The 112794-nt window shown below is 72.0% G+C and carries 99 protein-coding genes, 1 pseudogene and 2 riboswitches (2 of these 102 running past the window's edge); of the genes and pseudogenes, 57 read left to right on the plus strand and 43 right to left on the minus strand.

The features are described from left to right. The 12 genes from ACGFIE_RS24270 to pdxY all read left to right on the plus strand — a co-directional run. Window positions 1–112, plus strand: the 3' portion of a protein-coding gene (locus ACGFIE_RS24270; RefSeq protein ID WP_393298261.1) for a DUF397 domain-containing protein. Its footprint begins 83 nt before the window's first position; 112 of the gene's 195 nt are visible here — the last part of the coding sequence; its start codon lies off the left edge, out of view; it ends in the stop codon at window positions 110–112. Between the two features lie 459 nt (window positions 113–571). Next, window positions 572–2215 carry an ABC transporter substrate-binding protein gene (locus ACGFIE_RS24275; RefSeq protein ID WP_393298264.1) on the plus strand — a complete coding sequence of 548 codons (1644 nt, stop codon included), beginning with the start codon at window positions 572–574 and terminating at the stop codon, window positions 2213–2215. A gap of 1 nt (window position 2216) precedes the next feature. Then, a complete protein-coding gene (locus ACGFIE_RS24280) occupies window positions 2217–3152 on the plus strand; it encodes an ABC transporter permease (protein WP_393298267.1) in 936 nt (311 codons plus the stop codon). Window positions 3153–3156: 4 nt separating this feature from the next. After that, the gene (locus ACGFIE_RS24285) at window positions 3157–4041 is read left to right on the plus strand and encodes an ABC transporter permease (RefSeq protein ID WP_393298269.1); all 885 of its coding nucleotides are present in this window, start codon (window positions 3157–3159) and stop codon (window positions 4039–4041) included. Beyond that, window positions 4041–5696 carry a dipeptide ABC transporter ATP-binding protein gene (locus tag ACGFIE_RS24290; protein WP_393298272.1) on the plus strand — a complete coding sequence of 552 codons (1656 nt, stop codon included), beginning with the start codon at window positions 4041–4043 and terminating at the stop codon, window positions 5694–5696. The genes ACGFIE_RS24285 and ACGFIE_RS24290 overlap by 1 nt, the downstream gene beginning before the upstream one ends. Beyond that, window positions 5693–6901, plus strand: coding sequence for an LLM class flavin-dependent oxidoreductase (locus ACGFIE_RS24295; RefSeq protein WP_393298275.1), 1209 nt, complete (start codon window positions 5693–5695; stop codon window positions 6899–6901). The genes ACGFIE_RS24290 and ACGFIE_RS24295 overlap by 4 nt, the downstream gene beginning before the upstream one ends. A 14-nt stretch (window positions 6902–6915) precedes the next feature. Next, complete coding sequence (locus tag ACGFIE_RS24300; protein WP_393298277.1) at window positions 6916–8250, plus strand: NtaA/DmoA family FMN-dependent monooxygenase; 1335 nt, start codon at window positions 6916–6918, stop codon at window positions 8248–8250. Window positions 8251–8279: 29 nt separating this feature from the next. Further along, on the plus strand, window positions 8280–9347 hold the full coding sequence (locus ACGFIE_RS24305) for an LLM class flavin-dependent oxidoreductase (RefSeq protein WP_393298280.1): 1068 nt from the start codon (window positions 8280–8282) through the stop codon (window positions 9345–9347). An 18-nt stretch (window positions 9348–9365) separates the two neighbouring features. Beyond that, window positions 9366–10493 carry an LLM class flavin-dependent oxidoreductase gene (locus ACGFIE_RS24310; RefSeq protein WP_393298283.1) on the plus strand — a complete coding sequence of 376 codons (1128 nt, stop codon included), beginning with the start codon at window positions 9366–9368 and terminating at the stop codon, window positions 10491–10493. A gap of 143 nt (window positions 10494–10636) precedes the next feature. Next, window positions 10637–10801 carry a hypothetical protein gene (locus tag ACGFIE_RS24315; protein ID WP_393298286.1) on the plus strand — a complete coding sequence of 55 codons (165 nt, stop codon included), beginning with the start codon at window positions 10637–10639 and terminating at the stop codon, window positions 10799–10801. A gap of 114 nt (window positions 10802–10915) precedes the next feature. Further along, on the plus strand, window positions 10916–11701 hold the full coding sequence (locus tag ACGFIE_RS24320; protein ID WP_393298289.1) for a S1 family peptidase: 786 nt from the start codon (window positions 10916–10918) through the stop codon (window positions 11699–11701). Between the two features lie 217 nt (window positions 11702–11918). Next, on the plus strand, window positions 11919–12770 hold the full coding sequence (pdxY, locus tag ACGFIE_RS24325; protein WP_393298292.1) for a pyridoxal kinase PdxY: 852 nt from the start codon (window positions 11919–11921) through the stop codon (window positions 12768–12770). Between the two features lie 7 nt (window positions 12771–12777). Here the strand turns inward: pdxY and ACGFIE_RS24330 are convergent, their stop codons facing one another. Next, entirely contained in the window at window positions 12778–13704 is a 927-nt protein-coding gene (locus ACGFIE_RS24330) for an acetamidase/formamidase family protein (protein WP_393298295.1), read from the minus strand. Window positions 13705–13822: 118 nt separating this feature from the next. Continuing rightward, entirely contained in the window at window positions 13823–14896 is a 1074-nt protein-coding gene (locus tag ACGFIE_RS24335; RefSeq protein WP_393298298.1) for a hypothetical protein, read from the minus strand. 384 nt (window positions 14897–15280) lie between these two features. On the opposite strand from ACGFIE_RS24335, the gene ACGFIE_RS24340 reads away from it, so the two are divergent. Further along, on the plus strand, window positions 15281–16027 hold the full coding sequence (locus ACGFIE_RS24340; protein WP_393298301.1) for a cellulose binding domain-containing protein: 747 nt from the start codon (window positions 15281–15283) through the stop codon (window positions 16025–16027). A 28-nt stretch (window positions 16028–16055) separates the two neighbouring features. On the opposite strand, the gene ACGFIE_RS24345 is transcribed toward ACGFIE_RS24340, so the two are convergent. From ACGFIE_RS24345 to ACGFIE_RS24380, 8 genes are all read right to left on the minus strand, one after another. Continuing rightward, a complete protein-coding gene (locus ACGFIE_RS24345; protein WP_393298304.1) occupies window positions 16056–16853 on the minus strand; it encodes an SAM-dependent methyltransferase in 798 nt (265 codons plus the stop codon). Window positions 16854–16967: 114 nt separating this feature from the next. After that, window positions 16968–17348 (minus strand): YccF domain-containing protein, encoded by a 381-nt coding sequence (locus ACGFIE_RS24350; protein WP_393298307.1) that lies wholly within the window; start codon window positions 17346–17348, stop codon window positions 16968–16970. Window positions 17349–17392: 44 nt separating this feature from the next. After that, window positions 17393–18094: a cellulose binding domain-containing protein gene (locus ACGFIE_RS24355; RefSeq protein WP_393298310.1), complete on the minus strand. Its 702-nt coding sequence runs from the start codon at window positions 18092–18094 to the stop codon at window positions 17393–17395. A 102-nt stretch (window positions 18095–18196) separates the two neighbouring features. Beyond that, on the minus strand, window positions 18197–18577 hold the full coding sequence (locus ACGFIE_RS24360) for a DUF742 domain-containing protein (protein WP_393298313.1): 381 nt from the start codon (window positions 18575–18577) through the stop codon (window positions 18197–18199). Further along, window positions 18555–19004: a roadblock/LC7 domain-containing protein gene (locus tag ACGFIE_RS24365; RefSeq protein WP_393298316.1), complete on the minus strand. Its 450-nt coding sequence runs from the start codon at window positions 19002–19004 to the stop codon at window positions 18555–18557. Before ACGFIE_RS24365 ends, ACGFIE_RS24360 begins: the two co-directional genes overlap by 23 nt. After that, entirely contained in the window at window positions 19001–21028 is a 2028-nt protein-coding gene (locus ACGFIE_RS24370; RefSeq protein ID WP_393298319.1) for a nitrate- and nitrite sensing domain-containing protein, read from the minus strand. Before ACGFIE_RS24370 ends, ACGFIE_RS24365 begins: the two co-directional genes overlap by 4 nt. 34 nt (window positions 21029–21062) lie before the next feature. Then, a complete protein-coding gene (locus ACGFIE_RS24375) occupies window positions 21063–23636 on the minus strand; it encodes a LuxR C-terminal-related transcriptional regulator (RefSeq protein WP_393298322.1) in 2574 nt (857 codons plus the stop codon). 5 nt (window positions 23637–23641) lie between these two features. Further along, the gene (locus ACGFIE_RS24380) at window positions 23642–24907 is read right to left on the minus strand and encodes an Hsp70 family protein (protein ID WP_393298325.1); all 1266 of its coding nucleotides are present in this window, start codon (window positions 24905–24907) and stop codon (window positions 23642–23644) included. 297 nt (window positions 24908–25204) lie between these two features. Here ACGFIE_RS24380 and ACGFIE_RS24385 point away from each other — a divergent pair, with 297 nt between their 5' ends. The 3 genes from ACGFIE_RS24385 (at window position 25205) to ACGFIE_RS24395 (ending at window position 29515) form a co-directional block, all read left to right on the plus strand. Continuing rightward, window positions 25205–26089 (plus strand): IniB N-terminal domain-containing protein, encoded by an 885-nt coding sequence (locus ACGFIE_RS24385; RefSeq protein ID WP_393298328.1) that lies wholly within the window; start codon window positions 25205–25207, stop codon window positions 26087–26089. A 115-nt stretch (window positions 26090–26204) separates the two neighbouring features. Next, window positions 26205–28058 carry a dynamin family protein gene (locus tag ACGFIE_RS24390; protein ID WP_393298683.1) on the plus strand — a complete coding sequence of 618 codons (1854 nt, stop codon included), beginning with the start codon at window positions 26205–26207 and terminating at the stop codon, window positions 28056–28058. Then, window positions 28055–29515 carry a GTP-binding protein gene (locus ACGFIE_RS24395; protein WP_393298331.1) on the plus strand — a complete coding sequence of 487 codons (1461 nt, stop codon included), beginning with the start codon at window positions 28055–28057 and terminating at the stop codon, window positions 29513–29515. Before ACGFIE_RS24390 ends, ACGFIE_RS24395 begins: the two co-directional genes overlap by 4 nt. A gap of 163 nt (window positions 29516–29678) precedes the next feature. Here the strand turns inward: ACGFIE_RS24395 and ACGFIE_RS24400 are convergent, their stop codons facing one another. From ACGFIE_RS24400 to ACGFIE_RS24410, 3 genes are read right to left on the minus strand one after another with little or no spacing between them, the layout of a single operon-like run. Continuing rightward, entirely contained in the window at window positions 29679–30290 is a 612-nt protein-coding gene (locus ACGFIE_RS24400) for a histidine phosphatase family protein (protein WP_393298334.1), read from the minus strand. After that, on the minus strand, window positions 30287–31051 hold the full coding sequence (locus ACGFIE_RS24405; protein WP_393298337.1) for a CbtA family protein: 765 nt from the start codon (window positions 31049–31051) through the stop codon (window positions 30287–30289). The genes ACGFIE_RS24400 and ACGFIE_RS24405 overlap by 4 nt, the downstream gene beginning before the upstream one ends. Next, entirely contained in the window at window positions 31042–31245 is a 204-nt protein-coding gene (locus ACGFIE_RS24410) for a CbtB domain-containing protein (protein WP_393298340.1), read from the minus strand. The genes ACGFIE_RS24405 and ACGFIE_RS24410 overlap by 10 nt, the downstream gene beginning before the upstream one ends. Before the next feature lie 58 nt (window positions 31246–31303). Beyond that, a riboswitch (cobalamin riboswitch) is annotated at window positions 31304–31378 on the minus strand. Between the two features lie 197 nt (window positions 31379–31575). Then, a riboswitch (cobalamin riboswitch) is annotated at window positions 31576–31795 on the plus strand. 190 nt (window positions 31796–31985) lie between these two features. On the opposite strand from ACGFIE_RS24410, the gene ACGFIE_RS24415 reads away from it, so the two are divergent. Both ACGFIE_RS24415 and ACGFIE_RS24420 read left to right on the plus strand, forming a co-directional pair. Continuing rightward, on the plus strand, window positions 31986–34310 hold the full coding sequence (locus ACGFIE_RS24415) for a ribonucleoside-diphosphate reductase subunit alpha (protein WP_393298686.1): 2325 nt from the start codon (window positions 31986–31988) through the stop codon (window positions 34308–34310). A gap of 38 nt (window positions 34311–34348) precedes the next feature. After that, on the plus strand, window positions 34349–35344 hold the full coding sequence (locus tag ACGFIE_RS24420) for a ribonucleotide-diphosphate reductase subunit beta (RefSeq protein WP_393298689.1): 996 nt from the start codon (window positions 34349–34351) through the stop codon (window positions 35342–35344). A gap of 144 nt (window positions 35345–35488) precedes the next feature. On the opposite strand, the gene ACGFIE_RS24425 is transcribed toward ACGFIE_RS24420, so the two are convergent. Together ACGFIE_RS24425 and ACGFIE_RS24430 are read right to left on the minus strand one after the other, a co-directional pair. Continuing rightward, entirely contained in the window at window positions 35489–37306 is a 1818-nt protein-coding gene (locus ACGFIE_RS24425) for a family 43 glycosylhydrolase (protein ID WP_393298343.1), read from the minus strand. Between the two features lie 420 nt (window positions 37307–37726). Continuing rightward, the gene (locus ACGFIE_RS24430) at window positions 37727–38497 is read right to left on the minus strand and encodes a FadR/GntR family transcriptional regulator (RefSeq protein ID WP_363687192.1); all 771 of its coding nucleotides are present in this window, start codon (window positions 38495–38497) and stop codon (window positions 37727–37729) included. A gap of 150 nt (window positions 38498–38647) precedes the next feature. Here ACGFIE_RS24430 and ACGFIE_RS24435 point away from each other — a divergent pair, with 150 nt between their 5' ends. From ACGFIE_RS24435 to ACGFIE_RS24470, 8 genes are all read left to right on the plus strand, one after another. Beyond that, window positions 38648–39916, plus strand: coding sequence for an ABC transporter substrate-binding protein (locus tag ACGFIE_RS24435; RefSeq protein ID WP_393298346.1), 1269 nt, complete (start codon window positions 38648–38650; stop codon window positions 39914–39916). Between the two features lie 2 nt (window positions 39917–39918). Then, window positions 39919–40899: a carbohydrate ABC transporter permease gene (locus ACGFIE_RS24440; RefSeq protein ID WP_393298349.1), complete on the plus strand. Its 981-nt coding sequence runs from the start codon at window positions 39919–39921 to the stop codon at window positions 40897–40899. Beyond that, the gene (locus ACGFIE_RS24445) at window positions 40899–41726 is read left to right on the plus strand and encodes a carbohydrate ABC transporter permease (protein ID WP_363687186.1); all 828 of its coding nucleotides are present in this window, start codon (window positions 40899–40901) and stop codon (window positions 41724–41726) included. Before ACGFIE_RS24440 ends, ACGFIE_RS24445 begins: the two co-directional genes overlap by 1 nt. Before the next feature lies 1 nt (window position 41727). Further along, window positions 41728–42963, plus strand: a complete 1236-nt coding sequence (locus tag ACGFIE_RS24450) for a mandelate racemase/muconate lactonizing enzyme family protein (protein WP_393298352.1) — start codon at window positions 41728–41730, stop codon at window positions 42961–42963. A gap of 263 nt (window positions 42964–43226) precedes the next feature. Continuing rightward, a complete protein-coding gene (locus ACGFIE_RS24455; RefSeq protein ID WP_393298355.1) occupies window positions 43227–44255 on the plus strand; it encodes a zinc-binding dehydrogenase in 1029 nt (342 codons plus the stop codon). Beyond that, window positions 44252–45013 (plus strand): SDR family oxidoreductase, encoded by a 762-nt coding sequence (locus ACGFIE_RS24460; protein WP_393298358.1) that lies wholly within the window; start codon window positions 44252–44254, stop codon window positions 45011–45013. Before ACGFIE_RS24455 ends, ACGFIE_RS24460 begins: the two co-directional genes overlap by 4 nt. Then, window positions 45010–45888, plus strand: a complete 879-nt coding sequence (locus ACGFIE_RS24465; protein ID WP_393298361.1) for an amidohydrolase family protein — start codon at window positions 45010–45012, stop codon at window positions 45886–45888. Before ACGFIE_RS24460 ends, ACGFIE_RS24465 begins: the two co-directional genes overlap by 4 nt. Continuing rightward, the gene (locus ACGFIE_RS24470; protein ID WP_393298364.1) at window positions 45885–46859 is read left to right on the plus strand and encodes an aldo/keto reductase; all 975 of its coding nucleotides are present in this window, start codon (window positions 45885–45887) and stop codon (window positions 46857–46859) included. The genes ACGFIE_RS24465 and ACGFIE_RS24470 overlap by 4 nt, the downstream gene beginning before the upstream one ends. A gap of 86 nt (window positions 46860–46945) precedes the next feature. Here the strand turns inward: ACGFIE_RS24470 and ACGFIE_RS24475 are convergent, their stop codons facing one another. Next, window positions 46946–50497 (minus strand): ThuA domain-containing protein, encoded by a 3552-nt coding sequence (locus ACGFIE_RS24475; RefSeq protein WP_393298367.1) that lies wholly within the window; start codon window positions 50495–50497, stop codon window positions 46946–46948. Window positions 50498–51020: 523 nt separating this feature from the next. Here ACGFIE_RS24475 and ACGFIE_RS24480 point away from each other — a divergent pair. The 10 genes and pseudogenes from ACGFIE_RS24480 to ACGFIE_RS24525 all read left to right on the plus strand — a co-directional run bounded on the left by ACGFIE_RS24480 (window position 51021) and on the right by ACGFIE_RS24525 (window position 63422). Beyond that, window positions 51021–52532: a sugar ABC transporter ATP-binding protein gene (locus tag ACGFIE_RS24480; protein ID WP_393298370.1), complete on the plus strand. Its 1512-nt coding sequence runs from the start codon at window positions 51021–51023 to the stop codon at window positions 52530–52532. Window positions 52533–52710: 178 nt separating this feature from the next. After that, complete coding sequence (locus ACGFIE_RS24485) at window positions 52711–53685, plus strand: ABC transporter permease (protein ID WP_393298373.1); 975 nt, start codon at window positions 52711–52713, stop codon at window positions 53683–53685. Window position 53686: 1 nt separating this feature from the next. Beyond that, a complete protein-coding gene (locus ACGFIE_RS24490; protein ID WP_393298376.1) occupies window positions 53687–54664 on the plus strand; it encodes an ABC transporter permease in 978 nt (325 codons plus the stop codon). Window positions 54665–54674: 10 nt separating this feature from the next. Beyond that, a complete protein-coding gene (locus ACGFIE_RS24495; RefSeq protein ID WP_393298379.1) occupies window positions 54675–55859 on the plus strand; it encodes a substrate-binding domain-containing protein in 1185 nt (394 codons plus the stop codon). A 7-nt stretch (window positions 55860–55866) separates the two neighbouring features. After that, the gene (locus ACGFIE_RS24500) at window positions 55867–56718 is read left to right on the plus strand and encodes a sugar phosphate isomerase/epimerase family protein (RefSeq protein ID WP_393298382.1); all 852 of its coding nucleotides are present in this window, start codon (window positions 55867–55869) and stop codon (window positions 56716–56718) included. Between the two features lie 96 nt (window positions 56719–56814). Beyond that, window positions 56815–59211, plus strand: a complete 2397-nt coding sequence (locus tag ACGFIE_RS24505; RefSeq protein WP_393298385.1) for an RICIN domain-containing protein — start codon at window positions 56815–56817, stop codon at window positions 59209–59211. Between the two features lie 152 nt (window positions 59212–59363). Beyond that, window positions 59364–59692: pseudogene (locus ACGFIE_RS24510) on the plus strand (glycosyl hydrolase); the annotation flags it as partial. Window positions 59693–59985: 293 nt separating this feature from the next. Next, window positions 59986–61650 (plus strand): glycoside hydrolase family 27 protein, encoded by a 1665-nt coding sequence (locus ACGFIE_RS24515; protein ID WP_393298388.1) that lies wholly within the window; start codon window positions 59986–59988, stop codon window positions 61648–61650. 321 nt (window positions 61651–61971) lie between these two features. Further along, on the plus strand, window positions 61972–62685 hold the full coding sequence (locus tag ACGFIE_RS24520; RefSeq protein ID WP_393298391.1) for a GAF and ANTAR domain-containing protein: 714 nt from the start codon (window positions 61972–61974) through the stop codon (window positions 62683–62685). A 2-nt stretch (window positions 62686–62687) separates the two neighbouring features. Continuing rightward, on the plus strand, window positions 62688–63422 hold the full coding sequence (locus tag ACGFIE_RS24525; protein WP_393298394.1) for a hypothetical protein: 735 nt from the start codon (window positions 62688–62690) through the stop codon (window positions 63420–63422). Between the two features lie 167 nt (window positions 63423–63589). On the opposite strand, the gene ACGFIE_RS24530 is transcribed toward ACGFIE_RS24525, so the two are convergent. Further along, window positions 63590–65017 (minus strand): endo-1,4-beta-xylanase, encoded by a 1428-nt coding sequence (locus ACGFIE_RS24530; RefSeq protein ID WP_393298397.1) that lies wholly within the window; start codon window positions 65015–65017, stop codon window positions 63590–63592. Between the two features lie 727 nt (window positions 65018–65744). Here ACGFIE_RS24530 and ACGFIE_RS24535 point away from each other — a divergent pair. The 3 genes from ACGFIE_RS24535 to ACGFIE_RS24545 are packed head-to-tail and all read left to right on the plus strand — an operon-like array spanning window position 65745 to window position 68660. After that, a complete protein-coding gene (locus tag ACGFIE_RS24535; protein WP_363687153.1) occupies window positions 65745–66752 on the plus strand; it encodes an ABC transporter permease in 1008 nt (335 codons plus the stop codon). A gap of 40 nt (window positions 66753–66792) precedes the next feature. Further along, complete coding sequence (locus ACGFIE_RS24540) at window positions 66793–67845, plus strand: ABC transporter substrate-binding protein (RefSeq protein WP_393298400.1); 1053 nt, start codon at window positions 66793–66795, stop codon at window positions 67843–67845. Then, a complete protein-coding gene (locus tag ACGFIE_RS24545; protein WP_393298403.1) occupies window positions 67845–68660 on the plus strand; it encodes an ATP-binding cassette domain-containing protein in 816 nt (271 codons plus the stop codon). The genes ACGFIE_RS24540 and ACGFIE_RS24545 overlap by 1 nt, the downstream gene beginning before the upstream one ends. A 73-nt stretch (window positions 68661–68733) precedes the next feature. On the opposite strand, the gene ACGFIE_RS24550 is transcribed toward ACGFIE_RS24545, so the two are convergent. From ACGFIE_RS24550 to ACGFIE_RS24570, 5 genes are all read right to left on the minus strand, one after another. After that, complete coding sequence (locus tag ACGFIE_RS24550; RefSeq protein WP_363687139.1) at window positions 68734–69456, minus strand: FadR/GntR family transcriptional regulator; 723 nt, start codon at window positions 69454–69456, stop codon at window positions 68734–68736. A gap of 8 nt (window positions 69457–69464) precedes the next feature. Continuing rightward, the gene (locus tag ACGFIE_RS24555; protein WP_393298406.1) at window positions 69465–70859 is read right to left on the minus strand and encodes an L-fuconate dehydratase; all 1395 of its coding nucleotides are present in this window, start codon (window positions 70857–70859) and stop codon (window positions 69465–69467) included. 490 nt (window positions 70860–71349) lie between these two features. Further along, window positions 71350–71757, minus strand: coding sequence for an arsenate reductase ArsC (locus ACGFIE_RS24560; protein ID WP_393298409.1), 408 nt, complete (start codon window positions 71755–71757; stop codon window positions 71350–71352). Then, window positions 71754–72854 carry an ACR3 family arsenite efflux transporter gene (gene arsB / locus ACGFIE_RS24565; RefSeq protein ID WP_393298411.1) on the minus strand — a complete coding sequence of 367 codons (1101 nt, stop codon included), beginning with the start codon at window positions 72852–72854 and terminating at the stop codon, window positions 71754–71756. Before arsB ends, ACGFIE_RS24560 begins: the two co-directional genes overlap by 4 nt. Then, window positions 72851–73234, minus strand: coding sequence for an ArsR/SmtB family transcription factor (locus ACGFIE_RS24570; RefSeq protein ID WP_393298414.1), 384 nt, complete (start codon window positions 73232–73234; stop codon window positions 72851–72853). The genes arsB and ACGFIE_RS24570 overlap by 4 nt, the downstream gene beginning before the upstream one ends. 98 nt (window positions 73235–73332) lie before the next feature. Here ACGFIE_RS24570 and ACGFIE_RS24575 point away from each other — a divergent pair, with 98 nt between their 5' ends. After that, window positions 73333–73830 carry a GNAT family N-acetyltransferase gene (locus tag ACGFIE_RS24575; protein WP_393298416.1) on the plus strand — a complete coding sequence of 166 codons (498 nt, stop codon included), beginning with the start codon at window positions 73333–73335 and terminating at the stop codon, window positions 73828–73830. Window positions 73831–73844: 14 nt separating this feature from the next. Further along, window positions 73845–75239 carry an FAD-dependent oxidoreductase gene (locus ACGFIE_RS24580; protein ID WP_393298418.1) on the plus strand — a complete coding sequence of 465 codons (1395 nt, stop codon included), beginning with the start codon at window positions 73845–73847 and terminating at the stop codon, window positions 75237–75239. 45 nt (window positions 75240–75284) lie between these two features. Here ACGFIE_RS24580 and ACGFIE_RS24585 read toward each other — a convergent pair whose 3' ends face one another. From ACGFIE_RS24585 to ACGFIE_RS24610, 6 genes are all read right to left on the minus strand, one after another. After that, window positions 75285–75638 (minus strand): TraR/DksA family transcriptional regulator, encoded by a 354-nt coding sequence (locus ACGFIE_RS24585; RefSeq protein ID WP_393298421.1) that lies wholly within the window; start codon window positions 75636–75638, stop codon window positions 75285–75287. Window positions 75639–75677: 39 nt separating this feature from the next. Continuing rightward, window positions 75678–76883 carry a ferritin-like domain-containing protein gene (locus ACGFIE_RS24590; protein ID WP_393298424.1) on the minus strand — a complete coding sequence of 402 codons (1206 nt, stop codon included), beginning with the start codon at window positions 76881–76883 and terminating at the stop codon, window positions 75678–75680. Next, window positions 76880–77725 (minus strand): phosphate/phosphite/phosphonate ABC transporter substrate-binding protein, encoded by an 846-nt coding sequence (locus ACGFIE_RS24595; protein ID WP_393298427.1) that lies wholly within the window; start codon window positions 77723–77725, stop codon window positions 76880–76882. Before ACGFIE_RS24595 ends, ACGFIE_RS24590 begins: the two co-directional genes overlap by 4 nt. Then, window positions 77725–78834, minus strand: coding sequence for an acyl-CoA dehydrogenase family protein (locus ACGFIE_RS24600; RefSeq protein WP_393298429.1), 1110 nt, complete (start codon window positions 78832–78834; stop codon window positions 77725–77727). The genes ACGFIE_RS24595 and ACGFIE_RS24600 overlap by 1 nt, the downstream gene beginning before the upstream one ends. 137 nt (window positions 78835–78971) lie before the next feature. Beyond that, window positions 78972–79913 (minus strand): ion transporter, encoded by a 942-nt coding sequence (locus ACGFIE_RS24605; RefSeq protein ID WP_393298432.1) that lies wholly within the window; start codon window positions 79911–79913, stop codon window positions 78972–78974. A gap of 325 nt (window positions 79914–80238) precedes the next feature. Further along, window positions 80239–81096, minus strand: coding sequence for an SDR family oxidoreductase (locus ACGFIE_RS24610; RefSeq protein WP_393298435.1), 858 nt, complete (start codon window positions 81094–81096; stop codon window positions 80239–80241). 96 nt (window positions 81097–81192) lie between these two features. On the opposite strand from ACGFIE_RS24610, the gene ACGFIE_RS24615 reads away from it, so the two are divergent. Beyond that, the gene (locus tag ACGFIE_RS24615; protein WP_393298692.1) at window positions 81193–81579 is read left to right on the plus strand and encodes a winged helix-turn-helix transcriptional regulator; all 387 of its coding nucleotides are present in this window, start codon (window positions 81193–81195) and stop codon (window positions 81577–81579) included. Here ACGFIE_RS24615 and ACGFIE_RS24620 read toward each other — a convergent pair. Continuing rightward, window positions 81576–82472, minus strand: coding sequence for a DMT family transporter (locus ACGFIE_RS24620; protein ID WP_393298438.1), 897 nt, complete (start codon window positions 82470–82472; stop codon window positions 81576–81578). The genes ACGFIE_RS24615 and ACGFIE_RS24620 overlap by 4 nt on opposite strands. A gap of 49 nt (window positions 82473–82521) precedes the next feature. On the opposite strand from ACGFIE_RS24620, the gene ACGFIE_RS24625 reads away from it, so the two are divergent. After that, window positions 82522–83910 carry a PLP-dependent aminotransferase family protein gene (locus ACGFIE_RS24625; protein WP_393298441.1) on the plus strand — a complete coding sequence of 463 codons (1389 nt, stop codon included), beginning with the start codon at window positions 82522–82524 and terminating at the stop codon, window positions 83908–83910. A gap of 34 nt (window positions 83911–83944) precedes the next feature. Here ACGFIE_RS24625 and ACGFIE_RS24630 read toward each other — a convergent pair whose 3' ends face one another. Continuing rightward, a complete protein-coding gene (locus ACGFIE_RS24630) occupies window positions 83945–84907 on the minus strand; it encodes an AraC family transcriptional regulator (RefSeq protein WP_393298444.1) in 963 nt (320 codons plus the stop codon). A 485-nt stretch (window positions 84908–85392) separates the two neighbouring features. Between ACGFIE_RS24630 and ACGFIE_RS24635 the strand changes: the two genes are divergently transcribed. From ACGFIE_RS24635 to ACGFIE_RS24645, 3 genes are all read left to right on the plus strand, one after another. Then, window positions 85393–86055: a hypothetical protein gene (locus ACGFIE_RS24635; RefSeq protein WP_393298447.1), complete on the plus strand. Its 663-nt coding sequence runs from the start codon at window positions 85393–85395 to the stop codon at window positions 86053–86055. An 84-nt stretch (window positions 86056–86139) separates the two neighbouring features. Next, window positions 86140–88098 (plus strand): Xaa-Pro dipeptidyl-peptidase, encoded by a 1959-nt coding sequence (locus ACGFIE_RS24640; protein WP_393298450.1) that lies wholly within the window; start codon window positions 86140–86142, stop codon window positions 88096–88098. 188 nt (window positions 88099–88286) lie between these two features. Then, on the plus strand, window positions 88287–89795 hold the full coding sequence (locus ACGFIE_RS24645) for a phosphoesterase (RefSeq protein ID WP_393298453.1): 1509 nt from the start codon (window positions 88287–88289) through the stop codon (window positions 89793–89795). 114 nt (window positions 89796–89909) lie between these two features. Here ACGFIE_RS24645 and ACGFIE_RS24650 read toward each other — a convergent pair whose 3' ends face one another. Further along, window positions 89910–90503, minus strand: coding sequence for a MarR family winged helix-turn-helix transcriptional regulator (locus ACGFIE_RS24650; RefSeq protein WP_393298456.1), 594 nt, complete (start codon window positions 90501–90503; stop codon window positions 89910–89912). A gap of 109 nt (window positions 90504–90612) precedes the next feature. Here ACGFIE_RS24650 and ACGFIE_RS24655 point away from each other — a divergent pair, with 109 nt between their 5' ends. From ACGFIE_RS24655 to ACGFIE_RS24665, 3 genes are read left to right on the plus strand one after another with little or no spacing between them, the layout of a single operon-like run. After that, window positions 90613–92205: an LLM class flavin-dependent oxidoreductase gene (locus ACGFIE_RS24655; RefSeq protein WP_393298459.1), complete on the plus strand. Its 1593-nt coding sequence runs from the start codon at window positions 90613–90615 to the stop codon at window positions 92203–92205. 42 nt (window positions 92206–92247) lie between these two features. Beyond that, window positions 92248–92844, plus strand: a complete 597-nt coding sequence (locus ACGFIE_RS24660) for an ArsR/SmtB family transcription factor (RefSeq protein WP_393298461.1) — start codon at window positions 92248–92250, stop codon at window positions 92842–92844. Further along, the gene (locus tag ACGFIE_RS24665) at window positions 92841–94097 is read left to right on the plus strand and encodes an MFS transporter (protein WP_393298464.1); all 1257 of its coding nucleotides are present in this window, start codon (window positions 92841–92843) and stop codon (window positions 94095–94097) included. The genes ACGFIE_RS24660 and ACGFIE_RS24665 overlap by 4 nt, the downstream gene beginning before the upstream one ends. A 14-nt stretch (window positions 94098–94111) precedes the next feature. Here ACGFIE_RS24665 and ACGFIE_RS24670 read toward each other — a convergent pair whose 3' ends face one another. The 3 genes from ACGFIE_RS24670 to ACGFIE_RS24680 form a co-directional block, all read right to left on the minus strand. Further along, entirely contained in the window at window positions 94112–94807 is a 696-nt protein-coding gene (locus tag ACGFIE_RS24670; protein WP_393298467.1) for an alpha/beta fold hydrolase, read from the minus strand. A gap of 39 nt (window positions 94808–94846) precedes the next feature. Next, complete coding sequence (locus ACGFIE_RS24675; RefSeq protein ID WP_393298470.1) at window positions 94847–95227, minus strand: VOC family protein; 381 nt, start codon at window positions 95225–95227, stop codon at window positions 94847–94849. A 116-nt stretch (window positions 95228–95343) separates the two neighbouring features. Continuing rightward, on the minus strand, window positions 95344–95754 hold the full coding sequence (locus tag ACGFIE_RS24680; RefSeq protein ID WP_393298473.1) for an MmcQ/YjbR family DNA-binding protein: 411 nt from the start codon (window positions 95752–95754) through the stop codon (window positions 95344–95346). A 143-nt stretch (window positions 95755–95897) separates the two neighbouring features. Here ACGFIE_RS24680 and ACGFIE_RS24685 point away from each other — a divergent pair, with 143 nt between their 5' ends. Continuing rightward, window positions 95898–97700 carry an acyl-CoA dehydrogenase gene (locus ACGFIE_RS24685; RefSeq protein WP_393298476.1) on the plus strand — a complete coding sequence of 601 codons (1803 nt, stop codon included), beginning with the start codon at window positions 95898–95900 and terminating at the stop codon, window positions 97698–97700. A gap of 13 nt (window positions 97701–97713) precedes the next feature. On the opposite strand, the gene ACGFIE_RS24690 is transcribed toward ACGFIE_RS24685, so the two are convergent. Together ACGFIE_RS24690 and ACGFIE_RS24695 are read right to left on the minus strand one after the other, a co-directional pair. Next, window positions 97714–97890, minus strand: coding sequence for a hypothetical protein (locus ACGFIE_RS24690; RefSeq protein WP_007459256.1), 177 nt, complete (start codon window positions 97888–97890; stop codon window positions 97714–97716). A gap of 162 nt (window positions 97891–98052) precedes the next feature. Next, window positions 98053–98766 (minus strand): spermidine synthase, encoded by a 714-nt coding sequence (locus tag ACGFIE_RS24695; protein ID WP_393298479.1) that lies wholly within the window; start codon window positions 98764–98766, stop codon window positions 98053–98055. A 128-nt stretch (window positions 98767–98894) separates the two neighbouring features. On the opposite strand from ACGFIE_RS24695, the gene eccB reads away from it, so the two are divergent. Further along, window positions 98895–100268 carry a type VII secretion protein EccB gene (gene eccB / locus ACGFIE_RS24700; RefSeq protein ID WP_393298482.1) on the plus strand — a complete coding sequence of 458 codons (1374 nt, stop codon included), beginning with the start codon at window positions 98895–98897 and terminating at the stop codon, window positions 100266–100268. Between the two features lie 45 nt (window positions 100269–100313). On the opposite strand, the gene ACGFIE_RS24705 is transcribed toward eccB, so the two are convergent. The 4 genes from ACGFIE_RS24705 to ACGFIE_RS24720 form a co-directional block, all read right to left on the minus strand. Then, window positions 100314–100919, minus strand: a complete 606-nt coding sequence (locus tag ACGFIE_RS24705; protein ID WP_393298485.1) for a class I SAM-dependent methyltransferase — start codon at window positions 100917–100919, stop codon at window positions 100314–100316. Between the two features lie 176 nt (window positions 100920–101095). Beyond that, complete coding sequence (locus ACGFIE_RS24710) at window positions 101096–101962, minus strand: carbohydrate ABC transporter permease (protein ID WP_234588159.1); 867 nt, start codon at window positions 101960–101962, stop codon at window positions 101096–101098. Beyond that, window positions 101962–102918 carry a carbohydrate ABC transporter permease gene (locus ACGFIE_RS24715; protein WP_393298488.1) on the minus strand — a complete coding sequence of 319 codons (957 nt, stop codon included), beginning with the start codon at window positions 102916–102918 and terminating at the stop codon, window positions 101962–101964. The genes ACGFIE_RS24710 and ACGFIE_RS24715 overlap by 1 nt, the downstream gene beginning before the upstream one ends. Further along, window positions 102915–104309 carry an ABC transporter substrate-binding protein gene (locus ACGFIE_RS24720; protein WP_393298491.1) on the minus strand — a complete coding sequence of 465 codons (1395 nt, stop codon included), beginning with the start codon at window positions 104307–104309 and terminating at the stop codon, window positions 102915–102917. Before ACGFIE_RS24720 ends, ACGFIE_RS24715 begins: the two co-directional genes overlap by 4 nt. A 116-nt stretch (window positions 104310–104425) precedes the next feature. Here ACGFIE_RS24720 and ACGFIE_RS24725 point away from each other — a divergent pair, with 116 nt between their 5' ends. From ACGFIE_RS24725 to ACGFIE_RS24740, 4 genes are all read left to right on the plus strand, one after another. After that, on the plus strand, window positions 104426–105463 hold the full coding sequence (locus ACGFIE_RS24725) for a zinc-binding alcohol dehydrogenase (RefSeq protein WP_393298494.1): 1038 nt from the start codon (window positions 104426–104428) through the stop codon (window positions 105461–105463). Then, window positions 105464–106285 (plus strand): sugar phosphate isomerase/epimerase family protein, encoded by an 822-nt coding sequence (locus ACGFIE_RS24730; RefSeq protein WP_393298496.1) that lies wholly within the window; start codon window positions 105464–105466, stop codon window positions 106283–106285. Then, a complete protein-coding gene (locus ACGFIE_RS24735) occupies window positions 106282–107634 on the plus strand; it encodes a hypothetical protein (protein WP_393298499.1) in 1353 nt (450 codons plus the stop codon). Before ACGFIE_RS24730 ends, ACGFIE_RS24735 begins: the two co-directional genes overlap by 4 nt. A gap of 260 nt (window positions 107635–107894) precedes the next feature. Next, the gene (locus ACGFIE_RS24740; protein WP_393298502.1) at window positions 107895–108500 is read left to right on the plus strand and encodes a DUF2267 domain-containing protein; all 606 of its coding nucleotides are present in this window, start codon (window positions 107895–107897) and stop codon (window positions 108498–108500) included. Between the two features lie 129 nt (window positions 108501–108629). Here the strand turns inward: ACGFIE_RS24740 and ACGFIE_RS24745 are convergent, their stop codons facing one another. Both ACGFIE_RS24745 and ACGFIE_RS24750 read right to left on the minus strand, forming a co-directional pair. After that, window positions 108630–109931: a hypothetical protein gene (locus ACGFIE_RS24745; RefSeq protein WP_393298505.1), complete on the minus strand. Its 1302-nt coding sequence runs from the start codon at window positions 109929–109931 to the stop codon at window positions 108630–108632. Between the two features lie 50 nt (window positions 109932–109981). Continuing rightward, window positions 109982–110497, minus strand: a complete 516-nt coding sequence (locus ACGFIE_RS24750) for an NUDIX hydrolase (RefSeq protein ID WP_393298508.1) — start codon at window positions 110495–110497, stop codon at window positions 109982–109984. A gap of 64 nt (window positions 110498–110561) precedes the next feature. Here ACGFIE_RS24750 and ACGFIE_RS24755 point away from each other — a divergent pair, with 64 nt between their 5' ends. Further along, a complete protein-coding gene (locus ACGFIE_RS24755; RefSeq protein ID WP_393298511.1) occupies window positions 110562–111053 on the plus strand; it encodes a type II toxin-antitoxin system PemK/MazF family toxin in 492 nt (163 codons plus the stop codon). 416 nt (window positions 111054–111469) lie between these two features. On the opposite strand, the gene ACGFIE_RS24760 is transcribed toward ACGFIE_RS24755, so the two are convergent. Continuing rightward, a complete protein-coding gene (locus tag ACGFIE_RS24760) occupies window positions 111470–112120 on the minus strand; it encodes a flavodoxin family protein (protein ID WP_393298514.1) in 651 nt (216 codons plus the stop codon). Window positions 112121–112251: 131 nt separating this feature from the next. Between ACGFIE_RS24760 and ACGFIE_RS24765 the strand changes: the two genes are divergently transcribed. After that, a protein-coding gene (locus tag ACGFIE_RS24765) for a phosphotransferase enzyme family protein (protein WP_393298518.1) crosses the window boundary here: on the plus strand, window positions 112252–112794 show its 5' portion. It continues 468 nt past the right edge of the window; only the first 543 of its 1011 coding nucleotides appear in the window; it begins with the start codon at window positions 112252–112254; its stop codon lies beyond the right edge, outside the window.

A 112794-nucleotide genomic window follows, 5' to 3' on the forward strand; every position in this document is an offset into this window, starting at 1 on the left:
CCTTCCGGACGTCGTCGCGGTGCGCGACTCGAAGGACCCATCGGGTCCGGCGCTGGCCTTCTCTCCGGCCGCGTGGGTGGCGTTCGTCGGCCAGGTCGCCGAGCGGCCGTAACCGACCGCGTCACATCGAAGCGCCCGCCCCAGGATTGGGGCGGGCGCTTCGCGCTGCGCAGACCAGCGGCCCGTCCCACCGGACGCAATCCCCGCAAATCCTATAGCTTTAGTAGGCATTGCGTCAACGAATCAAACCCGCCACGTGCGATAGCCGACATCCGTCGATCGATTCGTTGACACCACCCCGGCGGTGACGGTGGACTCGGCTCATGTCCAGCGAGCTGCGGCTGACGATCCGCGGCCACATCGACTTCGGTCGGGTGTGGTCGAGTTCCTGTCTGGCCTGACCCGGCACCCTCGCCCGTACCCGGCCCGCCACACCGGCCGCCGAGGTGGGGCTCACCGCCGAGCCGACCGCCGCGCCATCCGCACCGACACCCCCTGACCGGCCCGCCATGCGTACGAGGGCCGGGTGTCGGCGTACCCGAATCCGCCTGCCTGGACAGGAGACCCCGCCATGCCCGCGCGCCGTCTGCGAACCCTCGCCGCCGCCACCCTCGCCCCGCTGCTCGCCGTCCTCGCCGGCTGCTCCACCGGCACCGCCCCCGCCGCCGAGGCGGCCGGCGAGCCCCGTTCCGGGGGCACCCTCACCTGGGCCGTGGAGACCGAGCCGATCACCCTCAACCCCCACCAGTACGCCCAGGCCAAGGCCCGCCTCCTGGTCTGGAACACCTTCGAGTCCCTGCTCACGTACGACAAGCAGGGGAAGCTGGTGCCCTGGTTGGCCACCGGCTGGCAGGCCGCCCCGGACGGTTTGTCGTACACCCTGACGCTGCGCGACGGGGTGACCTTCACCGACGGGACGCCGCTGGACGCGGCGGCCGTCAAGGCCAACATCGACAAACTCCGCGAGCCCGGGTACGCGCCTGGTGTCGCCGCCGTGCAACTGCGCAACCTCACGGCCGTCGAGGTGGTCGACCCGCGCACCGTACGGCTCACCCTCACCACCCCCGACGTGCTCATCCTTGACTTCCTCGCCTCCCCGCAGGGCGCCCAGGTCTCGCCGAAGTCGCTGCGCGAGGCGAAGAACCTCAAGGCCGGCGGCGTCGACGTCGTCGGCACCGGGCCGTTCGTGCTGGACCGCTACGTCCCCGGCCAGGAGTTGCACTACCGGCGCAACCCCCGCTACGACTGGGCGCCGCCGACCGCGACCCACACCGGCCCCGCCTACCTCGACGAGATCACCTACCGGTTCCTCAAGGAGTCGGCGGTCCGCGTCGGCGCCCTCACCTCCCGCCAGGTGCAGCTCGTCGAGGGCGTGCCCGCCACCGACCAGCCCCTGGTCACCGCCAACCGGACGCTGCGCCTCACCCGGGAGCTGAATTCCGGCTCCGCCTACTCGTACTACTTCAACACCTCGCACGCGCCCTTCGACGACCTGCGGGTCCGGCAGGCGTTCCGGGAGGCCGTCGACGTCGACACCGTGCTGAGGTCGGTCTACCGCGACACCGCCACCCGCGCCTGGAGCGTGGTCAGCCCGTCCAGCCCGCTCTACGACAAGAGCCTCGACGGCGGGTACGGCGGCGACGTCGCCAAGGCGAACGCCCTGCTCGACGAGGCCGGCTGGGCGACCCGTGACGCGGACGGCTTCCGGGTGCGCGACGGCCGGCGGCTGACCGTACGGCTGGTGCAGGCCGCCCCGTACGTCCGCGACCGGCGCGATGTCCTCGCCCAGGCCGTGCAGGCCGCCGTGAAGCAGAGCGCCGGCATCGACCTGAAGATCGCACTTGTCGACCAGGGCACCGCCACCCAGGCGTTCGAGCGCAACGCGTACGAGGTCTTCGACAACTCGCGGGCGGACACCGATGCCGGAGCCGCGCTGAACCTGCTGCTGCACTCGAAGGGCGGCATCAACCGCACCCGGGCCAACGATCCCCGCATCGACCGGCTCCTGGAATCCGGTCAGGCAACCGGCGACGCGACGAAGCGGGCCGGCATCTACGCGCAGCTCCAACAGCGGGTCGTCGCCGAGCAGGCCCTGGTGCTACCGCTCTACGCGCCGGCCGACCAGATCGCGGCCAGCACCAGCGTCGGCGGGGTCCGCTTCGAGCCCACCGCCGGGGTTCCCGCCAGCGCGTACGACCTGTGGATCGGCAGGTGACATGACCAGCTCACCCCTGCGCGCGGCGGCTCGCCGGCTCGCCGCCGGACTGGTGGTCCTCTGGGCCGCCGCCACCGCCGCGTACCTGGCCCTGCTTGTCGCGCCCGGAGACACAGTGGACACGATCGTCGGCGACGGGGCGGACACCCCGCAGATCCGCGCCCAGATCATCGCCGAGTGGAGCCTGGACCGACCCGCAGTCGTCCAGTACCTCGACTACCTGCGGCGGCTCGCCGCCGGCGACCTGGGCCGCTCCTACCTGCTGCAACGGCCCGTCGTCGAGGTGATCGGCGAACAGCTCGCACCCACCCTCACCCTCGCCCTCGCCGCCGCGGGCCTCGGGGTGCTGCTCGCCGTCGTCCTCGCCGTCGCCACCGCCGGGGACCGCCGTCCCTGGCTGCGGCGGGCCAGCTCCGGCGTCGAACTGCTGCTGGTCTCCACCCCGCCCTTCCTGATCGGCATCGTGCTGCTCAGCGTGCTGTCGTTCCGGTTCGGACTCTTTCCGGTCTCCGGCGACCGGGGCGTCGGCGCGCTGGTGCTGCCCGCCGTCACCCTGGCGCTGCCCATCGCCGGACTGCTCGCCCAGGTGCTCCGCGACGGGCTCGACCGGGCACTCGACGAGCCGTTCGTGCTGACCGCCCGCTCCCGGGGCGTACGGGAACGAACGGTGCTCCTGCGCCACGCGCTGCGCCACGCGCTGCTGCCCGCCGTCACCCTGGCCGGCTGGCTGTTCGGCATCCTGCTCGGCGGCGCCGTCATCGTCGAGCAGGTCTTCGGCCGACCCGGCCTCGGCCAGGTCACCCTCACGGCGGTGACCAGCAAGGACATGCCGGTGGTGCTGGCGGTGGTCACCCTGTCCGCCGCCGTCTACGTCGCGGTCAACACCATCGCGGACCTGACGTACCTGCTGGTCGACCCGCGCCTGAGAAGGAGCTGACCCGATGACAGTCACCCTGGCCCCGGCAACCACCGACGCGCACACAGCCCATCCGTCCACCCCGCCCGCCCCGACCGTCCGCCGCCGGTGGCGCCCCGGGCTGCTCGCCGCTGGGGCGTACCTGATCCTGCTGGTGGTCGCCGGGGTCTGGCCGGCGGTCCTGGCGCCCGGTGACCCGCTGGCGGCGGACCCGCTGGGGGTGCTCGAAGCGCCGAGCGCGGCGCACTGGCTCGGCACCGACCACCTCGGCCGTGACGTGTGGACCCGCGTCGTGCACGGCGCCGGGCACTCGCTCACCATCGGATTGGCGGCCACGGCCATCGCGGTCACCGGCGGTGTGCTGCTCGGTCTGCTCGCCGGCCTCACCCACCGGCTCGCCGACGAGACCCTCAGCCGCGCCTTCGACGCCATCTCGGCCTTTCCGATCCTGCTCCTGGCGCTGCTGTTCATCGCCGTCGCCGGGCCGGGCACCGTCAGCCTGATCATCGCCATCGGCGTCGCCACCCTGCCGCACCACGCCCGGGTGGTACGTGGCCAGACACTGCTCGTCCGCCGCGCCGCGTACGTCGAAGAGGCCGTCACCTTCGGTCTGTCCCGACCCCGGCTGGTGGCACGGCACGTCCTACCCAACGTGATCGGCCCGGTGCCGGTTCTCGCGGTGATCGGGCTCGGCGAAGCGATCATGATCGCCGCGGGGCTCAGCTTCCTCGGCATGGGTCCACAGCCACCGTCGCCCGAGTGGGGCGCGATGCTCTCCGAGGGACGCAACTACCTCCAGGTGGCCTGGTGGATCACCGTCCTGCCCGGCGTCGCGGTCACCGCGACAGTGGTGGCGTTGACTGTCGTCGGCCGACACTGGCAGACCCGCTTCGACGGGCGGCAGCGCTGATGGCCCCCCTGCTCGCGGTCGAGGACCTGCACGTCGACTTCGACACCCCCACCGGCCGGGTCGCGGCGGTCCGGGGGATCAGCCTCACCATCGAGCGCGGTGAGTGCGTGGCCATCGTCGGCGAGTCCGGGTCCGGCAAGAGCGTCACCGCCCGTACCCTCGTCGGCCTCGCCGGCCCCGGCGCGACAGTCCGCGCCGCCCGGCTCGACCTCGTCGGCCAAGATGTCCGTGGCCACGGCCCACGGGACTGGCGGCGGGTACGCGGACGGCTCGCCGGGCTCGTCCTGCAGGACGCGTTGGTCTCCCTCGACCCGCTGCGCACCGTGGGCGCCGAGATCGGCGAGGTGCTCACCACCCACGGCATCGTCGGCCGCCGCGAACGGGCCGGCCGGGTCACCCACCTGCTCGACGAGGTCCACCTCCCGGAGCCGGAGCGCCGCGCCCGGCAGTATCCGCACCAACTCTCCGGCGGGCTGCGACAGCGGGCGCTGATCGCCTCGGCGATCGCCGGGGAACCGGCCCTGCTCATCGCCGACGAGCCGACCACCGCGCTGGACGTCACCGTGCAGGCGCAGATCCTGCGGCTGCTCGCCGAGCGACGGGCCGCCGGGGTCAGCCTGCTGCTGATCAGCCACGACCTGGCGGTGGTCGCCCAGGTCGCCGACCGGGTGCTCGTGATGCGGGACGGTCGGATCGTCGAGCACGGCCCCACCGCACGGCTGCTGCGGTCGCCGGCACATCCGTACACCAGGCAGTTGCTGGCGGCGGTGCCCTCGGCGTCGTCGCGCGGGCACCGGCTCGCCGCCACCGCGGTCGGGCGCGACGGCGGCGTCGCGCGCCGGGAGGCGCTGCCCGCCCGCCCCGACGTCCGCCCGGACGACACGCTGCTCGACGCGGTCGGGCTGACCAGGAGGTACGGCGACCACACGGTCGTGCGTGACGTCTCCTTCTCCATCGCGCGGGGCGAGACGTTGGGGCTGGTGGGGGAGTCCGGGTCGGGTAAGAGCACCCTGGCCCGGATCGTCGCCGGTCTCCTGGCCGCCGACTCCGGTGCCGTCACCTTCGAGAAGGCGCCGTGGTCGCAGGTGCCCGAGCGGGTCCGCCGCCCGTTGCGCCGCCGGCTGCAACTGATCTCCCAGGACCCCCTGAGCTCCTTCGACCCGCGTTACCGCGTCGCCCAGGTCGTCGGGGAGAACCTCGACCCCGACGTCGGTCGCGGCGATCGCCGCGACCGGGTCGTCGACCTGCTGCGTCGCGTCGGCCTCGGACCGGACCTGCTCGACCGGCACCCCCGGCAGCTCTCCGGCGGGCAGCGGCAGCGGGTCGCCATCGCCCGCGCGATCGCCCCACGACCCACCCTGATCGTCTGCGACGAACCGGTCTCCGCGCTCGACGTCTCGGTCCAGGCCCAGGTCCTCGACCTGCTGGCCGATCTGCGGGCCACCGACGGCACGGCTCTGCTCTTCATCTCCCACGACCTGGGCGTGGTGCACCACCTCAGCGACCGCGTGCTGGTCATGCACGACGGCGCGGTGGTCGAGCAGGGACCGGTCGGCGACGTCTTCACCTACCCCCGACACGACTACACCCGGTCCCTGCTCGACGCGTTGCCCACGCTCGTCACGGCCGGCCGACCGCAGGAGGTACGCCCATGACCGAGAAGACCCTGCATCTGGCCGTGGCACTGGACGGCCTGGGCTGGCACCCGGCCGCCTGGAGGCTCTCGCGCGCCGGAGCGTCCGCGCCGCTGACCGCCCGCTACTGGGCGGCGCTCGCCGGCGAGGCCGAGAAGGCCGCCCTGGACCTGCTGACCATCGAGGACAGTCTCGACCTCCAGTCGTCGCGGCCCGATGGCCCGGACGGCCGCGCCGATCAGCTCCGGGGGCGTCTCGACGCGGTGCAGATCGCGGCGCGGGTCGCCCCGTTGACGCGGCACATCGGGCTGGTCCCGACCACCAGCACCACCCACACCGAACCGTTCCACCTGTCGACGGCCGTGGCCACGCTTGACCACATCAGCGGTGGGCGGGCCGGTTGGCGGCCCCGGGTCTCGGCCCGGCGAGCCGAAGCCGGGCACTTCGGCCGCCGCGAGATCCCCGTGCTGGACCCGTCCCGGCTCGCCGAACCGGAGACGCTACGGCTCGTCCGCGACCTCATCGCCGAGGCCGGCGACGCGGTGGAGGTGGTCCGCCGACTCTGGGACAGCTGGCAGGACGACGCCGAGATCCGGGACGTGGCGACCGGCCGCTTCGTGGACCGGGACCGGCTGCACTACGTCGACTTCACCGGGCGGTGGTTCTCGGTCAAGGGGCCCTCCATCGTGCCCCGATCACCACAGGGACAGCCGGTGGTCGCCGCGCTGGCCCACTCGTCGGTGACGTACGCCTTCGCCGCCCGGCACGCCGACGTCGTCTTCGTCACCCCTACCGACCCCGGGCACGCCGCCGCCATCGTCGGGGAGGTCCGGGCGGTCGAGGAGACCGTTGGTCGCAGCGAGCCACCGCTGCGCGTCCTCGCCGACCTGGTCGTGCTGCTCGACGAGACGCCGGCGCTGGCCCGCCAGCGCAGGACCCGCCTCGACGACCTGCTCGGCGCCCAGTTCACGTCGGACGCGGCCTTCTTCTCCGGTACCCCGGGGCAGTTGGTCGACCTGCTGGTCGAGTGGCACCGGGTCGGAGTGGACGGTTTCCGGCTGCGTCCGGCAGTCCTCCCCGACGATCTGACCGCGATCACCCGGGCACTGGTGCCGGCGCTGCGCGAACGGGGTCTGTTCCGCGCCGGCTATCCGGGCGGGACGCTGCGTGGCCTGCTCGGCCTGACCCGACCGGCCAGCCGCTACGCCGCCACCGCGACCGCCTGAGTCTGGAGACCGCCATGCCCAAGCAGATCATCCTGGCCGCGCACTTCCCCGGCGTGAACAACACCACTGTCTGGAGCGATCCGGACTCCGGCAGCCACATCGACTTCTCCTCCTTCGTCCACCTGGCCCGCACGGCCGAGCGCGGCAGGTTCGACTTCTTCTTCCTCGCCGAGGGGCTGCGGCTGCGCGAACAGCGGGGGCGCATCCACGACCTGGACGTGGTCGGCCGCCCGGACACGTTGACCCTGCTCGCCGCCCTCGCCGCGGTCACCACCCACCTGGGCCTGGCCGGCACGCTCAACACCACCTTCCGGGAGCCGTACGAGCTGGCCCGCCAGTTGGCCAGCCTCGACCACCTCTCCGGCGGGCGGGCCGCCTGGAACGTCGTCACCACCTCCGACGCGTTCACCGGGGAGAACTTCCGCCGGGGCGGCTACCTCGACCGGTCGCTGCGCTACGAGCGGGCCGCCGAGTTCGTGCGTACCGCCCGGACGCTGTGGGAGTCATGGCCGGCGGAGGCGATCGTGGGGGACCGCGACGGCGGCCGGTACGTCGCCGACGCCGACCCGGGCGCCTTCGCCCACCACGGCGACCAGTTCGACATCGCCGGGCACTTCACCGTTCCCCGCAGCCCGCAGGTGCACCCGGTGATCCTGCAGGCCGGCGACTCTCCCGACGGGCGCGAGTTCGCCGCGTCCAGCGCCGACGCGATCTTCTCCCGACACGGCACCCTGGAGGCCGGCCAGGAGTTCTACCGGGACGTGAAGTCCCGGCTGGCCCGGTACGGCCGCCACCCCGACGAGTTGAAGATCATTCCAGGGGTCACCTTCGTCCTCGGCGACACCGACGCCGAGGCGCAGGAACGCGCCCACCACATCCGCCGCCAGCAGGTCAGCCCGCAGACCGCGATCCTGCTGCTGGAGCAGCTGTGGAACCGGGACCTGTCCGGGTACGACCCCGACGGCCCGCTGCCCGCCGAGGACCCGGACGTCACCGCCGACACCATCAGCAGGGGCCGGGCCGGCATGTACCCCGACCCGGTCGCCACCGCCCGGCAGTGGCGGGCCCTGGCCGAGGAGAAGGGGCTCGGCATCCGCGACCTGATCATCGAGGTCACCGGCCGGCAGTCGTTCGTCGGCACCGCGAGGCAGGTCGCCGAACGGATGAACCACTTCGTGCAGTCCGACGCCGCCGACGGTTTCATCCTGGTGCCGCACCTGACCCCGGCCGGTCTCGACGAGTTCGTCGACCAGGTCGTCCCGCTGTTGCAGGAGCGCGGCGTGTTCCGCGCCGAGTACGCCGGCACCACCCTGCGTGACCACCTCGGCCTCGGCCCCGCCCGCCCCTGACCCCTACCGCCGAGAGTGACGGTCCCCGCATGAAGTTCCTGCTGATAACCCTGATCACCCATTTGCCCGACCCGGTCACCGGCCAGCGCAGGAGCACCACCGAACGGTTCCGGGAGGTGGTAGACACCGCCGTTCTCGCCGAGGAACTCGGCTTCGACGGGTACGGAGTCGGCGAGCGGCACGAACGCCCCTTCATCTCCTCGTCGCCGCCGGTGGTGCTGAGCCACATCGCGGCCCGCACCTCCACCATCCGGCTGTTCACCGCGGTCACCACGCTCAGCCTGCTCGACCCGGTACGCGCCTACGAGGACTACGCCACCCTCGACCACCTCTCCGACGGGCGGCTCGAACTGATCATCGGCAAGGGCAACGGCGCCGCGCAGGCCCAGCTCTTCCACGTCACCGCCGACGACCAGTGGGACCGCAACCGGGAGGGGTACGAGCTGTTCCGTCGGCTCTGGCGGGAGGAGAAGGTGACCTGGTCCGGGGCGTACCGCCCGTCGCTGACCGAGGCCGAGACCTGGCCCCGCCCGCTGCAACAGCCCATTCGGGTCTGGCACGGCAGTGCCACCAGCAGGGAATCGGTCGACCTCGCGGCACGCTACGGAGACCCGATCTTCTCCGCCAACGTCACCAACCCCATCGAGCCCTACGCCGAGCTGATCCGCCACTACCGGGAGCGGTGGGTCCACTACGGCCACGACCCGGCCGACGCCCTCGTCGGCGCCGGCACCGCGGGTTTCCACGTGGCGCGCACGTCGCAGGAGGCGGTCGAGAGGTACGGGCCGATCTTCGACGCCCGGCTCGCCGCGTTCCGCCGGCTCGGCGTCCCGCCGGTCTTCCACACCCTGTCCGACGCCATCGAGCGCAGCTCGATGCTCGTGGGGAGCCCGCAGCAGATCATCGACAAGGTGCTGCGCTACCACGAGCAGTTCGGCCACGAGGTCATCCACCTCCAGGCCGACCACGACGGGCTGACCGACAAGCAGCACCGGGAGAGCCTGGAGCTCTTCCAGGCCGAGGTGGCACCGGTGCTGCGCCGGGAGATCCCCAGCCGCCCCTTCCGCGCGCCGGTGACCGCCGGCGCGACGGCCTGACCAGAAACGGGGACCACCATGTCAGCGACCCCTCTGTCCGTTCTCGATCTCTCCCCGGTTCCCTCCGGCGGCACCGTCACCGACGCCTTGCGCAACACAGTCGACCTGGCCGGTCGGACCGAGCAGTCCGGCTACCACCGCTACTGGCTGGCCGAGCACCATCTCGCCGCAGGCGTGGCCAGTTCCGCGCCGGCCGTGCTCATCGGACAGGTGGCCGCGGCCACCAGCGTGCTCCGCGTCGGCTCTGGCGCGGTGCAGGTCGGCCACCGCACCGCGCTGTCGGTGGTCGAGGAGTTCGGCACCCTTGCCGCCCTCTATCCGGGAAGGATCGACCTCGGCCTGGGCCGGTCCGGCCAGCGGCGGGTGGAGGCCGCCCGAGAACTCGCCGCCGCCGCCCCGCCGCCGCAGGCCGAGGCCCGGATGGTCGACGGACTGCTGATTCCGCAGCCGTTCTCCTACGCCAGCGTGCTCGCGTCCCCACGCTTCGCCCTGAGCAGCGCGCTGCTGCACCAGCCGGGCGCCCAACCGCCGGCCTTCGCCGACCAGGTGGCCGACCTCCTGGCTCTGCTGCGCGGCGACTACACCGACGCCGACGGCCTGGACGCGCACGCCGTTCCGGGGGAGGGCGCCGACCTGCGGGTGTGGCTGTTGGGCAGCAGCGGCGGGGAGAGCGCACAACTCGCCGGCGCGCTGGGCCTGCCCTTCGCCGCCAACTACCACGTCAGCCCCTCCTCGGTGCTCGACGCGGTCGCCGGCTACCGGGCCGCGTTCCGCCCCTCGGCGGTGTTGGCGCAGCCGTACGTGATGGTCTCCGCCGACGTGGTGGTCGCCGAGACCGACGAGGCCGCGCACCGTCTCGCCGCGCCGTACGGGCCGTGGGTACGCAGCATCCGCAGTGGCGAGGGCGCCATCCCGTTCCCCAGCCCGGAACAGGCCGCCGCGCTGCCCTGGACGGACGACGACCGCGCACTCGTCGCCGATCGGGTCGACACGCAGTTCGTCGGATCGCCGGGCACTGTCACCGAGCGGCTGCGAACCCTGCGGGACGTCACGGCCGCCGACGAGCTGCTGATCACCACGATCACGCACGCGCACGCCGACCGGGTCAGCTCCTACGAGCTGCTCGCCAAGGAGTGGCGGGACTGACCGCGCTCATCGCCGGGGGACGGCTACCTGTTTCCCCGGTCGTCGGGTGCTGCCATAATGGCTGTGGCGCCCGTCGATACGGCTGGGCCCGGGGGAAGCCCTCCGCAGAGTGCGGACGGTGGGGTCGGAACCCGGAGGCCGCGATGGACCTTGTCCCAGACGCTACCGCCATCTCCAGCCTGGTCGATCTGCTCGGCGCAGTGCTGCAACTGACTGCCGCGGTGGTCAGTCTCCTGGCCGTCGTCGTTGCCCGTGGGCGCCGCGCGGATCGGCGTGGCCGGCGCGACGACGACGCCTCGGCCCCATAACGCGGGGATACGACCCAGAGGGGATGACCCGCAACATCCATGCATCTCAATATGATGACGCTATCTCGATCGAGGTGCGCTCACGAGGCGTGCCGTCTGGATGCGGAGGAATGCATGGTTCGCTGGCGTACCCTCACCGGCCTGGTGGCCGCCGCGCTGGCTGCGGCCAGCCTCACCCTCGCGGCGCCCGCCGCCGCGGCCGACAGCCCCGTCACTCCGAACGTCGTCGGCGGCACCCGCGCCGCGCAGGGTGAGTTCCCGTTCATGGTGCGGCTCTCGATGGGGTGCGGCGGGGCCCTCTACAGCTCCCGGCTGGTGCTCACCGCGGCGCACTGCGTGGGCTCGACCGGCACCAACACCAGCATCACCGCCACGCTCGGGACGGTCGACCTCCAGTCGTCCAGCCGGATCACCGTCCGGTCCAACTACGTCTACCGCGCTCCCGGCTACAACGGCGCCGGAAAGGACTGGGCACTGATCCGCCTGGCCACGCCCGTGACCGGGTTGAGCACGTTGAAGATCGCCACCACCACCGCGTACGACAGCGGCACCTTCACCATCGCCGGCTGGGGCGCGGCGCGCGAGGGCGGCGGCCAGCAGCGGTACCTGCTCAAGGCCACCGTGCCGTTCGTCAGCGACTCCACCTGCAACTCCAACTACGGCGGCGACCTCATCCCCGCCGAGGAGATCTGCGCCGGCTACTCCAGCGGCGGTACGGACACCTGCCAGGGCGACTCGGGCGGCCCGATGTTCCGCCGCGACGCCACCAACGCGTGGATCCAGGTCGGCATCGTCAGCTGGGGCAACGGCTGCGCCCGACCCAACTACCCGGGCGTCTACACCCAGGTGAGCTACTTCGCCTCGTCGATCGCCTCGGCCGCGGCGAGCCTCGGTGGCTGACGACCGCTGACCGTACGACTTCTCGGGCGGCCCGGACCACCACGGTCCGGGTCGCCCACGCGTGCACCGGACTCCGGCCCGACGGGGCGCGGCGCACTGCGGCCGGGCCGGCGATCCCGCCGTGCAGGAGCGTCGCCGCTGCGGGGCCGGAGTGGGCCAGCCGACAGATTCGGCGGGCCGCGCGTTCGGCCTCGGCGGTGGCGGCGATGATGGGTCGGTGCAGATCCTGTCCATCCAGTCGTCGGTCGCCTACGGCCACGTCGGCAACTCGGCAGCCGTCTTTCCCCTCCAGCGGCTCGGGCACGAGGTCTGGCCCGTCCTGACGGTTCACTTCTCCAACCACACCGGGTACGGCGCGTGGCGTGGGCCGTTGCTGCCGGCCGCCGACGTGGCGGAGGTGATCGCGGGGATCGCCGACCGGGGGGTCCTCGGTGACGCCGACGCGGTGCTGTCGGGCTACCAGGGTGATCCGGCGATGGGCGCCGTGATCCTGGATGCCGTGGCCCAGGTCAAGGCCGCCAACCCGGCCGCGGTGTACTGCTGCGACCCGGTGATGGGCGACCTCGGTCGCGGCATGTTCGTCCGGCCGGGCATCCCGGAGTACCTGCGCGACACAGTCGTGCCGCGCGCCGACATCATCACGCCGAACCATTTCGAGCTGGACTTCCTCGCCGGCCGCACGACGTCCTCGCTGGCGGAGGTGCTGGACGCCGTCGACGTCGTACGCGCCACCGGGCCGCGGCACGTCCTGGTCACCAGCGTGCTGCACGGCGACGTTCCGGCGGGCTCGCTGGAGGTGGTGGCGGTCTCCGACGAGGGCGCCTGGGCGGTGACCACCCCGCTGCTGCCGATCAACCCGAACGGCGGGGGCGACATCACCGCGGCGCTGTACCTGGCGCACCTGTGGACCTCCGGGTCACCCGCGACCGCGTTGGAGCGCACCATCTCCTCCGTCTTCGCCGTCCTCGAGGCGACCCTCGCGGCGGGCACCCGGGAGATCCAGCTGATCGCGGCACAGGACGCGATCGCCGAGCCGCCCGCGAGGTTCACCGCCCGCAAGCTGCGCTGAGCGCGGCTCAGCGCAGCGCGTCGTCGCGCAGCACCGCGTGCGCGCCGACGGTCTGGTTGACGATCTGCGTGACCCGCACGTCGACGACGACGCTTGCCAGCGCCACCGCGTCCGGCCGGCTGAGGCCGTGCAGCCGCTGCATGAGGGTCAGCATCTCCTCAAGAGCCAGGAACGTCGCCTCGTCGAGGGACGCGCCCACGCCCAGCGTCAGCCAGGCGTCGGCGGTACGGGCCACCGGGCTGGTGACCGGGAAGTCGTCGCGGACGTCGAAGGTCAGCGTCACCTCGTCCATCGGGCACTCGATCGCCGTACCGCCGACCTCGCCGTCGCCCTGCGCGGCGTGCCCGTCGCCCACCGAGAACAGCGCCCCGTCGACAGGGATCGGCAGCAGCAGGGTGCTGCCGGCGGTGAGCTCCTTGCAGTCCAGGTTGCCGCCGCAGGGCCGAGGCGGGATCGTCGAGTGGCGTCCCGGCTCGGCGGGCGGCATGCCGAGCACCCCCATGAACGGGCGCAGCGCCACCGTGTGGCCGTGCTGGTTGCGGCCTGTCAGCGCCACCGGGTCCAGCTCCCAGGAGTGCACCACGCCGTCGGTCTCGACGCCGTAGCGCTTGTTGAACCCGCTCGGCCACCCGCCTGCCACAGTCGTACCCCAGGTGCCGGGGACGATCGCGTCGACGCGTACCGCGAGGGTCTGACCGGCGCGCGCACCGCGGACCGCGACCGGCCCGATCAGCGCGTGCCCGTGGTCGGGCCGGTACTGCGGGGCCCGGGGCCGGTCCCGGTTCGGCCCGCCGGGGTACGGGCCGGCCGACCACCAGCAGTCCAGCGTGCGGTAGGTGACGGTGTCGCCGGAGTCGATGGTGAGCGCCGGCGCGAGGTCGGGGGAGAAGTGACCGTGCAGGGTCTCGTCGCCCGGTGCGAGGGTGTGTCGCATCTGCGCAGGCTACGTGTCGGCGTGGCGCGGCGCGACCCGCGCGCCCGCGCCCGACGACAACTCGCGAACCGGTGCGCGGCCGGCCCGACCCGGCCCGGCCGCGCACCTCGACCCTTGGTCAGTCGACTGTCGGCGCTGCAGTCCTGGCCGCCTCGGCCAGCGCGGCGGCGGCCCCGGCGTACGGGTTGTAGCTGTAGCTGCGCGCCAGCCCGGCCGGGACCGTGAAGTACTCGGCGGACAGCTTCGCCGGATCGCTGGCCAGCTCGCCGCGGGCGGGTACGTCGTTGCCGTCGTCCCAGCCCCACGGGGCGTTCGCGGAGTTCGCCGAGCAGCTCCACGTGCCTGCGCCGCAGTCGCCGGTGGTGTCACCGGCGAACGTGCCCAGGCCGGCGAACAGGTTCGCGTTGGACCGCTGCGCCCACAGGCCCCCGGCGGCGAAGATGTCGACGAGTTGGTACCGCACGTCGCGGTCGTCGCCGCTGCTCGGCGTCTCGGCGACTGTGGACGGGTAGTAGACCAGGCCGTCGCCGTTGATGGCGTACTGCGGGTATGCCTTCAGGCCGTGCCCCTGCGCCTCCTGCGCGGTCACCGGATGGGAGAACGAGTCGTGCGGCGACGTCTGGAACTGCAGGGTGCCGTCGATGCTCTCCCGGCCGCTGGTCCAGGTGCTGCCGGCCGGCGCGTACGAGTAGAAGTCGCTGTGCGCGACGGTGACCGCGCCGCGCAGGACGCCGTACGGGGAGCCGTCGCGCTCGATCGCGAAGAGGACGCCCTCGCCGTCGTTCTCGTGCTCGGTCTCGAAGAACGGGTGGTCGGTCCAGTCGCGCGGGTGGAAGAACAGGTACGTGAGGTACCAGTGCGTGCTCGTCTCCACGACGGAGTAGTACACGTGCGCGGCGAGCGAGGTGCCGGACGCGCCAGCGCGGTCCCAGTTGTCGCGCCCGTTCAGGTTGCCGTCGAAGTCCACGGCGGTGAGATAGTCGGACTGACCGCCCAGGGCGTGCGCGCCGGTGGCGTCGACGTCCTGGTAGTGGACGGGCGCCCAGCGCAGGGCCAGCTCGGCCCGGCTGACGGCGGCGGTGGCGGGTGCCGGCGCCGCGAGTGGGGCGACCGCCAGCGCTGACACGGCGGCCGCCGCGGTCAGTGCCCTCGCCACCCGGGTTCGCCGGTTCGTGGTGAATCTGTCGCGCATCGTGTGCTCTCCCGTGTCGAATTGACAGGCCACGATGGATGATCGTCGGTTCAGGGGCCCGGTACGTGTCCCTGCGGCGACGAGCGGGCAGCCGCTTTTCGACGGGTTCGCGTCCGACGAGCCGGTGCCGCCGTCCCCCGCCGACGGAGGAGCTTGTATTGATGCTTGTCGAATGCGATGCTGTGGTCGGTCGCGCTCGGGAGCCAGCGCGCCCAATCCTCTCCGGATGCGGGGACGCGCGAGGTGGCCACGCCACCCGCGCCGGGCAGTCCCCGTCAGCGGCCGCATGCCGATCGCCGTCGGGCGGCCGCCGCGCACGTCCGGCCCCGTACGGTCGGTCGCCCATCCTCGGCCGCGACGGCGACGGTTCCCCCGGAGGTACCGATGCTCCGCATCTTCCTGGCAGTCACGACCATGGCGCTGGCCGGTTGGGCCGGCACGACCGGCTCCGCGGAGGCCGCGCCGGCACCTGCGCCGGCCGTCACGCCCACGCCCACCCTGTCGCCGTCACCGACCCCGACCTGCCCGCCGGCCCTACCGATCGCCGCCTCGGTGACCGCGGTGACCACCACGAGCGTGACGTTGACGTACTCGATCTTCTTCCGCCCGCCCTGCGGCTACGACCCGCCGATGACCGTCAGCCTCTTCGCCAGCCGCGCGGACGCCCAACAGTGGCAGGCGCCGGTGGCCCAGGTCGTCACCGGCCCCGAGCGCAGCGGGGTCGTCACCATCGACCAGCTGACGCCGGACACCGAGTACTGGTACCGGTTCAGCGACGCCGAGGGCCGGCGGGACCCGTATTGGATCGCGGCGGCCCGGACCGCCGCGTTGGAGGCATGCTCGGCGACGGCCACCATCGACTCCCAGTGGGGGACGGGCTTCGTCGCCACGGTGACGGTGCGCAGCACTGGGACGCAGACGCTGGACCGGTGGAGTGTCTCCTGGCGATGGGCCGGCGACGAGCGCATCCAGACGGTCTGGCGCGGCGTCGCCGAGACGGCCGGCGCCGACGTCACGATCCGCAACGCCTCCTACAACGGCACGCTCGCGCCGGGTGGCGTGACGACGTTCGGTCTGCTCGTGACCACCAGCGCGGTGCCCGACGGGCTGACGTTGGCCTGCAACCGCTGACCGGTCACCCGGCCGTGGCCCGCGCCCGTCAGGGTTTGCGGGCCACGGCGCCGTAGGCGTCGATTCCGACGGCGTCGGCGTCGTCCGGGCGCCACAGCGGGATCGGCACGAGGCCCGGCTCCACCATCGTCAGCCCGGAGAAGCAACTGGCCAGATCCTCCGGGCTGCGCAGGATGTACGGCACACCACCGTTGTCGGCCAACCGCTGCGCACCGGAGACCACCGCCGGGCTGGTGTTGGTGCCGTCCCAGAGCACCAGGTGGCTGCCGGACGCGGTCGCGTCCATCGTGCGCCCGACGATCGAGCGCACCACCTCCAGGTCCGGCTCGTACCCCAGCACGCCCATGAACATCACCGCGATCGGCTTGTCGAAGTCCAGCGTTCGCGCCGCCTCGGCGAGGATCCTCTCCGGGTCGTGGTAGTCGGCCGGGACGTACGTGGTGACGCCCTGCGTGGTCGTGCTGGCCAGCAACGCGCGGGCGTGCACGAGGACCATCGGGTCGTTGTCGACGTAGACGATCCGCGCGTCGGGCGTGATGCCCTGGGCGACCGCGTGGGTGTTCTGCATGGTGGGCAGGCCCGTGCCGATGTCCAGGAACTGCCGGATGCCCGCCTCGGCGGCCAGGTGCCGCACGGCCCGCACCAGGAAACCGCGGGACTGCTGCGCCATCACGACGATCTCCGGGTAGACCTCGGCCACCGCGTCACCGGCCGCCCGATCGGACTGGAAGTTGTCCTTGCCGCCCATCCAGTAGTTCCAGATCCGCGCCGCGTGCGGCACCTCGGGCTGCAGGGTCGCGGTGAGTTCGGCGTCCGGGCCGGCCATGGCAGGCTCCTGTCGAGGGGGTCGTCGGTGTGGGTGACACCCGGGATTGTCCACTATCGACGGCGGTGGCCCGGACCGGGTCGCCCGTGACGGTGTGGGCGACCCGGTGACACCTCACGGCGCGTCCACGACCTCCCTGCCCAGCGGCCAGAACGCGGCCGGGACGAGCTTGAAGTTGGCGATGCCGAAGGGGATCCCGATGAGCGTGACGCAGAGCGCGACGCCCGCGAGGATGTGCGACAGCGCGAGCCACCAGCCCGCCAGCACCACCCACAACACGTTCGCCAGCCCGGAGCCGACGCCCGCGCCCGACTTGGGCACCAGGGTGCGGCCGAAGGGCCACAGCGAGTAGACGGCGAGGCGCAGCGAGGCGACGCCGAACGGGATGGTGACGACCAGGACGAAGCAGACGAGCGCGGCGAAGCCGTAGCCGATCGCCAGCACGAGGCCACCACCGAAGACGAGCCACAGGACGTTCAGGACGAAGCGAATCACCCCTTCAGCATGCGCGACGCGCGCCACCGGGGGTCGGGCCGCGATCAGTCCGGCAGCCCGCCGCAGGCGACACCGTCGATCGTGCACGCCGTGGGCGTCGCGCCGACCGCCGCGCCGTTGACCCGGAACGTCACCCGGACCGAGCCGCTGCCCGGCACCTGACCGGAGCCTGCGTCCGGCACGAACGTCCACACCACGCCGGCCTGCGTGACCCGCGCCCCCTGCACCGCGCTGACCCGCAACGACTCCCGGGGCAGCGTGACGGCCAGCGTCCACCGCGCCACCGGCGACGGCCCCGGATTGGTGACGGTCACGGCGGCGCCGTAGCTGAACAGGGCCTTCTCCTCGATGGCGAAGTCGGCGCCCAGCGCGGCCGGGGTCGGCGACGCCGACGAGAGGGTCGCGGCCGGCGTGCTGGTCGGCGGCGGGGCGGGCGGCGGGGCCGCGCTTACCGACGGCGGCGCGGACGTGGGCGGGCTGCTGGCCGCCGGCCTCGCCTGCCCCCGGGGCGTACCGGCCTCCGGAGTGCCCAACTGGTCCACCGACGGGGGAGGGTCGAGGGTCACCGGTGCCAGACGCTCCGGCGTACGCACCACACCGATGACGGAGACCACAGTCGCCACCACCACCCCGAGCGCCGCGAGCACGGCGATCCAGGTGGCCCGCGACACATCGCCCCGGCCGGTGACCACCCGCCGTACGGCTGCGGCGGCGGCCACGATCCGGTCCAGCAGAATGATCGCCACAGTACGTCGTGGCTGCGGCGGTGTTGCCGGCACTGCCTCTCCCCTTCACTTCATCCCCGGGCGTCCACACGCGACCGCCGGGTCGCGGCGGCACCCGACCCGTCACAGGGCGCGTAGCCCGACAAGTATCGACTCGAGCAGCTCCTGCGACGGCAGCTCCGACAGCGTCGGCGGCTCGTGCGTCTCGACCAGACCCGCCCCGAGCAGGTCACCGAGGAGGACCCGGACGGTGCCCAGGGGCAGATCCAGCTCGGCACTGACCTCGGCCACCGACACTGGATGGTGACACAGCTCGACGATCCGCGCCTGTTCGGGGAAGAGCGCCGTCGGCGGTGTGGCCGCCCGCCGCGCGACGACAAGCGAGATGAGATCGAACCGGCCTCGCTCCGATACGGTGCGCCCGCCGGTCATCGTGTACGGACGGGCCACCGGACCGGCGTCGTCGTCGTACCACGCCTCGTCAGCGGAGCCGGCGCTGTGCACCAGAGTCCCCGCTTCTCGCCGCGGAGGCGGGGGTCAGGGCGATTGGCAGATGCCGTTCGGCCTGCCCCACGAAGAGCGCGACCTCGTACGCCATGTCGCCCACCTCGATCTCGTCCCCGGCGATCCGGACGGTGAGAATGGTCCCGTTTGCGATGGTGGCGACGAACAGGAACGCCCGCGACATCTGCACCACGATCTGCCGGAGCCCGCCCGCGTCGCAGGTCCGGGTGGCGGCGAGCCCCAACGCCAACAGCCCGGCGACCATGCCGGAGACCTGGTCGGCCAGCTTCGCCTCGACCTGCCGGGAATTGCCGAGTGGGAGCCCGTCCGGGGAGAGCACCACGGCGAACTCCGCCCCGCGTACCCGGTCGACCAGGCGGTCCAGCGCGCCGGTCAGGGTGTCCGCGGTGACCACTGCATGCGTCATCGATGTCTCCTCGTTGCTCTCGTGACCGGCAGTTCCGTGGTGTCGGGGCCGGTGCTGCCGGGTTCTGGGCCGGTCGGCCCGGACTCGGGCCCGGCGGACCGGTACTGGCGGACCCGAGTCGGCAGCTCGCCAGCACCGCCCACCCCGCCCATCGCGGCCGCGCCGGGCCCGGCGGGGCGGTTGCGGGCCTGGGAGTACGCGGGCCGGGGGACCGCCCCGGCCGGACCGCCGGTCACCGTGACCAGCTCCGCCGGCAGGTCCACGATCGCGGCCGTCCCGCCGCGCCGACTGGGCCGCATCGTGACCCGGGCGCCGCAGCGGGCGGCCAGCAGGGCGACGATGTGCAGCCCCGTGGCGTCGGCGGGTGGGTGGGTCGGCGGGCTGGTGAGCAGGTCGTTGACCGCGCTCAGCGTGGTCGCGTCGAAACCGGGCCCGTCGTCGACCACCACGACCGCGCAGCCGTGCGGCCGGTGCTCACCGGCGACCCGGACGGTGGTGTCCGTGGCCGAGAAGGTCAGGGCGTTCTCGATCAGCTCGGCCAGCAGGTGCACGACGTCCGTGACGGCGGGCCCGGCGAGCGACCACGGCCAGTGCGGCGCGACCAGGACGCGGTGGTATTCCGGCACCTCGGCGACCGCGCCGCGCGTGACGTCGAGCAGGGGGACCGGGCGTCGCCAGCGGCGGGCCGGGGTCGCGCCGGCGAGGGTGACCACCTTCTCCACGTTGCGGCGGATGCGGGTGGTGAGGTGGTCGAGCTGGAACAGCTCGTCGGCCTCCTCGGCGCTGCGCTCCCGCCGCTGCATCGCGTCCAGCAGGTCGAGCTGGTCGCGGAGCAGGACCTGGTTGCGCCGGGTGACCCGCAGGAACAGCTCCCCCAGGCGACGGTCCTCTACCGGCCCGCCGTCCGTGTGGCTGCCGCCGGCCTGGTCGCCGGGAGGGTGCTCGTCGGCGGATGGGGCCGGCAGGGCCGCCGCGACTGGTTCGGGCCGGCTCGGACGGGACTCCGAGCGGGTCCGCCGGTCGGTCAGGCGGCGCACGGTGGCGGCCCCGCCGAGCAGCACCGCCAGCACGGCGATCAGCCCGAGCCCCACCACCGCGCCGGTCCGCCCGACGATCACCGCGGCGCGCGGCGTTGCCCGTTCGACGCTGCCGCGGGCCGTGGTCGTCACCAGCTCGTGCAGCGCGCCGAGCGCGGCGTCCGCCGCCTCCCGCCAGGCCGCCGCGCTGACCCCGCGCAGAGCGTCGGCCCGCTCCGACCGCAGCAGCATGTCCTCCACGGCGCGCAGACCCGCGAACTCCGGGCCCGCCGCGAGCCGCTGGTGCGCGTCCCGGCCGCCGGCCGGCAGGCCGGCTGCCGCCTCGGCGCGGGCGTACCGCTGGGTGGTCACCAGCTCGACCAGCCGCCGCCGCTCCCCGTCGCTGAGCCGACCGCTCACGACGGCGGCGGTGACCAGGGTGTCCTCCCGGGCGAGCAGCTCGCGGGCGCGGACCAGCGCGATCACCGCGCGGGTCTCGACCGCCAACCTGCTCTCGTACGCGCCCCACTCCGGCCCGTACACGTCGAAGGCGGCGTCGACGAGCTGGTCGTACCCGTCGATCGCCCTGGCACGGTCGAGGTACCCGGAGTCCACCTGGGACCTGACGGCGCCCAGCCCGTTCAACCGCCGGACGAGCGCCTCGGCCCGGTCGCGCACCGCCCCCGCGCTGAGCAGGCGCGGATCGCGGCCGGCCGGGAACGCCCGCACCTCCGCCGCGGCCCGGTCGGTCACCTCCCGCACCCCGGCCAGCGCGAGCCGCGCCCGCGCCGATCCGGCCAGCGACTCGACGGTCACCCGGCGCTCGGTCTGCAGGCTGAGGATCAGCCGGTCGATGGGCTGGCCCAGGGTGTCGGCCAGGGTCCGCACCCGCAGCAGGTCGACCGCTTCCTGACCGGTCAGGTAGGCCGCGTACGACCAGAGCGAGAGCAGCACCGCCGCCGCCGCGACGAGCCGGACCCGCAGCCGTCGTTCGTCGGTGCGCGTCACGGCGCGCTCCGCCGCGGCCCGTGGTTCGGCCGGCTCATCGCGCCGACCGCTGCGGCCACGGCTGCCCGGCGGTGTCGCTGGCCCGGTCGGCGACGACGGTCCGCAGCAGCGCCAGCAGCTCCGCGCGGTTGGCGCAGTTCAACCGGTTGCGCATGCGGGCCACGTGGTGCTCCACGGTCTTCGCCGAGATGAAGAGCCGGTCGCCGATCTCCCGGTAGGTCAGCCCCGCCAGCACCAGCTCGGCGACCTCGTACTCCCGGTCGCTGAGCCCCTGCTGGGTGGGGGCGGCGATGGCGTCGGTCGCCTGCGGGGTGTTCTCGCCGGCGGTCGGTCGCGGCCCGCCGGTGGCGGCGGCCGGCCGGCCCTGGAGCACCCGGGCGCACTCCAGCAGGGTGGTCATCGCCCGCCGGTCCGAGGTGCGGATCGCGGCCTGTCCGGCGAGGCGCGCGCCGTCCCAGCACAGGCCGGTGTCGTGCAGCCCACGGGCGGCGGCCTCCACCCGCACCGGATCGACCGCGCCGCGCAGCACCTCGACCCAGCTCTCGGCGGCGGCGGCGACCACGGCGGCGTAGCGGCTGTGGTCCGCGGCGGCCAGCAGCGCGGCGACGTGGCCGTCGGCGGCCGTCGGCTCACCGCTCAGGATGGCCGCGTGCAGCCCGCTCCAGTGCAGCGGGACACTCCACAGTGTCGGTGCGTCCAGTCGGTCGAGCAGCTCCCGGCCCTCCCGCAGGTACGGGGCCAGTCGGGGCGCCTCGCCCAGTCGGGCGCCCGCGATGGCGAGTTCGCCGAGCGGCAGCAGCGTGAACAGGTCGACGGGATGGCGGACCACCGCCTCCAGGGCCTGGCCCCAGCCCCGCTTGAGGGCGGCCAGGTCGCTGGTGCGCCGGCCGATGCCCATCCGCAGTGCGGCGGCGAAGAGCAGGTCACGTGATTCCAACGGCCGCTCGTCGGCGGTCACCGTGGCGAGGCGTTCGGCCGCCGCGGCTGTCTGGCCCCGGACCATCAGGATCCAGGCCTGCAACAGCCGGTGGCGGCGGGCCATCAGGGGACCGCCGACGCCTGCCGCCTCTGCCCGGTGCAGGACCCGCTCGGCGATGTCCAGCTCGCCGGAGTGCACGGCGGTCAGGGCGGCGAGCGCGGCCGGGCTGTCCGGCAGGAGCGCCGCCCGACCGTCCGGCTCCAGCAGGGCGGCGGCCTGTACGAGCGCGGAGAGCGCCGCGCTCGGCGTGCCGGTGACGCTCTCGCGTACCCCCTCGGCCATCAGCCGGGCGGCGCTGGCGTGCAGGGTGGGCGGCTCGCCTGCGGGCTCGTCCACCTCCGGCCCGGCTGTGGTCAGGTCGCCGGTGGCGAGCCCGCCGACGGTGGCGAACGCCACCGATGAGGCGGTGCCGGACCACCGGTACAACTCGACGCTGCGGCCGGTGTGGCCGCGGTGCGCCAGAGCGGTCGCGGCCACCACGGCGGCCTCCGCGCGGTCCGTCGGGTCGGTCGCGGTCAGCAGCCGGTCCGCGAGGCGCAGGGCGTCGTCGAGGTTGCCGGCGAGCGCGGCGGCGCGGGCCTGCCGGGCGCTCGTCGGGTGTCCGGCCGCGGTGGCGGCGGCGAACAGGTCGGCGGCGAAGGCCGGCTCGTCGGCGAGCGCCTCCTGCGCCGCCGCGGCGAGCGTCGAGGCCGGGCAGTCGGCGAGTACGCCCACCGCGAGCAGCGAGCGCACCAGCGGCAGCACCGGGCCGCCCCGGGCGAGCTGCAACTCGGTGAGGCGACGCCAGACCGCGCTGCGCTCGGTGGCCGGGCCGAGCGTGGTGACGGCCCGCCGGACGATGGGCGTGAGTCGGCCGTCGGCGCCGATCAGCCCGGCTGCCCGGGTCGCGGCGATCAGCTCGTCGACCGCCTCCGGTTCCTGGTCGAGCAGCGGACCGAGCATGGCCACCGGCAGCGGTACGCCGGCCGCGACCGCGAGCAGCAGCCGTCGTACGGCGGTGGGCTGGATCTCCAGCTCCGGCGCGAATTCTCCGATGACGGACCGGGGTGGTTCGGCCGGGACGCCGATCAGGCTCGGGGCCGCGCGCAGACCACGGGTCAACCGCTCGACGTCGCGGGGGACGCCACCTGTCTGCGTGTGTACGAAATCGACCAGGTCGCCACGGTGGGCCAGCTCGGGCGCGGCGGCAAGGTGAGCCGCGGTCTGCTCGCGACCGAACGGGCCGAGCAGCACGGTCTGCCCGTCGCGGCGCAGCGCGTCGGTCAGCTCGGTGAGCGCCGCCGACCGGGGCCAGGGCCGGTGGGCGACGACCAGTCGGTGCCGGCGGGTGGCGACCAGGCCCAGCAGGACACCGATCCGCTCGTCGTCGAGCAGGTGCGCGTCGTCGACCAGCAGCAACTCGGCCTCGTCGACGGGATCGCCCGGCGCCGGCACGCCCGTACGCACGGTGCCTCCGGCCCGTTGCTGGACGCGTGTCAACTCGGCGAGCAGCGCGGTCTTGCCGTGGCCCGCGGGACCGGCCAGACCGACGACGAGCGGGCCGGCCGGTTCGTCGGCGACCCGGTCCAGCAGGGCCTGGGGCGCTCGGCCGAGCACCAGCCGGGACTCGACGACGTGCTTCATGGTCATTGTGGTCATCCTTCGCGTCCCCGGCTGAGCGTCAGTGCCAGGCGGGACGCCTTCGGCAGGTCGAGGGGCAGGATCCGGACCGGAGGGCGCGGTGGCGGATCGCCCGGATCGGTGGTGCGGTCCCCGGGCCGGCGCGACGCCGGGATGGTGGCCCGGCCGACGCCGCTGACCGGCGCCGGATCGCGCACCGGCGCCGGGGGCCGGGGGCGGGGCGACACCACCTGGCAGGCCGCGCTCGCCGCCCCGGTGGCGGCGGTCAGCTGCGCGTCCGGCTCCACCTCGACCGGGATCGGAAGCGCCGCGGTGATCAGCTCGGTGACCAGCGGGATGCGGGCCGAACCGCCGGCAAGCAGGACGCCGTCGAGCTGCGTCGGTGTCAGGCCGGCACCGTGCACGGTGCGCAACAGGAGGTCGACTGTGGCCTGCACGGTCGGGCGGATCATGGCCTCGAACTGGGCGCGGGTCACCGGTATCCGCGCCGGGCCGGTCGGCAGGCTCAACACCACGTCGGCGGCCAGCTCGACGGTAAGCGCACGCTTGACCCGGTCGCACTCGGCCGGCAGCCCGCGCAGGGCGGCGTGGTATTCCCGACGACCGGTGGCGGTCAGTTCCCGGGACAGCACGGTGCGTACGTGGCCGGCCAGCAGCTCGTCGAAGTCGGCGCCGCCGATCGGGTCGAGGCCCTGCGGGGTGCCGAAGCTCTCGTAGGTGCCGCGCGGGGTGCGTCGCACCAGGGCCGCCTCGAAACTGGCGCCGCCCAGCGCGTAGACGGCGGCCGTGGTACCCGCGAATCCACGGGTCGCGTGGCTCTCGGCGACCGTGACCGTACGGGGCAGCAGCGTGACGCCGTGCAGCCCGAGGTCGACGAGCGCCCGGCGCAGCAGCTCCCGCCGGTACGGCTGCCAGCCCGCCGGGTGGCTGAGCACGACCACCTCGGCCGGGCCGCCCTCCGCGGCGTGCACCTGCTCCACGACCCACGCGGCCAGCTCGGCCGTGAGCGTCTGCGGCGCGCACGGCTCGCCGCCGAGCAGCAGGGGCACGTCGTCGCCGATGCGGCGGACGAAGTCCCTGGTGGTGCGGCTGCCGTCGTCGGTGGCGGGCCCGCCGATGTGCAGCGCGCCGTCCTCGGCCAGGTGCAGCACCGACGGTACGAGAGGCGAGCCGGCGTTCAGCGGGACGGTCTCCGGGCGCGTCCAGGTGCGACCGTCGCGCCGTGCGACGGCGGCGGCGGTGTTGGTGCTTCCGATGTCGATCCCCAGGACGTACGGCATCCGTCTCTTCTCTTTCCGCGAGTTGGCCCTCTGGTGGCGATGGCGTCGGCGCTGCCCGGCGACCCGCCCCCGGCGAAACCCGCGGGCTCCTACGTTCGTACCAGAGATCGCTCCCTGGTCGGGACCCTAATCTGGCCGGGACGGTTTCCCCCAGTCCCCCTAACGGTGGAGCCGATCAAGGCCCTAACGCGGCGGGATCGGATGCGGGTCGAGCCCCGATGTCCGGCATCGGCCCCCGCAATAGCGTGACTGTCGACGAACGACGGTCGCCGACGCCAATCCGAGGAGAACCGGCACATGGACTCGCAACAGACCCTGCACGACTTCGTGCTCGACCTGCTGACCAACCCGGACGCGCGGTCGGCCTTCGACCTCGACCCGGAGGGCGCGCTGCACGCCGCGGGGCTCAGCGACATCACCGCCGCCGACGTGCAGGACGTCGTGCCGCTGGTGGTCGACTACGCGCCGGGGCAGGGCCTCGCGCCGCTGGTCCCGGCCGTCGGTCAGCTCGGATTCGACCCGCTGGTGACCGACACGACCGACGTGGTCGGCCAGTTGCAGAGCGTGGCGCAGCAGATCAGCGTCACCAGTTCTCCCGCGGGGGTGGACGTCAAGGCCGGCGTGCTCGGCGCCATCGCCGTCGACCCGACGACCGTCGCCGCCGGGGTGACAGTGCTTCCCGGCGTCGGCCTGGGCATCGGCCCGAGCGGCCTGGACACCGACCTGACCGGTGTGGCCGACGTGGCGCACACCCTCGACGCGGATGTGGTGCAGCCGGTCGACGGCATCGCCGACCCGGTGCTCGGTGACGTGACCGGCACGGTCGGCGACCCGACCGGCCTGCTCGGCGGCACCGACCCGAATCTCCTCGGCGGCGACCTGACCGGCGGTGTCCTCTCCGACGCGCACGGTCAGGTGGGCGGCCTCGTCGGTTCCCTCGGCGTCCACGACACCCTGGGTGGCCTCGGCGACGGCGCCGTCGGCGGTGTGGTGCCGCCTGTCGACGTCCCGTCCGTGGTGGGCGGTGTCACGCACCACGTGGACAGTCTCCTCCCCGGTGTCACCGGCACGGTCGGTGACGTGACCGGAGGGGTCACCGACGGTGTGACCGGCGACGTGCACGACGGGGGGCCCGCCTCGTCGGACCACGGGCTGCTGGGCCTCACCGGCGGTCTGCTCTGACGGGGGTTCTCGTCGGAAGCGGGGGGCCGGGTCGCCTCGGGCGGCCCGGCTCTTCCCGGGTTCCCTTCCGGTCCCTCTTGATAATTGAGCCGAAATCCGCACACTTGGTGCGGTGATGGCGGGGATCTGGTTGGACGTACTGGACGAGATCGCCCGGACGTGCAACACACACGGTCGCGGTGACCTGCTCCAGACGGTCCGACAGAAGCGTGCTCAACTGCTGGACCCGAAGCTGCGCGTCCTGGTCGTCGGCGAGCCGAACCAGGGCAAGAGCCAGCTCATCAACGCGATCATCAACGCGCCGGCCTGCCCGGTCGGCGACGGTCGTACCACGGTCCTGCCGACAGTGGTGCAGCACGCCGAGGCCACCTCCGCAGCCGTGATCCAGGCACCGCCGGCGCCGGGACGACCCGCGGGTACCCCGGCCGCGACGCTTGTCGAGCGGACCCCCCTGGCGCTCGACCAGGTCGCGGCCGGGGTGGCCGGCACGGTTGGGCGGCGGCCGGGCGGCGGTCCGGCGTACGTCGAGGTTGGCCTGCCCCGCGCGTTGCTCGCCGCCGGACTGGTGCTGGTGGACACTCCCGGCACCGACCAGGTCGCGGCGCTCGGCGGAGCCGCGGAGGTGGCTGCCTGCACCCGCGCGGACGCCGTGCTGCTGGTCACCGACTCGACAAGGGAACTCTCCGTCGCCGAACTGGACATGCTGCTGCACGTCACCCGCTCGCAGCCGAACGTGGTGGTGGTGCAGAGCAAGACCGACCTCGTGGCGGACTGGCGTGTGGTGGCCGAGCGCAACCGGCAGCACCTCGCGGACGCCGGCGTCGCGGCGCAGCTGATCCCGGTGTCGGCGACCCTGCGGTTGCGCGCGGCGGCGACCGACGATCGCGGCCTCAACGCCGAGTCCGGGTTCCCGGCGCTGATCGCCCGCCTGCAGCGGGACCTGACCGGCAAGGCCGACCACCTGGCGCGGACGTCGGTGCAGGCGGTGGCCCGTACGGTGGTGGAGCAACTGGCCGCGCCGCTGCGTGCCGAGCTGGCGACGCAGGAGGCCGAGGAGCAGTCCGGGCCGATCTCCCGGCTGCACGCGGCGCAGCGGGAGGTCGACGAGCTGCGCCGCTGCTCCACCCGTTGGCAGAACACGCTCGCCGACGAGATGGCCGACCTGCTCTCCGACATCGAGTACGACCTGCGCGACAGGACTCGTCAGATCCTGCGTGCCGTCGACGAGGCGTTCGACACGGCCGATCCCCTCACCGCCTGGGACACCTTCGCCGACTGGCTGGAGCGCAGCCTCGTCGAGGCCGCGGAGGCCAACCACGAGTGGCTGGTCCAGCGCTGCGACTGGATCGCGCGCCGGGTGGCCGCCACCTTCGACAGGTACGGCCACGACGTGCTGCCGCCCTGGTCGATGACGATGCCTGAGGATCTCGGCGACCGGCTGCCGGACCTGGAACGGCCGCGGATCGACAGGTTCACCACGGGTCAGAAGCTGTTCACCGGCATGAAGGGCTCGTACGGCGGCATGCTGATGTTCGGCCTCGCGACGACCCTGGCCGGAATGCCGATGATCAACCCGGTCTCGGTCGGCATCGGCGCGCTCTTCGGCGGCAAGAGCATCCGCGACGAGGGCAAGCAGTTGCTGCGCCGCCGGCAGGCGACAGTCAAGACGGCCATCCAGCGGCATGTGGACGAGTTCTTCGTCCGGATGGTCCGGGACTGCCGCGACGCCGCCCGCCAGGTGCAGCGGATGCTGCGCGACCACTTCACGGCGCTGACCGAGGAGTTGCAGGAGGCCATCGTGCAGTCGTTTCGCAGCGCGAAGCAGGAGGCGGACACCGATGTCGCCCTGCGCGAGCAGCGGCAGCGGGAGATCCGGCTGAAGATGACCCGCCTGGCCGCGCTCTACGAGCAGTCCCAGCAGTTGACCGCCACCCGCGCCACCCCGGTACTGCTGGAGCCGGGGGCATGACGGTCGGGGTGCGACTGGACGAGGCGGCGTGGGGGCTGCTGCACCGGGCCATGGACCTCTACCAGCACGACGCGCGGGCGGTTGGGCGGTTGCGGCACCAGGTGGCGCGGCTGGAGCAGCCGCTGCGGATCGCGGTTGCCGGCCCGTGGCGTGCCGGCAAGTCGACGGTGCTGAACGCGTTGATGGGGGAGGAGGTCGCGCCGGTCGAGGGCGCGGACGGCGTCTTCACCTGGTACGAGGACGGCCCTTCGCCGCACGCCACCGCCTACCCGGTCGGCCAGCCGCCGCAGGAGCTGACGGTGGTCAAGTCGGCGACCGGGATGCGGGTGGATCTGGGCTGGCGGATCGGGGAGGTGCGCGACATCGTGGTGCGGTGGCCGACGCGGGCGCTGCGGCAGGTGACGCTCATCGACACCCCGGCGCTCGCCGCGGTCGACGAGCAGGGCCACGCGCCGGTGCTGGATCGCGTCCTGCGGGACTCCGACGCGGTGCTGTTCCTGACCCGCGACGGCCGCGACAGTGACCTGCGGGTGTTGGAGTCCGCTCGGGACAGTGTCGTCGGGCAGGCCGCCCCGGTGAACGTGATCATGGTGTTGTCCCGGGCGGACGAGGTGGGCGGCGGCCGGATCGACGGGCTGCTCACCGCGCGCCAGCTGGCCCGCCGGCACCACCGTGATCCCCGGGTGGGCGCGCTGGCCGTGAACGTGGTGGCGTGCAGCGGGGCGATCGGTCTCGCGGGCCGGATGCTGAGCGAATCCGACTTCGCCGCGCTCGCGACGCTGGCCGGGGCGTCCCGCGTCGAGTTGGAGGCCCACCTGCTCTCCGCCGACCGCTTCGTCCGTGGCGAGCTTCCGGTGCACCTGGATTCGGAGGTGCGCGCCGCTCTGCTGGACCGGTTCGGACTCTTCGGGATCCGGCTCGCGACGACCCTGGTCCGCAGCGGGTTCGACACCCGGGTGACCCTGTCGGCCGAGCTGATCCGACGCAGTGGGCTCACCGAGCTGCGGGAGTCGATGACCCGATGTTTCGTCGATCGTCGCGACACACTCAAGGCACGCTCGGCGCTGGCGGCCGTGGAGGCCCTGGTGCGGGCCGAGCCGGTACGCGGCGCCGACGAGTTGGTCGGTGCGATCGAGCAGATCCTGGCGGGCGCACACGAGTTCCGGGAGCTGCGCCTGCTGGTGGCGCTGCGCAACGCCCGCCTCGGTTTCGACGCCGAGTTGGCCGCCGAGGCGCAGCGCCTGGTCGGTGGTGACGGGGTGGGTCTGGCCGCGCGGCTCGGCGTCGAGCACGAGGCGACCGTGCAGCGGCTCTGGGAGGTCGCCGCCGACGCGCAGTGGCGGTGGCGGGACCGGGCCGAGGATCCGCTGCTCCCGCTGGCTCAGCGCCGGGGCGCGGAGGTGGTCGTCCGCAGTTGCGAGGGGATGCTGGCCGAGTTGGCCGCGGGCGGTCGCTGAGCGTCGTACGCCCGGGGCGTCCACATATCGCTCGCGGGCTCATCCGCTCGTCGGCCCGTCCGGCCAGGTCCGTCGGGCAGGTCTGTCCGCCAGGTTCTTCCGTGCGGGCGCCGGTGCCCCACGTCTGGGGCAGCTCTACAGGGGCCACTTCCGGCCCCCCTCGTCACCGGTTCGGCGGTGTCGCCGTCGCAGGTTGCGGTGGCGCGCTCAGCCGGAGCTGCCACCGTCGGCCGTGGTCGGTGAGCCGGACGATCGCCAACGGCTCCACGTCCAGCTGCCGGTACGTCGCCAACGGCAGGCCCAGGGCGTGCACGACCGCCACCCGGATCACGAGCGGGTGGGTGACGGCCGTGACCCGTCGGCCGACGCCGCGCTGTTCGTCGAGCCACCGGCCGACGCGCTCGCGCAGGTCGGCCACGGATTCGCCCCCGTGCGGCGCGGCGTCCGGGGTGGACATCCACTCGTGCAGGGCGTCGGGTTGCGCGGCGGCGATTTCTTCCAGTGACCGGCCGGTCCAGTCGCCGTAGTCGCAGTCGACAAGCGCCGTCTCGACGGCGGGCGCGAGGCCGAGGGCGTACGCGGTCTGGACGGCCGCCGCCGCGGGGCTGGACAGGCAGGCGTCGGTGTCGCTCGACGACGCCCGCCGGACCAGCCCGGACAGGGCGAGGGCTGCGCGCCGGCCACCCTCGTCCAGTCCGTCGTCCCCGCCGAAGCGGGCTCGCCGCAGGGCGGCGGTGTGACCGTGGGCGACCAGCCGCAGGCTGGTGGCGCTCACCCGGCCGGTTGTGCGTCGGCGACCGCGCGCTGCCGGTGCATCAGGGCTGCGAAGAGCAGGCCGATCCCGGTCCACAGCACCACCTGGGTGCCGAGGGAGGCGAGCCGGAAGCTCCACAGCAGCGTGGCGGGGAAGTCACCCGGGACCTCCTGGAACGACGGCAGCACCACGTAGGCAACGCCGGTGACCAGCAGGAAACCGCCGACCGCCGCGCTGGCGCGCAGCCACACGGGCGCCTGTGCGCCGACCGACCGGTAGCCCAGCGAACCGGACCAGACCGCCACCAGCCCGAGGACCACCAGCAGCAGGTAGGTGACCGTGCGCTGGTTGATGGTGGCCGGGTCGCCGACGGCCGGGGGATTCGGCGGGTACTTGAGGAACGGCACGATCACCGCGCCGAGCAGCGCGCCGCCGGCCAGGAGCAGCCCGGACCGTCCGTCGTCAGGGGTCCGTCGCCGCCGGGTCAGCAGGACGTACGCCGTGGCCAGCAGGCCACCCATCGCGGCGCCGAACAGTGCGGTGGCCAGGAACAGCCCGCCGCGCTGGCCGTTCCTGCTGACCAGGGCGTCCTCGTCGTGCTGGTGCCCACCGGTGGCGGGTTCGGCGTGTGTCGCCGCCTCCTCGATGGCGATGGCCGCCTCGACGTGGGGTTCGCCGACGACGTAGGCGAACGTTCCGGCGAGCAGACCGGCCACCAGGCCGGCGAGCAGCCCGCGCAGGAGAACCGTGACGAACGTGGGTGCGGTGCCGGTCAGTGGCACGGGACACCGAGCAGGTGCCGGCCGTCGTGCATCAGCTCGTGCAGGTACATCCCGCTGCGCGAGACCGCGCCCTGGTCGAAGGCGACGAGATAGGCCAGCAGGGTGAGCACGGCGACGGTGGCCAGGACCGTCCACAGGAGACGGGTCGGGACAGCGGGGTGCACCAGCGGCTGGCTGGACGTGGAACTGGACATGTGTGCACGAACCTCCTCGGGGATGACGCGTCCCCATCGCAAGGCTGCGGACGACCGAGCGTCCTGGCTCGCGGCTCCCCAGGCCGGGGACCGCTCACAGTGGCGCGACCGCGCCGGATTCTCACCGGCTTCCCTCGCGTCGCCGCAGATGTGGGTCGACCGTATCGGTGCCGGTTCTCCTCGGTCAAGCCGGCGACGAAGTCCGATCACGACGCTGCCCCACGGCCGCCCACCCGAGGGCGTCGACCGGATCGACGACGGCCGTCGCGGGCGGCCGCGACACGCCCGGCCCCGACATGTGGGGTGTGACAAACCCTGTCGCCCCTATATATGGTGTCGACCGCAGCTGGTTCGGCCACTCACCCCAGGGTGGCCGAGGCAAGAGGGAACCCGGTGAAATTCCGGGACTGCCCCGCAGCGGTGAGTGGGAACGACAGCCGTCATCAGCACTGGGCCGCCATCTGGCCTGGGAAGCGACGGCCAGTAGGAGACCGGGTGACCCCGGTCGTGCCCGCGAGTCCGAAGACCTGCCAGCGCGCCGCGTACCCGCATCCGGGTGGGCGGTGGTCCGAGGCCGCGTGGGACGGCCGACGCCTTTCGGATCCACGCCGCCGTCGGCGTGGCGTCCGTCGGTGTCGGTCGCCTCGCGCCGAGGGCCATCAGGTCCTCAAACTCGCGAGGAGTGAGTGGTGACAGTTACCGAGGTGACCCCGGCCGACGGCGACACGGCCCTGGGGCGTATGCCGACGCAGGTCCGCAAACGCGACGGCGGCAGCGAGCCGGTGGACGTGCGCAAGCTCGTCGCCACGGTCGAGCGTTGGGCCGACGACCTGCCCGACGTCGACCCGCTGCGGGTGGCGACCCGCACGATCAGCGGCCTGTACGACGGCGCGACGACGGCCGAGCTGGACCGGCTGACCATCCAGACCGCTGCCGAGATGATCGGTACGGAGCCGCAGTACTCGCGCCTCGCCGCCCGGCTGCTGGCCAGCCACGTCGAGCGGGAGGTACGCCGGCAGGGCGTCACCTCGTTCAGCGCGGCGATCCGGGCCGGCCACGCCGAGGGCCTGATCGGAGACGAGACCGCCGCGTTCGTCGCCGCGCACGCCGGCACGTTCGACGACGCCGTCGACGCCGACGGCGACCGTCGCTTCGAGTACTTCGGCCTGCGCACGGTCTACGACCGGTACCTGCTGCGTCACCCCACCAGCCGGCTGGTGCTGGAGACCCCGCAGTACTGGCTGCTGCGGGTGGCCTGCGGCCTGTCCCGTACGCCGGACGAGGCGGTGGACTTCTACCGGCTCATGTCCAGCCTGGCCTACCTGCCCAGCTCACCGACGCTGTTCAACTCCGGTACCCGGCACACCCAGATGTCCTCGTGCTACCTCGTCGACTCGCCGCGCGACGAGCTGGACTCGATCTACGCGCGCTACGCCCAGGTCGCCAACCTGTCCAAGTTCGCCGGTGGCATCGGCATCGCGTACTCCCGGGTCCGGTCCCGGGGTGCGCTGATCCGCGGCACCAACGGCCAGTCCAACGGGATCGTGCCGTGGCTGCGCACCCTTGACGCGAGCGTCGCGGCGGTCAACCAGGGCGGTCGACGCAAGGGCGCGGCCTGCGTCTACCTGGAGCCGTGGCATCCGGACATCGAGGAGTTCCTCCAGCTGCGGGACAACACCGGCGAGGACGCGAGGCGTACCCACAACCTGAACCTGGCCAACTGGATCCCGGACGAGTTCATGCGCCGGGTCGAGGCCGACGAGGTGTGGTCGCTGTTCGACCCGGACGAGGTGCCCGAGCTGCCCGACCTGTGGGGGGAACGGTTCGACGCCGCGTACCGGGCGGCCGAGGCGCAGGGCCGCTTCGTGCGGCAGGTGCCGGCGCGCGAGCTGTACGGGAAGATGATGCGGACCCTGGCCCAGACCGGCAACGGTTGGATGACCTTCAAGGACGCGGCCAACCGGCTGTGCAACCAGACGGCCGAGCCCGGCAACGTGGTGCACCTGTCCAACCTGTGCACCGAGATCGTCGAGGTGTCCAGCGACGCCGAGACCGCGGTGTGCAACCTCGGCTCGGTGAACGTGGCCGCCCACCTGACCGAGAGCGGCATCGACTGGGAACGGCTGCGTGCCACGGTCCGGACGGCTGTGACGTTCCTCGACCGGGTCATCGACATCAACTACTACCCGACCCCGCAGGCCGCGGCGAGCAACCCCCGCTGGCGGCCGGTCGGGCTCGGGCTGATGGGCCTGCAGGACGTGTTCTTCGCGCTGCGGCTGCCGTTCGACTCGCCGGCCGCGCGGGAGCTGTCCACGCGGATCAGCGAGGAGCTGTACCTGACCGCGCTGGAGACCTCCGCCGACCTGGCGCGCGAATTCGGGGCGCATCCCGCGTTCGCGCAGACCCGGGCCGCGCGGGGCCAGCTCCAGCCCGACCTGTGGGGCGTCGAGGGTACGCAGACCGCGCGCTGGGCCGCGCTGCGCCAGCGGGTCGGGGCGTACGGGCTGCGCAACTCGCTGCTGGTGGCGGTCGCGCCGACCGCGACCATCGCCTCGATCGCCGGCTGTTACGAGTGCGTCGAGCCGCAGGTGTCCAACCTGTTCAAGCGCGAGACCCTGTCCGGGGAGTTCCTCCAGGTCAACACGGCCCTGGTCGGCGAGCTGAAGGCGCGTGGCCTGTGGACCGAGCGGATCCGTTCGGCGATCCGGCGCGCGGAGGGGTCGGTGCAGGCCGTGACGGAGCTGCCGGCCGACGTGCGGGAGCTGTTCCGCACCGCGTGGGAGCTGCCGCAGCGGTCGCTCATCGACCTGGCGGCCGCCCGCGCGCCGTTCATCGACCAGTCCCAGTCGCTGAACCTGTTCCTGGCCTCGCCCACCATCGGCAAGCTCTCCTCGATGTACCTGTACGCCTGGAAGACCGGGCTGAAGACCACCTACTACCTGCGCTCACGCCCCGCCACGCGGATCCAGCAGGCAACCGTCAGCGCGGTCGCACCCGTCACCGTCGACGCCGAGGCGCTGGCCTGCTCGCTGGAGAACCCCGAGTCGTGCGAGGCGTGCCAGTGACCGTTCCCGACACCACCACCGACACGAGGACCACGCACATGCTGCTCGACCCCGGGATGGATCTCACTCTCCGCCCGATGCGCTACCCGCACTTCTTCGACCGGTTCCGCGCCGCGATCCGCAACACCTGGACGGTCGAGGAGGTCGATCTGCACGCCGACCTCGCCGACCTGGACCGGCTGTCGCCGGCCGAGCGGCACCTGGTCAGCCGCCTCGTGGCGTTCTTCGCCACCGGCGACACGATCGTCGCCAACAACCTGGTGCTCAACCTCTACCAGCACGTCAACAGCCCGGAGGGTCGCCTCTACCTGTCCCGGCAGCTGTTCGAGGAGGCCGTGCACGTCCAGTTCTACCTCAACCTGCTCGACACGTACGTGCCCGACGAGACCGAGCGGTTCGCCGCCTTCGCCGCGATCGAGAACATCCCCTCGATCCGCCGCAAGGCCGAGTTCTGCTTCCGCTGGATCGACTCGCTCGGGGAGTTGCGGGAGCTGCGGTCCCGCGAGGACCGGCGCGCGTTCCTGCTCAACCTCATCTGCTTCGCCGCCTGCATCGAGGGATTGTTCTTCTACGGCGCGTTCGCGTACGTGTACTTCCTGCGCTCCCGTGGCCTGCTGCACGGCCTGGCCTCCGGCACCAACTGGGTCTTCCGCGACGAGTCGATGCACATGGCGTTCGCGTTCGACGTGGTGGACACGGTGCGCGCCGAGGAGCCCGACCTGTTCGATGACGATCTCGCCGACCAGGTCCGCCAGATGCTCATCGAAGCGGTCGAGTGTGAGGTCCAGTTCGCCGAGGACCTGGTGGGTCAGGGCGTGCCCGGTCTCACTCTCGCGGACATGCGGGAGTACCTCCAGCACGTCGCCGACCGCCGTCTCGCCCAGCTCGGCATCGCCGGGCACTACGGGTCGGCCAACCCGTTCGCCTTCATGGAGTTGCAGGACGTGCAGGAGCTGTCCAACTTCTTCGAGCGGCGGGTGTCGGCGTACCAGGTGGGTGTGACCGGTTCGGTGGCCTTCGACGACGACTTCTAGGACCCCCACCCCACCCCCTCCCCACCCCGTCGACCAGGAAGTTGTTGCTCCCTATCGGCGTGTCAGGGGCACCAACTGCATGATCAACGTCGGCGGCGGGCGAGGTGGGGGTGGGGCGGGGGTGTTCTTGGGGGTGGGTGACTGTCAGGCGGGGGAGCAGGTCGGGGTGATGGTCGGAGGCGTGCTGGTGGCGCTCGTGCTCAGGTAGCCCGCGGTGGTCGACGTGCCCGGCGCGAGCTGCCCGTTGTAGGCGGCGTTCGCGACTGTCACCTGGCTGCCCGTCTGGGTGAGGGCGCCGTTCCAGACCTGCGACACCGTCTGGCCGCTGGGGAGGGTGAAGGTGACCCGCCATCCGCTCAGCGAGGAGGCCCCGGAGTTGGTGACCGTCAGCCGCCCCTCGAATCCGCCCTGCCAGGTGTTGACCACGGTGTTGGTCACCGCGCAGGACTGCCCGGCCGGGACCGTCGGCGTCGGGGTGGGAGTGGACGTCGGGGTCGTCGTCGGAGTGGGCGTCGGGGTCGGGGTGGGCGACGACGTCGCGGTGGGGGTCGGGGTGGGCGTCGTGGTGCCGCCGGCCTGGAACTGCCACCAGTTGAGGTTGAACAGGTTGCCGCTGCCGCCGGTGAAGCGCAGGTAGAGATCCTGGGTACCGGTCGCGCCGCTGACCGGGCAGGAGACGGTCTGCCAGGTCTGCCACCCGCCGGTGCCCGGCACCGCGCAGCTGCCCACCCGGGTGCCGGTGGGGCTACCGAGGCGCAGTTCGATCGTGCCACCGGACGTGGCCGAGGCGACCCGGGCCGAGAAGGACGTCGCGCCCGTACCGAATCCCACGCCCTTGACCTTGATGTAGTCCCCGTTCTCGATCCACCCGACGTTCATCCCGCCCTCGCTGGCCGGCTCGGTCTCGATGCCGGAGCCCCAGGCGATGGTCTCGGCCTCCTGCCGCCCGTACGGGTTCAGGGTGCCGATCTGGGGCGCGCCCGTCGTGGTCATGGTGATCGTCGGGATGGTGCCGTTGGTGTTGTAGGTGAACTTCTCCACTGCCACCGAGCGGGTGTACCCGCTGCCGCCGGGCAACGCTCCGTTGTGGTAGAAGAAGTACGAGCCGCCGTTGAAGTCGATGACCCCGGGGTGGTTGGTGAAGCTGGCCCCCTGGCGGGGCATGATCGTCCCTCGGTAGGTCCAGGGTCCGGTCGGGCCGGTCGCCGTCGAGTAACCGATGAACTCGGAGCAGCACTCCGCCGCGAACACGTTGTAGTAGATGCCGTTGCGCTTGTAGACCCACGGACCTTCCTCGTAGAGGGTCGGCCGGCTCGCGTTCCCCGTCCGGGTGCCGAACCCGGCGGTGGTGAGTGGGATCTTTGTGGCGCTGCCGCTGTAGGAGATCATGTCCGCGTTCAGCCGGACGTACCACAGGTTCGGGTTGCCCCAGTACAGGTATGCCTGGCCGTCGTCGTCGATGAAGACGGTGGGGTCGATCTCGCCGTTGCCCACCAGCGGACGGCCGATGGCGTCCCGGAACGGCCCGGTGGGGCTGTCGGCGACCGCGACGCCGATGGCCATCGAGTTGGTCGCCCGGGCGGTCACCGGCACGTACCAGTAGAACTTGCCGTTGCGGGCGATGACCTGGCCGGCCCACGCGTTGGCGCTCGCCCAGCTGAAGGTGTTGAGGCTCAGGGGTGAGCCGTGGTCGGTCCAGTTGACCATGTCGGCCGACGACCACACCCGCCAGTCCTTCATGGTGAAGTACGTGGAGCCGTCCTCGTCGTGGCCTGTGTAGAGGTAGACCCGCCCGTCGTGCACCAGGGGAGCCGGGTCGGCGGTGTAGATGTGCTGGACGATGGGGTTGTCCGCGTGGGCGGCCGTGGCCGGAGTGAGCGTCGCGATGAGCAGCAGGCTCACGAGCCACGCGGCGCCGCGTCGGAGCCGGTTCCTCGTGAGCGGTGGCGGTGCGGGGTGCATCGGTACCTCCAGGGTGGGTCACGACGGGAGGGCACGGTCCGTCGGTCTCGCCGGCGGGGCGCCGCGTGTCGCTTCGGGGCCTCGATGGTGGCCGTGCGGCGAGAACGGCAGGCGGGACCGGTCGTCCACCGTGGCTCCCACGCGCGGCGGCCCGCCGTCGTCAGCGGCGGTGATCAACGTCCCTGAGGGAGGCCCGGACACCCACCAGCGGGCGTTGGTCATGCGCGACTCCATCGACCTCTACGGATCGAGTGGAGCGGTGAAGCGTGCCCTTCGCCTCTGCGGCCTGAGGGTAGTCTGTTATCGCTAACATTCTCAAGCGATGGACGGATCTGGATTTCCACGTCGTCGTGGCGGGCCGGTCGGCTCCGGGTCGCACGCGGCACGTGGCCAGGTCATGAACGCCTCGGTGCCGGGTCGTCAGCGCTGCAGTCGGGTCGGGCTGCCCGGCCCGCTGCGCCGGACGAGCCACGCCTCGGTGATGTGCGTGAACATCGCCTGTGCCGCGCCGTCGGGGTCGTGGGCGGCGATGCGCTCGAAGATGCGCCGGTGCCCCTGGTTCGATGCCACGCACAGGGCCCGCTCGGTCTTGCCCATGTACCGCGCCGTGTTGACGACCTGGCTCTCCAGGGACCGGACGACGCCCCGGGCGATGCGGTTCCCGGACGCCTGCATCACCGTGTCGTGGAAGGCGCGATCGTGCTCGTGGTAGGTGACGTGGTCGTCCACCAGCTCGTCCATCCGGTTCACCAGAGCACGCAGCCGGTCGATGGTCTCCTGGTCGGCGAGTCGGGCGGCCACGTTCGCCATGTCGGACTCCAGCACCCGCCGGGTGACCACCAGATCGTCGAGGATCGCGAGGGTGTCGTCCACGGCGATGGTTGCCGCGAGGACGAGCTCGTCGAGCATGTCCCACGCCGAGGGCGAGGTGACCATCGTGCCGCTGCCCTGGCGGACCTGGACGAGCCCCTTCTCCTGCAGGATCTTCACCGCCTCGCGGATGACCGTCCGGCTCACCGAGAAGGTTTCGCAGAGCACCGGCTCGGGGGGTAGCGGTGTGCCCGAGGGGTGCACTCCCTGCACGATCCGGGTCACCAGCTCGGCCGTGATCGCCTGAGCCAGGTTGGTCGGGCGACGGGCCCAGGCCGGTGCCGTCGTGCCGTTGACGGTCGACTGGTTCGATGTCGTCACGTTCACCTCCGCGTAGCCGCGGGAGCGGGCCCACGAGTCCGCCCCAGTGTAAGGGCAACCGTTGACGTCAGACGTCATACGAGTTACGTTCTCGTCAATCTTGCATCGACGGCCGGTTCTCGGCCACTCCCCATATGAAGGTGAGCAACGATGAAGCAACGAGCAGTGTGGGCCGCGGTCCTCGTTGCAGGGCTGGCCCTGGCTGGCTGTGGAAGCGCGACAGGTTCGGGTTCGTCGTCCGGAGGCTCGGCCAAGAAGCTGGTCGTGTGGGACTGGAAGTCCGGCGAGGCCAGCTCCGCGCAGTACGTGGAGAAGGCCAAGGCGGACTTCGCCAAGAAGCATAAGGACGTCGAGGTCGAATTTGTGGCCCAGCCGTTCGATCAGTACTACACGTTGCTGGGTGCGGCCATCCAGTCGGGCAAGGGTCCCGACGTCATCCTGTTCAACGGTGGCGGCCAGATCCGCGACCGGGTGGACTCGCTCCAGCCGCTCGACGAGTACGTGGGCGAGGACCGGCAGCGGCTGGCCGGCTGGGAGGCGTTCGCCAAGGGTGGCAAGACCTACGCCGCTCCGGTGACCCTGCAGGGCCACCCGATCTACTACAACAAGGCGCTCTACGAGCGGGCCGGCCTCGACCCGGCGAAGCCGGCCACGACGTGGCAGGAGTTCGTCGCCAACTGCGCCACCATCACCCAGAAGACAGGCGCCAAGTGCTTCGCCCAGGGCAACAAGGAGGGCATCGGCATCCAGTTCTTCCTGTCGGCCATGGCGTCGGGCGTCCTCACCCCGCAGGAGTACGACAACTGGATCGCCGGCAAGCGCGACTGGAAGTCGCCGAACGTGAAGAAGATCTTCGAGCTGTGGAAGGAGACCGGCACCGCCAAGCTGAACAACGACGGGGCCAACTCCACCGCGATGTTCAACGATGCCTTCGCCGTCTTCCAGTCCGGTAAGGCCGCCCACATCATCGGTCTGATGTCCGACATCGGGCACTGGAAGGACTTCAACGAGTTCATCACGCCCGAGAAGCTCGGCGTCATGATGGCCCCGGCGGTGACCAGTGGCGCCACCCCGAGCCTGCCGTACGACGGTGGTATCGGCTACGCGGTCGCCAAGTGGACCAAGGACCCGAAGGTGGCCGCCGACCTGGTGCGCTCGCTGACCTCCACCGACGCCCTGAAGGCGTTCTACGCCAACGCCGGCGCGATCACCGCCGACACGACCATCGACGTGTCGCAGTCCGGGCCGGCCGTCACCACGATCGTCGGCGCGCTCAAGGCCGGCAAGCCGGCGCCGCACGTGGCGCTCTCCTCGAAGGCGCTCGACCTGATGGGCAGGCTCTCCCAGCAGCTGCTCAGCGGTTCGATAAGCGTCGACGAGGTCGTGAAGCAGATGGCCGCCGCGGACACGGCGGGCTGATCGTGTCGATCGGTAACTCGCTCCCGTCGGTCCGCTCGGCTTCGGCCGGGCGGGCCGGCGGGGTCCCGCCCGTACCCGAGCCGTCGGGCCGCCGTGCCGTTCCCCGGCGCCTCGCCGGCGGCCGTCGCGCCGAGATGCTCGCGCCCTTCGTGCTGGTCGCCCCGGCCGTCCTGATCCTCGTGCTGCTGCGGTTGTACCCGCTGCTGCTCGGCGTCAACTTCTCCTTCACCGGTGACGGCGACCGCGACGGGGCAGTGGTCGGCTTCGACAACTACGTCGACCTGTTGCAGGACCCGCTGTTCCAGGGCGCCCTGCGCAACGTGGGGCTGCTGGTGCTGCTCCTGCCGGTGGCGGTGGCCATCCCGGGTCTGCTCGCCACCTTCATCTACCTGCGCGTCCCCGGCCACCGGTTCTACCGCAGCGTCTACTTCTTCCCGGCCGTGCTGTCCCCGGTCATCGTCGGCGCGATCTTCAACCTGCTGCTCTCGTTCGACGGCCCGGTCAACAGCATTCTGGGCGCGGTCGGCATCGGCCCCGTGGACTGGCTCGGTGACCCGGACGTCGCCATGTTCGCTGTCGTCGGCGTGCACGTGTGGGCGACCTTCGGCATGGCCCTGGTCGTGTTCCTCGCGGGCTTCGCGACCCTGGACTCCGCGCTGCTGGACGCCGCCCGGGTGGATGGCGCGTCCCTGTCCCAGGTCATCTGGCACGTGATCATCCCCAGCCTCACCCGCACCATCCAGTTCGTCTTCGTGACCACGATGATCGGGATGCTGACGTCCATGTTCGGCCTGCTCTACGTCATGACCAGTGGCGGCCCGGAGGGCTCGACGTACCTGCCGGAGTACTACATCTGGATCCAGCAGGGGCAGATGAACCGGCCTGCGCTCGCGTCGGCCGCGTCCACCGTCCTCTTCGTCATCATGCTCGTCGTCGGGCTGTTGCAACTCAAGCTGCTCCGCCGAGCGGGGAGGGAAGACTGATGTCCCGCGTCCGACTGGGCAGATGGCTGCTCGTGATCCCGATGGGGCTCCTCGCGCTCGCGACGATCTACCCGCTGCTGTTCACCGCGAACGTCGCCATGAAGACCCGCCGCGAGTACATTCTCGACCGGTTCTCACTGGCGGACTCGCTGCGCTTCGAGAACATCACCACCGCGTGGACAAGCGTCGGCATGGGCCGCTACGCGACCAACTCGATCGTCGTGGTGGCGTGCTCGGTGTTCCTGCTGCTGCTGTTCGGGTCGATGGCCGGCTTCGCGCTGAGCCAACTGCGCTTCCGGGGCTCGAACGCGCTGTTCATAGGCTGCCTCGCGGCGCTCTTCATCCCCTTCCAGGTCATCATGGTGCCGCTGGCCCGGGTCATGGCGGACAGCGGCCTCGTCGACACGTACCCGGGTCTGATCCTCGCGTACGTCGCGCAGTTCCTGCCCTTCACGGTCTTTTTGATGACCAGCTACTACAAGACCATCCCGGCCGAGATCGTCGACGCGGCCCGGATCGACGGCAACACCGTGTACGGCGTCTACCGGCGGATCATGCTGCCGCTGGGTGCTCCGGCGCTGCTCTCGGTCGGCATCCTCAACACGCTGTTCTGCTGGAACGACGTGCTGATCTCGCTGCTGCTGATGCCGTCGGCCGACCACCGCACCCTGATGGTCGGGGTGACCTCGCTACGGGGGCAGTACTCCGAGGACATTCCCACGTTCGCCTCCGGGGTGCTCATCGCCGCGATCCCCGTCCTGGCGGTCTACCTGTTCCTTCAGCGCCAGATCGCCGACGGCGTCGCCGCTGGTTCCACGAAAGGCTGACATGCGTATCACCGGGTATCGAACCCTCACCACGGTCCAGGAGTGGGGCCGGCCCGTCGGCGACGCCAACGGCGTGTTCCCCGACGGCGTCACGACGGTGCCGATCACCATCGTCGAGACCGATGGCGGGATCAGCGGCGTCGGCCTGGGCCCGCACGTGGAGATCGAGAAGATCTTCCCGGCCATCGAGGGAGAAGATCCCCGCGCGGTGACCACCCTGTACGACCGGATGCTCCGGCACACCTTCAAGGCCGGTCACGGCGGTCCGGTGTTCGGGACGATCGGCGCACTGGACACGGCCCTGTGGGACATCAAGGCGCAGCTGGCCGGCGAGCCGCTCTGGCGGCTGCTCGGCGGGCGGGACCGGCGTGTCCCCGCCTACGCGTCCGGCCTCGACATCGGTCTGACCGACGACGAGCTCGTCGCGGAGTACGAGATCTACGCCGGGTACGGCCTGCGTGCCGCGAAGCTCAAGGGCGGCCTCGACATCGAGCGGGACCGGCACCGGCTCGGTCTGGTGCGGGAGGTGCTCACCGAGGCGGGTCACGGCCGGCGTCCCGGTCTGATGCTCGACGTCAACGAGGCGTGGTCACGCAAGCAGGCCGTCCGGCACGTGGCCGAGCTGGAACGTACCCTCGATCTGATCTGGATCGAGGAGCCGGTCCGCCGCTGGGACGCCGAGGGTCTGGCCGCCGTCGGCCGGGGCGTTCGAGCGTCGGTCGCCACCGGCGAGAACCTCACCGGTCTGGAGCAGTACCGCCCGCTGATCGGGGCGGGCGCCGTCGACATCGTCCAGATGGCAGCCGTCTGGGGCGTCACCCACTTCCTGCGGGTGGCGGCCCTGGCACATGCCCACGACCTGCCGGTCAGCCCCATCGGAAACATCCCGGTCGGGCTGCTGCACGCCGCCACCTCGGTGCCGAACCACCTGGTCAGCGAGCTACAGGATCTGCGTCCGCCGGCCGGCATCGGCCTCGACCTGCACATCGAGGACGGCGCGTTCATCCTCGGCGACACACCCGGTCTGGGCATCCGGATCGACGAGGTGGCGATCGCGGCCGCCGGACACCGAGCTGGCAGCCCGGCCGCCCAGAGCCCGAACGTCCGACCGGAGCGGGCGGGCAAACGCCTGCTGGCGGTGGCCGACCAGACGCCCACCGTCGCACCGGTACGGGTCGAGGCCCTGCTCGCCGATGCCGTCGGCGCGCAGAACGACGTGGCGCCCCTGCGGCACTGAACCTCGCACCACCGCACCTCTTCCGAAAGGAAACCGAGTGTCATTCTCGCTCGAACCCTCCAGACGGACTCTCCCGGTGGCGGTCGCGGCCGTGCTCGTGGCCGGCGCCCCCGCCGGTCCGCTCGCCACACCGGCCGGGTGGCGGCACCACTTCAGCGACATTCAGATGAGCTAGCGATCTTCGGTGGTGGGTGCGTCGTCACGGCGGCGTACCCACCGCCGCGTTCCTGCACAGGTATCCAACGACGTTGAGCGGAGCAGCAGTGAAGGCAGTTGTCTACCGGGGTGCGCGTGATCTCGGGATCGAGGACCGTACCCCAGAACCGCCGGGCCCCGGCCAGGTGCGGATCGCGGTGGCCTACACCGGGATCTGCGGTACGGACCTGCACATCTTCCACGGCGACATGGACGCCCGGGTGGGCGCGTCGGCGGTGATCGGGCACGAGATGTCCGGCCGGGTCGCCGCGCTGGGCGACGGCGTCAGCGGCCTGACCGTCGGGCAGCCCGTCACCGTGATGCCGACCCGCGCCTGCGGGCGGTGCGCGGCGTGCCGCCGTGGGAACTCGCACATCTGCCACGCCATGAACTTCCTCGGCATCGACTCGCCCGGCGCGATGCAGTCGTCGTGGACCGTGCCGGCCGAGCTGGTGCTACCGCTCCCCGACGACCTGCCGTTGGACCACGCGGCGCTGGTCGAGCCGGTAGCGGTCGCGGTGCACGACGTCGGCCGAGCGAAGGTGGCCTCCGGAGAGCACGTGGTCGTCGTCGGCGGCGGCCCGGTGGGCGTCCTCATCGCCGCCGTGGCCCGAGCACGGGGGGCGGAGGTCCTGCTCGTCGAACCGGACGGTTTCCGACGCGGAGTCGCGTCGGGGATCGGGATCGAGGCCGTGGACCCGGGGCCCACCGACGTGGTGGCGCTCGTCAATGAGCGGACCGGGGGCGCGGGCGCGGACGTCGCGTTCGAGGTGTCCGGTTCCGCCGCCGGAGTCGGCACGGCCGTGGACGTGCTGACCACCCGGGGCCGGCTGGTCATGGTGGCGATCCACCCGCAGCCGCGTCCGGTGAACCTGCACCGGTTCTTCTGGCGGGAGTTGGAGTTGCTGGGCGCGCGGCTGTACCAGCGCGAGGACGTGGCGGAGGCGATCCGGCTGGTCGCGGCGGGCGTCATTCCGACCCAGGAGCTGATCTCCCGAGTGCTTCCCGTGGAGGGCGTCACCGACGCGTTCACGGCTCTGGAAGGTGGCGGCGGCGTCATGAAGGTGCTGCTCGACTGGCGGGAGGAGGGCCGATGAGCGCCCTGTTCGACCTGACGGGACGTACCGCGCTGGTGACCGGCGCCCGGCGGGGGATCGGCCTGGGGATGGCCGAGGCCCTGGCGCTGGCCGGCGCGGACATCATCGGGGTGTCGGCGCAGTTGGAGGCCGAGGGCAGTGAGGTGCAGCGGCGAGTCGAGGCGGCCGGTCGCCGGTTCACCGGTTTCCGGACGGACCTGGGCGACCGGGCCGCGGTGTATCGGCTGGCCGAGGAGGCCGAGGCGGTGGCGCCGGTGGACATCCTCGTGAACAACGGTGGCACGATCGCCCGGGCGCCGGCCGTCGAGCACCCGGACGAGATGTGGGACCGGGTGTTGCAGGTGAACCTGTCCAGCCAGTTCGTGTTGAGCCGGGAGATCGGCCGGAAGATGGTCGACCGCGGTCGCGGCAAGATCATTTTCACCGCCTCGCTGCTGAGCTTCCAGGGCGGCATCAACGTCGCGAGCTACACCGCGGCGAAGTCCGGCCTCGCCGGGCTGACCAAGGCCCTCTCCAACGAGTGGGCGGGCGCAGGGGTGAACGTCAACGCGATCGCGCCCGGCTACATCGCCACCGACAACACGCAGGCGCTGCGTGACGACCCGACGCGCAACGACGCGATCCTGGGCCGGATCCCGGCCGGTCGATGGGGACGCGCCGACGACCTGGCCGGCGCCACCGTGTTCCTGGCCGCCGCGGCCTCGGACTACGTGCACGGCACCGTCCTACCCGTCGACGGCGGCTGGTTGGGCCGATGACGCAGACCTCGCCGGCCGGACGCCCCGGCATCGTCGACGCGCACCACCACCTCTGGGTCCGTGCGCGGCACCCGCAACCCTGGATCGACCCGGACACGATGGCGGCGATCGACAACGACTTCACCCCGGCGGATCTCGCCCCGGCGGCACGTGCCGCCGGCGTCACCGAGACCGTCGTCGTGCAGTCCATCGCCTCCGTGGCGGAGACGGAGCACCTGCTGGGCATCGCGGCCGACGATCCGCTCATCAGCGGGGTCGTCGGCTGGGTGAACCTCACCGCCGACGACATCGACGAGCGCATCGACCGGCTCCGCGCGGCACGTGGCGGGGAGCGGTTGGTCAGCATCCGGCACCTCGTCCAGTCCGAACCCGACCCGGCGTACCTCGACCGTCGCGACGTCCGGCGGGGCATCGCGGCGGTCGGCGCGGCCGGCCTCGCCTACGACCTGCTGGTCCGCGACCACCAACTGCCGGCGGCCACCCGGCTCGTCCGCGACCTGCCCGAGGTGTCGTTCGTCCTGGACCACCTCGGCAAACCGGCGCTCGGCACGGGTGGCCTCGGCGACTGGCCGGCCCACCTGCGGGCGCTCGCCGCCGAGCCGAACGTCACCGCGAAGCTCTCCGGTCTGGTGACCGAGGTGGACGGGTCGTCCTGGACGGCCGACGACCTGCGGCCCGCCGTCGACCACGCGCTCGCCGTGTTCGGCCCGGACCGGCTCATGTTCGGCTCGGACTGGCCGGTGTGCCTGCTCGCCAGCTCCTACACCCGGTGGGTCAGGGTGCTCGCCGACCTGGTGGAGTCACTCGGCGACGCGGAGCAGGCGGCGATCTGGCGGAAAACCGCCCACCGGGCGTACCGGCTGGAGGCGTCATGATGGGCTGGGCGCTGCCCCGCCGGCCGGAGGTCCGCCTCACCGCGCTGGGCTTCGGCGCCGCGCAGGGCGGCAGCCTGTACCGGGCGACGTCGGGTGAGGAGTTCGCCGGCGCCGTCGACACCGCCTGGGACGCCGGCATCCGGTACTTCGACACCGCGCCGCACTACGGCCTCGGCCTGTCCGAACGGCGGTTGGGCGCCGCGCTGCGGTCCCGGCCCCGCGAGGAGTACGTGGTGTCGACGAAGGTCGGGCGGCTGCTCGTACCCTCGCCGGAGACCGCGGGGGAGCGTGACTCGGAGGGCTTCGACGTGCCGGCCGACCACCGGCGGGTCTGGGACTTCAGCCGCGACGGTGTACGCCGGTCGTTGGACGCCAGCCTGGAACGTACCGGCCTGGACCGGGTGGACGTGGTGTACCTGCACGACCCGGACGAGCACTGGGAGCAGGCGGCGACCGAGGCGGTACCCGCGCTGGTGGAGCTCCGCGACCAGGGCGTCATCGGCGCGATCGGGGCCGGCATGAACCAGTCGGCGATGCTGGCTCGGTTCGTCGAGGAGACCGACGTCGACGTGGTCATGTGCGCCGGCCGGTACACCCTTCTCGAACAGGGCGCGCTCGATGACCTGTTGCCCGCCGCGCAGGCCCGTGGGGTCGGCGTGGTGATCGCCGGGGTCTACAACTCGGGCCTGCTGGCGCGTGACCAGCCGCCGGCCGACGCGGTCTACAACTATGAGCAGGCGCCACCGGAGCTGATCGAGCGGGCCCGGCGGATCGCGGCGATCTGTGCGGCGTACGGCGTCACGCTGCCGCAGGCGGCGCTGGCGTTCGTCCGTCGGCATCCGACAGTGGTCTCGACGGTGGTCGGCCTGCGCGACGCCGCCCAGGTGACCGAGACCCTGCGCCGGTCGGACGTGGAGGTGCCGGACCAGCTCTGGGCGGCGCTGCGCGACGCCGGGCTGCTCGGCGGATGACGACACACAGCTGAACGCGGTGCGCCGGCCACCCCATCGTCTTCGATCGGGTGGCCGGCGCCCTTTTCGGAGCTACGGCCTCATCGCTAGACCGCGGTGAACCGCCACTGCTGGTTGGTGGCGCTGTGGCAGCCCCACTGCAACAGTCGGGCCCCGTCGGCAGTCGAGGCGCCGTTGACATCCACGCAGAGCCCGCTGAGCGCGCTCTTGACCGTGTAGACCCCGGTGGTGCCGGTCGCCGTCACGGTGAACTTCTGCTGGTTGGAGTTGGTGCAGGTGCTGTGTTGCAGGAAGGCGCCCTGTGCGGTGGATCCGCCGACGACGTCGAGGCACTTGCCGCTGTGCACCGCCTTGAGGTAGACGGCGCCGTTGCCAGCGTCCACCGCCTGCCACTTCTGGTTGTTGCCGCCGGTGGCCGCCCACTGCACGACCTGGGCGCCGTCGGCGGTGGAGTTGCCGCTGACGTCCATCAGCTTGCCGCTGTGCTGCGCCGCGACGGTCCAGGTCCGGCCGGCGATCCCGCCACCGCCGGTGCTGGGGACCCCCACGCCGTTGCCGCCGAAGGTGAACGCGTCGAGGTCGAACCAGTTGGTCGTGGAGCCCTTGAACACCATGTAGAGCGTGTGCGTCCCGGACAGGGCCGCCACGGACACCGGGGACGTGGACTGGTAGTTGTCCCAGCCACCGGTGCTGGGCACCGTCGTGGTGGCCAGCAGGGTGCCGGTCGGCGAGTCGGCCCGCAGCTCGATGGAACCTCCACCGCTCGGCGACGACAGCCGGTAGCTGACGTTGCTGATGCCCGACAGGCTCATCGGGTTGAACGCCACCCAGTCGTTGTTGGAGATGTCACCGACGCGCTTGCCGCTCTCCGCGGCGGCCTGGTCGACGACACGGACGCCGGACTGGCTGCTGAAGTACTCGGCCTGCTTGTGCTTGGGCTGCAGGATCGCCGTCGCGTAGCCGGTCAGCGGCGCCGCCCCACCCGAGCCACCGTCGTCGGTGTAGCGGGCGTTGAGCACGTAGTACAGGTTCGCGCCTTCGGGGTGTCCGCCGAGCAGGTCGGTGGAGATGGTGCCCGAGCAGCCCGGGTACTCAGTGGTCTCGTGCGCGTGGTCGTCGTGGCCGAGAGCCGGGTTGACGAGCACCTTCGAGCAGTCGATGGCCGCGCCGCCGGGGTCGGAGACACTTACCGTGTACGAGACCTTGTCGCCGAAGTTCAGCATGCCGCCGTTGGGCGGCACGTTGATGGTGACGACCGGGGCGGTGTTGCCGACGGTGATCTGCACGTTGGCGAAGCCGGTCCTGCCGGTGTTGTCGGTGACCTTCAGCTGCGCCGTGTAGTTGCCGTTGGTGGTGTAGGTGTGCGCCGGGTTGGCTGCCGTGGACGTACCGCCGTCACCGAAGGTCCACTGGTAGCTGAGTGTGTTGCCGGCGTCCGGGTCCGCCGTGCCGGCGCTGCTGAACTGGACGGTCAGCGGGGAGCTGCCGCTGGTGGGCGTGCCGACGGCCTTCGCGATCGGTGAGCGTCCACCCTGGATGTAGTCGATGCGGTAGAGCCCGGAGTCGTTGTTGCCGCCGCCGAAGTTGGAGCCCCACTCCAGCAGGTAGAGCGAGCCGTCCGGGCCGAACTCCATGTCCATCGGCTTGTTGAAGTTGCCGCCGGGCAGGAACGAGTTGGTCCGGGTGACCGCCGTCGACGAGTCGAAGTGCGTCTCCTTGATGTAGTTGCGCGACCACTCGTAGAAGAAGTGCACGCCGTCGTAGTAGGCCGGGAACTTCGTCGCCGACGGGTTCGCCGCGTTGTAGCGGTAGACCGGCCCACCCATCGGCGCCGACCCGCCGGAGCCCAGCTCCGGGAAGGTCGTCGACGCGGGGTAGCCGTACCAGATGTTGGGCGAGACGATCGGCTTGAGGTTGACCAGACCGGTGTTGTTGGGCGAGTTGTTGACGGGGGCGTTGCAGTTGAACTTCGCCCCGACGACGCCGGTGTCCGGGTTGAACGGCGCGTACGGCTGGTTGTTGCCGTGGCAGAACGGCCAGCCGTAGTTGCCGGCCGCCTTGATCACGTTGAGCTCGACGAGCCCCTCGGGACCCCGGTTGGTGGTCGGCGGGTTGCGGTCGGGACCGTAGTCGGCCAGGTAGACCCAGCCGGTGGCCGCGTCGATCGAGAAGCGGAACGGGTTGCGGAAGCCCATGGCGTAGACCTCGGGTCGGGTCTGCGCGGTCCCCTGGGGGTAGAGGTTGCCCGTCGGGATGGTGTAACCACCGGTGGCCGACGGCTTGATACGCAGCAGCTTGCCGCGCAGGTCGTTGGTGTTACCGGCGGATCGGGCGGCGTCCAGGTTGGCCTTGCCCGACCGCCAGTCCAGCGGGGCGTAGCCCTGCCAGTTGGGGTCGAGGTTGGGCGGGGTGTCGTCGCCGGTGCCGATGTAGAGGTTGCCGTCCGGGCCGAACTCGATGTAGCCGCCGGTGTGGCCGGGCTCGGCGAAGGTCCGGTCACGGTACGCCGGGATGTCGATGATCCGGGCCTCGGTGGACAGGTTCAGGGTGTCCCCGGTGAGCGTGTAGCGGGAGACCCGGTTGACGTCGGTAGTGCTGCTCGCCGGCGAGTGGTAGACGTACACGTATCCGTTGCTGGCGAACGCCGGGTCTATCGCGACGCCGGTGAGGCCGTCCTCGCCGCCGGTGTAGACGCTCAGCGTGGCGGCGGTGACGGTGCTGTTCGTGCTGGGCTTGAAGATCTTGATCTGCCCGCCGCGCTGGACGTAGAGCACGCGGCCGTCGGGCAGCACTGCCAGCGCCATCGGGTCGGCGGTGTTGTCGTCCAGGGTGCGCTTCTCGAAGTTGCTCCAGACGGTCCCGCCACAGTCGCCGGGCTGGTTGCCGGCGGCCCACTTGATGCCACCGAGGACGTGGTTGCGGAAGTTCGTCTCGCTGTACGACTCGCTCGCGTGGCCCATCGCGGTGGCCCACACCCGGCCGCCGCCGGCGTTACGGCACCACGAGATCGGGTGGTCCGGGCCCATCGCCCGCGAGCCCGGGTTGTACGTGCGCTCGTCGGCGGTCACCAGGACGTGCACGTTGCCGCGCGGGTTGGAGTCGAAGTTGTACCACTCCTCGCTGCGGTTCCAGCGGTCCGGCAGACCGGTCGTCGACGGGTGCTGCTTGTCGGCGACGATGGCGGTGCCGGGCAGCACGCCGGGGGAGTGCTCGGGCATGTGGGCGCCGCCGTTGAGGGTCTGGTCCCACCAGGGGTACTCACCCTCGATGCCCATGTCCAGGGCGTTGTGGATGCCGACGATGCCCTTGCCGCTGGCGAGGTAACCCTCCACGGCCTGGCGTTGGGCGGCCGAGGTCCAGACCATGCCGGAGGTCTGGAGCATGATGATGACGTCGAAGGTGGCGAGGTTGGCGGGCGTGAAGACGCTCGCGTCCTCGGTCGCCACCACCTCGAAGTTGTTCGCGGCCGCCTGCTGCTGCACCATCGAGATTCCGGCCGGGATCGAGTCGTGCCGGTAGCCGACGGTCTTGGTGAACAGCAGGGCACGGAAGGCCGGGGCGGCGGACGCCGGTGGGGCCAGGCCGAGGGCCACTAACAGGCCGACGATGATTCCTACGATCATGGTGGGGCGACGCATGCCGTCTCCTAGGTCTGGGCGGGCAACTCCGTTTGCGAGCACGGGTCCGACACGCGCCAGGTTGTGCCTGGACGCGCGGGGGCCACGGGTGTGCTGGTCGCGGTCGTCATGCCGTCCGCCGAAACGGCAGTCAGCCCCGCAGGACGTCACGCAGCGTGACGTGGGCTGTGTGTTCGTCCATGGTCTGCGAGGTCAGGATGAGCTATCCATCGATTGATGTCAATGTAGCGGTGGAACGCCTGATGTTACTCCCCAGTAGGGGTGACCGGCTCCACTCGACCAGGCCGCCACTCGAGCCGATCGAGTGCCGGGCCTGGCAGTCACCGCAGATCGAGGATTGCGGAGCCGGATCCAAACATCTATCTTCATACGTGTGATGTTTCCTCGATGTCAAGGAAATGTTTGCACCATAAAAACGCAAGTTCTGCAGGGACCTGCGAAAGTGCGTCGCTCAGCGCGTTCGACGGCCTACCGGCCGGTGTACGGATCTTGTCGATGACTACTATCTGTAAGGGCTATCGGGATGGCAGATCCACAACCGGCACCGCTGCTGGCCCTGCGGGGCATCGGCAAGTCCTTTCTGGGCGTGCGCGTCCTCGGCGACGTCGACCTCGATGTGGCGCCGGGCGAGGTGCACGCCGTCGTCGGTGAGAACGGCGCCGGGAAGTCGACCCTCATGAAGATCGTTTCGGGTGCGTACACCCCGGACGAGGGCACCGTCGAGTTCGCCGGTCAACCCCGCGCGTTCCACGGCCCCCGCGACGCGCAGCGAGCCGGCGTCGGCATCATCCACCAGGAGTTCAACCTGCTGCCCGAGCGCACCGTCGCGGAGAACGTCTACCTGGGCCACGAGCCGGTCCGGCGCGGGCTGGTCGACCGCCGCGAGATGCTGGAGCGCACCCGACGCCTGCTGGCCTCGATCGGGGAGACCGCGCTGCCGGCCGACTCCCGGGTGGGGCGGCTCGGCGTCGCCCAGCAACAGGTCGTCGAGATCGCCAAGGCGCTCGCCCTGGACGCGCGGCTGCTCATCATGGACGAGCCGACCGCCGCGCTCGCGGACCAGGAGGTCGAGCTGCTCTACGGGCTGGTGCGCCGGCTGCAGGAACGTGGCATCGGGCTGCTCTACGTCTCGCACCGGCTCACCGAGGTCTTCGACCTGTCCAGCAGGATCACGGTCCTCAAGGACGGGCGCCGGGTGACCACCGTGGACACCGCGCAGACCAACTCGGACGAGCTGGTGCGGCACATGGTGGGTCGCGAGCTCTCCAGCTACTACCCCGAGCGGGCGGGCCCCGACGACCGTGGGCCGGTGCGCCTCGCCGTCCGGGGCGGGGGCAACCGGAAGCTGCGGGCGGTGGATCTCGAGTTGCGCGCCGGCGAGGTGCTCGGCGTCGGCGGCCTGCAGGGTTCCGGCCGGTCGGCGCTGGCCCGTGCGCTCTTCGGGGTGGCCCCGTTCACGACCGGCGACGTCGAGGTCGACGGCGAACCGGTGCGGCTGCGCTCGCCGCGCGCCGCGATGCGGGCCGGCATCGCGTACGTCACCGAGGACCGCAAGGGTGAGGGCATCGTGGCCCGGCAGTCGGTGTTGGACAACGCGCTGCTCGCCAGCCGGGCGGTGTTCGCGGCGCGGTCCGGTCGTGCCGCCCGCACCGCACGGGTGCGTGAACTGCTCGATGCCGTGGAGGTCCGCGCCGCCGGCGACGACCAGGAGATCCGCTTCCTCTCCGGCGGCAACCAGCAGAAGGTCGTCCTGGCCCGGTGGCTCGCGCTGACACCACGGATCCTGCTCTTCGACGAGCCGACCCGCGGCATCGACGTGGGCGCGAAGTCGGCCATCCACGATCTGGTCCGCCGCCTCGCCAGCGATGGCGCGGCCGTCCTGATGATCTCGTCGGAGTTGCCGGAGCTGCTCGGCATGAGCGATCGGATCGTCGTTCTGCGCGACGGCCGGATCGCGGGCGAGCTGCCCGCCGGCGCGACCGAGGAGGACGTCGTCGCCCTCGCCGTCGGCGCCGTCCGGGAGGCCGCCGCGTGAGCGTGAGGAGTGAGCCGGTTTTGCGAGCCCCGCAGTCGCGAACGGAAGAGGGTTCGGTGAGCGTGAGGAGTGAGCCGGTTTTGCGAGCCCCGCAGTCGCGAACGGAAGAGGGTTCGGTGAGCGTGAGGAGTGAGCCGGTTTTGCGAGCCCCGCAGTCGCGAACGGAAGAGAGTTCAGCATGACCGCCCTGTCGCTTCGGCCGGCCCGACGCGCCGTACCGGGTGTGTTCGTGGCCCTGGCCCTCACTCTCGTCATCGGCTGGCTGGTCGTTCTGCTCGACGGCGGCCAGCTCTTCAACCAGTCGACGACGGTGAGCCTGCTGCACGTCGCCGCCGGCCTCGGGCTCGTCGCCGTCGGGCAGACCCTGGTCATCCTCGGCGGTTCGCTCGACCTGTCGGTGGCGTTCGTGATCAGCCTGAGCACCCTCGTGGCGGCCGAGGCGATGAACGGCAGCGACGGCGCGGTGCTCCCGGCGATCGGGCTGGCGCTCGCGGTCAGCGCGGCCGTCGGGCTGCTCAACGGGGTCCTCGTCACCAAGCTGCGGATCAACGCGTTCATCGCGACCCTCGGCGTCGGTCTGCTGCTCAAGGGCTACCTCGACAACGGCTACGACGGCCCGGCCGGCGAGAGCGCCCCGGCGCTCGTGCGGATTCTCGGCTACCAGCGGATCGGTCCGGTCCCGGTGTCCTTCCTGCTGCTGCTCGCGGTGACCGCGGCGGCCTGGTTCGCCCTGTCGCGGACCCGCTTCGGCCACCATCTGGTCGCCGTCGGCGGTGATCCGGAGGTCGCCAGGCTCTCCGGCGTCCGTAACGACCGGGTCCTCATCACGGCGCACATGCTGTGTTCCCTCTGCGCCGGCCTGGCCGGTGTCTACCTGGCCAGCCGACTCGGCTCCGGCGCCCCGCGGGTGGGCACCGAGGGGCTCTACGACCTGGAGTCGATCGCCGCGGTGGTCCTCGGCGGCACCGCTCTCGCCGGCGGACGCGGGGGAGTCCTCGGCACGGTCGGCGGCGTGCTGCTGCTCGCCAGCATCGACGCGGTCTTCAACCAGCTCGAGGTGGACGCGTTCTTCAAGCAGGTGATCCGCGGCGTGATCATCATCGCCGCGGTCGCCGTCTACGCCCGACGGGCCATGCGAAAGGCGGGGTCCTGAGATGCGGGTCGCCGAACGTCGTCCGCTGCCGCTGCGGATCCGCACCGACGGGATCGCGCCGATCGTGGCGCTCCTGGCGGTTCTGCTGATCCTCGTCGCGTTCGTCCAGCCCGACTTCCTCGCGCCACCGTCGCTGATGTCGTTCCTCGGGCGCTCCGCACCGATCATCCTGCTCGCCGCCGGTCAGTACTTCGTGATCGTCTGTGGAGAGTTCGACCTCTCCGTGGGCTCCCTGGTCACGGCGCAGGTAGTCGTCGCCGCGCGGCTCATCGACAGCGACCCGTCACGCACCTGGCCGGTGGTCGTGCTGCTGCTCGCCGGTGGTGCGCTCGTCGGATTGGTCAACGGCCTGGTCACCACGCTGCTGCGGGTGCCGTCCTTCATCACCACTCTCGGCATGTTCCTGATCCTCGTCGGCGCCGTGTACCTGTGGTCCGACGGCGCTCCGAAGGGCGGGCTCTCCGAGGAGTTCCGCCGCTTCGGTCGACGGGCCATCGAGGACGTGCCGCTGCTGGGCCGGATCCCGTACGCGCTGCTCGTTCTGGTGGTCGTCGCCGCGATCGCCGTCGTGCTGACGCGCTCCGACTTCGGCCGCACGCTTGTCGCCGTCGGCGACAATCCGCGCACCGCCGAGCTGAGCGGCGTACGGGTCGCGCGCACCAAGACGATCGCGTTCATGCTCAGCGGTCTCGCGGCGGCGGTAGCGGCGATCCTCCTGGGCGGGTACAGCGGCGTGTCGTTCCAGGCCGGTGTCGGCCTGGAGTTCGGGGCGATCACCGCGGTCGTGCTCGGTGGGGTCGCCCTCGGCGGTGGTCGCGGCTCGGTCGTCGGGGCGATGCTCGGCGCGCTGTCCCTCGAGACGCTCTTCGCGCTGATGAACTTCACGGGCGTCTCCGGCGCCCTCAGATCCACCGTCCAGGGCGTGATCATCCTGCTCGCCGTGGCGGTCTCGTCCCTGCGTTCCTCCTCCTCCAGATAAAGGTGATTCGATGAGACGATCCATGACCGCCCTGGCCGCGGTGAGTGTCCTGGTGCTCGCGGGATGCGCCACCGACGAGCCGACGGCGTCCCCCTCCGGCAGCGCCTCCGCGCAGGCCGGATCGGGCACCGGGGAGCAGTCCAAGTTCTTCGTGCAGGCCGACTACGACAACGAGCTGGCGCTGCTCGACGCCGCCCCGACGGGCCCGGCAGACAAGCCGTGGGAGCAGGTGCTCAACCCGAAGATGGTGGACACCGCGAAGTTCAAGAAGTCCGGCAAGCACAAGATCTGCTTCTCCAACGCGGCGCTGAACAACCCCTGGCGGCAGGTCGGGTTCAAGACGATGCAGGCCGAGGTCGAGGCGCAGAAGAGCCGGATCAGCGAGTTCGTGCACGTCGACGCCGAGGGCAAGGACCAGAAGCAGATCGCCGACATCAACGACCTGCTCGGCAAGAAGTGCGATGCCCTCATCGTCTCGCCGAACACCACCGCCACGCTCACCCCGGCGGTCGAGGCCGCCTGCCAGGCGGGTCTTCCGGTGGTCGTCTTCGACCGGGGGGTCAACACCACCTGCCCGGTGACCTTCATCAACCCGGTGGGCGGTTACGGCTTCGGCCACGTGGGCGCTGAGTTCGTCAGCCAGAAGATGAAGCCCGGCGGCAAGCTGCTGGCCCTGCGCATCCTTCCCGGCGTCGACGTGCTGGAGACCCGCTGGTCGGCTGCGAAGATCGCCCTGGACAAGGCGAAGGTCGACGTCGTCGGGGTCGAGTTCACCGACGGCGACCCCGCCAAGACCAAGAAGATCGTGAACGACTACATCCAGCGGTACGGCACGATCGACGGAATCTGGATGGACGCCGGAGCGGTAGCCGTGGCGGCGGTCGAGGCGTTCCAGGACGCCGGCAAGCCCGTCCCGCCGATGAACGGCGAGGACCAGCTCGACTTCCTGAAGATCTGGAAGGACAAGAAGCTCACCGCCATCGCGCCGACGTACCCGACGTACCAGTGGCGGACCCCGATCATCGCCGCGCTGAGCATTCTCGACGGTGCCCAGGTGTCCAACCCGTGGAAGCTGCCGCAGCCGACGATCACCCAGGACAACCTGGACCAGTACCTCGACGCGAGCATGCCGCCGCTGCACTACGCGATGTGCGGCTGCACCGACCTGCCCGGCTACCCGCAGCGCTGGAAGTAGGTTCGCGGTGTACGCCATCGGCGTCAACCCCTGGGTGTGGGCCTCGCCGGTCGACGACGAGGCCCTCGCCGAGCTGATCCCGCGGATCGCCTCGTTCGGCTTCGACGCGGTCGAACTGCCGATCGAACAGCCCGGCGACTGGGACCCGGCACGCACCCGGGACCTGCTGGCCGCGCACGGTCTCGTCGCGGCCGGCGTCTGCGCGGTCACCCCGCCCGGTCGGGATCTGGTGGACGCCCCGCCGGCCGTCGTCGAGTCGACAGTGGCGTACCTCATGGGGTGTGTGGCGAGCGCGGCGGCCGTGGGCGCGCCGTGTGTCGGCGGCCCGGTGTACGCCGCGGTCGGTCGCACCTGGCGGATGTCGCCGGCGGCGCGCGCGTCGTGCTACGCCGACTTTCGGCGGGCCCTGACGCCGGTGGCCGAGCGGGCCGGGGAGTGCGGCGTGAGCATCGGTGTCGAGGCGTTGAACCGCTACGAGACGAGCGTGGTCAACACCATCGAGCAGACCATCGATCTGATCGACGGTCTACCCGCGAACGTCGGCATCATGATCGACACGTATCACATGAACATCGAGGAGGCCGATCCCTACGCCGCCCTCGCGCTGGCCGGCCCGCACATCAAGCACGTCCAGGTCAGCGGCACCGACCGTGGCGCCCCGGGCACGGATCACTTCGACTGGCCCCGTTTCTTCACCGCCCTGCGGGGCACTGGTTACCAGGGTGCGGTCTGCATCGAGTCGTTCACGGCCGACAACGAGACCATCGCCACCGCGGCGTCGATCTGGCGTCCCCTGGCGCCCACGCAGGACCGCCTCGCCCTCGACGGCCTGCACCATCTGCGGAAGGTCGTCGCATGACCCGGCTCGACAGTGGTGTTAACGCTAACGCCCCTCCACCAAGCCCGCCTCGTTGAGGCGTCCCCCACCACCCCCACAGTGTCAGGAGACCGTCCCGTGTCCGTTCGCTTCCTTCCCGCAGCCCGCAGGCTTTTGGCCGGCGGCGCCGCGGCGGCGGTGACCGCTCTGGTCGCCGTCACCGCCTCGGCATCCCCGGCCCTCGCGGCGACCACCACCCTCTACGCCTCCCCCACCGGCACCGGCACCACCTGTACGTCCGCCCAGCCGTGCTCGTTGACCGCCGCGCAGACCGCAGTGCGGTCGCTCAACAGCACGATGTCCGGCGACATCGTCGTGGAGCTGGCCGACGGCGTGTACCGGCTCGCGGCGCCGTTCCGGCTGACCGCCGCCGACTCCGGCAACAACGGCTACCAGGTGATCTGGCGGGCCGCCGCCTCGGCCCGCCCGACGATCAGCGGCGCCCGGGCGGTCACCGGCTGGTCCCTGGTCGACTCCGGCAAGAACATCTGGCGGGCCAGCGTCCCGGCCGGGCTCGACAGCCGTCAGCTCTACGTCAACGGCGCCATCGCCACCCGGGCGCGCACGGCCGTGAACCGGTCCGACTTCACCTTCACCACGTCGGGCATGCGGTTCAGCAACAGCGCGCTGAGCTACCTAAACAACGTCGGCAACCAGAACCGGGTCGAGGTGGAGAGCGTCGGCTCGTTCACCGACAGGTACTCGCCGGTGCAGAGCATCAGCGGCAACTTCCTGACCATGCAGCAGCCGGCCTGGAACAACAACACGTTCGGCTTCGACACCCTGTCCCGCCCGCACCGGGCCGGACCGTTCTACCTGGCCAACGCGTACGAGTTCCTCGACTCCCCGGGAGAGTGGTACCTCAACCCGGGCAGCGGCCAGCTCAACTACATCCCCCTCTCCGGGCAGAACATGAGCTCCGTGAGCGTGGAGCTGCCGCAGCTGCAGTCCCTGGTCAACGTCGGCGGCACCTTGGACGCGCCGGCGCACCACATCTCGTTCAGCGGCATCACCTTCACCGGCACCAGCTGGCTCGGCCCGAGCGGCAGCAACGGTTTCGCCGACCAGCAGACCGGCGCGCACATCGTGGGCACCTGGGCCCGTCCGTCCGACGCTCTGACCTCCTGCCAGGAGGGCTGCCCGCTGTTCGAGGCCACCCGCCCGAGCTGGGCCCAGATGCCGGCCGCCGTGCAGGTCTCCGCCGCCAACACCATCGCCTTCAGCGACTCCCAGTTCGTCAATCTGGGACAGACGGCCATCGGTATCGGCAACGACGCCAACGCTCACGCCAGCGGTGTCGGCCTCGGGGTCAACAACATCACCGTCACCCGCTCCGAGATCGCCCGTAACTCGGCCGGCGGCGTCGTGGTCGGTGGCGTACGCGCCGACGCCCACCACCCCAGCGACCAGCGGATGGTCAACCGCAATGTCACGATCAGCAACAACAAGGTGCATGATCTCGGTCTGGAGTACCGCGGCGTCGTCTCGATCCTGACCACCTACGTGAACACCTCGCTGGTCTCGCACAACGAGGTCTACAACATGCCGTACACCGGCATGTCGGTCGGCTACGGCTGGGGCGCCAACGACGCGGGCGGTAGCCAGCACTACGCGAACCGGGGCCTGTACAACTACCAGCCCCGCTACTCGACGGCGACCACCGCGGCCAACAACCAGGTCGTCGGCAACTACGTCCACGACGTCATGCAGCAGATGACCGACGGCGGGTGCATCTACACGCTGTCGGCGAACCCCGGCGGGTCCATCACCCAGAACTACTGCCTGCGGACCAACGGCTGGTTCGGCCTCTACTTCGACGAGGGCTCGCGCTACTACACCGCCCGCAACAACGTGTTCTCGTCCACCGGCACCTGGGCCACCGCCAACTACTTCTACGCCGAGAACATGGGCAACTTCACTGTCACCAACAACTGGTCGACAAACGGCAGCACGAACGTGACGAACGGCGACCGCGGCAACGTGGTCAACAGCAACACCACGGTCTCGAACGGCAACTGGCCGTCCGGCGCGCAGACGGTAATCAACTCCGCAGGCGTGCAGAGCGGCGGCAACCCCAACCCGCAGGGCGCGCAGCTCGTCGGCGTCCAGTCGGGTCGCTGCGCCGAGATCGGCAACTCCAGCACCACAAACGGCACGCAGGCCCAGCTCTGGGACTGCATCAGTGGCGCCGCCAACCAGCGGTGGACCCAGACCGCGAGCCGGCAGCTGATGGTCTACGGCACCAAGTGCCTGGATGCTTCCGGCCAGGGCACGGTCAACGGCACGAAGGTCGTGATCTGGGACTGCAACGGCGGCACCAACCAGCAGTGGAACGTCAACTCCAACGGCACGATCACCGGTGTGCAGTCGGGCCTCTGCCTGGATGCCAACGGCGCTGCGACGGCGAACGGCACCAAGCTCATCCTCTGGGCCTGCAGTGGCGGCACCAACCAGCAGTGGCAGTTGCGCAGCTGACATCTGGTTCGCCCCGGCCGGCCGCACCCCGGCCGGGGCGTCCCGGCGGGCCGTCGACTGGCGGGGCCCACCCATTGCCGCCGGTCATCGACCAGCGGCTGTGTTAACGCTAACCCGCACCGGTCACCCCCGTCCCCGCGGGTGTACCCCACCTCAGCGGGTGCAGCGGCGGTACGCAGCCCATCGCGTACTTCGGTCTGCACGGCATCACCGACTCGGTGCTCAACATCTCCTCGGGGCGGTCGTTGCGGGACACGTTCGTGCGCGACAACGGCTGCACCGCGCAGAGCCCGCGGGAGCCGGCCTCGGGCAGGCGCACCCACATCACCACCGCCTACTCCGGCTGCCGGGCCGGATATCCGATGCAGTGGGCGGCGTTCGACAACGGCCACATGCCGGGGCCGGTGGACGGCACGTACGCGAGAGCGGCATCACGACCTGGACCAAGGGCGAGGTGTGGCGGTTCTTCTCGCAGTTCTAGCGATTCCGCTCGGCGATCGCGACACCGTCGCGTCGATGTCTGAGCGTCGATGCGCGGTGGCCGGTTGACGGCTCGCCGGCAGGGGCGGTGTCCGGTCACGCGACCGGGTGCCGCCCCTGTGGTCGTCGGGGAGCCGTGCGGCAAGACATGGAAGTAGTTGAATTCAACGTAACGGCTCCGTAATATGACCGGCGTCGGCTGTTAACGCTAACAGTGGGCTCGTAGACATCATGGCGCCCGCCTCATCCGGGCCGCTGTCCCTGGTGGACGGCATCACGAAGGGATGCTCCCGTATGAAGCGAAACGTCCGAGCCCGGCACTGGGGGCGGGCAGCGGCGGCCGGGCTGCTCGTGGCTGCCGCCCTCGTGGGCCTGCGCGCCCCGGGGGCACAGGCACTGGAGAACGGGGTCGCCCGGACGCCCCCGATGGGCTGGAACAGTTGGAACTCGTTCGGGTGCAACATCAACGAGGGGCTGATCCGGCAGACGGCCGACGCGATGGTCAGCAACGGCATGCGCGACCTCGGCTACCAGTACGTCGTGGTCGACGACTGCTGGTTCAACCCGAACCGCGACAGCTCCGGCAACCTCCAGGGCGACCCGACCCGCTTCCCCAGCGGGATGAAGGCGCTCGGCGACTACCTGCACGCCCGCGGGCTGAAGTTCGGCCTCTACCAGGTGCCCGTCGACAAGACCTGCGCCCAGTACTTCAACAGCTACCCGGGCGCGACCGGCAGCCGGGGCCACGAGGTGCAGGACGCCCGGCAGTTCGCCGCGTGGGGCGTCGACTTCCTCAAGTACGACTGGTGCTCGCCGAGCGGCAGCATCAGCGAGCAGGTCACCACGTTCGCCAAGATGCGTGACGCACTGGCGGCGAGCGGCCGGCAGATCGTCTACAGCATCAACCCCAACAGCATCCACGCCAAGACCGGCCCGCAGCGCGACTGGGGTGACGTGTCGAACATGTGGCGGACCACCGAGGACATCACCAACGCGTGGGACACCGGGCAGACCAACGGCTACCCGATGGGCATCCAGAACATCATCAACGTCACCGTCCCCCTGGCGCCGTACGCGCGTCCGGGCGCCTTCGCCGACCCGGACATGATGGAGGTGGGCCGGGGCGGGATGACCGACACCGAGATGCGCAGCCACTTCGCGATGTGGGCGATCATGGCCTCGCCGCTGATCGCCGGCAACGACGTGCGCAACATGAACTCCGCGACGCAGACCATCCTCAAGAACGCCAACCTGATCGCCATCAACCAGGACACCCTCGGGTTGCAGGGCAGCCAGGTCTCGTTCGACGGCACCCGCCGCGTGCTCGCCAAGCGGCTGGCCAACGGTGACGTCGCCGTCGCCCTGTTCAACCAGGGCGCCTCGACGACGACGATCTCGACCACCGCCGCCGCCGTCGGCAAGTCCGGCAGCTCCTTCACCCTGGTGGACGCGTGGAGCAACGCCACCACCACCAGCACCGGCGCCATCTCCGCCAGCGTTCCGGGGCACGGCACGGTGGTCTACCGGGTCAGCGGGGGCGGCACCACCACCCCGCCGCCCACCACCACCCCGCCCCCGAGCACGTCCTTCGCGCTCGCCAGCGTGGCCTCGAACCGCTGCCTGGACATCCCGGCGAGCAACACCACCAACGGCACCCAGCCGGTGATCTGGGACTGCAACGGGGCCGCCAACCAGCGCTGGACGGCCAACGGCCAGACCCTCCAGTCGCTCGGCAAGTGCCTGGACGCGCCCACCAACGCCACCGCGGGCAGCAAGGTCCAGATCTGGGACTGCAACGGCGGGGCCAACCAGCGGTGGACCCTCAACTCGAACGGCACGATCAGCGGGGCGCAGTCCGGCCTCTGCCTCGATGTCAACAACAACGGGACCGCCAACGGCACCACGGTTCTCCTCTGGTCCTGCACGGGGGCCACCAACCAGCGCTGGACCCAGCGCTAGAGGTCAGTTCTCACACGTGCGGCACAGGCCCTCGCGGCAGTGCCGACAGGTCCGGGCCGGGGCGACGTCGCCCCGGCCCGGACCTGCGTGGGGCGGGTGACGAGCCCGCCAACCGGCTCACCGCTGCGATCCGCGCCTGCCTCGACGCCCGAGCCGGCCTGCCGCGGTGTGAGTCGGCCTCAGCGGTGTGAGTCGCCGCCCCACGGGGTAGGGGGACGTCGACGGCGGCCATGCAACGAGATGCCGCCACGATCCGACGGGGTGACCAGCTGTGCGCGACTCTCACCTGCCGGCAGGCGCCGGCCGACACGGACGCCGGCGATGAGCGAGCCGACTGCGGACCCCACCCACGCCCTGGCCGAGTTGAGCCGGATCCGACTCGACGAGGTCAGCCTCGACGACATGCTGCTCCGAGTGGCCACGCTGGCCAGCCGGAGCGTGCCCGGCGCCAGGGAGGTCTCGGTCACCCTCGTCCGGGCTCAGCTCGGTTGGACCGCCGCGTTCACCGGCGACCTGGCCCGCGAGCTGGACGAGTGGCAGTACGAGCAGCAACGGGGTCCGTGCCTGGACGCCTCCGCCAGCGGCGACACCCTCTCCCTGCCGGACATGACAGTCGAGCAGCGTTGGCCGCAGTGGGCGCGGCGGGCGCGTGCCGTAGGCGTGGGCAGCTCGTTGTCGATCGGGCTGCCGATCCAGGAGTCGGTGGTGGGGGCCCTCAACGTCTACGGCGGCCCGGCGAACGCCTTCGACCCGTCGGCGGTCGCGGTCGCGGAACACTTCGCCGCGTACGCGGCGGTGGCGCTGGCCAACGCCCACACGTACGACAGCGCCGCCACCCTGGCGGAGCAGATGCAGGAGGCGATGCGCAGCCGCGCGGTGATCGAGCAGGCCAAGGGAATCATCATGGGGGAGCGGCGGTGCACGCCGGACGAGGCGTTCGCGCTGCTGTCGAAGATCTCCCAGGACACCAACCGCAAGGTGCGTGACGTGGCCGAGGCCCTCGTCGCCAGGGCGGTCCAGAGGGCTCGGGTGTGACCGTGGGTTCCTTCGATCAGGGAGACGACGTGTTGTCGCCCACGCCTGAGCAGTCGCCCGAGGCCCTGCGGCGGGCGTTGCTCGCCCTCGCCGGCCTGCCCGACGAATCTCCGGCGCTGCCTGCGCACCTGCGCACGATCGTCGCTCTGAGCGCGGCGGTGGTGGGCCCTGTCGACTTCGCCTCGGTGACCGTGGCGGGAGCGGAGGGTCCGCGCGCCGAGGCGTCCAGCGCCGACGCCGCCGAGGAGATCGACCTTGCCCAGTACGCGGACGACGCCGGGCCCTGCCTCGCGGCGCTGCGTTCGGCGACGACTGTCGGCGTGCCCGACCTGGCCGGCGTGGTGGTGTGGCCCGGCTTCCGGGACGTGGCCTGGCGGTACGGGGTTCGGGCGTCGCTGTCGATCCCGCTCTTCGCCGGCAGCGGCGCACCGGTCGCCGGGCTGAACCTCTACGCCCGCGACGCCAGTGCCATGCGACAGCTGATTCAGCGGGTCGAATCCTGCTACACCGGCGACTCCGCGGCGACCACTCGGCTGGACGCGGGCAGCGAGCAGCTTCTCGCGGGGCTCGCGGAGGCGCTGCGCTGCCGCGACCTCGTCCAACGGGCGCTCGGTGTGCTGATGGACCGGGAGAACGTCGCCGTCGGGCCGGCCTACCGGCGGTTGGTCGACGCGACCACCTCCGGCACCTCGTTGACCGGCACGGCTTCGGCCATCCTCCGTCAACACCTGAACTGACGGCCGAGGCCGGGCCCCGTCGGGATCTCGCCTCGCGGACGGGTGACGACACCGGGGCGGGCAACACATCCGAGGTGATCGACGGCCGACGAGGGACGGCACCCCCGGGGCGCGCGGTACGTCCGCGACGCCCCGGGGGTGCCGAGGGTGAGCTGAGAGGGGACGGGTCAGCTCGCGGTGCAGGTGGGGGTGCCGGAAGGGCTGGCGCCGGTGCCCTGGAAGCCGAACTCGGTGCTGGCTCCCGCGCCGACCTGGCCGTTGTAGTCGACGTTGCGGAAGTCCACCGCGCCCGACGAGCCGCTGGCCTGCGCGCTCCAGGTGTTGGTGACCGCGGCGCCCGAGGGCAGCGTGACCCGGACCGTCCAACCCCGCAGGGCCGTCGACCCGGCGGTGACCTTGACGGTGGCGACGAAGCCGCCGTTCCAGGAGTTCAGCGACACCGAGGCCGTGCAGCCGTTACCCGTCGGCGGCGGGGTCGTCGGCGGCGGGGTGGTGGGCGGCGGAGTCGTCGGCGGCGGGGTCGTCGGCGGCGGGGTCGTCGGTGGCGCGGTGGTCGGAATGGGCGTTCCGGAGTTCAGGGCGTTGAGGACCGAGGTGTACGCGGCCTTCTTGTTGCCCGAGCGGTCGAACAGCAGCGGATTGTCGTTACCGCGCCACGAGTCGCTGTCCCGCACGCCCCACACGGTGATCCCGGTGCACCGAGCGATGGCCATGCAGGCCCGCGTGACCTGGGCGTACGCGTTGGCCTGGTTGGAGCCCTGGGTGATGTCCAACTCGGTGATCTGCACGTCGACGCCGAGGTCGGCGAAGCGCTGCAGGTTGGCCTGGTAGTCGCTGGGCACCGACGTGCCCAGGTGGGACTGGAAGCCGACGCAGTCGATCGGGACGCCGCGGGACTTGAAGTCGCGCACCATGTTGTAGATGCCCGTGGACTTCGCGTTGATCCCGTCGGTGTTGTAGTCGTTGTAGCAGAGCTTCGCGCCCGGGTCGGCGGCGCGGGCGGCGCGGAACGCGACCTCGATCCAGTCGTTGCCGGTGCGCTGCAGGTTGGAGTCGCGCCGTCCGCCGCTGCCACCCTCGGCGAACGCCTCGTTCACCACGTCCCAGGCGTAGATCTTGCCCCGGTAGTGGGTGGCGACCTGGGTGACGTGGTTGATCGCGGCGTTGCGCAGCGCGGTGCCGGACATGCCCTGCGCCCACCCCGGCTGCTGCTGGTACCACAGCAGCGTGTGACCGCGGACCAGCATGCCGTGCGACTGGGCGTGGGCGACGATCTGGTCCCCGCCGCCGTAGGTGAACCGGCCCTGCTGCGGCTCGGTGGCGTCCCACTTCATCTCGTTCTCGGGAGTGAGCTGGTTGAACTCCCGGTTCACGATGCTGGCGAACTGGCTGTCCGACAGCTTGAAGGCGGGTACCGCCGCGCCGTAGTAGCGGCCCTTCTCGGCCGCCGAGGCGCCCAGGGTGGTGCCGGCGTTGGCGGCGGAGGTCATCGCCACCGTCGCGGCGGCGGCCGCGAGGGTGGCCGCGAGCGGTACCAGCACCCGACGACCCCGGAACCGGGGTCGTGGCGCGTCTTCGTCGGGGATCTTGTCCATGGGGTTCTGCCTTTCGAGATGGTGGCGGCCGGAGGCGGGGGGTCGGCCTGCCCGACCGGTGGTGGGCGGCCCGTCGCGATCCGTTCGGGATGGGTGGAGGGACCCGGGTGCGATCGGACCGGTTGCCAACAGCGATGGCCTGAGGGCGGACGTCACGAAGTGAGCGACCGCGGACGCGGGATCAGGCGTACGCCGGACAGGTGTGGTTCGGACAGGTCACCGACCGTCGACCGGGTCGCGGGACCCGATGCCCTTCGAGGTGTCGGTAACTCCGAACGGGAGGGACGTGCCCTCGACTCCTTGGCGGAACATAGCATGTTATCGATAACATGCTCAAGATGAGCGGCGGCCCGGCGGCGCGGGTCTGCGGCGCTGGCGCCCACGCGGGGTCGTCGTCGCCATCGGAGAACGGCACGACGGCGGGCCGGCCGGCTCCCGGCAGGGCGCATGCGGCGGCCGGTCGCAGGTGGTCATGTTTGGTCCGACGTATGCCGTCCGAAGTGGGCCACAACGATGCCAAAACATGGCGGTAAGACCTTGGCAACATGAGTGTGACCATGGCAAGGTAACGCCTGATCGCGGGAAACATCTGATCTATCGCGCGAGGCGCTGCGGGTGTGGCCCGTGGGTGACTTCCTGGGGAGGTCCGGTTGCTGAGGAGTGTGTTGTTCGCCGGCGCGGACACGGGTCGTGCCGGGAACACAGTGGAGGAAGGTCGGGTCCGACGATGAGTGCGGTCGAGGCAACGACGGACGCCCCGGGTGGCGCGCTCAACGACTGGTTGCGGGAGCGCATCTCCCACGCGCTCTCCGAGTTCACCGCGGCCACCGCGCTCGTCGTCCTGTTCATCGCGTTGAGCTTCGCCAGTCCTTATTTCCTGACGGCGGACAACCTGTTCAACATCGGCGCGCAGACCGCGGTGATCGCCATCATCGCCGCCGCGCAGACGATGGTCATCATCACCCGGGGCATCGACCTGTCGGTCGGTTCGGTCGCCGCGCTCGCCGGTGTGGCGGGAGCGATGGTCGTCCGCGACCTGGGCTTCCCGCTCCTGGCGGCGACGGCGGTCGCGATCGGCGTCGGTGCCCTGGCCGGGCTGCTCAACGGGCTGCTGGTGACAGTCGCCCGGATTCCCCCGTTCATCGCGACGCTGGGCACGATGTCGGTCGGCCGGGGTCTGGTCTTCATCATGACCGGGGCGGTCGGCGTCTACGGTCTGCCCCGGTCGTTCCAACTGCTCGGTAACGGGGAGATCATCGGAATCCCGTTCGCCGTGGTGATCACCGCGGTGGTCGCCGTCGGGGTGGCGTTCCTGCTCTCGCAGACCCGCTTCGGCCAGTACACGTACGCGATGGGGTCCAACCTGGAGGCCGCCCGCCGCTCGGGCATCGCGGTGGGCCGGAACCTGACCTACGTGTACGTCCTGGCGGGTGTGCTCGTCGGTCTGGGCGGCATGATCGCCGCTTCCCGGGTCAACTCCGGCCAGCCGAACTACGGCATCTCGTTGGAGCTCGACGTCATCGCCGCCGCGGTCATCGGCGGCGCCAGCCTGTTCGGAGGGCAGGGCCGGATCGTCGGGACCATCATCGGCGCCTTCCTCATCGCCCTGGTCCGCAACGGCGCCGTCCTGCTCGACATCAGCATCCACTACCAGCAGGTGATCGTCGGCCTGATCATCTGGGCCGCCGTCTACTTCGACCAGTACCGCCGTCGGCGGCTGGAATCACGGGGTTGACATGCCATTCCGAGAGTCCGAACGAGGAAGGACACACACCATGGCGCACATCACCACCAGCCGGCGGACGCGACGGTCGATCCTGGGTGTACGGGCCGTTCTGGCCGCAGCCGCAGCGACCGCCCTGCTCAGCGCCTGTAGCGGGGTCGAGGTCCGCGACGGGGGCGACGGGGCGACGAAGAACGCGAGCGGTCCGTTGAAGCTCGCCGTCGTGCCGAAGGCCGTCGGCGCCGACTACTGGAACACGGTGAAGGCGGGCGCGGAGTGCGCCGCGCAGCGCGCCGGGGACGTCACCGTCCAGTGGGACGGGGTAACCACCGAGACCGATGTCGAGGGCCAGGTCAACCTCATTCAGAACTTCGTCACCAAGAAGGTCGACGGCATCGTCTACGCGGCGACCGACTCCAGCGCGCTGGCGCCCGCCACCGACCAGGCGCTCGCCGCGAAGATCCCGGTCGCGATGATCGACTCCGGCACCAGCCCGCAGCCGTCGGGGGTGCCCCTCTTCGCCACAGACAACCGTGCGTCGGCCACCGAGGCGGCGAAGTTGCTCGCCACCGAACTCGGCCCCGGCAACCACCAGGTGGCGCTCGTCGAGTTCCAGCCCGGCTCGCAGACCAACACCGAGCGGGTGGACGGCTTCAAGGCGGGGCTCGCGCAGTTCCCCAACCTGAAGCTTGTCGGCCAGCAGCCCAGCCGCAGCGACGTCAACGAGGCCCGGCGGGTCACCGAGAACATCCTCACCGCGAACCCGAACCTCGCCGGCATCTTCGCGGCGAACGAACCGAGTGTGCTCGGCGCCGCGCAGGCCATCCAGGCGGCGGGCAAGTCCGGCAAGGTGGTCATCATCGGTTGGGACGCCGCCCCGGACGAGGTCGCCGGGCTGCGTAGCGGCCAGATCTCGGCGCTTGTCGTGCAGAACCCGTTCAAGATGGGCTACTTCGGCGTCGACAAGATGGTCAAGCACCTGCGGGACAAGGCGCCGCTGGCGTCGGCGGACACCGGGGTCACGTTCGTCACCAAGAAGAACATCGACTCCGCGGAGATCAAGGCGGTGCTCGAGCCCAGCTGCGCCAACCCCCCGGTGCAGTGATGGCCACCGCCGCAACGGCCACCGCCGAGAACGGCCAGCCGGCCGCCGACAGGCCCCCTGTCCTCGAAGCCCGTGGCATCGTCAAGCGGTTCGGCCACGTCGAAGCGCTGCGTGGCGCGGACTTCACCGTCCACCGGGGCGAGGTCGTCGCGCTCATCGGCGACAACGGCGCCGGAAAGAGCACGCTGATCAAGACCCTGTCCGGTGTGCACCCGCCCGACGAGGGCGAGATTCGGGTGGATGGTCGTCCGGTCCAGTTCGCCACGCCTGTCGACGCACGGCGCGCGGGGGTGGAGACCGTCTACCAGGATCTCGCCGTCGCCGACGACCTCAGCGTGGCCGCCAACCTCTACCTCGGGCGGGAGATCCTGCGCTCCGGGCCGCTCGGCCGGCTGGGGCTGCTCGACAAGCGCGCCATGCGTCAGGGCGCCGCCGCGGCCCTCGACGAGCTGGGTGTGCGGATTCCCCGGGTCACCACCCCGATCGCGATGTTGTCCGGTGGGCAGCGACAGTGCGTCGCGGTGGCCCGTGCCATCATCTGGGCGACCAACGTGGTGATCCTCGACGAGCCGACCGCCGCGCTCGGCGTCGTGCAGACCGGGCGGGTGCTCGACGTCGTCCGGCGTGCCCGGGATGCCGGCATGTCGGTGGTGCTGGTCAGCCACAACATGCCGCAGGTGCTCGAGATCGCCGACCGCGTGGAGGTGCTGCGCCTCGGCCGACGGGCGGCCCGGCTGCGCGCGGACGAGGTCACCACCGATGACCTGGTCGCGGCGATGACCGGAAGCGCGGGCGCGGAGCGGGACGAGCGGTGATGCCGGTCGCCCGCCCGTGACCGGGCGCGGTGGACCGGCATCGGTTCCGCTGGCGCCCGGAGCGGGTGGGCGATCATTGCGCCTGCGCGTCGACGCCCGTCTCCGCCTCGTCGGGCAGCCCCTGTAACGACTCCTCCACACCGATCAGGTGGTTGGCCATCCGGGTGCGGGCCCGTTCCGGGTCGCGCGCCACGAGGGCCTTGAGGATCGCCACGTGTTCGTGATGGGTGCGCAGGTCCGCGCCCTCCTCGTGCAGGCTCCGCCAGAGCCGGCCGCGGATGGTGCGCCCGGCGAAGGCTTCGATGAGGCCGACGAGCACCGGGTTCTCCGCGTGCACGGCGATGATCCGGTGGAAGGCGATGTCGATCTCCATGATCCGCTCGTGATCCGGCGGTGACTGGCCGACCAGCCGGGCCGCCTCCTCGAGCAGCTCGCCGGCCTGGGCCAGTGCCTCGTCGGTGATCCTGGTCGCCGCCAGGCAGGCGGCCTCGCACTCCAGCAGACGGCGAACGGTGTGGATGTGCCGCCCGTCGCCCTGGCCCTGGAAGTCGACGACGAAGCCCATCGGGGCCAGCAGTTGCGGCGCGTCGAGGTTGGTGACGTACGTGCCGTCGCCCTGGCGGATGTTGACGATGCCGAGGATGGACAGCGCCGACATCCCCTCGCGCAGCGATCCCCGCGAGACGCCGAGAGACTCGGCGAGATCCTTCTCGATGGGCAGCCGGTCCCCGGGTTTGAACGTCCCTTCGAGGATCATCCGCTTGATGCCGTTCACCACTTCGTCGGTGCGGGACATGACACCTCCTAGCGGCCGGCGGGGGTGGCCGTCCCACCCGCGATGACGTACGGCTCCGGAGATGACACCGTAGCCGGCTCCGCCTCGGCCCAGTAGAGGCCGCCGGGAAACCGGTACCGCGCGATCGACTCGGGGTGCATCCGGGTGGAGTAGCCGGGCGTACTGGGCAGCACGTAACCGCTGCCCCAGCCGGCGTCCTGGACGACACACGGATCGGTGAAGTGCTCGTGCAGGTGGTCGACGAACTCGGTCACACGGCCGGTGAGATCCCCCGAGATCGCGACGTAGTCGAGCACCGACACGTGTTGGACCATCTCGCAGAGCCCGACACCGCCGGCGTGCGGGCACACCGGGACGTCGAACTTCGCGGCGAGCAGCAGCACGGCGACGATCTCGTTGATGCTGGCCAGCCGGCCGGTGTCCAACTGGCAGAAGTCGATGGCCTCGGCCTGGAACAGCTGCTTGAACATCACCCGGTTGTGGCAGTGCTCGCCGGTGGCGACGCCGACGGGAGCGACGGCACGGCGCACGGCAGCGTGGCCCAGGATGTCGTCGGGACTGGTCGGTTCCTCGATCCACAGTGGCGAGAACTGGGCGAGGGCCTTGACCCACTCGATGGCCTGGTCGACGTCCCACACCTGGTTGGCGTCGATCATCAGGTTGCGGTGCGGGCCCAGGATCTCGCGGGCGATGCGGCACCGCCGGATGTCGTCCTCGAGGTCGGCGCCGACCTTGAGCTTGACGTAGCCGTAGCCGGAGTCGACGGCCTCCTGGCACAGCCGGCGCAGCTTGTCGTCGCCGTAGCCGAGCCAACCCGCCGAGGTGGTGTACGCCGGGTAGCCGGTGCGCGCCAACTCGGCGAGGCGGTCGGCCTTCGTGCTCTGCTTGGCGCGCAGGATGGCCAGCGCCTCGTCCCGGGTCAGCGCGTCGGACAGGTAGCGCAGGTCGGCGATGTCGACGAGTTGCTCGGGGGACATGTCGGTGAGCAGCCGCCACAGCGGCTTGGCCGCGAGTCGGGCGGCCAGATCCCACGCCGCGTTCAGCACGGCGGCCAACGACAGGTGGATGACGCCCTTCTCCGGACCGAGCCAGCGCAGCTGGGAGTCGGAGGTGAGCAGGCGGTAGACAGCACCCATGTCGGCGGCCATCGTCGTGACGTCCAGGCCCACCAGGCGGTGGGCCTGGTGCACCGCCGCCGCGACGACGATGTCGTTGCCCCGGCCGATGGTGAAGGTGAGGCCGTGACCCGCCAGCGGCGCCCCGGTGCTGTCGACGCCGTCGGTGTGCAGGATGACATAGGCCGCCGAGTAGTCGCCGTCCTTGTTCATGGCGTCGGACCCGTCAGCGGTCAGCGAGGTGGGGAAGCGGACGTCCTCGACGGTGACGCCAGTGATCTGCGGCATGCGCTCCTCGCCCGACTAGGCTAAAGATCTGATGATCATTTGGAGTATACGGAGGCCCGATCGGGTGCGTCAACGACATCGATCGACCTGTGCCAATATAGATCCAACGTTTTGTGCGCTCCGGCGGCGTCCGATGACCGCTTCAGTTCTCCTGCCGGCGGAGCGTCCGCCGTGCCCGCAGGGCGACCCCGTGCGGGGGAGATCGCGACCATGCCAGAGGGTGCCGATGCTGCTTGCTGACCCTCTCGCGCGGTCGCCGGCCTGCTCCGCCGCATCGTGGGCTGGGCGGGCGGGCATTGCCCCGGTCGGAGCCGGGCGGTGCCGAAGACGTCGATGAGGCCCGATGAAGATTAGATGTTCACCGCTACTGTCGACGGCGGCTCCGGGAGGTGTTGCAGGTGCAGCCCAGTTGATACATCGCATCTTTGTGGCCGCCGGGTGCCGTCGGTGGGTCTCGGTCAGTGGTGGCGTATGTCGGCCTCGTCCCGGATCAGACGCGGGCGGCCAGGTCGGCGAGGAGCCGCTCCACCCGGGTCCGGATGTCGTCGCGGATTCCACGGACCGCCTCGACGTCCTTGCCGGCCGGGTCGTCGAGCTTCCAGTCCTCGTAGCGCTTGCCGGGGAAGACCGGGCAGGTGTCGCCGCAGCCCATGGTCACGATGACGTCGGAGGACTCCGCTGTGGCGTACGCCAGGAGCTTTGGGGTCTGGTCGGTGATGTCGATGCCGACCTCGCGCATGGCGGCGACGGCGGCGGGGTTGATCGTCTCGGCCGGAGCGGAGCCGGCCGAGCGGACCTCGACGGTGTCGCCGGCGAGGTGTCGAAGCCAGCCGGCAGCCATCTGGGAGCGGCCGGCGTTGTGGACGCAGACGAACAGGACACTGGGTTTGTCGCTCATCGTGACGGCTCTCTGTCGAGGGGTGGGGGAAAGAAATGGCGGCGTGCCCAGAGCGAGACGTGGACGAGGCCGACCAGTACGGGCACCTCGATCAGTGGCCCGACGACCCCGGCGAGCGCCTGGCCGGACGCCACGCCGAAGGTGCCGATCGCGACGGCGATGGCGAGTTCGAAGTTGTTGCCGGCGGCGGTGAACGCGAGGGTGGTCGTGCGCGCGTAGCCGAGGCCGAGGGCCCGGCCGAGAGCGTAGGAGCCGGCCCACATCAGCGCGAAGTACACAAGCAGTGGCAGGGCGATGCGGGCGACGTCGAACGGCCGGCCGGTGATGGCGTCGCCCTGCAGGGCGAACAGGATCACGATGGTGAACAGCAGCCCGTACAGGGCCACCGGGCCGATGCGCGGCAGGAGGCGGGATTCGTACCAGTCACGACCCCTGGCGCGCTCGCCGAGGCGGCGGGTGAGGTAGCCGGCCAGCAGCGGGACGCCGAGGAAGACGAGCACGTTGCGGGCGATCTCCCAGGCCGAGACGCGCAGCTCGGCGCCCGGCAACCCGAGCCACCCGGGCAGCACCGACAGGTAGAACCAGCCGAGCAGGCCGAAGGCGAGGACCTGGAAGACCGAGTTGAGCGCGACGAGGACGGCCGCGGCCTCGCGGTCGCCGCACGCGAGGTCGTTCCAGATGACGACCATGGCGATGCAGCGGGCGAGGCCGACGATGATCAACCCGGTGCGGTACGCGGGCTGGTCGGCCAGGAAAACCCAGGCCAGGGCGAACATCACGGCCGGGCCGACAAGCCAGTTGAGGACCAGCGACGAGACCAGCAGGCGGCGGTCGCCGGTCACGGTGTCGAGTCGGTCGTAGCGGACCTTCGCCAGCACCGGATACATCATGACCAGCAGGCCGAGCGCGATGGGCAGTGAGATCCCGCCGACCGCCACCGCGTCCAGCGCGTCGTCGAGCCCGGGGATCAGGCGGCCGAGGAGCAGCCCGACGGCCATGGCCAGCCCGATCCAGACGGGAAGGAACCGGTCGAGTCGGGAGAGGCGACCGACGACGGCGCTCGCGGCCGTGTCGGTCTGGCGGGTGAGGGTGCTCACGAGCACTCCGGCCGGGCGGCGGGAGCGGCGTCGGCACCGGTCGGTACGACGGTGAGCAGCGCGGCGAGTTGGCCCAGCACCGTCGGCCGGGCACGGTAGTAGACCCAGGTGCCGCGGCGGTCGGCGTCGACGAGCCCGGCCTCGCGCAGCGTCCTCAGGTGGTGCGAGATGGTCGGGCCGGTCAGGTCGAACGCGGGGGTGAGGTCGCAGACGCAGATCTCGCCGCCCTCGGCGGAGGCGATCATCGACATGAGCTGCAGGCGGACCGGGTCGCCGAGGGCCTTGAACGCGGGGGCGAGCGCGGCGGCGGTCTCGGCCGGCACGCGCCGCTCGGACAGGGGTGGGCAGCACCGCACGTCGACGGCCGCTTGTTTCGACATTCGTCTAGGTTGACAGACATCTAATCAGCGTGCAACTGTCTGATTCGACAGACGTCGAGACAGTGTCTCACGGTCCGAGACCGGAACGGAGCCCGCCGATGACCGACCTGACCACGCGCCCGATGACCGCCACCGACGCCGACCGCGTCCTGACGATCTACCAGGCGGGCCTCGACGGCGGTGACGCCAGCTTCGAGATCACCGCGCCGACCTGGGAGGCGTTCGACGCCACCCGGTTGCCCGCGCACCGCTTCGTGGCCGTGGACGACGGCGGCGCCATCCTCGGCTGGGTCGCGGTCACAGCGACATCGAGCCGTCCGGTCTACGCCGGGGTGGTCGAGCACTCCGTCTACGTCGACCCGGCGGCCCAGGGGCGCGGCGTCGGCCGGGTCTTGCTCGACGCGCTGATCACCTCGACCGAGGCTGCAGGCATCTGGACCATCCAGTCCGGCGTCTTCCCGGAGAACACCGGCAGCCTGGCCCTGCACCGGAGGGCCGGGTTCCGTGTCATAGGCGTCCGGGAGCGGATCGGCCGCCACCACGACCGCTGGCGCGACGTCGTCCTGCTCGAACGCCGCAGCCCCACCATCACCTGACGAGGAGTCACCCGATGAACGCCCTGCACAGCCTTCCCGTCGTGGTCGTCGGCGCCGGCCCGACAGGCCTGGCCGCCGCCGCCCACCTGCACGAACGCGGGCTGCCCTTCGTCGTCCTGGAAGCCGGCGACACCCCGGGCGCCGCCGTCGCCAAGTGGGGGCACGTGCGGGTCTTCTCGCCCTGGCGCTACAACATCGACCCGGCCGCCCGCCGGATCCTCGACGACGCCGGCTGGGTCGCCCCCGACCCGGAGGCCCTGCCGACCGGCGCGGAGCTGGTCCGTGCGTACCTCCAGCCGCTCGCGGAGCTGCCCCCGCTCACGCCGCACGTCCGCTACGGCGCCCGGGTCCAGGCGATCAGCCGCCTCGGCCTCGACCGGCTGCGCACCGCCGGCCGCGACACCACGCCGTTCCTGGTCCGCCTCGCCGACGGCGACGAGCTGCTGGCCCGTGCCGTGATCGACGCCTCCGGCACCTGGGGCACCCCGAACGTCCTCGGCGCGTCCGGCCTGCCCGCCCGGGGAGAGGCCGACGTCGCCGCGTACCTCGAACACGCGCTGCCCGACGTGCTCGACGCCGACCGGGACCGCTTCGCCGGGCGCCACACGCTCGTCGTGGGCGCCGGTCACTCCGCGGCGAACACCCTGCTGTCCCTGGCGGAACTGGCCGCCACCGCCCCCGGCACCGAGGTGACCTGGGCGATCCGCACCGCCTCACCCGCGCGGACGTACGGCGGTGGGGACGCCGACGCCCTGCCGGCGCGCGGCGCTCTCGGCGTTCGGCTACGGGGGCACGTCGACGCCGGCCGGGTCCGGCTGCTCACCGGCTTCTGGGTGCACGCCCTGACACCTGTCGACGGGCGCGTCCGGGTGGTCGTCCGGCACGCCGACGGCGGCGAGGAGTCGGTGCTCGTGGACCGCGTCGTCGCGGCCACCGGCTTCCGCCCGGACCACTCGATCACCGCCGAGCTGCGGCTGGACCTGGACCCGGTGCTGGGCGCGACCCGCGCGCTCGCCCCGCTGATCGACCCGAACGAGCACTCCTGCGGCACCGTACCTCCGCACGGCGTCGACCAGCTCGGCCACCCGGAGGCGGGCTACTACGCCGTCGGGATGAAGTCGTACGGACGGGCGCCGACGTTCCTCATGGCCACCGGCTACGAGCAGGTCCGCTCGGTGGTCGCCGCCCTCGCCGGAGACTGGGCCGGCGCCCGCGACGTCCAGCTCGACCTGCCCGAGACCGGCGTGTGCAGCAGCAACGCCGCCGACCCGGTGAGCGGCGACGGCTGCTGCGGCCCGACGCCGCCCGCCGAGCCGGTGCACCGTGGGCTGGCCACCGGCGTTCCCGGCGGGCTGGTCAGCCTCGTCGCCGTCGGGACCGCGTCCGCCGATGGCTGCTGCGCCGGCTGACGGCACGGCGGTGCGGACACCCGCCGGCCCCCAGCGCCGCCGTCGTCACCGTCGGCCGGCGCAGGCGACACAGGTACGCGCCGACGGGCGGGCGGCGAGCCGCTCGGCCGGAATCGGGCGCGAGCATCGTTCGCAGACGCCGTAGGTGCCGGCGTCGACGCGCCGCACCGCCTCGTCCAGCTCCGCGAGGCGTCGACGTGCCGCGTCCAGGACGGCGCTGAGCTGCGCCCGTTCGAACGCGATGGTGCTGCCCTCGGGGTCGTGTTCGTCGTCGGCATTCGACGACCGGGAGGCCTCGAAGAGGCTCCGCAGGTCACCCTCCAGCGCGGCGGCCTCGGCGGCGGTCTCGTCGCGTCGGCGCAGCAGGTCCGCACGGACCGCGCGGGAATCGGTGGGCATGATGGTTCAACGGTACGCGGCCCGCGGACCCGGCCGCGTCTACATGAAGTTGCGGGTGTGCAGGGCGGACAGCGTGGCCGCCTCGTCCGGTCGGAAACCCAGCCGGACGAGGCGGCGCTGGCGGCCCTGGTCCATCGCCTGTTGCAGCGCGCGCACGTGCGCGAAGCCGGCGGCCACGTCGTCGGGGTTCCACCCGCCCGCCGCGAGCACCACAAGCGCGTCGAAGACGTCCGCGTTGAGGCCCGCGGTGTCGGCCAGGGCGTCGTGACGGCGGTGGATGGCGGCACGGAGTCGGTCGCGCAGCGCCGGGTCGGCTGTCGCCTGGTGCTCCAGGTGGGCCATGCCGAACAGCACGTGCCGGCGCTCGTCCTGCATCGCCAACCAGCAGATCCGGCGGGTCACCGGATCGGGTGCGTGCCGCACCAGGAACCCCAGCAGGTCGACGAAGCTGCCCTCGCCGAGCACGGAGAGCAGGAACGACGCCAGGGCGAAATCGGACTCGGCGACGAGAGTGAAGAGCGACTGCCGGCCACCCGCCGAGGACGTGCCCAGCTCCGCGCCGCGCAGCAACGCCCGCCGGCTGAAGACCTCCATGTGCCGGGCCTCGTCGGCCACCTGCACCGCGAGGAGCTGCACCACCTCGCGGAAGTGCGGGTGGATGCGGCCGATGAACCGGGCCGGTACGACGAGAGCCGCCTGCTCGTTCTCGACCAGGTAGGTCATCACCTGCACGACAGCGGCCTCGACGTCCGCCGGCAGCGCGAACGTGTCGTCCCACGGCACCGCTGTCTGCGGGTCCCACTGCCGTGCGGCGGCCTGCGCGTACAGGGTGGGGGCGATGTCGGCCCACACCAGATCGCGGTCGTCCAGGTCGAACCGGGCCTCGGGCCCGCCCGCCTCCAGCAGCGCGCCACGGGCGCCGAGCCCCCAGCGCGGCGGTGGGTGACTGTGCAGCGCCCCGGGCAGGGGCGGGCCGGCCCGCTCCGCGCCGAACCAGCGGTCGTCGTCGGCGATGCCCCGGACCACGACAGCCACCAGGCGACTCCGGTCCGCGGGATCGGGCCACTCGACCCGGTGACCCCGGCTCCGGCACCACGCCGGCAGGTGCGCTGCCAGCGCCCCGTCGGTGCCGGAGACCGCCACCCGGCCGCCGGGCGGCAACCCGGCCAGGGCGCGCTGTACCAGCAGGTGCGCGCCACCGCCGAAGCCGAGACCGCCGAGATCGATCTCGACGTCGGGGGTCACGGCCGGTAGTCCGCGGCGGTCACCCGCCCGTCGGAGGCGTAGAACCCGCTCGCGTCGACCGCCTCGGCGAGGGCCGCGTACCCCGTCGTGCGGCCGTCCTCCCAGGCCGTCAGGCCCTCCAGGTCGAGCAGCGGTCGCACCTGCGAGTCGGCGTACGACATGCCGCGCAGCAGGTCGCCGAAGAGCCGGACCCCGTCGGACGCCGGCTCGCGCACCGTCATGTTGCAGTGGTCGTACCGCCCGGTCTGCGTGACGATCCGGGTGCCCTCGGGCGGCAGTGTGCCCTCCTGGACGAACATCAGGTGGTTCGCATCGATCATGCAGGCGGCGTCGACCTCCCCGGCCGCCAGGGCGCGGGCGGCGTCACGTTCGCCGCCGACGTGGTCACCGTGCAGGCCGACACCGACGTCGAAACGGCGCACGTCGACCTGGACGCCGGCCGCGGTGAGGTGTCCGAGCGGGATCAGTGTCGCCTGTGGACTGTCCACCGCGCCGGTGGCCACCACCCTGCCGACGAGGTCCTCGACCCGGTGTACCGGCGAGTCGGCGCGCACCACCACCACGGAGGTGAGGTCCCGGTCGGTGTCGCGCATCGTGAGCGCGCGCACGGCGCCGCCGCCTGCGGTCGCCAACCGGACGGCCCGCAGCCACGCGAGCGGGGAGTTCCATGCGGCGTCGATGCGGCCGGCGACAAGGTCCTCGACCTGCCGCTCGTAGTGCGAGTAGAGGACGAAGTCGAAATCCAGGCCGTGATCACGCAGCCAGACCCGGAAGCCCTCCCAGATGGTGACGACCTTGGGGTCGTACGCGACAGCGCCCATCAGGACCGACGGCGCCGGCATCAGCGGTTGGCCTCGTCGAGCAGCGGCAGCCCGGTGGCGACGCGGCCCACGAAGTCGTGCAGGGCGTCGGTGGTCGGTGCCATCACCCGGGCGGCTCGGGAGTCGCGGAACCGGCGTTCCAGGCCCAGCTCCTTGCGGAAGGCGCTGCCGCCGCAGAGCCGCATCGCGCCGTCGGTGACGTCCGCGACCGTGTCGCCGGCCAGCGCCTTGACCTGCAGCACGCGCAGCGTCGCGTCGTCCCGGCCGGTCTCCAGGGCGGTGAGGGTGTCGTCGAGGAAGGCGCGCAACGCGTGGGTGCGGATCGTCAACTGGGCGAAGTCGCGTCGGGCGACGGGCGCGTCCCGAAGCGCCGCGCCGGTGTGGGTGAGCGTGGTGCCGGTGAGGTGTCGGCCCGCCTCGGCGACCGCGCTGTCGGCGAGGCCGAGGCAGAACGCCGCGTTGAGCACCAGGAACCAGGGGAGTACGGCGCCGAGCGCGACGTCCCGGCCGGCGCCGTCGGTGCCCAGTATCGCGTCGGCGGGGATCACCACGCCCTCGGCCGTCATCGGCCGGGAACCGTTGCCGCGCAGGCCCAGCCCGTCGAAGTCACCGGCGACGCGGAGCCCGGCGCTGTCGGCGGGAACGAGCCACAGCGTCATCGGCCCGGCTCCCGACGCCAGCGGAAGACTCGACCAGACGTAGCTGTCGGCCTCGCCCGCCGAGGTGACCCAACTCTTGCGGGCGTCGAGTCGCACGGCGTCGTCACCGGACACCGTCGCGGAGCCGGTGGGCGACCAGAAGTGACTGCGGGAGCCGAACTCGGAGAACGCCAGCGTGCTCAGGTGGCGGCCGGCGGCGATGGCCGCGCGGACCTCGTGCGTGCCGTGTGCCTCGATGGCGGCGGTCGCCGCGTAGTGCATGAGAACCACCATCGCCGTGGACCCGCACTCGGCGGCCAGCCGTTCGATGACCTCGGCGACGACGCGCATGCCCTGGCCGCCCCCGCCGACCTCGGTCGTACTGGCCAGGCCGAGCAGGCCCGCCGCGGCGAGGGCGTCGATGCCCTCGCGGGGGAACGCGCCGTCCCGGTCGACGGCCCCCGCCCGCGGGCGGATCACGGTCTCGATCACGGGAGTGAGTGTGGTCAGGACATCGGTGCGGGACTGAACACTGTCGACACGGGCCGTCATGTGGTGCCCCTTCAGCCGGACCGGCGGGACCACCATCGATACTAGCCGATTGAAATGCCATGATCGAGATCGTGCTGTCAGCGTCGCGAGGGCGTGTCCTCGCGACGTGTGCGGCCGTTCGTGTCGTCCCGGTCGATGCGCAGCTCCCGCTCCAACTCGCCGATGACCGCCCGCAGGTCGTCCAGTCGCTGGGTGAGCGCGATGCGGTCCACCTCGTCGGGTACGCCGTCGCCGTCGGCGTCGTAGCCGGGGGCCAACCGTTCGGTCATCTCCAGGCGACGGGCCTCCTCCATGGAGTTGACGATGACCGCGATGAGGATGTTGAGCAGCAGGTTGACGGTGATCACCACGTAGCTGACGTAGTAGAGCAGCGTCCACGGCGAGATGGTCAGGCCCTGCTCAATGAGGTCCGGCAGTGTCTCCAGCGAGAGCAGCACGAACAACGTCAGTAGCGACCGGCCGATGTCGCCGTACTCGTCCGGATACCTGTCGCCGAAGATCAGCCAGCCGGCCATCCCGTACACGTAGAGGGTCACCACGGCCAGGGCGAGGAACCCGGCGACTCCGGGCAGGCTGCGCCACAGCGCGGACACGATGGTCCGCAGGCCCGGCGAGAAGCGCACCAGCCGGACCATCCGGGCGACCCGCACCACGCGCAGCAGCGCCGAGTCGCCGTGCAGGCCCGGAACGAAGATGGCCGCGATCACCACGAAGTCGAAGACGTTCCAGCCGTGCCGGAAGAAGTCCGGCGGACGCCGGCCGTAGGCCGCCAGCCGGATGCCGATCTCGACGACGAAGACGGCGCGGAAGAGCAGTTCCAGCCCGTGCAGCGCCCGGGTCGCGGGGACCAGACCGTCGTACGTCTCCAGGCCGAGGACGATCCCGTTGGCGAGGATGACGACGACGATGCCGATCTCGAAGGGACGGGACCGGGCGAGGCGCGCGCAGGCGTCGGCCAGCGCGGGTCGGCCGCGTTCGCGGGTGGACGGTGCGCCTCGCTGCGCGGGCGGTCCGCTCATCCGGCGGCCATCCCGCCGACGCGCGCCGAGGCCGTCGCGGTGGCCCGTCTCCGGTCGTCGTGCTGGCGGCGCGGCGGCATGACCCCACCCTAACCAAGATCAAGGATGCGATCTCGCCGCGTACCCGCATCTGGTCGCCGCGTTCCGCCAGCCCGCGCCGCCGCCCCGGACGTACCTCTTCGAGCGGACGCTGCACGGGCTGCGAGCCACGCCGCCCGAGGTGGGCCGACCCGGGGGCGTACCCCGAGGTGGTCCCGAGTCGCGGCGTCGGCCGGGCGGGCGACGCGGACGTACCCTCGTCACCCGCCCGATCGGTCGCGGCCGGTCAGGCCCGCGCGGCCCGGAGCGCGTCGCGTAGCGGCGTGCTCGGTCGGCCGATCAACCGGCTGAGGTCGTCGCTGTCGGTGGCCAGCTCGCCGATGGCGATCGAGTGGTCGAGCGCGGCGACGAACCCGGCGGTGCCGGCGTCGAGCCCGACGTTCTCCAGCGTCGAGGCCAGTTCGGCCGCCGACAGGTCGCGGTGGACGACGGTCGTGCCGGTCACCTCGGTGACGGCGTCGGCCAGCTCGTCGAAGGTGAACGCGGTGCCGCCCAACTCGTAGACGGCGTTGCCGTCCTCGTCCCGGGTCAGTGCCGCCGCGGCGGCGGCCGCGTAGTCGATCCGTGCGGCGGCGGAGACCTTGCTGCCGCCGGTGGCGCCGAGGATGGTGCCGCTCTGCAGGTACTGCGGCAGTTGGTCGGTGTAGTTCTCGGTGTACCACCCGTTGCGCAGCACCGTGTGGGGCAGGCCCGACGCGGCCAGGACCTCCTCGGTGGCCCTGTGCTCCGGGGCGAGCGGGTTGGTGGTCGTGTCCGCCTTGAGGATGCTGGTGTAGACGAGCCGCTCGACCCCGGCGAGCTTGGCGGCATCGATGACGGCGGTGTGCTGGGCGGTCCGCTGCCCGGGGGTGTCGCCGGAGATGAGCAGCAGGCGGCGGACGCCGGCCACGGCGCCGGGCAGCGTCGACGGGTCGTCGTAGTCGGCCCGGCGGATCTCGACCCCGCGTGCCGCGAGGTCGGCGGCCTTCTCCGGGCTGCGGACGATGGCGGCGATCTCGGTGGCGGGCACGCCGGTGTCGAGCAGGTGCTCGATCACCAGGCGGCCGAGCCGGCCGGTGGCACCGGTGACGGCGTACGTGGGCATGGGGACCTCCGAGCGTCGGTGACAAATCGTAAGCACTTACGAATCTACAGCACAAGCGTTCAGGTAAGCATCGGGTAGGCTGGTGAGGTGAGCGACATGCCGGCCCAGGGCCTGGAGGGGCCTACCCAGGACCTCGTCAGCGATGTCTTCGCGCGCGGCTGCACCTCCCGGGCTGCCTTCGAGGACGTCACATCGAAGTGGGCCTCGCTCGTCCTGCTCGCGCTCGGTGAGGGCGGTTACCGGTTCAACGCCCTGCGACGGCGCGTCGACGGGGTCAGCGAGCGGATGCTCTCCCAGACCCTGCAGACCCTCGAACGCGACGGCATGCTCACCCGCGAGGTGCTCACGGCGATCCCACCGCGCGTGGAATACTCGCTGACTCCCCTCGGCGCGCGGGTCGCCGAGCAGTTGCGCGGCCTCGCCGACCTGCTGGAAGCCTCGGTGCCCGAGTTGCAGACCGCCCGCGCACGCGAGCGGAACTAGGCCGAGCCGGGTTTCGCGCTTCGCACCCCCGGTGCCCGACGCCGGCTGCGCTGGGTCAGCACGACGCACCCCAGCACCGCCGCGGCCGCCAGCATCGAGGCGGCGGTCACCCGCTCGCCGAGCAGCAGTGCCGACCACCCCAGGGTGAGCACCGGCTGCGCGAGTTGGACCTGGCCGACCCGCGCGATGCCGCCCCGGGCCAGGCCCGCGTACCAGGCGAAGAAGCCCAGGAACATCGAGACCACTGTGAGATAGCCGAACGCCGACCAGCCCGCGGCATCGGTGTGCGGCGGGTCGGCCACGGCGGCGGCGACAGTGACGGACGCGGTGGCGGGTAACGCGAGCAGCAAAGCCCAGCAGATCGTCCGGGCGCCGCCCAACTCGCGGGCGAGCGCACCGCCCTCGGCATAGCCCAGGCCGCAGAGTACGACCGCCACGAGCAGGAACGCATCGGGCGGGGTGATCACCCCACGTACCGCGCCACTCGCGCCGAGGAACGTGAGCACCGCCAGCAGCCCGCCGACGCTCGCCACCCAGAACAGCGGCGGTGGACGTTCGCCGGCGCGCAGCACCGCGAACACGGCCGTCATCGCGGGCAGCGCGGCGATGACCACTGTGCTGTGCGCGGAGGTCTGCGTGCGCAGCGCCAAGGAGGTGAACAACGGGAAGCCGACGACGACGCCGAGGGCGACGATCCCCAGCCGCCGCCACTGATTCGGAGTGGGCCGGGGTGCGCCGCTGAGGTACAGGTACGCCCAGGCGAGCAGGCCCGCGCCGACGGCCCGGCCGAACGCGACGAACCATGCGTCGAGGTGGTGCACGGCGACGCGGGTGGCGGGCAGGGACAGGCTGAAGCCGAGTACGCCAAGCGCGCCGAGGGCGAGGCCGCCCACCCGGTCGGTTGTTATCGTCCGGGTCGCAGTAGCGCTACTATCCTCACTCATGGAAAACGGTAACGCAGCCGAGCGCGTTATCCAAGATCTACGCCGACTGGCGTCCGCCTCCGGTCCGGGCGCCCGACTGCCCTCGGTCCGTGAGCTGACCGCCCGGCACCAGGCGTCGCCGGTCACCGTCGCCGAGGCGATCCGGCGGTTGGTGGCCCAGGGGTTGATCGAGGCGCGACCCGGCAGAGGCACCTTCGTGGCCGCACCGTCCGACGGGCGGCGGGTGTCCGACCTGTCCTGGCAGACCGTCGCGCTCGGCCCGCGCCCCTCCGGTGAGGACGAGATGCAGGCACTGCTGGCGCTACCACGCGCCGGCGCGCTGTCGCTGTCCGGTGGCTACCTGGACGCGGAGTTGCAGCCTGCTGCCGCGCTGGGCGCCGCCCTCACCCGGGCCGCCCGCCAGCCGGCGTCCTGGCAGCGCGGACCGGTCGAGGGTCGCGAGGACCTGCGCGCCTGGTTCGCCCGCGAGACCGGGTACGGACTGCGGGCCGACGACATGGTGATCTGTTCCGGCGGGCAGGCCGCGCTGTCGTCGGCGTTGCGGGCGCTCGCCGCCCCCGGCGACACACTGCTCGTCGAGTCACCGACCTACCTGGGCGCGCTGGCGGTGGCCCGCGCGGCCGGACTCCGGGTGGTGCCCGTGCCGGCGGACGCCGACGGGGTACGCCCCGATCAGCTCGCCGCCGCGTTCGCCCGCACCGGCGCGCGACTCTTCTACTGCCAACCGCTGCACGCCAACCCGAACGGCGCGACGCTGGCGGCGCACCGCCGTGCGCAGGTCGCCGACGCGGTACGCGACGCCGGGGCGTTCCTGATCGAGGACGACTACGCCCGCGATCTGACCATCGACGGCCCGGCCCCACCGCCGCTGGCCGCCGACGACCCCGACGGGCATGTCATCTACCTGCGCTCGTTGACCAAGTCGATCGCGCCCGGGCTGCGCGTCGCCGCCATCGGCGCACGCGGGCCGGCCGGCGCTCGGCTGCGCGCCGCACGGCTGCTCGACGACTTCTTCGTCGCCGGCCCACTGCAACAGGCGGCCCTGGAGTTCCTCACCTCCCCGGCGTGGCCGCGGCACCGTCGGGCCCTGGCCACGGCGCTGCGGACGCGGCGCGAGGCGTTGGTGAGCGCGCTGCGGCGGCACCTTCCCAGCCTCTGCCCGCAGGCGATTCCGCGTGGGGGTCTGCACCTCTGGGTCCGCCTGCCGGACGGGACCGACGACGTGGCGTTGGGCGTAGCGGCTGCCGCCGAGGGCGTCGTCATCTTCCCGGGTCGTCCCTGGTACGCCGCCGAGCCGCCGGCCCCTCATCTGCGTCTCACCTACGCGGCCGCCGCGCCCGACCTCATGGACGAGGCCGTGCGCCGCCTGGCCCGCGCGCTGCGCTGAGCCAGGTGGCGTCCCGGGCGGTGACGGTCCCGCCTCAGGCGTTGAGGGTCTCGCGCGGCGGCACCCCGTAGCTGGCGTGGTACCGGGCGGTGAACCTGCTGTGGCTGGCGAACCCCCATCGGCTGGCGATCGCCGAGACGGTCTCCCGTCGAGGGTCGGCGCGCACCAGATCGTGGTGGGCCCGGTCGAGTCGGATCCGACGCAGGTACGACATCGGGGTGGTGCCGAGATGGCGGCGGAAGGCGAGTTGCACCGCGCGTAGGGAGACCGCGGCGGCGCTGGCGATGTCGGCGGCGCTGATGTCCCGGTCGGCGTTCTCCTCCATGAACGCGACGGCGCGGCGCAGGGTGGCGGTGCTGGCGTCGCGGCGGTCCTCGGCGGTCTCGTCGGTGAACGCCGTGTTGGGAAAGATCGCGAGCGCCGCCGCGGCGAGCATCCGTGCGGCATTGCCGATCACCAACGGCTGGGCGCTGGCGCTCGGGATGCTCGCCACCACGTCGGTGACGTAACTGGTGGTCCGGTGCCACTGCCGGGCGAGCGGCGCGTCGACTCCGCCGAGGTCGGTGAACCGGATCTGGCCGGGCCTTCGGGTCGTGGCAGCGGTCGCCACCTGCGTCAGCACCCCGAGGTCCAGGACGCAGAGTTCCACCTCGCCCGGTTCCCACCGCAGGTGGAACGGCTGCCCGGGACGGGTGACCAGGAAGGTCTCGCCGGGCCCGAAGCGATGGGGTGACCCCTCGCAGGCGCGGCTGATGAGGGCGGTGCGGGTGCGGCAGACGACCAGCCCGTCCATCTCGCCCACCTGGATGTCGAGATGAGCGGTCTGCCGGGTCGTGGCGAGGGCGAATGGTCCGGTGTCGACGCGCTGGTGGACAAGGTGGTAGCCGTTCTCGCCGGCGCCGATCCGCAGGTCCGGCGCGTACGTGCTGGCCAGAAAGCGGTGGATGGCCGCCGGATCGCGACTGTCGAATCCTCGGACCTGCACTGGTGACGTCATCCGCTGTCTCCGTCCGGGTGGGAACCGCCGGGTGGGGACCAGGACCGGCGGTGTGGTCGGGAGGTGTCCGGGTGCATGCGCCGCTGATCGCGGCACGTTGCTGACCGGCGGTACGGCGGTGGTGGCGGCCTCCTTGGGGTCGCCCGGGAGCGGGGCGGCCGGAGGAGGATCCCAGTGGATCTCGGGTGTCGGCGGGGGACGGGTGGCGACCGGTCGAGCGTTGTCACAGTGGACGGAACTCTAAGCATTCCCAACAACTCAGATATCCATTGATGGGAATTCCACCATACGGCAGTCGACGGCGGCCTGCCGACGATCCGGCAAATTGCAAGTCGATTTCGTTTTTTGGCTATCGCGTGTGGCGATCCTGCGCCCGCTGTCCTAGTCGTCTCGGCGGCCGGGACGAAATCTTGTTCATGATCCCCCGGGCGTCGCCGGCGTCCGGACCGCTGCCGGAGATCCGGCCAGCAGGCGGAGGTGAGGCGTTGGACAGTACCGATCCGGAGCGCGTCGTTCGGCTGGCGGTGGCCGAAGCGCTGGCGCGGGTGGCGGACGAGGACAGCCTGGGACTGGGCGAGGGTGATGCGCTGGTGAACCTCGGCGCCGCGCTGCGGACGGTGCTGCGCCGCGCGCTCGACGACCGGGTGCCGTTGTCCACGCCCGAGTTCGTCGACCTGTGCCGGAACCTGCGGCTCAACCGTGACTCGTTCGACGTGTTGGGGCACTACCTGCTCACGGCGTTGCTGGCCCACCACGTGGGGCCGGACGCCCTGGTCCGCGTCGGAGCGCTCCTCGGCACTGTCCGGCGCTATCTGCCCGCCCCCCGGCCACCCGCGCACCGCAACGGCGGCCCCGAGCCTCGGCGACGCGACGTGCGCGCGGACAACAGTGTCGTGGGCCGGTACCGGCGCACGAAGCTGCCCGAGCACCTGCCCAGCGCGCCGAGCTGGACCTGCACCGGATGTGGCCGCGAATGGCCCTGCGCGACCAAGCAGAGCCAACTGCTCGCCGAGTTCGGCGGGGCGCGTGCCGCTCTCGCGGTCTATCTCGGCTCCTGCCTCGTCGCCGCCGCCCAGGATCTGCCGACGCTGCCCCTGCCCCGAGCACGACTCCGTTTTCTCGGCTGGCTGCCGCGCGCCCGGATCTGACGACGACGCGCCGCCGAGGACACTAGGCAGGGAGGACATCGATGCGATGGAATGTCCTCACGCGTCGTACCCGGGAGGACACCGATGTCGACCGCCCGACCCCGCGCACGGATCGCCACCGTCCTGGCCAGCCTGCTGGTCGCGGTGCTCGCCGCCGTCGAACCCGCCGCCGCGACGGCGGCCGCACCGACGGCGCGACACCGCCCGACCCCGCCGCACGTCGTCGGAACCGGGACTGTTCCCGCCTACTCCTACGCCGAGGCGATCCGGGAGAGCGTCTGGGTCGAAACCCCTGTCGACAGCGATGGTGACGGCGCGCGTGACCGGGTGGCGGTGGACGTCGTCCGGCCCCGGGAGGCGGCCGCGGCCGGGGTCCGCGTGCCGGTCGTCATGGAAGCCTCGCCCTATTACCTCTGCTGCGGCCGGGGCAACGAGGGCGAACTCAAGACGTACGACGCGGCCGGTGTCATCGCCAGGGTGCCGCTCTTCTACGACAACTACTTCGTCCCGCGCGGATACGCCTTCGTCGCCGTCGACCTCGCCGGCACGGCCCGCTCGACAGGCTGCGAGGACGTCGGCGGGCCGGTGGAGGTGGGCAGCGCCAGGGCTGTGGTGGACTGGCTCAACGGCCGGGCCCGCGCCTTCACGGCCGACGGTCGACAGGTGGATGCCGGCTGGAGCACCGGCCGGGTCGGCATGATCGGCAAGTCGTGGGACGGCTCGGTCGCCAACGGGGTCGCCGCCACCGGGGTGCCGGGCCTGGCCACCATCGTTCCCATCTCGGCGATCTCCAGCTGGTACGACTACATGCGTTACCGGGGGCTGTTGACCGCCCCCGACTATCCCGGCTACCTGCACGAGGTCGTCAACGGCCGCCCGGAGGACGTCTGCGCGCAGGTGCTCGCCCGGCTGCGCGCGGACAGCGCGGAGGAGACCGGGAACTACAACGGGTTCTGGGCGCAGCGGGACTACCGGCCCTCGGCCGACCGGGTCCGGGCGAGCGTCTTCGTGGCGCACGGCCTCAACGACCTCAACGTCACGACCAACCAGTTCGCCGACTGGTGGCAGGAGTTGGCCGAGCGTGGCGTGCCCCGCAAGCTGTGGCTCTCCCAGTCGGGTCACCAGGATCCGTTCGACGTGCGACGCGCCGAGTGGGTGGCCGCCCTGCACCGCTGGTTCGACTACTGGTTACAGGGGCTGCCCAACGGGGTGCTGGACGAGCCGCGGGTCGACCTGCAGACCGCGCCGCACACGTGGACGACGCAGCGGGACTGGCCGGCCCCCGGCACCCGCGACGTCCGCGTGCCCCTCGGCGTCGGCGACGGCGGGACCGGCACGCTGGGCGGGCGCGGCGCGCGACCGGGCGAGGAGCAGGCGTACGTCGACGAGTCGTTGACCGAGGAGGAGGTGACCGCCGAGCCGACCACCGCGACCGCCGGCCGGCTGGTCTTCCTCTCCGGCGCGCTGCGCACTCCACTGCGGATCTCCGGCAGCCCGTCCGTGCGGCTACGGGTGCGGGTGGACCGGCCGACCACCACGCTGAGCGTCCGGCTCGTCGACTACGGGACCGCCGAGCGGATCAGCTTCGGGGGAGTGCGGACGCTGGACAGCGAGTCCTGCTGGGGAGCGTCCACAGACGTCGACGACGCCTGTTACCACGACACCGAGGAGATCACCGAGGTCTCCGACCACGCGGTGCTGACCCGCGGCTGGCTGGACGCCGCGCACCACCGCACGCTGCGGTTCACCACGCCGCTGCGGCCGGACCGGTGGTACGTGGTGACAGTGCCGCTGAGCGCGTACGACGCGGTGGTGCCGGCCGGGCACGTCCTCGGCCTCGTGCTCGGCCAGAGCGACCCGGAGTTCACCGATTCCGACGACCAGGACGCGACGGTCCGGGTCGACCTCGGTCGCAGCCACCTGAGCCTTCCGGTCACGGGCCGGGCCGGACTGCCCGCCGTCGACGTCGCGCCGCCGGTGCACACCGCGCCGCGCCAGCCGCCGGCGGCGCAGTCGGGCCACGATCCGCGACAGTTGCCCTGACCCCGGCCGTTGCCCTGACCCACGCCCCGCTGTCGTGGCGTGACCCGCGACCGCCGCAGGCCGCGCCCTTCAACGGGCTCGACCAGGGTGTTCATCGGAAGCCCGCCCGTCGTACGGCGGGCGTTCACCGAGCTCTTCAAGGCTTCTTGATCGAAAGAGCATTCGCTTGATCGAGGAGAGGCTCTCACGTGAGAGACAAGCAAGCCGAAGAGGTCGAGCGCGCGCAGCTGTCGCGGCGCAAGCTGGTCAAGTACGCAGGCGTCGGCGCGACGCTGGCCGCCGCCAGCCCGCTCGTGGGCGCGGGCGCGGCGTGGGCCGACGACGAGCGCCGACCGGGCGACGACACGAGCGACAGGGGCAACACCAAGAACCGGGCCTGGCGCGCCGGTGACCACCACGTGCACTCCGAGTACAGCGGCGAGTTCGACACCACGAAGAGCCCTATCGTCTTCCACAAGGGCGCCGACGCGGTCTACCCGATCGTCACCAACGCGATCATGGCCAAGAACTTCGGTCTGACCTGGGCGATGTGCACCGACCACGGTGGCCCGACGCACTCGAAGGTGAACATCGAGCAGGCGTACCCCGACCTGCTGCGCTCGCGCAAGCTGGTCCCCGAGGTGCTCCAGTTCTGGGGCATGGAGTTCGACGCGCCCTCGCTGGACCACCACACGCTGATGATCCCGCGCCACGAGGACGAGGCGAAGCAGCTCTTCGAGCTGGAGAGCCGGTTCGCCAAGTACGACGCCTTCCCCACCGACCCGGCCCGCGACACCGAGGCCAAGATGGTGGAGTTCCTCAAGGTCGCCCGGGGCATGCCGCACAAGCCGCTGGTCATCGCCCACCACGCGTCCCGCTCGGCCACCGGCCTCGGCGTCTACGGCCAGGACACGCCGCGGGAGTTCCGCAACGGCAACAACGCAGCGCCGGATGTCTACATCGGCTTCGAGGGCGCGCCCGGCCACCAGGCCGGTCCGCTCAACGGCGGCAAGCGCGGCGGGTACGGCAACCACCCCACCTACGGCGGCTTCGACCAGATGACCGCGCGGGTCGGTGGGCTCTGGGACTCGCTGCTCGGTGAGGGCCGGCGCTGGTGGATCACCGCGACGTCGGACTCGCACGTGCACTGGTCGCGCGGCGGCTCGGACTTCTGGCCGGGCGAGTACAGCAAGACCTACGTGCACGCCCGCCAGGACTACGGCGACATCATGGACGGCCTGCGCAACGGCCGGATCTGGGTGACCACCGGTGACCTGATCCGCAGTCTCGACGTGACCGCCAAATCCCAGGGCAAGACCGCCGAGGTGGGCGAGACCATCACGGTCAGCCGCCGCAGCCGCACCGACGTCGAGATCGAGATCAGGTTCCGTCCGCTGGACGGTGTGAACGGCAACGGGGACCGTCCCGAGGTCCGCCGGGTCGACCTGATCGTCGGCCAGATCACCGGGCCGAGCGCCAACCTGGACGCCGACACCAACCCCACCACCAAGGTGGTGGCCCGGTTCGGTCCGCGGGACTGGCGTCGTCAGGGTGCGGACTACGTCATCCGCCACACCCTGCGCAACGTCGAGGCCGACACCTACGCGCGGGTGCGCGGCACCAGCACCGACGAGGCCGAGCCGCTCGCCGACGGGCTGGAGAGCCCGTGGGACGACCTGTGGTTCTACTCGAACCCGGTGTTCGTGCACGTGCGCTGACCTGTCGCCGCAGCGACACGGCGGGCCCGCCGGCACCCCTCGATCCACCAGGGTCGGGGAGGAGCCGGCGGGCCCGCGCCGTTGCGACCGGCCTCTCGCTGGTCGAGCGTCCGGTCAGTCGTCGCTGCGGCGGCGCGATCGGGTGGCGCGTGGCCGAGCGCGGTCGGCCGCTGTGTGCGGCGGACCCGGCGCCGGCGCAGCGGGCTCGGGCCGTACCTCGGCCACCGCCTGGCAGAGATCGCGCAGGGGGTCGATTGCCTGTGTCGAGCAGGCGACCCGTTGCAGCAGGGCCCGCAGGGTCGCCGACTCGGCAGGCGTGAGCGCCCCCAGCAGGTGTGCCTCGACCTGTCGCAGCGCCCCGCGCCGCTGCTCCCAGGCCGCCCGCCCGGCGTCGGTGACGTCCACCAGCCGGCTGCGCCGGTCGGTCGGGTCCGCCCGCCGGGCGACGAACCCGGGGCGTTCAAGGTCGTCGATCAGGTACGTGAGCACCGTCCGGTCGATGCCCAACTCCTCGGCGATCGCGCCCTGGTTGCGGGCCGGCCCGGTGGCCGCGGCGGTGAGCACCTGGTAGCCACGCGGGCCGCCGGGAAAGTCGGCAAGGGCGTGCTCGGCCGCCCGGACGTAGCCCCGGAAGACGATTCCCAGCATCCAGCCCAGATCGTCGTCGAGCGGGTCGGGCCGGTCCGGCCGGTCGGTGACAGCCGTCATGCCCCGACAATAGCGCAGGGACACCGACCTTGTTGGCAACAGATGTTCTGTCCGACATAAGGTTGAGGTCACGACGCATCGTCCGACGCGTCACGACGGGAGGCTCGCCATGAGCGACTACGGCCACGACCTGGTCTTCGGATCGTTCACCACGCCCGGCAACGACGATCCGGACCGCACGGTCGGGCTCGCGGTCCTGGCCGAGCAGGTCGGGCTGGACCTGGTCACCTTCCAGGACCATCCGTACCAGCCGCGGTTTCTGGACACCTGGACGCTGCTGAGCTTCGTCGCCGCGCGTACGGACCGGGTGCACCTGTCGGCGAACGTCACCAACCTGCCGCTGCGCCCGCCCGCCGTGCTCGCCCGCAGCGTCGCCAGCCTCGACCTGCTCAGCGGCGGTCGGGTCGCGCTGGGCCTCGGCGCGGGAGCGTTCTGGGACGCCATCGAGGCGATGGGCGGTCGGCGGCTGACCCCCGGGCAGGGCGTGCGGGCGCTGGAGGAGGCCGTCGACGTCATCCGGCAGATGTGGGACGCGCAGGCGCGCGGTGGCGTGCGGGTCGACGGCGAGTTCCACCGGGTGGTCGGCGCCAAGCGCGGTCCCGCACCCGCCCACGCGGTGCCGATCTGGCTCGGGGCGTACAAGCCGCGCATGCTCGCGCTCACCGGTCGCCGGGCGGATGGCTGGCTGCCGTCACTGGACTACCTCCAGCCCGGGGACCTGGCCAGCGGCAACAAGATCATCGACGATGCCGCGCGGGAGGCCGGCCGCTCGCCAGGCGACGTCCGCCGGCTGCTCAACATCTCCGGCACCTTCTCGTCGACCAGTGGCGGCCTGTTGCACGGGCCCGCCGGGCAGTGGGTGCGGGAGCTTGTCGAGTTGGCGCTTGTCGACGGCGTCAGCACGTTCATCCTCGCCAGCGACAACCCCGACGACCTGCGCCGGTTCGCCGGCGAGGTGGCCCCCGCCGTGCGCGAGCTGGTCGCAGCCGAACGCGACAGTGGCACCCCGTCGGCGCGTACTCCCGCCGAGCCCGTGGTGGCCGCGCAGCCGGCGGCGCTCGTCGCGCCCGCCCCACGGCCGGCCCGCGCGAGGGTGACCGGCGGGGCCTTCGCCGTGGTGCCGACGCCTGACGACGGCCGGCGGCTCAGCGACCGGCGGGTGTGGGACGAGTCCGCCCGCCCGAGCGGGCCCACACCCGACCCGACGCGCACCTACACGGCGCACGAGCAGGCAGCCGGCCAGCACCTCGTGCAGGTGCACGACGGTCTGCGTGGCGAGCTGGCCGAGATCCACGACCTCATCGAGCAGGTCGCGGCGGGCGAGATCGACGCCGGCGCGGCGCGATCGCACATCAACACGATGACCATGCGGCAGAACCGGTGGACGCTTGGCGCCTACTGCGAGTCCTACTGCCGCATCGTCACCACCCACCACACCATCGAGGACCAGGCGCTCTTCCCGCGGCTGCGGCAGGCCGACCCGCGGCTGCGGCCGGTCGTCGACCGGCTGGAGCAGGAGCACCACGTCATCCACGAGGTGCTGGAGGGCGTCGACAAGGCGCTTGTCGCGTACGTCGGGACGCCGGACGGCCTGGCCGAGCTGCGCGATGCGGTGAACCTGTTGACCGACGCCCTGCTGTCGCACCTCAGCTACGAGGAGCGCGAGCTGGTCGAGCCGCTGGCCCGCCTGGGGGTGAGCTAGCGAGGGCTTGCCTCGGATAATCTGAGAGACTACTTTCGAAACATGTCTCTCACTAATCCGTACGGGGATTTCGAGATCACCGAGCCGCAGGCGCTGCGGGCGCTGGCGCATCCCGTCCGGTTGGCCATCCTCGACCGGCTCCAGCGGCACGGCCCGGCCACGGCCACCGGACTGTCGCCGCACGTCGGCGCCACGCCGTCGGTGGTCAGCTGGCACCTGCGCCACCTCGCGACGTTCGGTCTGGTCACCGACGCCGACGGTGCCACCAGCAAGCGGGAGCGCTGGTGGCAGGCGGCCGCCCGGGGGTTCCGGTTCACGCTGCCCGACGACGCCGAGGGGCAGGCCGCGGGACGGCAGCTACGCGGCGAGATGTTCGCCCGGATCGCGGAGACGCCACAGCAGTGGCTGCTGCACGACGAACCCCGTCTGGACGCCGAGTGGCGCGTGCTCGCCGGGGTGGCCGACACCCGCTTCGTCGCGACGCCCGACGAGCTGCGGCACCTCGAAGAGGCGATCGAGGAGCTGATCGGCCCGTACGTGCGGCGCAAGGACGACGACACGAAGCCGGCCGGCGCGCAGATCGTCCGGATGCTGCGCTACCTGCTGCCCGAGCCGGCCGACGACAGGTCCGCGTCATGACGGCCGTCGATGCCGCGCCCGCACCGGCGCTGGGACGCGACAGGCGGTTCCGCACCTTCTGGATCGGCCAGACGATCTCGGCGTTCGGTGACCGGGTCAGTGAGCTGGCCCTGCCGCTGATCGCCGTCTCCCTGCTCGCCGCGACGCCCGTGCAGGTAAGCGTCCTCACCGCGCTGATCTGGCTGCCCAACCTGCTGGGCCTGTTCCTCGGCGCCTGGGTGGACCAGCGCACCCACAAGCGTCGACTCCTGATCCTCGCCGACCTCGCCCGCGCGGCCGTGCTGCTCAGCCTGCCCGTGGCCTACCTGGTCGGCGCGGTCACCCTCACCCAGCTCTACCTGGTGGCGCTGCTCACCGGCGCCGGGGCCGTCCTGTTCGCCCTGGGACAACAGGCGTTCTTCGTCGCACTGGTGCCGCGATCGGCGTACGTGGACGCGAACAGCAAACTCAGCGTGAGCCGGTCCCTCTCGTTCATCGCCGGCCCGGCCGTCGGCGGTGGCCTCGTCCAGGCGCTCAGCGCGCCGGTGGCGATCCTCGTCGACGCGGTGTCCTTCCTCGCCTCCGCGCTGCTGCTGCGCCGCATCCCGGTCACCGAGTCACCTCCGCCGCCCCGGAAGACGTCCACTCTCGGCCTGGTCCGGGAGGGCCTGGTGCTGGTGCTGCGCCACCCCGTGCTGCGCGCCGCGCTCGGCTGCACCACCACCGTCAACTTCTTCACCTTCATCGCCGCCGCGCTGCTGGTGCTCTACGCCAACCGTGAACTCCACCTCTCGCCCGGCGCCATCGGCGTCGCGTTCGGCGTCGGCGCGCTCGGCGGACTGGCCGGCGCGGCCCTGGCGCCCCGCCTGTCGCGGGTCATCGGACTGGGCCGGACCGCGATGATCGGCGTGGTGGTCTTTCCCGCGCCGCTGGCGCTGACGGCGCTGATCGCCGGCCCGACCTGGGCGAAAATGGCCATGCTGGCGGCCATCGAGCTGGTGTCCAGCCTCGGTGTGATGCTGATGGACGTCAACCTCAACGCCCTGCTCATGGCCGTGACGCCCGATGACGCGCGCGGTCGCCGGGCCGGCGCGTACAGCGCCGTCAACTACGGCATCCGGCCACTCGGCGCGCTTGTCGGCGGCGCGCTGGGCACCACCCTCGGGCTGCGCTCGGCCCTGGTCGTCGCCGGGGTGGGCGGCATGCTGGCCGTGCTGTGGCTGCTCGCGTCCCCGGTGCGCCACATCAGGACGCTCGACGCGGCGGCGCCCTGAGCCCCCGGGACCGGTCAGCCGATCTCGTCGGCCAGCAACCGGGCCAGCTCGGCGGGCTGGGAGAACATCGGCCAGTGGCCGGTTGCCATCGGGACCAGTCGCCACTGCTCGCCTGTCAGCAACGCGGCCACCGTGTCGTTGGGCTCCGGCCCGTCGAGCAGGCACTTGACGTACGTCGTCGGCAGCTCGCCCAGCGGACGCGCCAGCACGGCCGGCTCGGTAAGCGTGGCTCCCGGGTGCGGGGTGGCGCCCTTGAGCAGTCGGGCGACCTGCTCGTCGGTGAGCCCCTGACCGTCGAACTCGGACGCGTCGAGCGGCCGCCAGTCGCCGCCGTTGTCGGCGAGCACCGACTCGAACGCCGCCTGACCCTGCCACCAGCCGGACGCGAACGACTCGCCGTCGACAGGCACCTCCGCGTCGACGTAGACCACCCGGGTCAACCGGTCGCCGATCCGCGCGGCTGCCTGACCCACCGGGATGCCCGAGTAGCTGTGCCCGACCAGCACCACGTCACGCAGGTCGCGCCGCTCGATCTCGCCGACGACGTCCTGCACGTGGGTCTGCTGCCCGGCGGGCACGCCCTGCCTCTCGGCGAGACCGGACAGGGTCAGGGGAAGGACCTGGTGCCCGGCGGCCCGCAGCGCCGGCACCACCTCGTCCCAAGCCCACGACCCCAGCCACGCACCCGCCACCAGCACCACATCAGCCATGGCGCGAACCCTAGCGCCGACCCCTGACAGGCCGGTGGGTCACGGCCAGGTGCGGGCCTGGGCGTCGAACACCTCGGCCGGGCTCTCCACCGGCAGCACGCAGAGCAGGTGCCCGCCGGGCGCCCGCAGAATGCGGCACTCCAACCACTGCGACACCTCGGTGGCGCCCAGACCGATGAGCCGTGCGGTCTCGGCCGCCACGTCGTCGGTCTCGATGTCGAGGTGGTAGCGCGGCGCGTCGTCGACGGCCTGGACGGCGGTGACCAGGCCGGGCAACGCCTCGTGCAGACCGACGAACTGCGGCTCGGCCGGATGGGACCGAGTGCCGACGCCGAGCGCCGCAGACCAGAACTCCGCCGCCCGCGCGGCCTCCGCCTTCGGCGCGTCGATCAGCAACGCGTACACACGGCTTCGATGCATGCGAGGCAGGATATCGAGGACTCCTGTCCGCCGCCCGTCGTGGCGAGGCGGGCAGGGCGGTGATGCGCGGTATCCCCATGCCGAGCGCCGCGAAGCGCCGGCCTCGCCGGGTGCGCTCAGGCGGGCCGGTCAACCAGGGCGGCCAGCCGTTTGGGTGCCTGCACGCAGTAGCTCTCGGTGAGCAGCTCGCCGACCTCGGCCCAGTCGGTGGCCTCGTCCAGAATCATCCCCAGCACGTTCGGGCTCCAGTCCGGCTTGTAGAAGGGGTGCCCGCCGCTCAGGAGACCGGCGATCTCGTCGAGCGGCGACCGGAAGACAAGCAGGCAGGACGGCCGGTCGAGCGCGGCGGCACGCGCGAGCACCGCCTGACGGTCGGGGTCGACGGTGAGCACGTGGGCGAAGGTGCGTCGGCGGATCCGCCAGCGGGTGCCCACCCAGGCCGGCTCCTCGTACGTCTCCGGCAGCCCGCGGCAGATCGGGCGCAGCCGGTCGAGAACCTCGGGATCGACGTCTCCGGGTGCGGTCACGGGCAGGGACGCTAGCCGACGGGTACGACAATGACGCCCGCCGACGGGCGGCGGTGGTGTGCTCCCGATCCATCGGTCAGGATGGTCGGGGCGACGTCGGGCCGCCGCCCCGAACCGACACCCCAGCCCCGCCGAGGAGTTCCGTGCCGTCCACCCTGCTCTCCCGCCGTGACCTCGACTTCCTGCTGCACGACTGGTTGCGGGTGTCGCAGCTCGTCGAGCGTCCCCGCTACGCCGAGCACTCCCGGGAGACCTTCGACGACGCCCTGGACCTCGCCGAGCGGGTGGCCACCGAGCAGTTCGCTCCGCACAACCGCGCCGCCGACCTCGCCGAGCCGACGTTCGACGGGCAGCGGGTGCGGCTGATCCCGCAGGTACGCGCGGCGTTGGAGAGCTTCGCCGAGACGGGACTGCTCACCGCCGGGCTGGACGAATCGGTAGGCGGTCTGCAACTGCCACAGGCCGTCGCCGCCGCCTGCTTCGCCTGGTTCCAGGCGGCCAACGTGGCCACGTCGGCGTACCCGATGTTGACCCTCGGCAACGCGAAGTTGTTGCTGGCGCACGGCAGCGCCGAGCAGGTCGACACGTACGTGCGACCGATGCTGGAGGGTCGGTTCTTCGGCACCATGTGCCTGTCCGAGCCGCACGCCGGCAGCTCACTGGCCGACATCACCACCAGGGCCGAGCCGCAGCCGGACGGCACGTACCGCCTGTTCGGCACCAAGATGTGGATCTCCGGCGGTGACCACGAGCTGGCCGAGAACATCGTCCACCTGGTGTTGGCGCGGATTCCCGGCGGGCCGCCCGGGGTGAAGGGCATCTCCCTGTTCGTCGTGCCCAAGGTGCTCGTCGGACCGGACGGATCGCTCGGCGACCGCAACGACGTCGTGCTCGTCGGGCTCAACCACAAGATGGGCTTCCGGGGGACCACCAACACGCTGCTCAGCTTCGGCGACGGCGGGCACACCCCCGACGGTCGCCCCGGCGCGGTGGGCCACCTGGTCGGTGCGCCGCACCAGGGACTCGCCCAGATGTTCCACATGATGAACGGAGCCCGGATCGGCGTGGGCGCCGGCGCCATGGCGCTGGGCTACACCGGCTACCTCAAGAGCCTGGCGTACGCCCGTGAGCGGCCGCAGGGCCGGCCGGTCGACGCGAAGGACCCGGCGGCACCGCAGGTGCCGATCATCGAACATCCGGACGTACGGCGGATGCTGCTCGCGCAGAAGAGCTACGTGGAGGGCGCCCTGGCCCTGGTGCTCTACTGCGCCCGGCTGCTCGACGAGGAGCAGACCGCTCCGGAGCCTTCCGACCGGGAGCGGGCGCACCTGCTGTTGGACGTGCTCACCCCGATCACCAAGAGCTGGCCGTCGCAGTGGTGCCTGGCAGCCAACGACCTGGCGATCCAGGTCCTCGGCGGCGCCGGCTACACCCGCGACCACGACGTGGAGCAGCACTACCGCGACAATCGGCTCAACCCGATCCACGAGGGCACCCACGGCATCCAGGCGCTGGACCTGCTGGGCCGCAAGATGACCATGCGCGACGGCGCGGGCCTTCTCCTGCTGTCCGAGACGATGAGCGACACCGTCGCCCGGGGTCGTAAGGCCGGTGGCGAGGCCGCCGAGCTGGCCGACCGGCTGGCGGACGCGGTGGATCGGATCGCCTCGGTCACCCGCCGACTCTGGGCCGGCGGCGACCCGGCGCTCGCCCTGGCCAACGCCAGCGTCTACCTGGAGGCGGTCGGGCACGTGGTGATCGCGTGGATGTGGTTGGAGCAGGTGCTGGCGTTGCCGTCGCAGGAGGTTGGCGACGCCTTCCACGCCGGTAAGCGGCAGGCCGCCCGCTACTTCTTCACTGTCGAACTGCCCCGCACGGGCCCGCAGTTCGACCTGCTGGACAGCCTCGACCGGACCACGCTCGACATGCGCGCGGACTGGTTCTGAGGGCGGCCGGGCGTCACCGCCGGCGGGTCTGGTGGTGCATGGCCTGCCGGCCCTTGACCACGCCGAGGATGATCACGATCACCAGTGCGATCAGACCGATGATGATCAGCCAGCGGACCGCCTCGAGAATCAGCCCGAGCAGGATCAGCACGCCGGCGACCACGCCGACGACCCAGAGCATGGCGCGCATCTCGACCTCCCAGGACGGGCCGCGTTCGGATACGCGGGCCCGAGCCTCCCCTTCCCGATCCCGCCATCCCCAAACGAGCCCCCGGCCCCACCCTCCGCGATCGTGTGCCTGCTGTCCCCGCGAACCGGGACCCGGCGCCAAGACGAAGCGGGAGGAGCGGGATCAGCGGCGGGCCACGTAGACGGTGTTGGCGGACTCTCCGCCGGTGAGGGGGTTGGCGAACGGCACGACCTGCGCCCGCGCGGTGGCGAACACCTCGGTGAGCGCCGCGACGAACTCGTCGTCCGGCGGGTCGTCCGACCAGAGCGCGAAGACGCCCTCCGGGCGCAGCATCGCGGCGAGCCGGCGCAGCCCGTCCGGCGTGTAGAAGGGGGCGTGGCTGGGGTGCAGGACGTTGCGCGGCGAGTGGTCGACGTCGAGCAGGACGGCGTCGAACCGCCGCCCGGGGGACTCGGCGTCGAAACCGTCGTCGGCCGCCACGGCGGCGAAGAAGTCGGCTCGCGCGAACCGGGTCCGCGGATCCTCGGCGAGTCCGGCCGCGAACGGCAGCAGCCCTCGCCGATGCCATTCGATGACGTCCTCGACGGCCTCCACGACGAGCAGTGACCCCACCCGGGGGTCGGCCAGCGCGGTGCACGCGGTGTAGCCCAGCCCGAGGCCGCCGACCACCACGTCGAGGACGTCACCTGCCAGTTCGGCCAGGCCCAGCCGGGCCAGCTCGATCTCGGCGACGGGAAAGAGGCTGGACATCAGGTACTCGTCGTCGAGCTTGACCTCGTACACCTCGACCTGGAGTGCCGGATCGCGGCGTCGCCGCAGGCTGATCGCGCCGATCGGGGTTTCCCGCCAGGCCAGCTCCTCGAAACGCGCGCCCACGGGTGCCCTCTCGCCGCCGGATTCGTCCCCGGATGGTACCGGTCGGGGGCGGGGCCGCCACGCAGGGTCCACGGGACATCGACGCAGCGCATATCCTGTGGCCCGGTCGAACCAGCGGAAGGGACCTCATGCCGTCGCGGCAGGATCAGCTGCACTCCTACCAGTTCAGCGTCCAGCGGGCGGTCGCCGCCCTGGTGATGCGGGAGACCGACCCGGCTCAGTCGCCGTTTCGGCGGTTGGCGGGCGCGGGCCTGGCCAGCGTCCTCGTCGCGGCGATCGGGCTCGGGGGCTTCGCGCTCTACGGCCTGTTCGCCGGTGGCGGCACGGGGTGGCGCGATCCGGGCGCGGTGATCGTGGAGAAGGAGTCCGGCGCCCGGTTCGTCTACCGCGAGCAGAAGCTGCACCCGGTGCTCAACTACACGTCGGCGTTGCTGATCGTCGGTGCGGACCGGTCGAAGACCGTGTTGGTCTCCCGGCGGTCGATCGACGGGGTGCCGCGTGGCCTGCCGCTGGGCATCGCCGACGCACCGGACTCGCTGCCCGCCCCGGGCCGGCTCGCGGCGGCCGCCTGGACGGTCTGCTCGACTGCCGGCGGTGAGGACCCCCGCTCCGCGCTGCTCATCGGCACCGAACCCGACGGCGGTCGGTCGTTGGGCGACGACGCCCTGCTGCTGCGCCACCCGGACGGCGGCCTGCACCTCGTGTGGCACCAGCACCGGTACCTGATCCGCGATCCCAACCGCGTGCTGGCCGCGCTGGCCACCACTCGTTCCCGGTCGGTGCCGGTCGCGCCCGCCCTGCTCAACGCGCTCCCCGCCGGCGTCGACCTGGCCCCGCCGGCGCTGCCCGGCGAGGGTCAAGCCTCCACCCGGGTGCCCGGGGCCACGATCGGTCAGGTCTACCTGGTCCGTAACTCCGGCGGCGGTCGGCAGTACGCGGTGGCGCTCGACGGCGGGCTGGCCGGGATCACCGAGTTGCAGGCCGGGCTGCTGCTGGCTCGTACCGGGCAGGGGGAGTCGGAACCGATGACGCTGGGTCGGTTCGCCGCGCTGCCCACGATGCCCGACCTCGCCCCGAGCGGCCCCACCGCGCCGCCGCCCGTCCCGCCCCGGCTCGCGAGCTCCGACGACGCGGCGATCTGCGCCCGGGTCGGCGACGACGGCGGCGCGGGCGAGGTGCTCAGCGGCGTACGGCTGCCGGATCTGGCGGCCGTCCCCCGGACCGCGCCGAGCGGCGGCGCGGCGCTGGCCGACCATGTGGTGGTGCAGCCGGGTGGCGGCGCGGTGGTCGAGGCCGCCGCGGCGCCCGGCGCGTCCGGAGGCGCGGTGTCCGTGGTCACCGACCTGGGCCGGCGGTACGTGCTGGCCGACCGGGAGGTGCTGGCGATGCTCGGCTATCGCGACGTGCGACCGGTGCGACTGCCCGCCGGCCTGGTCAGCCTCGTGCCGGCCGGCGCCACCCTGGACCCGGCCGCCGCCCGAGCCGTCGCCGCCCCGTCCTGACGCCTGCCGGTCTGGCGGTCGGCCGGGCTTCCCGCCGGTCGGGGGTCAGGTGGCCGGGCGACGCAGGAGGCTGACCGCGAACGGGGCGTCGTCGCGCCACGGCCGCAGGTCCCAGGTGGCGAAGCGGTGCTCCAGGCGCAGCCCGGCGGCGACCGCGTCGGCGTCGAACGCGTGTAGCGGGTAGCCGCGTTCGGTGCCGAAGCCCACGGCCAGCACCCCGTCCGGGCGCAGGTGCACGGCGAGTCGGCGCAGCACCTCCGGCTCGGTGCCGGCGGCGACGAAGGCGAGTACGTTGCCGGCGAGGACTGCCGCGTCGAACGGCTCCGCCTCGCCGAGCGTCGGTAGGTCCAGTTCGGCCAGGTCGGCGACCAGCCAGCGCGGGCCGGGATAATCGGCGCGGGCGGCCTCCACCAGCGCGGGATCGGCGTCGACCCCGACCACTGTGTGACCCCGCTGGGCCAGCGCCGCGCCGACCCGACCGGTGCCGCTGCCGGCGTCGAGGATCCGCGAGCCGGGTGCGACGAGCGTGTCGACCAGCCGGGCCTCGCCGGCCAGGTCCGCTCCCTCGGCGGCGAGCTTGCGAAACCGGTCGATGTACCACTGCGAGTGCTCCGGACCGGTGTCGGTCGCCCAGCGGGTCGGGTTGGCCATACGGCCACCGTAACCGGACCGGTCGGGGCGCGACGGGCCGGTCCGGCAGGCGCACCGATCGGTGGCAGCTCGCCAGGGCGGTGCTCGGCGTGTCGACGCGCTCCGCTGCCAATGATCAGGAAACGGTGGGCGGGCGCTGAGCGGCGTCACGCCGCCCAGCGCCCGTACGCCCTCGCTCAGCCCTTCTCCGCGCCGCTGGTCAGGCCCTCGGTGAGGAGTCGCTCGCTGGCGAAGAAGAGGATCACGATGGGCAGGGTGAGGACGACCGACCCGGCCATCAGCACCGTCTTGGGCACCTCCACGCCGTCGGAGAGCAGCGACAGCCCCAGCGACACCGTCCACCGGTCCGGCTTGTCGACAAGGAACAGCAGGGCGAAGAGGAACTCGTTCCAGGCGATCATGAAGTCGTAGAGCGCGACCGCCATGATCGATGGCGCGGCGAGGGGCAGGCTGACCCGGCGGATGATGCCGAGTCGGCCGGCCCCGTCGATGGCCGCCGACTCCTCCAGACTGACCGGAATGGTCTCGAAGTAGTTCTTCAGCATGTAGACCGACACCGGCAGCGTCTGCGAGATGTAGACAAGCACCAGCCCGAACAGTGAGCCGCGCAGCCCGGCGAGGCTGAAGACCACGAACAGTGGGATCGCGATGACGATCGACGGGAACAGGTAGACGGCCAGGAACAGGAAGTCGACCTGCCGGCGGCCGAAGAACCGCAGCCGGGCCACGGCGTACGCGCCGGGGATCGCGACGAGCAGCGTGAGCACTGTCGCGGCGACCGCGACGAGGCCGCTGTTGCGGATGAACGTGAGGAAACCCTGGCCGCCGTCGTCGGTGGCCTTGAGCACCTCGGCGTACGTGGCCACGGTCAGCTCGCCGAAGCCGACGACAAGCGAGCCCGGGTCGAGCAGCAGCCGCTCGATGGGGCGCACCGAGAGCACGAGCATGTAGTAGAAGGGGAAGACGGTGACCACCAGGAACGCGGCGATCACCAGGCGGCGCAGCCAGCGCAGGCTCACCGTCTCGACCATGTCCCGGTCCATCAGCTCACCCTCCGTCCGAAGAAGCGCAGATAGATCAGCACGAAGACGATGAGCACCACTGCCAGCACGACCGCCTGGGCGGCCGCCGCGCCGATGTCGGTACGGGCGGTGAGGAACTCGTACACCCGGACGCTCACCACCTCGGTACCGGCGGCCCCGCCGGTGAGCAGGTAGACGTCGTCGAACTTGTTGAACGTCATGATGAAGCGCAGCACCCCCAGCAGGGCGATCACCGGAAGTAGCTGCGGCAGCAGGATGTGCCGGAACCGCTGGGTGGGCGTGGCGCCGTCGACCCGGGCTGCCTCCTCCAGCTCGCCGGGCACCGCCTGGAGCCGGGCCAGCAGGAACAGGAACGCGAACGGGAAGTAACGCCACGCCTCGAACACGATGACGGTGGCCAGCGCCGTCGACTCCTGGGTGAGGAACGGCACCGGCGCGTCCCAGCCCAGCAGGCGCTGCCCCCAGTGGTTGACGATGCCGAGCTGCGGGTCGAGCATCACCTGCCAGACGAAGGTGACCGCGACCACCGGCGCCACGTACGGCAGCAGCATGGAGGCTCGGACCAGCGTGCGACCGCGGAACGGCCGGCGCACCACGAGGGCGGCGACCAGACCGAGTGCGATCGACCCGACGGTGCCGCCGACGCTGTAGAGCAGCGTGACCCACAGCGTGTCGGCGAAGCCGGGGGTGTGCAGCACCCGGTCGATGTTGCTCATGGTGAACTCGCCGAACAGCCCGGTCTTGCGCAGGGTTGCCAGCCGGACCCGCTGGAAGGCGAGCACCACGGTCCACACGATCGGGATGCCGATGACCGCGATGGTGACGAGCAGGGTCGGTGCGACAAGCGCCAGCCCGGCACGGGACTCACGACGGCGCAGGGTCAGTGGTCGGCGGCGGGGCGGCGCCGGCCGCTCCTCGGTGGGGGAGCGGCCGGTGTCGGGGGCGGTGGTGGTCAATTGACGCCCGCCTTGATCGCCTCGACGTCCTTCTTGGCCCGGCCGGCGGCGGCCGCCGCGTCGGACTTGCCGGACACGAGGTCGCCCAGCACCTTGGGCACCGGTAGCTCGCCGAGCATGGCGCCGACCAGCTTGCCCTGCCCCTGACTGAGCCCCCACCGCTGGAACGTGTCCGGGCTGCTGCGCAGGGTGGCCAGGACCTCCTCGCCGTACACGTCGGAGAGGGGTTTCTTGGCGTCCACACCGGCCTGGCTGGTGTTCCACGCGGTGAGGAACGCCTCCGGCTCGGCCGGGGTGCCCTTGCGCACCGGGAAGCGGCCCTCCGGGGACATGCCGAACCAGCGCGGGTAGCCGTCGCCGAGCATGTACTCCACGAAGGACTTCGCGGGGTCGGCCACCGCGCCGTCCAGCACGGCCCACGAGCTGATCTCGCCGTACTGTGCGGGTTCGGTGCCGTTGGGGCCCTTGATCGCGGTGACGAACCCGCTGTTCTTGGCCAGGAACGTCGGGTCGGCCTGGCACTGCGGGCAGGTCGGCTTGGCGTCGTTACGCAGCCCGGCCAGCTCGTCGAGGATGAACGGCGACCAGACCACCATGGCGGCCTTGCCCGCGAAGTAGGTGGCCCGCGTGGTGTCCACGTCCTGCGCGCCCTTCACGGAGCTGGTGCGGATCAGGTCGCCGTAGAAGCGGAACGCCTCGACGCACTGTGGTGAGTCGAGCGTGACCCCACCGGAGTCGTCGGTGAGCTGGCAGCCGTTGGCGAGTGCCAGGTGCTCGAAGGTCTGCTGGGTGAACACGTCGCTGGGGGAGGTCGCCGCGGTGATGCCGGCGACGCCGCCGGTGTTCAGCTTCGCCGCCGCGGTGGTGATCCGCTCGTACGTGTCGGGGGCGGGCAGGCCGGCGGCGGCGAACAGGTCCTTGCGGTAGACGAGCAGCTGCCCCCACCCGTCGCTGGGCACGGAGAGCTGTTTGCCGTCGTCGGAGGTCAGCTCCAACGCTCGGGGCGAGAACGTCTGCTTGCCCAGCTTGTCGACGACCTCCGCGTTCGCCGAGGCGTGCAGCAGTTCGTTGCCGGCGAGCGTACGGATGCCGGCCAGGGAGACCGAGCCGACCACGTCGGGCAGGTCGCCGGCGGCGGCGTTGGCGGCGATGAGGGAGGGGAACTGGTCCTCGTTGACTGTCACGAGGTCGACCTGGATCCCGGTCTTCGCGGTGAAGTCCGCGATGATCGCCTTGGTGGCGGTGACGCGGTCGGCGACGTCCTCCAGGCTCCAAACGGTGATCTTTTTGCTGTTGCTGTCGGATTGGTCGTCCCCGCAGGCCAGCAGGGTGGACGCTGCCAGTGTCATGATCAGGGTGGTGGCGAGTATCCGCCTCGGAGGTGCTGACATCGGTGGCACTCCTCTCGAAGGGTACATGACGGATTCAACACGTTCGATTGATCAATAACAAGACATATTGCGATTTTGTGTCTATCCTGGAGCCCAGTGCTACCGGGATGTGACACATGGGCAACTGGGTGGTCTCTCTCGCCGGGCCTCGACGGATCAGCCTCGAGCCCTGCCCGCCGGATCCGCTCGGCCCCGGCCAGGTCCGGGTCCGCACCTGCTACTCGGGCATCTCCGCCGGCACCGAGCTGACCCTCTACCGGGGCAGCAACCCCCGACTCCGCAAGGACTGGGACGACGCCGCCCGGATGTTCGTCCCCCGCCAGACCCCGGTGCCCTACCCGCTTATCGGCTTCGGCTACGAGGAGGTCGGCGAGGTCGTCGAGGTGGCGCCCGAGGTCGTCGACAGGCACCCCGGGCAACTCGTGTGGGGCATCTGGGGGCACCGGGCCGAAGCGGTCCTCGCCGCCGGGGCGGTCTGGCCGCTCCCCGCCGACCTGGACCCGCTCGCCGCGGTCTTCGCCCGGCCGGGGGCCATCGCGCTCACCGCCGTGCTCGCCGGTGACCTGCACCTGGGCGACTGGGTCGGCGTCTTCGGGCAGGGCGTCATCGGGCTGCTCGCCACCCGGCTCGCCGCGCTCTCCGGCGCCCGGGTGGTGGCCGTCGACCGGGTGCCCGCCCGGCTGGCCCACGCCACCCGCTACGGCGCACGATCCACGGTGGACGTGGCGACCCAGTCCGCCGCCGCCGTGCTGCGTGACCTCACCGGCGGCCGGGGCGCGGACGTCTGCCTGGAGCTGTCCGGGGCGTACCCGGCGCTGCACGAGGCGATCCGCTCCACCGCACACGCCGGCCGGGTCGTGGCCGCCGGCTTCTACCAGGGCCAGGCCGACGCGCTCGGCCTCGGCGAGGAGTTCCACCACAACCGCATCCAGCTGGTGGCCGCACAGGTCTCCGGGCCCACCCCCGCGCCGGGCATGGCCGGCCGGTGGACCGGAGACCGGGTCGCGCAGACCTTCATGGAGCTGGTGGCCGAGCACAGCGTCGACCCGTTGCCGCTGGTCAGCCACATCGTCGACGCCAGCGCGGTCGCCGACGCCCTCGCGCTGCTCGACCGCGGCGCCGGTGACGTCCTCCAAGTGGTGTTGAGGTTCTAGATGACCACCATCGCGCTGGCCTGCCAGGAACAACTCCTGCCAGGCACCAACCTGATCCAGAAGTACGCCCTCGCCACCGCGCTCGGCTACCAGGGCATCGAGCTGCGCGGCCGCGGGAACCTCGCGTTCGCCGACCGCCTGCCCGAGCTGCGCCGCGCCCGCGCCGCCGGGGTGGTGATGCCCACCGTCTGCGTCGAGATGGACCACTTCATCGGCGACTTCGACCCCGCCCGGTCCGCCGACGCCGTCCGCAACCTGCGCTCACAGCTCTCGGTCATCGCCGAGCTGGGTGGCGTCGGGGCGATGACCCCGGCCGCGTGGGGCATGTTCTCCCGGCGGCTGCCGCCGTTCGAGCCGCCACGCCCGCCGGCCGGCGACCGCCAGGTGCTCCTCGACGCCCTCGGCGCGCTGGGCGAGCACGCCCGCGCCGAGGGGGTCACCCTCTTCCTCGAACCCCTCAACAGGTACGAGGACCACATGGTCAACCGGCTCGACGAGGCGGTCGCCCTCTGCGCCGCGCTCGGGCTGCCCTCGGTGCGGGTCGTCGCCGACACCTTCCACATGAACATCGAGGAGGACGACGTGCACCGGGCGCTGCGCGCCGCCGCCCCGTACCTCGGGCACGTGCAGGTGAGCGACTCCAACAGGTACCAGCCGGGCACCGGTCACCTGGACTGGCCGGCGCTCGTACGGACCCTGCTCGAGCTGGACTACCGCGGCTGGCTGGCCCTCGAGTGCCGGCTGCGCGGCGACCCGGTCCGTGCCCTGCAACAGGCCGCGGCGGTGCTGCGGCACGCGCTGCCCCGGCGGGCCGCCGCATGACCGGCGGCGCCGTCCCCACCCGCACCGGCGGGTCCACCGACCTGGCCGGGCTGCGTCGGCTCGCCGTCGCCACCCTCGACGCCAACTGGGAACACGACCACACCGTCCCGTCGCGCACCCTCTATCCGCACCAGTGGAGCTGGGACTCCGCGTTCATCGCCCTCGGGTGGGCCCACGCGCGTCCCGAGCGGGCCTGGCAGGAGCTGACGAGCCTGTTCCGGGCGCAGTGGGCCGACGGGCGGGTGCCGCACATCGTGTTCAACCCGACGCTGCGCGTCGGCGCGTACTTCCCCGGCCCGGAGCTGTGGCGCTCCGCCGACGTCGAGGGCGCGCCGGCGGTGGACACCTCCGGCCTGGTCCAGCCGCCGGTGCACGCGCTCGCCGCGCTGCTGGCGTACCGGCGGGCACCCGATCCGGCCGGGCTGGCCGCGCTGCGTCGGCTCTACCCGGCGCTTGTCGCCCAGCAGCGGTACCTGGCCGAGCGGCGAGACGTCGCCGGCGACGGCCTGGTGTGCGTCGTCCACCCGTGGGAGTCCGGTCTGGACAACAGCCCCGCCTGGGACGAGCCGATGGCTGCTGTCGACGCCAAAGCGGCGGTCATGCGCGCGTACCGTCGGCACGACACCGCGCACGCCGACGCCGCGCACCGCCCCACGGACCTGGACTACGCGCGCTACCTGGCGATCGTCACGGCCTACCGCGACCACGGCTACGCCGACCGCGACCTTGCCGACGGCCATCCGTTCCTTGTGGAGTGCCCGCTGTTCAACGCGGCGTTCGGGGCGGCCGAGCACGCGCTGGCCGAGATCGCCGCGCTCACCGGCGCCGACCCCGCCGCGCACCGGGCCCGCGCGGACCGCGTCACCGAGGCGTTGGTACGCCGGCTGTACGACCCGCGCACGGGCACGTTCCAGCCCCGTGACCTGCGCACCGATCGGCTCGTCGGCGCGCGTACCGTGCTCGGGCTCGCACCCCTGATCCTGCCCGGCCTGCCCTCCCGGCAGGTCGACGCGCTTGTCGTCGAGGCCCGGTCGCCGCGCTTCGGGGTGGTCCGGTGGATGGACCGGCCGCTGCCCACCTACGACCGCACCGCGCCCGACTTCGAACCGTTGCGCTACTGGCGCGGGCCGAGTTGGCTGAACATCGGCTGGCTGGTGCGGCACGGCCTGCTGACCCACGGCCACCCGGAGCTGGCGGCCGGCCTGCGCCGCTCGATGATCGACCTGGTCGCCGGGGCGGGCTGCCACGAGTACTTCCACCCCGACACCGGCGTCGGGCTGGGCTCACCGGCGTTCGGCTGGACCGCCGCGCTGCTGCTCGACCTGCTCGCCGACGAGCCGGTGCCCTGAGCGGTCCGTCGGCTGGTAGCGTGCCCGGTCCTGACGGCCGGGAGGGGTGGCGTGCGCGAGATCGACAAGGTGGCCTGGCTCGGGTACGCCGACCGACACCGGACCTCCCCGGTCGACCAGCTCATCTTCGACCACCTGCGGGACGCGGACCTGCTGCGCTGAAGGATGTTCCGTCCCGCGGTGCCGATGGCCGTGCTGGTGGCTGGGCTGCCGTGCTGGCCGCGCCGTTTGGCGTCGGTGGCCCGGGGTAAGCGCGCGGCGTGACCGACAGCGCGGGTGGCGACGGGTTTCCGCACTTCATCGACGCGGTGTCCCGACGGTCCGGCCTACCGACCGAGCAGGCCGCCGCGCTCGCCCGCGCGGTGCTCCAGACGATGGCCGACCGAGTAACCGGTGGCCCGCCGGACGATCTCACCGAACACCTTCCGGACGAGGTCGACGGCTACCTGGACGGCGCGACGACGAGCCCACCCGCGAACCCGGCTGGCCCGCCTGCGGGGGTGGCGGGCTGGTCCGCGGACCCGGCTGGCCTGCCCGGGGACCTGGCTGGCTCGTCCTCGGACCCGGTTCCCGCTCCGGTCACCGGCGTCGACGGGCTCGACACCGGTGTGGGCCTCGAGATCGGTGGGCCTGCCGCAACGCCGGCGCCGGGGGACGCCGGGCCGGCGGAGTTCCTGCGCCGGGTGGGCCAGCGCGCCGGGGTGGACCAGGCAACGGCACGGGCCGGTACCGGAGCGGTCTTCGCGACCCTGCGGGAGGCGGTGACCGTACGGGAGTTCCGGGAGATGGTCGCGCGACTGCCCCGCGACGACGATGGCGGCGCCGCGACCGGTTCGCCCACCCTGCCCGACCCGTTCACACCCTGACCCGCGCCCACGCCGCCGTCCGCGCTCCAGGCCACAAGGTCCACTCGCCTTCCTGCACATCGGGGCATCCCGAACCCGGGGATACCCCGATGTGCAGGAACCTGAGTCGATCAAGCCTGCGACGGGCGTCTAGGCGTCGGCGTCGGGCAGGTCCTCCGGCTCGGTGACCCACGCGGAGAAGACCGGCACCCCGTGCCACGGCCCGGTGGCGCCGTCGGCAGTGGTGTCGGTCGCGACGGCCACCACGGCGTACGGGTGGCCGAAGCGCAACTCCGCCGTGCGGGCGACACCCTCCGGCGGCAGGCTGACGGTGCCGAACATGCCTGTCACCGCCGCCGCCTCGAAGCCGTACCGGCCGTAGCGGGCCATTGCCACCTGCCGTGCCTCGAAGCCCTGCACCGGCTGGGCGAGCGCCGTGGCCAGCGCCGCCGTGGCCGCCGGGAAGCCCAGCGACTCGGCGGTCAGGTCGTGCTCGCTGCGGGCCGACCAGCAGGGGAGCACCGCGCTGTGCCGTTCCTCGCGGCCGTCACGGGCGCGGGTCCGGACCCGCTCCTCCCGCAGCGTCCACAGCGCGGTCTCGCCCAGCGGCAGGTCGAACAGCGAGCGCCCTCCGGCCGGTCGCGCGCCGTCGGCCGCTCCGGCGCTGAGGTCGTACGCGGCGGCCAGCACATCGGCCGGCGGGACGTGCGGTGCGGCGGCCACCGAGAGCACCACCAGTCCCGCGCCGTCGGTCGCCTGGGCCGGTGCGGCGTGCACGATCACGTCGCCGGCCCGTGCGGTCGTGACGATGGCGCACCGGTGGCCGTGGCTCGGGCTGCGCAGGACGCGCCGTAGGTCGCGCGCCCAGGCGCTGGCGGGGCCCAGCGCGCGGGCGTCGGTGACCTCGAACGGCTGCGCCCAGGAGATCCGGGTCGCGAGGGCACTGGCGAGGGCGAACACGACGTCCGGGTGGACCTTCAGGGGAAACGTCTCGATCAGGCCGTCGGTGTGCTCGCGTGCCCACGCGTCCAACCCGGCCTGGTCGGGGAGCGTCCCGACCTCGGTCGCCGTGGGCAGCGCGGCCCGCCACCCGGCCGGCTCGCCGGTGAGGTGGCCCGACCGGAGCCAGAGCGCGGTGGCCGAAGCGACAAGCGGGTGCGGCGCGTCGAGCAGCGTGCGGGCAACCTCCGCCGCGCTGGCCAGGTCCGTGCCCAGCGCGTCCGCCAGCCGTCCGATCGCCGAGTCCGGCCCGGTCGCGGCCGCCACGTCGGTGGCCGCCGTGGGCTCGGTCGCCGGTTCCGGTCCGGTCGCCGGGTCGGCGTCGGCCGTCGCCGCGCTGAGGGCGAGCAGCAGCCAGGCGCCGAGCGGGGAGGCGACGTGGTGCCGGTCCCCGATCGTGGCGTGCAGCCGCTCGGCGTACGCGGCCAGCGGCCCGTGCAGGTCGGTCGTCATGCCCCCACTCTGCCCGCCGCGCCCCACTCCGGCATCCTCGCCGCCGCGACTCAGGACCACAGTTCGAACGGCTCGTCGATCTCCTCGCCGGCCAGGAAGGGCGTGACCAGCCGGGGGAGCTGCCCGGGGTAGAACCGTTGCCGACTGGCCACCATCTCCGCCAGCGGCCACCAGCGGAAGCCGAAGTAGTCCTCGCGCTCGTAGTCGAGCCGGTCCGCCTCGTCGACGTCCGGGCCGGGCCCGGTCAGCCGTACGGCGACGATCACCTCGTCCTGGACGTGGCGCAGTTGGCGGTGCAGGAAACTCGCCCGTCGTCGCCAGGTCGGCGCGCCCACCTCGTCGACGGTCACCACGATGCCGGTCTCCTCGCGCAGCTCCCGCACGGCCGTGTCCCGGTACGTCTCACCGGGGTCCATGCCGCCGCCGGGCAGCTCCCACCACGTGCCCAGCCGCGGATGGTCCGGGTCGCGGGTGTGGAACAGCAGCACCCGGTCGGTGTCGTCGAGGACCACCACGCGCACCGCGCGCCGCTGGAGGATCGGCAGGTCGTCGGGTAGTTCGTCCATCGGGCCAGTCTGCCGCAGAGCGCCGACTCCGGCGGTCCGCGCCGGGGCCGGTAGGCTGCCCGCCGTGGCTGGTCTGTTGAGGAACGTGGCGCAACGCATCTCCCGGGTGGGCGCGGTCATCCCGTCGCCCCGGCGTACCGGGCCGGCCCCCGCGCGGGTGGCTCGTCCCCGTCAGGTGAGCGCGTTGCAGCGTCGGGAGCTGACCTACGCGCCCGAGCGGGACGGCCAGGCCGATCCCGGCGAGATCGTCTGGACCTGGGTGCCGTACGAGGATGACCCCCGCCAGGGCAAGGACCGTCCGGTGCTGGTGGTCGGGCGGCACAGCCGGACGCTGTTCGGGCTGATGCTGTCCAGCCAGAGCGAGCGGGACGGGCAGCGGCACTGGTTCGCGCTCGGCCCCGGGGAGTGGGACCGTGACAAGCGGCCGAGCTGGGTACGCCTGGACCGCGTGCTCACCATGCGCGAGGACAGCATCCGCCGCGAGGGCGCCGTGCTGGACCGGCCCCGGTTCGACCGGGTCGGGCAGGCGCTGCGCGCCAACTACGGCTGGCGCTGACCGTACTCCTGCCGGCCACTCCCGTAGGTGTCAGTCGGATGCCCTTCAGTGCCTGTCGACCTGCCCCAGGAATGGGGCGCGCGTCCGAGTACGGCGGGCGCGCTCTCAGCCGGCCCGGCGAGCCCTCGGGCCGCCTGGGCGGGTTCGTGATGGCGGCCTGGTCGGTGGTGGCGTGGCCCGAGCCGGTTCGTGGCGGCGACCCTCGCCCGTTGTGGCGACGGTCGGGAGTTTGTGGCGCGGCCCCGAATCGGGCACGTCCGGTGGGTCGGCGGTAGAAGATCGCCGCGGCCGCCCCACGAATGGGGCAGCTCGACAGGCTGAGTAGGTGTGCATCCGGGAAGACCCGATCGAGCCGGTGCACTCTCGTCGAGCGTGCCGGCTCGTGCGTGCCGCCAGGGCTGGCGGGCGGTCGACGGTCAGGCGGGTTCACGGCTCGGGCCGACCGCGGCGCTGCGTGCGTCCGGCGGGGGGTACGGCTGCTCGGCGAGCAGCCGGGCCAGGTGCGCGCAGTTGAGCGCCAGTGCCTTGGTGGTGCGGCCGGTGGTGTCCGGCTTGGGACCGACGTCGCGGTAGTCCACCGTGTGCAGCGCCTCGCCGACCCAGTAGGTGGCAGCGGCGGCGGGGCAGGTGAAACCGACCTCGTTGAGTGCCTGCTGCACCTGACCGATGGTGTGGTGGGCGCCGTCCTCGTTGCCGACGACCGCGACCCCGGCCACCTTGCCGTAGGTCAGGAGTCGGCCCTCGGCGTCGGTCTCGGAGAGTTCGGCGTCGAGGCGTTCGAGGACCATCTTGCAGACGCTCGCCGGCTGTCCGAGCCAGATCGGTGTGGCGATGATGAGCACCTGTGCAGCCAGCAGCTTGGCACGGATGGCGGGCCAACCGTCGCCGTGCCCCTCGTCGGTCGACACGCCGAAGCGAACGTCGTGGTCGACGACCCGGACCAGTTCGCCGTCCACCCCCTGCGCGGCCAGCTCGGCCAGCACCTCCCGGCCGAGCTGTTCCGAGCTGGACGGGGCCGGTGACGGTTTCAGGGTGCAGTTGAGTACGAGCGCACGGATGCTCGCCATGTCTGTTCCTTCCGGCCGTCGGGCAGAGCGCTGATCTGCCCCCTCATACCCGGGCACCGGCCCGAATCACGCCAACAAAGGAGGCGACACATCCCTGGGGCCGGTGGCAGGGTGCACGCATGATGGCCGACATGTCGCGGCAGGTGGCCGACTGGGTCCGTGCGGACTTCGGTCTCGACCTGTCCGTGCTGAACGAGATCACGCATGGCTCGGACGAGCGCGCCCGGCTGTGGCGGGCCCGGACCCCCGACGGCGCACGGTTTGCGGTCAAGCTCAGCGGTGGCGGCACCTCGGCCGGCCTGATCGTGACCGCGCACCTGGCGGCGCGGGGCGTGCCGGGGATCGCGGCGCCGCTGCGTACCCGCGACGGGCGTCTGTTCGCTGAGCGGGACGGGCGCCGGCTCGCCTTGGTGCCGTGGGTCTCCGACCAGCGGGCACTCGACGGCCCGATGACCGAGGCGCACTGGCGTGCCTACGGCGAGATGTTGGCAGCCGTGCACGCGGCGCCGGTGACCGACGAGCTGGCGCGTGCGCTGCCGGCGGGCGGTGAGGCGTACCCCTCGATCGTGGCCGCGACCCGCGACATGGCCGGGCGGCTTCGCGACCGGATCGAGCCCGGCGATCCGTTGGTCGCCGAGTTGACGGCCACCTGGGCCTCGGTCGCCGACCGGGTG

It is taken from the genome of Micromonospora sp. NPDC049275, from assembly GCF_043197115.1.
Lineage (GTDB): Bacteria > Actinomycetota > Actinomycetes > Mycobacteriales > Micromonosporaceae > Micromonospora.

Excerpts from the sequence above, each read along its gene's own strand:
- ACGFIE_RS24275 (WP_393298264.1), top strand. The coding sequence starts at position 572 with ATGCCCGCGCGCCGTCTGCGAACCCTCGCCGCCGCCACCCTCGCCCCG.
- ACGFIE_RS24280 (WP_393298267.1), top strand. The coding sequence starts at position 2,217 with ATGACCAGCTCACCCCTGCGCGCGGCGGCTCGCCGGCTCGCCGCCGGA.
- ACGFIE_RS24285 (WP_393298269.1), top strand. The coding sequence starts at position 3,157 with ATGACAGTCACCCTGGCCCCGGCAACCACCGACGCGCACACAGCCCAT.
- ACGFIE_RS24290 (WP_393298272.1), top strand. The coding sequence starts at position 4,041 with ATGGCCCCCCTGCTCGCGGTCGAGGACCTGCACGTCGACTTCGACACC.
- ACGFIE_RS24295 (WP_393298275.1), top strand. The coding sequence starts at position 5,693 with ATGACCGAGAAGACCCTGCATCTGGCCGTGGCACTGGACGGCCTGGGC.
- ACGFIE_RS24300 (WP_393298277.1), top strand. The coding sequence starts at position 6,916 with ATGCCCAAGCAGATCATCCTGGCCGCGCACTTCCCCGGCGTGAACAAC.
- ACGFIE_RS24305 (WP_393298280.1), top strand. The coding sequence starts at position 8,280 with ATGAAGTTCCTGCTGATAACCCTGATCACCCATTTGCCCGACCCGGTC.
- ACGFIE_RS24310 (WP_393298283.1), top strand. The coding sequence starts at position 9,366 with ATGTCAGCGACCCCTCTGTCCGTTCTCGATCTCTCCCCGGTTCCCTCC.
- ACGFIE_RS24315 (WP_393298286.1), top strand. The coding sequence starts at position 10,637 with ATGGACCTTGTCCCAGACGCTACCGCCATCTCCAGCCTGGTCGATCTG.
- ACGFIE_RS24320 (WP_393298289.1), top strand. The coding sequence starts at position 10,916 with ATGGTTCGCTGGCGTACCCTCACCGGCCTGGTGGCCGCCGCGCTGGCT.
- ACGFIE_RS24330 (WP_393298295.1), bottom strand. The coding sequence starts at position 13,704 with ATGCGACACACCCTCGCACCGGGCGACGAGACCCTGCACGGTCACTTC.
- ACGFIE_RS24335 (WP_393298298.1), bottom strand. The coding sequence starts at position 14,896 with ATGCGCGACAGATTCACCACGAACCGGCGAACCCGGGTGGCGAGGGCA.
- ACGFIE_RS24340 (WP_393298301.1), top strand. The coding sequence starts at position 15,281 with ATGCTCCGCATCTTCCTGGCAGTCACGACCATGGCGCTGGCCGGTTGG.
- ACGFIE_RS24345 (WP_393298304.1), bottom strand. The coding sequence starts at position 16,853 with ATGGCCGGCCCGGACGCCGAACTCACCGCGACCCTGCAGCCCGAGGTG.
- ACGFIE_RS24365 (WP_393298316.1), bottom strand. The coding sequence starts at position 19,004 with ATGACGCATGCAGTGGTCACCGCGGACACCCTGACCGGCGCGCTGGAC.
- ACGFIE_RS24375 (WP_393298322.1), bottom strand. The coding sequence starts at position 23,636 with ATGACCATGAAGCACGTCGTCGAGTCCCGGCTGGTGCTCGGCCGAGCG.
- ACGFIE_RS24380 (WP_393298325.1), bottom strand. The coding sequence starts at position 24,907 with ATGCCGTACGTCCTGGGGATCGACATCGGAAGCACCAACACCGCCGCC.
- ACGFIE_RS24385 (WP_393298328.1), top strand. The coding sequence starts at position 25,205 with ATGGACTCGCAACAGACCCTGCACGACTTCGTGCTCGACCTGCTGACC.
- ACGFIE_RS24390 (WP_393298683.1), top strand. The coding sequence starts at position 26,205 with ATGGCGGGGATCTGGTTGGACGTACTGGACGAGATCGCCCGGACGTGC.
- ACGFIE_RS24395 (WP_393298331.1), top strand. The coding sequence starts at position 28,055 with ATGACGGTCGGGGTGCGACTGGACGAGGCGGCGTGGGGGCTGCTGCAC.
- ACGFIE_RS24410 (WP_393298340.1), bottom strand. The coding sequence starts at position 31,245 with ATGTCCAGTTCCACGTCCAGCCAGCCGCTGGTGCACCCCGCTGTCCCG.
- ACGFIE_RS24415 (WP_393298686.1), top strand. The coding sequence starts at position 31,986 with ATGCCGACGCAGGTCCGCAAACGCGACGGCGGCAGCGAGCCGGTGGAC.
- ACGFIE_RS24420 (WP_393298689.1), top strand. The coding sequence starts at position 34,349 with ATGCTGCTCGACCCCGGGATGGATCTCACTCTCCGCCCGATGCGCTAC.
- ACGFIE_RS24425 (WP_393298343.1), bottom strand. The coding sequence starts at position 37,306 with ATGCACCCCGCACCGCCACCGCTCACGAGGAACCGGCTCCGACGCGGC.
- ACGFIE_RS24435 (WP_393298346.1), top strand. The coding sequence starts at position 38,648 with ATGAAGCAACGAGCAGTGTGGGCCGCGGTCCTCGTTGCAGGGCTGGCC.
- ACGFIE_RS24445 (WP_363687186.1), top strand. The coding sequence starts at position 40,899 with ATGTCCCGCGTCCGACTGGGCAGATGGCTGCTCGTGATCCCGATGGGG.
- ACGFIE_RS24450 (WP_393298352.1), top strand. The coding sequence starts at position 41,728 with ATGCGTATCACCGGGTATCGAACCCTCACCACGGTCCAGGAGTGGGGC.
- ACGFIE_RS24460 (WP_393298358.1), top strand. The coding sequence starts at position 44,252 with ATGAGCGCCCTGTTCGACCTGACGGGACGTACCGCGCTGGTGACCGGC.
- ACGFIE_RS24465 (WP_393298361.1), top strand. The coding sequence starts at position 45,010 with ATGACGCAGACCTCGCCGGCCGGACGCCCCGGCATCGTCGACGCGCAC.
- ACGFIE_RS24470 (WP_393298364.1), top strand. The coding sequence starts at position 45,885 with ATGATGGGCTGGGCGCTGCCCCGCCGGCCGGAGGTCCGCCTCACCGCG.
- ACGFIE_RS24475 (WP_393298367.1), bottom strand. The coding sequence starts at position 50,497 with ATGCGTCGCCCCACCATGATCGTAGGAATCATCGTCGGCCTGTTAGTG.
- ACGFIE_RS24480 (WP_393298370.1), top strand. The coding sequence starts at position 51,021 with ATGGCAGATCCACAACCGGCACCGCTGCTGGCCCTGCGGGGCATCGGC.
- ACGFIE_RS24485 (WP_393298373.1), top strand. The coding sequence starts at position 52,711 with ATGACCGCCCTGTCGCTTCGGCCGGCCCGACGCGCCGTACCGGGTGTG.
- ACGFIE_RS24490 (WP_393298376.1), top strand. The coding sequence starts at position 53,687 with ATGCGGGTCGCCGAACGTCGTCCGCTGCCGCTGCGGATCCGCACCGAC.
- ACGFIE_RS24495 (WP_393298379.1), top strand. The coding sequence starts at position 54,675 with ATGAGACGATCCATGACCGCCCTGGCCGCGGTGAGTGTCCTGGTGCTC.
- ACGFIE_RS24515 (WP_393298388.1), top strand. The coding sequence starts at position 59,986 with ATGAAGCGAAACGTCCGAGCCCGGCACTGGGGGCGGGCAGCGGCGGCC.
- ACGFIE_RS24520 (WP_393298391.1), top strand. The coding sequence starts at position 61,972 with ATGAGCGAGCCGACTGCGGACCCCACCCACGCCCTGGCCGAGTTGAGC.
- ACGFIE_RS24530 (WP_393298397.1), bottom strand. The coding sequence starts at position 65,017 with ATGGACAAGATCCCCGACGAAGACGCGCCACGACCCCGGTTCCGGGGT.
- ACGFIE_RS24535 (WP_363687153.1), top strand. The coding sequence starts at position 65,745 with ATGAGTGCGGTCGAGGCAACGACGGACGCCCCGGGTGGCGCGCTCAAC.
- ACGFIE_RS24540 (WP_393298400.1), top strand. The coding sequence starts at position 66,793 with ATGGCGCACATCACCACCAGCCGGCGGACGCGACGGTCGATCCTGGGT.
- ACGFIE_RS24545 (WP_393298403.1), top strand. The coding sequence starts at position 67,845 with ATGGCCACCGCCGCAACGGCCACCGCCGAGAACGGCCAGCCGGCCGCC.
- ACGFIE_RS24550 (WP_363687139.1), bottom strand. The coding sequence starts at position 69,456 with ATGTCCCGCACCGACGAAGTGGTGAACGGCATCAAGCGGATGATCCTC.
- ACGFIE_RS24555 (WP_393298406.1), bottom strand. The coding sequence starts at position 70,859 with ATGCCGCAGATCACTGGCGTCACCGTCGAGGACGTCCGCTTCCCCACC.
- ACGFIE_RS24560 (WP_393298409.1), bottom strand. The coding sequence starts at position 71,757 with ATGAGCGACAAACCCAGTGTCCTGTTCGTCTGCGTCCACAACGCCGGC.
- ACGFIE_RS24570 (WP_393298414.1), bottom strand. The coding sequence starts at position 73,234 with ATGTCGAAACAAGCGGCCGTCGACGTGCGGTGCTGCCCACCCCTGTCC.
- ACGFIE_RS24575 (WP_393298416.1), top strand. The coding sequence starts at position 73,333 with ATGACCGACCTGACCACGCGCCCGATGACCGCCACCGACGCCGACCGC.
- ACGFIE_RS24580 (WP_393298418.1), top strand. The coding sequence starts at position 73,845 with ATGAACGCCCTGCACAGCCTTCCCGTCGTGGTCGTCGGCGCCGGCCCG.
- ACGFIE_RS24585 (WP_393298421.1), bottom strand. The coding sequence starts at position 75,638 with ATGCCCACCGATTCCCGCGCGGTCCGTGCGGACCTGCTGCGCCGACGC.
- ACGFIE_RS24595 (WP_393298427.1), bottom strand. The coding sequence starts at position 77,725 with ATGCCGGCGCCGTCGGTCCTGATGGGCGCTGTCGCGTACGACCCCAAG.
- ACGFIE_RS24605 (WP_393298432.1), bottom strand. The coding sequence starts at position 79,913 with ATGAGCGGACCGCCCGCGCAGCGAGGCGCACCGTCCACCCGCGAACGC.
- ACGFIE_RS24610 (WP_393298435.1), bottom strand. The coding sequence starts at position 81,096 with ATGCCCACGTACGCCGTCACCGGTGCCACCGGCCGGCTCGGCCGCCTG.
- ACGFIE_RS24615 (WP_393298692.1), top strand. The coding sequence starts at position 81,193 with ATGCCGGCCCAGGGCCTGGAGGGGCCTACCCAGGACCTCGTCAGCGAT.
- ACGFIE_RS24625 (WP_393298441.1), top strand. The coding sequence starts at position 82,522 with ATGGAAAACGGTAACGCAGCCGAGCGCGTTATCCAAGATCTACGCCGA.
- ACGFIE_RS24630 (WP_393298444.1), bottom strand. The coding sequence starts at position 84,907 with ATGACGTCACCAGTGCAGGTCCGAGGATTCGACAGTCGCGATCCGGCG.
- ACGFIE_RS24640 (WP_393298450.1), top strand. The coding sequence starts at position 86,140 with ATGTCGACCGCCCGACCCCGCGCACGGATCGCCACCGTCCTGGCCAGC.
- ACGFIE_RS24650 (WP_393298456.1), bottom strand. The coding sequence starts at position 90,503 with ATGACGGCTGTCACCGACCGGCCGGACCGGCCCGACCCGCTCGACGAC.
- ACGFIE_RS24655 (WP_393298459.1), top strand. The coding sequence starts at position 90,613 with ATGAGCGACTACGGCCACGACCTGGTCTTCGGATCGTTCACCACGCCC.
- ACGFIE_RS24660 (WP_393298461.1), top strand. The coding sequence starts at position 92,248 with ATGTCTCTCACTAATCCGTACGGGGATTTCGAGATCACCGAGCCGCAG.
- ACGFIE_RS24665 (WP_393298464.1), top strand. The coding sequence starts at position 92,841 with ATGACGGCCGTCGATGCCGCGCCCGCACCGGCGCTGGGACGCGACAGG.
- ACGFIE_RS24670 (WP_393298467.1), bottom strand. The coding sequence starts at position 94,807 with ATGGCTGATGTGGTGCTGGTGGCGGGTGCGTGGCTGGGGTCGTGGGCT.
- ACGFIE_RS24675 (WP_393298470.1), bottom strand. The coding sequence starts at position 95,227 with ATGCATCGAAGCCGTGTGTACGCGTTGCTGATCGACGCGCCGAAGGCG.
- ACGFIE_RS24690 (WP_007459256.1), bottom strand. The coding sequence starts at position 97,890 with ATGCGCGCCATGCTCTGGGTCGTCGGCGTGGTCGCCGGCGTGCTGATC.
- eccB (WP_393298482.1), top strand. The coding sequence starts at position 98,895 with ATGCCGTCGCGGCAGGATCAGCTGCACTCCTACCAGTTCAGCGTCCAG.
- ACGFIE_RS24705 (WP_393298485.1), bottom strand. The coding sequence starts at position 100,919 with ATGGCCAACCCGACCCGCTGGGCGACCGACACCGGTCCGGAGCACTCG.
- ACGFIE_RS24710 (WP_234588159.1), bottom strand. The coding sequence starts at position 101,962 with ATGGACCGGGACATGGTCGAGACGGTGAGCCTGCGCTGGCTGCGCCGC.
- ACGFIE_RS24720 (WP_393298491.1), bottom strand. The coding sequence starts at position 104,309 with ATGTCAGCACCTCCGAGGCGGATACTCGCCACCACCCTGATCATGACA.
- ACGFIE_RS24725 (WP_393298494.1), top strand. The coding sequence starts at position 104,426 with ATGGGCAACTGGGTGGTCTCTCTCGCCGGGCCTCGACGGATCAGCCTC.
- ACGFIE_RS24730 (WP_393298496.1), top strand. The coding sequence starts at position 105,464 with ATGACCACCATCGCGCTGGCCTGCCAGGAACAACTCCTGCCAGGCACC.
- ACGFIE_RS24735 (WP_393298499.1), top strand. The coding sequence starts at position 106,282 with ATGACCGGCGGCGCCGTCCCCACCCGCACCGGCGGGTCCACCGACCTG.
- ACGFIE_RS24745 (WP_393298505.1), bottom strand. The coding sequence starts at position 109,931 with ATGACGACCGACCTGCACGGGCCGCTGGCCGCGTACGCCGAGCGGCTG.
- ACGFIE_RS24750 (WP_393298508.1), bottom strand. The coding sequence starts at position 110,497 with ATGGACGAACTACCCGACGACCTGCCGATCCTCCAGCGGCGCGCGGTG.
- ACGFIE_RS24760 (WP_393298514.1), bottom strand. The coding sequence starts at position 112,120 with ATGGCGAGCATCCGTGCGCTCGTACTCAACTGCACCCTGAAACCGTCA.